This window comes from Labilibaculum sp. DW002 (genome assembly GCF_029029525.1).
In the GTDB taxonomy this organism is placed as follows: Bacteria; Bacteroidota; Bacteroidia; order Bacteroidales; family Marinifilaceae; genus Paralabilibaculum; species Paralabilibaculum antarcticum.
Genome location: NZ_JAKJSC010000005.1, coordinates 115343 through 230685, shown reverse-complemented (window position 1 = coordinate 230685; position 115343 = coordinate 115343). Strand labels below are relative to the sequence as shown.

Annotated in this window: 105 protein-coding genes and 1 riboswitch (2 of these 106 running past the window's edge); of the genes, 36 read left to right on the top strand and 69 right to left on the bottom strand. The window is 34.4% G+C overall.

Annotated features, from left to right (window positions below):
• The 6 genes from L3049_RS17375 to L3049_RS17350 all read right to left on the bottom strand — a co-directional run.
• Window positions 1–3750, bottom strand: partial view of a T9SS type A sorting domain-containing protein gene (locus tag L3049_RS17375; protein ID WP_275111094.1) — the 5' end (the start) only. It extends 5520 nt beyond the left edge of the window; only the first 3750 of its 9270 coding nucleotides appear in the window; the start codon lies at window positions 3748–3750; its stop codon lies beyond the left edge, outside the window.
• A 296-nt stretch (window positions 3751–4046) separates the two neighbouring features.
• Complete coding sequence (locus tag L3049_RS17370; protein WP_275111093.1) at window positions 4047–5981, bottom strand: PBP1 and LysM peptidoglycan-binding domain-containing protein; 1935 nt, start codon at window positions 5979–5981, stop codon at window positions 4047–4049.
• Window positions 5982–6153: 172 nt separating this feature from the next.
• On the bottom strand, window positions 6154–6609 hold the full coding sequence (locus tag L3049_RS17365; protein ID WP_275111092.1) for a ferritin family protein: 456 nt from the start codon (window positions 6607–6609) through the stop codon (window positions 6154–6156).
• A gap of 172 nt (window positions 6610–6781) precedes the next feature.
• Complete coding sequence (locus tag L3049_RS17360) at window positions 6782–7240, bottom strand: ferritin family protein (RefSeq protein WP_275111091.1); 459 nt, start codon at window positions 7238–7240, stop codon at window positions 6782–6784.
• Between the two features lie 11 nt (window positions 7241–7251).
• Window positions 7252–8754, bottom strand: coding sequence for an NADPH-dependent glutamate synthase (gene gltA / locus L3049_RS17355; protein WP_275111090.1), 1503 nt, complete (start codon window positions 8752–8754; stop codon window positions 7252–7254).
• Window positions 8755–8795: 41 nt separating this feature from the next.
• Window positions 8796–9614: a sulfide/dihydroorotate dehydrogenase-like FAD/NAD-binding protein gene (locus L3049_RS17350; RefSeq protein ID WP_275111089.1), complete on the bottom strand. Its 819-nt coding sequence runs from the start codon at window positions 9612–9614 to the stop codon at window positions 8796–8798.
• A 292-nt stretch (window positions 9615–9906) separates the two neighbouring features.
• On the opposite strand from L3049_RS17350, the gene L3049_RS17345 reads away from it, so the two are divergent.
• Genes L3049_RS17345 through L3049_RS17340 form a run of 3 tightly spaced genes read left to right on the top strand, consistent with a single transcriptional unit; the run spans window position 9907 to window position 10857 of the window.
• On the top strand, window positions 9907–10242 hold the full coding sequence (locus tag L3049_RS17345; protein WP_275111088.1) for a TraR/DksA family transcriptional regulator: 336 nt from the start codon (window positions 9907–9909) through the stop codon (window positions 10240–10242).
• A gap of 41 nt (window positions 10243–10283) precedes the next feature.
• Entirely contained in the window at window positions 10284–10481 is a 198-nt protein-coding gene (locus L3049_RS21685; protein ID WP_367166316.1) for a PLDc N-terminal domain-containing protein, read from the top strand.
• Window positions 10482–10521: 40 nt separating this feature from the next.
• Window positions 10522–10857 carry a translation initiation factor gene (locus L3049_RS17340; RefSeq protein WP_275111087.1) on the top strand — a complete coding sequence of 112 codons (336 nt, stop codon included), beginning with the start codon at window positions 10522–10524 and terminating at the stop codon, window positions 10855–10857.
• Window positions 10858–10945: 88 nt separating this feature from the next.
• Here L3049_RS17340 and L3049_RS17335 read toward each other — a convergent pair whose 3' ends face one another.
• Window positions 10946–11893, bottom strand: coding sequence for a phosphoribosylaminoimidazolesuccinocarboxamide synthase (locus tag L3049_RS17335; protein ID WP_275111086.1), 948 nt, complete (start codon window positions 11891–11893; stop codon window positions 10946–10948).
• A gap of 212 nt (window positions 11894–12105) precedes the next feature.
• Window positions 12106–13086 (bottom strand): PhoH family protein, encoded by a 981-nt coding sequence (locus tag L3049_RS17330; RefSeq protein ID WP_275111085.1) that lies wholly within the window; start codon window positions 13084–13086, stop codon window positions 12106–12108.
• Window positions 13087–13223: 137 nt separating this feature from the next.
• Here L3049_RS17330 and L3049_RS17325 point away from each other — a divergent pair, with 137 nt between their 5' ends.
• The 14 genes from L3049_RS17325 to L3049_RS17260 all read left to right on the top strand — a co-directional run bounded on the left by L3049_RS17325 (window position 13224) and on the right by L3049_RS17260 (window position 24906).
• The gene (locus L3049_RS17325; protein WP_275111084.1) at window positions 13224–14012 is read left to right on the top strand and encodes an SAM hydrolase/SAM-dependent halogenase family protein; all 789 of its coding nucleotides are present in this window, start codon (window positions 13224–13226) and stop codon (window positions 14010–14012) included.
• Window positions 14002–14283: a putative quinol monooxygenase gene (locus L3049_RS17320; protein WP_275111083.1), complete on the top strand. Its 282-nt coding sequence runs from the start codon at window positions 14002–14004 to the stop codon at window positions 14281–14283. The genes L3049_RS17325 and L3049_RS17320 overlap by 11 nt, the downstream gene beginning before the upstream one ends.
• 355 nt (window positions 14284–14638) lie before the next feature.
• Window positions 14639–16585 carry a response regulator gene (locus tag L3049_RS17315; protein WP_275111082.1) on the top strand — a complete coding sequence of 649 codons (1947 nt, stop codon included), beginning with the start codon at window positions 14639–14641 and terminating at the stop codon, window positions 16583–16585.
• Window positions 16586–16805: 220 nt separating this feature from the next.
• A complete protein-coding gene (locus L3049_RS17310) occupies window positions 16806–17945 on the top strand; it encodes a DEAD/DEAH box helicase (RefSeq protein WP_275111081.1) in 1140 nt (379 codons plus the stop codon).
• A 5-nt stretch (window positions 17946–17950) separates the two neighbouring features.
• The gene (locus L3049_RS17305; protein ID WP_275111080.1) at window positions 17951–18178 is read left to right on the top strand and encodes a VF530 family protein; all 228 of its coding nucleotides are present in this window, start codon (window positions 17951–17953) and stop codon (window positions 18176–18178) included.
• 29 nt (window positions 18179–18207) lie between these two features.
• Window positions 18208–18840, top strand: coding sequence for a class I SAM-dependent methyltransferase (locus L3049_RS17300; RefSeq protein WP_275111079.1), 633 nt, complete (start codon window positions 18208–18210; stop codon window positions 18838–18840).
• A gap of 220 nt (window positions 18841–19060) precedes the next feature.
• Window positions 19061–19552, top strand: coding sequence for a hypothetical protein (locus L3049_RS17295; protein WP_275111078.1), 492 nt, complete (start codon window positions 19061–19063; stop codon window positions 19550–19552).
• Window positions 19553–19563: 11 nt separating this feature from the next.
• Window positions 19564–20124, top strand: a complete 561-nt coding sequence (locus L3049_RS17290) for a DUF6144 family protein (RefSeq protein ID WP_275111077.1) — start codon at window positions 19564–19566, stop codon at window positions 20122–20124.
• A 411-nt stretch (window positions 20125–20535) separates the two neighbouring features.
• Window positions 20536–20943, top strand: a complete 408-nt coding sequence (locus L3049_RS17285; protein WP_275111076.1) for a hypothetical protein — start codon at window positions 20536–20538, stop codon at window positions 20941–20943.
• Between the two features lie 26 nt (window positions 20944–20969).
• The gene (locus tag L3049_RS17280) at window positions 20970–21146 is read left to right on the top strand and encodes a hypothetical protein (protein ID WP_275111075.1); all 177 of its coding nucleotides are present in this window, start codon (window positions 20970–20972) and stop codon (window positions 21144–21146) included.
• A 743-nt stretch (window positions 21147–21889) separates the two neighbouring features.
• Complete coding sequence (locus L3049_RS17275; protein ID WP_275111074.1) at window positions 21890–22447, top strand: hypothetical protein; 558 nt, start codon at window positions 21890–21892, stop codon at window positions 22445–22447.
• Between the two features lie 109 nt (window positions 22448–22556).
• Window positions 22557–23309: a class I SAM-dependent methyltransferase gene (locus L3049_RS17270; protein ID WP_275111073.1), complete on the top strand. Its 753-nt coding sequence runs from the start codon at window positions 22557–22559 to the stop codon at window positions 23307–23309.
• Window positions 23310–23529: 220 nt separating this feature from the next.
• On the top strand, window positions 23530–24477 hold the full coding sequence (locus L3049_RS17265) for a TRM11 family SAM-dependent methyltransferase (protein WP_275111072.1): 948 nt from the start codon (window positions 23530–23532) through the stop codon (window positions 24475–24477).
• 6 nt (window positions 24478–24483) lie between these two features.
• Window positions 24484–24906, top strand: coding sequence for a hypothetical protein (locus tag L3049_RS17260; RefSeq protein ID WP_275111071.1), 423 nt, complete (start codon window positions 24484–24486; stop codon window positions 24904–24906).
• Window positions 24907–24936: 30 nt separating this feature from the next.
• Here the strand turns inward: L3049_RS17260 and L3049_RS17255 are convergent, their stop codons facing one another.
• The gene (locus tag L3049_RS17255; protein ID WP_275111070.1) at window positions 24937–25278 is read right to left on the bottom strand and encodes a DUF190 domain-containing protein; all 342 of its coding nucleotides are present in this window, start codon (window positions 25276–25278) and stop codon (window positions 24937–24939) included.
• A complete protein-coding gene (locus L3049_RS17250; protein WP_275111069.1) occupies window positions 25275–26579 on the bottom strand; it encodes a voltage-gated chloride channel family protein in 1305 nt (434 codons plus the stop codon). Before L3049_RS17250 ends, L3049_RS17255 begins: the two co-directional genes overlap by 4 nt.
• Before the next feature lie 357 nt (window positions 26580–26936).
• Here L3049_RS17250 and mazG point away from each other — a divergent pair, with 357 nt between their 5' ends.
• Window positions 26937–27713, top strand: coding sequence for a nucleoside triphosphate pyrophosphohydrolase (gene mazG / locus L3049_RS17245; protein WP_275111068.1), 777 nt, complete (start codon window positions 26937–26939; stop codon window positions 27711–27713).
• A 219-nt stretch (window positions 27714–27932) separates the two neighbouring features.
• Window positions 27933–29225, top strand: a complete 1293-nt coding sequence (locus L3049_RS17240) for a glycosyltransferase family 4 protein (protein ID WP_275111067.1) — start codon at window positions 27933–27935, stop codon at window positions 29223–29225.
• On the opposite strand, the gene L3049_RS17235 is transcribed toward L3049_RS17240, so the two are convergent.
• The 11 genes from L3049_RS17235 to cobA form a co-directional block, all read right to left on the bottom strand.
• Window positions 29222–30016 carry an energy-coupling factor ABC transporter ATP-binding protein gene (locus L3049_RS17235; RefSeq protein WP_275111066.1) on the bottom strand — a complete coding sequence of 265 codons (795 nt, stop codon included), beginning with the start codon at window positions 30014–30016 and terminating at the stop codon, window positions 29222–29224. The genes L3049_RS17240 and L3049_RS17235 overlap by 4 nt on opposite strands.
• 4 nt (window positions 30017–30020) lie before the next feature.
• Window positions 30021–30737, bottom strand: coding sequence for a CbiQ family ECF transporter T component (locus L3049_RS17230; protein WP_275111065.1), 717 nt, complete (start codon window positions 30735–30737; stop codon window positions 30021–30023).
• Between the two features lie 250 nt (window positions 30738–30987).
• Entirely contained in the window at window positions 30988–31284 is a 297-nt protein-coding gene (locus L3049_RS17225) for an energy-coupling factor ABC transporter substrate-binding protein (RefSeq protein ID WP_275111064.1), read from the bottom strand.
• Window positions 31285–31287: 3 nt separating this feature from the next.
• Window positions 31288–32016, bottom strand: a complete 729-nt coding sequence (locus tag L3049_RS17220) for an energy-coupling factor ABC transporter permease (protein WP_275111063.1) — start codon at window positions 32014–32016, stop codon at window positions 31288–31290.
• Window positions 32017–32019: 3 nt separating this feature from the next.
• Window positions 32020–33840, bottom strand: coding sequence for a cobalt-precorrin-5B (C(1))-methyltransferase CbiD (gene cbiD, locus L3049_RS17215; RefSeq protein WP_275111062.1), 1821 nt, complete (start codon window positions 33838–33840; stop codon window positions 32020–32022).
• Between the two features lie 100 nt (window positions 33841–33940).
• On the bottom strand, window positions 33941–35770 hold the full coding sequence (cobM, locus tag L3049_RS17210) for a precorrin-4 C(11)-methyltransferase (RefSeq protein ID WP_275111061.1): 1830 nt from the start codon (window positions 35768–35770) through the stop codon (window positions 33941–33943).
• Window positions 35771–35934: 164 nt separating this feature from the next.
• Entirely contained in the window at window positions 35935–37140 is a 1206-nt protein-coding gene (cbiE, locus tag L3049_RS17205) for a precorrin-6y C5,15-methyltransferase (decarboxylating) subunit CbiE (protein WP_275111060.1), read from the bottom strand.
• Window positions 37133–38536, bottom strand: a complete 1404-nt coding sequence (cobJ, locus tag L3049_RS17200; protein WP_275111059.1) for a precorrin-3B C(17)-methyltransferase — start codon at window positions 38534–38536, stop codon at window positions 37133–37135. The genes cbiE and cobJ overlap by 8 nt, the downstream gene beginning before the upstream one ends.
• 6 nt (window positions 38537–38542) lie before the next feature.
• The gene (gene cobI / locus L3049_RS17195) at window positions 38543–39247 is read right to left on the bottom strand and encodes a precorrin-2 C(20)-methyltransferase (protein ID WP_275111058.1); all 705 of its coding nucleotides are present in this window, start codon (window positions 39245–39247) and stop codon (window positions 38543–38545) included.
• 24 nt (window positions 39248–39271) lie between these two features.
• Entirely contained in the window at window positions 39272–40138 is an 867-nt protein-coding gene (locus L3049_RS17190) for a sirohydrochlorin chelatase (protein ID WP_275111057.1), read from the bottom strand.
• A gap of 2 nt (window positions 40139–40140) precedes the next feature.
• On the bottom strand, window positions 40141–40917 hold the full coding sequence (cobA, locus tag L3049_RS17185) for a uroporphyrinogen-III C-methyltransferase (protein ID WP_275111056.1): 777 nt from the start codon (window positions 40915–40917) through the stop codon (window positions 40141–40143).
• A 352-nt stretch (window positions 40918–41269) separates the two neighbouring features.
• A riboswitch (cobalamin riboswitch) is annotated at window positions 41270–41470 on the bottom strand.
• A gap of 248 nt (window positions 41471–41718) precedes the next feature.
• On the opposite strand from cobA, the gene L3049_RS17180 reads away from it, so the two are divergent.
• Window positions 41719–42291, top strand: coding sequence for a hypothetical protein (locus L3049_RS17180; RefSeq protein ID WP_275111055.1), 573 nt, complete (start codon window positions 41719–41721; stop codon window positions 42289–42291).
• Window positions 42292–42334: 43 nt separating this feature from the next.
• Here the strand turns inward: L3049_RS17180 and L3049_RS17175 are convergent, their stop codons facing one another.
• The 3 genes from L3049_RS17175 to L3049_RS17165 all read right to left on the bottom strand — a co-directional run bounded on the left by L3049_RS17175 (window position 42335) and on the right by L3049_RS17165 (window position 46528).
• Entirely contained in the window at window positions 42335–43978 is a 1644-nt protein-coding gene (locus L3049_RS17175; protein WP_275111054.1) for an AMP-binding protein, read from the bottom strand.
• A gap of 256 nt (window positions 43979–44234) precedes the next feature.
• Entirely contained in the window at window positions 44235–46214 is a 1980-nt protein-coding gene (locus L3049_RS17170; RefSeq protein ID WP_275111053.1) for a tetratricopeptide repeat-containing sensor histidine kinase, read from the bottom strand.
• A 98-nt stretch (window positions 46215–46312) separates the two neighbouring features.
• Window positions 46313–46528: a DUF5808 domain-containing protein gene (locus tag L3049_RS17165; protein ID WP_275111052.1), complete on the bottom strand. Its 216-nt coding sequence runs from the start codon at window positions 46526–46528 to the stop codon at window positions 46313–46315.
• 177 nt (window positions 46529–46705) lie between these two features.
• Here L3049_RS17165 and rarD point away from each other — a divergent pair, with 177 nt between their 5' ends.
• The gene (gene rarD / locus L3049_RS17160) at window positions 46706–47596 is read left to right on the top strand and encodes an EamA family transporter RarD (protein ID WP_275111051.1); all 891 of its coding nucleotides are present in this window, start codon (window positions 46706–46708) and stop codon (window positions 47594–47596) included.
• Window positions 47597–47609: 13 nt separating this feature from the next.
• Here rarD and L3049_RS17155 read toward each other — a convergent pair whose 3' ends face one another.
• A complete protein-coding gene (locus L3049_RS17155) occupies window positions 47610–49016 on the bottom strand; it encodes a sensor histidine kinase (RefSeq protein ID WP_275111050.1) in 1407 nt (468 codons plus the stop codon).
• Window positions 49017–49102: 86 nt separating this feature from the next.
• Here L3049_RS17155 and L3049_RS17150 point away from each other — a divergent pair, with 86 nt between their 5' ends.
• Window positions 49103–49402, top strand: coding sequence for a cupin domain-containing protein (locus L3049_RS17150; RefSeq protein WP_275111049.1), 300 nt, complete (start codon window positions 49103–49105; stop codon window positions 49400–49402).
• Window positions 49403–49467: 65 nt separating this feature from the next.
• On the opposite strand, the gene L3049_RS17145 is transcribed toward L3049_RS17150, so the two are convergent.
• Complete coding sequence (locus tag L3049_RS17145; protein WP_275111048.1) at window positions 49468–50238, bottom strand: transporter; 771 nt, start codon at window positions 50236–50238, stop codon at window positions 49468–49470.
• Between the two features lie 17 nt (window positions 50239–50255).
• Window positions 50256–50486 (bottom strand): putative signal transducing protein, encoded by a 231-nt coding sequence (locus tag L3049_RS17140; protein ID WP_275111047.1) that lies wholly within the window; start codon window positions 50484–50486, stop codon window positions 50256–50258.
• A gap of 281 nt (window positions 50487–50767) precedes the next feature.
• On the opposite strand from L3049_RS17140, the gene L3049_RS17135 reads away from it, so the two are divergent.
• The 6 genes from L3049_RS17135 to L3049_RS17110 all read left to right on the top strand — a co-directional run bounded on the left by L3049_RS17135 (window position 50768) and on the right by L3049_RS17110 (window position 55363).
• Window positions 50768–51388 carry a CatA-like O-acetyltransferase gene (locus tag L3049_RS17135; RefSeq protein WP_275111046.1) on the top strand — a complete coding sequence of 207 codons (621 nt, stop codon included), beginning with the start codon at window positions 50768–50770 and terminating at the stop codon, window positions 51386–51388.
• A gap of 207 nt (window positions 51389–51595) precedes the next feature.
• The gene (locus tag L3049_RS17130; protein ID WP_275111045.1) at window positions 51596–51970 is read left to right on the top strand and encodes a response regulator; all 375 of its coding nucleotides are present in this window, start codon (window positions 51596–51598) and stop codon (window positions 51968–51970) included.
• Window positions 51971–52173: 203 nt separating this feature from the next.
• Window positions 52174–53085: an alpha/beta fold hydrolase gene (locus L3049_RS17125; protein ID WP_275111044.1), complete on the top strand. Its 912-nt coding sequence runs from the start codon at window positions 52174–52176 to the stop codon at window positions 53083–53085.
• Between the two features lie 62 nt (window positions 53086–53147).
• Window positions 53148–53603, top strand: a complete 456-nt coding sequence (locus L3049_RS17120; RefSeq protein ID WP_275111043.1) for a methionine-R-sulfoxide reductase — start codon at window positions 53148–53150, stop codon at window positions 53601–53603.
• Between the two features lie 314 nt (window positions 53604–53917).
• Window positions 53918–54529, top strand: coding sequence for a MarC family protein (locus L3049_RS17115; RefSeq protein ID WP_275111042.1), 612 nt, complete (start codon window positions 53918–53920; stop codon window positions 54527–54529).
• 93 nt (window positions 54530–54622) lie between these two features.
• Window positions 54623–55363, top strand: coding sequence for a sulfite exporter TauE/SafE family protein (locus L3049_RS17110; RefSeq protein ID WP_275111041.1), 741 nt, complete (start codon window positions 54623–54625; stop codon window positions 55361–55363).
• Between the two features lie 63 nt (window positions 55364–55426).
• Here L3049_RS17110 and nfo read toward each other — a convergent pair whose 3' ends face one another.
• The 14 genes from nfo to L3049_RS17040 all read right to left on the bottom strand — a co-directional run bounded on the left by nfo (window position 55427) and on the right by L3049_RS17040 (window position 70361).
• The gene (nfo, locus tag L3049_RS17105) at window positions 55427–56272 is read right to left on the bottom strand and encodes a deoxyribonuclease IV (protein ID WP_275111040.1); all 846 of its coding nucleotides are present in this window, start codon (window positions 56270–56272) and stop codon (window positions 55427–55429) included.
• A gap of 94 nt (window positions 56273–56366) precedes the next feature.
• Window positions 56367–58853: a TonB-dependent receptor gene (locus L3049_RS17100; RefSeq protein ID WP_275111039.1), complete on the bottom strand. Its 2487-nt coding sequence runs from the start codon at window positions 58851–58853 to the stop codon at window positions 56367–56369.
• 182 nt (window positions 58854–59035) lie between these two features.
• Window positions 59036–59887 carry a patatin-like phospholipase family protein gene (locus L3049_RS17095; RefSeq protein ID WP_275111038.1) on the bottom strand — a complete coding sequence of 284 codons (852 nt, stop codon included), beginning with the start codon at window positions 59885–59887 and terminating at the stop codon, window positions 59036–59038.
• A gap of 57 nt (window positions 59888–59944) precedes the next feature.
• Window positions 59945–60679 (bottom strand): lysophospholipid acyltransferase family protein, encoded by a 735-nt coding sequence (locus L3049_RS17090; RefSeq protein ID WP_275111037.1) that lies wholly within the window; start codon window positions 60677–60679, stop codon window positions 59945–59947.
• 147 nt (window positions 60680–60826) lie between these two features.
• Window positions 60827–61522 carry an SIMPL domain-containing protein gene (locus tag L3049_RS17085; RefSeq protein WP_275111036.1) on the bottom strand — a complete coding sequence of 232 codons (696 nt, stop codon included), beginning with the start codon at window positions 61520–61522 and terminating at the stop codon, window positions 60827–60829.
• Between the two features lie 320 nt (window positions 61523–61842).
• The gene (locus L3049_RS17080; protein ID WP_275111035.1) at window positions 61843–62331 is read right to left on the bottom strand and encodes a hypothetical protein; all 489 of its coding nucleotides are present in this window, start codon (window positions 62329–62331) and stop codon (window positions 61843–61845) included.
• Window positions 62332–63234, bottom strand: coding sequence for a tetratricopeptide repeat protein (locus L3049_RS17075; RefSeq protein ID WP_275111034.1), 903 nt, complete (start codon window positions 63232–63234; stop codon window positions 62332–62334). It lies immediately after the preceding gene.
• Window positions 63235–63257: 23 nt separating this feature from the next.
• The gene (locus L3049_RS17070) at window positions 63258–63806 is read right to left on the bottom strand and encodes a transposase (protein ID WP_275111033.1); all 549 of its coding nucleotides are present in this window, start codon (window positions 63804–63806) and stop codon (window positions 63258–63260) included.
• 196 nt (window positions 63807–64002) lie between these two features.
• Window positions 64003–64857 (bottom strand): M48 family metallopeptidase, encoded by an 855-nt coding sequence (locus L3049_RS17065; RefSeq protein ID WP_275111032.1) that lies wholly within the window; start codon window positions 64855–64857, stop codon window positions 64003–64005.
• Between the two features lie 317 nt (window positions 64858–65174).
• On the bottom strand, window positions 65175–66233 hold the full coding sequence (locus tag L3049_RS17060; RefSeq protein ID WP_275111031.1) for a site-2 protease family protein: 1059 nt from the start codon (window positions 66231–66233) through the stop codon (window positions 65175–65177).
• A gap of 519 nt (window positions 66234–66752) precedes the next feature.
• Entirely contained in the window at window positions 66753–67598 is an 846-nt protein-coding gene (locus tag L3049_RS17055) for a DUF4349 domain-containing protein (protein ID WP_275111030.1), read from the bottom strand.
• 194 nt (window positions 67599–67792) lie between these two features.
• The gene (locus L3049_RS17050; RefSeq protein WP_275111029.1) at window positions 67793–68860 is read right to left on the bottom strand and encodes a tetratricopeptide repeat protein; all 1068 of its coding nucleotides are present in this window, start codon (window positions 68858–68860) and stop codon (window positions 67793–67795) included.
• 149 nt (window positions 68861–69009) lie between these two features.
• Entirely contained in the window at window positions 69010–69759 is a 750-nt protein-coding gene (locus L3049_RS17045; protein ID WP_275111028.1) for a hypothetical protein, read from the bottom strand.
• 314 nt (window positions 69760–70073) lie between these two features.
• Window positions 70074–70361, bottom strand: coding sequence for a hypothetical protein (locus L3049_RS17040; protein ID WP_275111027.1), 288 nt, complete (start codon window positions 70359–70361; stop codon window positions 70074–70076).
• A gap of 192 nt (window positions 70362–70553) precedes the next feature.
• On the opposite strand from L3049_RS17040, the gene L3049_RS17035 reads away from it, so the two are divergent.
• Window positions 70554–72554 (top strand): autotransporter outer membrane beta-barrel domain-containing protein, encoded by a 2001-nt coding sequence (locus tag L3049_RS17035; RefSeq protein WP_275111026.1) that lies wholly within the window; start codon window positions 70554–70556, stop codon window positions 72552–72554.
• A 130-nt stretch (window positions 72555–72684) separates the two neighbouring features.
• Here the strand turns inward: L3049_RS17035 and L3049_RS17030 are convergent, their stop codons facing one another.
• From L3049_RS17030 to L3049_RS17010, 5 genes are all read right to left on the bottom strand, one after another.
• Complete coding sequence (locus tag L3049_RS17030) at window positions 72685–73704, bottom strand: beta galactosidase jelly roll domain-containing protein (RefSeq protein WP_275111025.1); 1020 nt, start codon at window positions 73702–73704, stop codon at window positions 72685–72687.
• Window positions 73705–73731: 27 nt separating this feature from the next.
• Window positions 73732–74811 (bottom strand): beta galactosidase jelly roll domain-containing protein, encoded by a 1080-nt coding sequence (locus L3049_RS17025; RefSeq protein ID WP_275111024.1) that lies wholly within the window; start codon window positions 74809–74811, stop codon window positions 73732–73734.
• Between the two features lie 39 nt (window positions 74812–74850).
• The gene (locus tag L3049_RS17020) at window positions 74851–75213 is read right to left on the bottom strand and encodes a hypothetical protein (RefSeq protein ID WP_275111023.1); all 363 of its coding nucleotides are present in this window, start codon (window positions 75211–75213) and stop codon (window positions 74851–74853) included.
• A 322-nt stretch (window positions 75214–75535) separates the two neighbouring features.
• On the bottom strand, window positions 75536–76222 hold the full coding sequence (locus L3049_RS17015) for a response regulator transcription factor (RefSeq protein WP_275111022.1): 687 nt from the start codon (window positions 76220–76222) through the stop codon (window positions 75536–75538).
• 27 nt (window positions 76223–76249) lie between these two features.
• Entirely contained in the window at window positions 76250–77797 is a 1548-nt protein-coding gene (locus tag L3049_RS17010; RefSeq protein WP_275111021.1) for a sensor histidine kinase, read from the bottom strand.
• A 297-nt stretch (window positions 77798–78094) separates the two neighbouring features.
• On the opposite strand from L3049_RS17010, the gene L3049_RS17005 reads away from it, so the two are divergent.
• Entirely contained in the window at window positions 78095–80026 is a 1932-nt protein-coding gene (locus L3049_RS17005) for a sensor histidine kinase (RefSeq protein ID WP_275111020.1), read from the top strand.
• 60 nt (window positions 80027–80086) lie between these two features.
• Here L3049_RS17005 and arsB read toward each other — a convergent pair whose 3' ends face one another.
• From arsB to L3049_RS16980, 5 genes are all read right to left on the bottom strand, one after another.
• Window positions 80087–81157 carry an ACR3 family arsenite efflux transporter gene (gene arsB, locus L3049_RS17000; RefSeq protein WP_275111019.1) on the bottom strand — a complete coding sequence of 357 codons (1071 nt, stop codon included), beginning with the start codon at window positions 81155–81157 and terminating at the stop codon, window positions 80087–80089.
• A 2-nt stretch (window positions 81158–81159) separates the two neighbouring features.
• Window positions 81160–81582, bottom strand: a complete 423-nt coding sequence (locus L3049_RS16995) for an arsenate reductase ArsC (protein WP_275111018.1) — start codon at window positions 81580–81582, stop codon at window positions 81160–81162.
• Window positions 81583–81618: 36 nt separating this feature from the next.
• On the bottom strand, window positions 81619–81945 hold the full coding sequence (locus tag L3049_RS16990; RefSeq protein WP_275111017.1) for an ArsR/SmtB family transcription factor: 327 nt from the start codon (window positions 81943–81945) through the stop codon (window positions 81619–81621).
• A gap of 256 nt (window positions 81946–82201) precedes the next feature.
• The gene (locus L3049_RS16985; RefSeq protein WP_275111016.1) at window positions 82202–83356 is read right to left on the bottom strand and encodes an iron-containing alcohol dehydrogenase; all 1155 of its coding nucleotides are present in this window, start codon (window positions 83354–83356) and stop codon (window positions 82202–82204) included.
• Between the two features lie 25 nt (window positions 83357–83381).
• Window positions 83382–84050 (bottom strand): type 1 glutamine amidotransferase domain-containing protein, encoded by a 669-nt coding sequence (locus L3049_RS16980; protein WP_275111015.1) that lies wholly within the window; start codon window positions 84048–84050, stop codon window positions 83382–83384.
• Between the two features lie 93 nt (window positions 84051–84143).
• On the opposite strand from L3049_RS16980, the gene L3049_RS16975 reads away from it, so the two are divergent.
• The 5 genes from L3049_RS16975 (at window position 84144) to lysA (ending at window position 88700) form a co-directional block, all read left to right on the top strand.
• Window positions 84144–85043: a LysR family transcriptional regulator gene (locus L3049_RS16975; RefSeq protein WP_275111014.1), complete on the top strand. Its 900-nt coding sequence runs from the start codon at window positions 84144–84146 to the stop codon at window positions 85041–85043.
• Window position 85044: 1 nt separating this feature from the next.
• Window positions 85045–85401, top strand: coding sequence for an arsenate reductase family protein (locus tag L3049_RS16970; protein WP_275111013.1), 357 nt, complete (start codon window positions 85045–85047; stop codon window positions 85399–85401).
• Window positions 85402–85525: 124 nt separating this feature from the next.
• Window positions 85526–85870, top strand: a complete 345-nt coding sequence (locus tag L3049_RS16965) for a phenylpyruvate tautomerase MIF-related protein (protein WP_275111012.1) — start codon at window positions 85526–85528, stop codon at window positions 85868–85870.
• 338 nt (window positions 85871–86208) lie between these two features.
• Window positions 86209–87519 carry an aspartate kinase gene (locus L3049_RS16960; RefSeq protein ID WP_275111011.1) on the top strand — a complete coding sequence of 437 codons (1311 nt, stop codon included), beginning with the start codon at window positions 86209–86211 and terminating at the stop codon, window positions 87517–87519.
• Window positions 87520–87545: 26 nt separating this feature from the next.
• Window positions 87546–88700 (top strand): diaminopimelate decarboxylase, encoded by a 1155-nt coding sequence (lysA, locus tag L3049_RS16955; RefSeq protein ID WP_275111010.1) that lies wholly within the window; start codon window positions 87546–87548, stop codon window positions 88698–88700.
• A 46-nt stretch (window positions 88701–88746) separates the two neighbouring features.
• Here lysA and L3049_RS16950 read toward each other — a convergent pair whose 3' ends face one another.
• The 5 genes from L3049_RS16950 to L3049_RS16930 all read right to left on the bottom strand — a co-directional run bounded on the left by L3049_RS16950 (window position 88747) and on the right by L3049_RS16930 (window position 98156).
• Entirely contained in the window at window positions 88747–89802 is a 1056-nt protein-coding gene (locus L3049_RS16950; protein WP_275111009.1) for a DUF6268 family outer membrane beta-barrel protein, read from the bottom strand.
• 37 nt (window positions 89803–89839) lie between these two features.
• A complete protein-coding gene (locus L3049_RS16945; RefSeq protein ID WP_275111008.1) occupies window positions 89840–91984 on the bottom strand; it encodes a patatin-like phospholipase family protein in 2145 nt (714 codons plus the stop codon).
• 100 nt (window positions 91985–92084) lie between these two features.
• Entirely contained in the window at window positions 92085–94448 is a 2364-nt protein-coding gene (locus L3049_RS16940; RefSeq protein WP_275111007.1) for a GAF domain-containing protein, read from the bottom strand.
• A 196-nt stretch (window positions 94449–94644) separates the two neighbouring features.
• Window positions 94645–97617 carry an ATP-binding protein gene (locus L3049_RS16935; protein WP_275111006.1) on the bottom strand — a complete coding sequence of 991 codons (2973 nt, stop codon included), beginning with the start codon at window positions 97615–97617 and terminating at the stop codon, window positions 94645–94647.
• Window positions 97614–98156 carry a heme NO-binding domain-containing protein gene (locus L3049_RS16930; protein WP_275111005.1) on the bottom strand — a complete coding sequence of 181 codons (543 nt, stop codon included), beginning with the start codon at window positions 98154–98156 and terminating at the stop codon, window positions 97614–97616. The genes L3049_RS16935 and L3049_RS16930 overlap by 4 nt, the downstream gene beginning before the upstream one ends.
• Window positions 98157–98411: 255 nt before the next feature.
• On the opposite strand from L3049_RS16930, the gene L3049_RS16925 reads away from it, so the two are divergent.
• A complete protein-coding gene (locus tag L3049_RS16925; RefSeq protein WP_275111004.1) occupies window positions 98412–99551 on the top strand; it encodes a hybrid sensor histidine kinase/response regulator in 1140 nt (379 codons plus the stop codon).
• An 80-nt stretch (window positions 99552–99631) separates the two neighbouring features.
• Here the strand turns inward: L3049_RS16925 and L3049_RS16920 are convergent, their stop codons facing one another.
• The 13 genes from L3049_RS16920 to L3049_RS16860 all read right to left on the bottom strand — a co-directional run.
• On the bottom strand, window positions 99632–100819 hold the full coding sequence (locus L3049_RS16920) for a glycosyltransferase family 2 protein (RefSeq protein WP_275111003.1): 1188 nt from the start codon (window positions 100817–100819) through the stop codon (window positions 99632–99634).
• Window positions 100820–100874: 55 nt separating this feature from the next.
• On the bottom strand, window positions 100875–102017 hold the full coding sequence (locus tag L3049_RS16915; protein ID WP_275111002.1) for a glycosyltransferase family 4 protein: 1143 nt from the start codon (window positions 102015–102017) through the stop codon (window positions 100875–100877).
• 11 nt (window positions 102018–102028) lie between these two features.
• On the bottom strand, window positions 102029–103234 hold the full coding sequence (locus tag L3049_RS16910; RefSeq protein WP_275111001.1) for a glycosyltransferase family 2 protein: 1206 nt from the start codon (window positions 103232–103234) through the stop codon (window positions 102029–102031).
• A 37-nt stretch (window positions 103235–103271) separates the two neighbouring features.
• Window positions 103272–104471 carry a glycosyltransferase gene (locus L3049_RS16905; RefSeq protein WP_275111000.1) on the bottom strand — a complete coding sequence of 400 codons (1200 nt, stop codon included), beginning with the start codon at window positions 104469–104471 and terminating at the stop codon, window positions 103272–103274.
• Window positions 104472–104523: 52 nt separating this feature from the next.
• Window positions 104524–105459: a phosphoribosyltransferase family protein gene (locus L3049_RS16900; RefSeq protein ID WP_275110999.1), complete on the bottom strand. Its 936-nt coding sequence runs from the start codon at window positions 105457–105459 to the stop codon at window positions 104524–104526.
• Window positions 105460–105576: 117 nt separating this feature from the next.
• A complete protein-coding gene (locus tag L3049_RS16895) occupies window positions 105577–107067 on the bottom strand; it encodes an O-antigen ligase family protein (protein ID WP_275110998.1) in 1491 nt (496 codons plus the stop codon).
• A 42-nt stretch (window positions 107068–107109) separates the two neighbouring features.
• Complete coding sequence (locus L3049_RS16890) at window positions 107110–108255, bottom strand: polysaccharide pyruvyl transferase family protein (RefSeq protein ID WP_275110997.1); 1146 nt, start codon at window positions 108253–108255, stop codon at window positions 107110–107112.
• Window positions 108256–108299: 44 nt separating this feature from the next.
• Complete coding sequence (locus L3049_RS16885) at window positions 108300–109298, bottom strand: nitroreductase family protein (RefSeq protein ID WP_275110996.1); 999 nt, start codon at window positions 109296–109298, stop codon at window positions 108300–108302.
• A gap of 37 nt (window positions 109299–109335) precedes the next feature.
• The gene (locus L3049_RS16880) at window positions 109336–110865 is read right to left on the bottom strand and encodes a lipopolysaccharide biosynthesis protein (RefSeq protein ID WP_275110995.1); all 1530 of its coding nucleotides are present in this window, start codon (window positions 110863–110865) and stop codon (window positions 109336–109338) included.
• 49 nt (window positions 110866–110914) lie between these two features.
• Window positions 110915–113059 carry a GumC family protein gene (locus tag L3049_RS16875; protein WP_275110994.1) on the bottom strand — a complete coding sequence of 715 codons (2145 nt, stop codon included), beginning with the start codon at window positions 113057–113059 and terminating at the stop codon, window positions 110915–110917.
• Window positions 113060–113134: 75 nt separating this feature from the next.
• Window positions 113135–113875 (bottom strand): TolC family protein, encoded by a 741-nt coding sequence (locus L3049_RS16870; RefSeq protein WP_275110993.1) that lies wholly within the window; start codon window positions 113873–113875, stop codon window positions 113135–113137.
• 10 nt (window positions 113876–113885) lie between these two features.
• Window positions 113886–115079, bottom strand: a complete 1194-nt coding sequence (locus L3049_RS16865) for a sugar transferase (RefSeq protein ID WP_275110992.1) — start codon at window positions 115077–115079, stop codon at window positions 113886–113888.
• A 7-nt stretch (window positions 115080–115086) separates the two neighbouring features.
• Window positions 115087–115343 carry the 3' portion of a response regulator gene (locus L3049_RS16860; RefSeq protein ID WP_275110991.1) on the bottom strand. Its footprint extends 106 nt past the window's final position, so the window shows 257 of its 363 coding nt (coding positions 107–363); the start codon falls outside the window, past its right edge; it ends in the stop codon at window positions 115087–115089.

Here is a 115343-nt window from a genome sequence, read left to right as displayed (position 1 = left end):
GAATTCATTATCAACAGTTGCGTTTGTTGCCTCAGTTATTGAAGGAACAGCGTTAACTGGAATATCAAAACTAGCAGAATTAACATCGGAAAAACTTCCAGATGAAAAAGTTAAGAAAGCGCCACTTACGGCTGCATCACTTGTTGCAGATAAATCTGTGTAAACAAATGTTCCATTAGCAAGTGTTTGATTAGGTGAACCTCCAAGTGTCCAATCACCAGTATCGCCTTTAACTACAGATATTGTCGTAGCATTATCTCCTGTACAAGTATTTTGGTATTGATCCTGACTTATGATTTCGGGTTGCTGTACCAATAAACCACCATTACTTGCTGGTGCGGTTGGTTCTACATTCACTTTAATTGCTGTCGGAACACCATGACCAATTTCTTGAGTTAAGCTTGAATTTGAAAATCCGGAAGCAACAAAAACAAAATCATTTGTTCCTGCAACTTGTAATGCTGTCGACAAAGAAGGATCAAATGTTATTTGTCCATCAATAGTCGTGTCAATAGCAGCTGCATCAACAGCATTTCCATTATATGTTACACTGGTTATTTCTGTCTGCCAATCATTTGTATTTGTGAAAGTAATTATAAACGTTCCATCAACAGTTGCACTCATCGCTGCAGCAAAATCTGTAGGAGGAGAATTCTGTCCTAAATTAAAGGTAGCTGATCCCTCTCCTGTTAGTCCAGTAGCAGTAAACGATATATATGCATTTGTAACGGCAGAGTTGCTACTTGCTGTTAAATCTGTATAAGCTAAAACTCCGGAACTAACAGTACCGACCTTTGCCCCACCAAGAGTCCAACTTCCTGGATCATCCTCACTTGCTGTTATTGAAACAGAACTATTTGTTGTACATACATTATCATACTGATCTTGAATCTCAACGATCGGTTGCGTTGTAAATGGATCTCCATTAACTGCTGAAGCAACAGGTTCTACTTGCATTGCTATTTTTGCTGCAGCGCCATGCCCTATTTCTTGCGTTACACTTGCAACACCATAAGTAGCAACAAAAATTTCCAAATTAGCCGATATTGCTGTTTGCAAGGAAGGATCCGCCGATGGAGTAAAAGTTATTTTATTAGTAGTAGAATTGAATGAATAAGCGCTTAAAGGCACAATATTACCGTTAAATTTTATTGAATCGATATTTGATTCCCAATATACATTATCACTGTATGAGATTTCAAATGGATCATCTACAGTTGCACCTAATGCTGCTGTTAAAGTTGGAGCTGCATTAACATCGATAATAAATGCATTTGATTCCAAAGAGAAAGAACCCAAATCAAAGGTGATTGTTGCATTATCAACCTTTACATCACTTGTTGCTGTTAAATCAGTAAAAGTAATGACTCCAGTAGATGCAGCAGGATTTGTTCCATCTACTGTCCAGGTTCCATCACCAGTTTCGCTTAATGTAACTGTACTTGTTCCATCCGTAGTGCAATTATTATTGTACTGATCTTTAAGTTGAAGTACTGGTTGAGTAACTAAAACACCACCATTTGATCCTGGAGCTGTTGGTTGAGTAGTAATTAAAAATTGACTTGCGGCACCATGAATTAAGTTCTGATTTATTGTTGCATCGGCATAACCATTAGCAACGATCAAAATCTCACTATTTGTACTTCCATCGTGAGGAGTTTGAAGTTCACTATTACCTCCTGAAGGAATAAAAGTAATAAAATCAGATCCTGTGTCAATTGTATAATCAGTACCTAAAACTAGTGAAGCTCCATTATAACTAACAGAGGTAATACTTGTCTCCCAAGTTACATCGTTCGCATAATTAATATTGAAATTAGCATCAACAGTAGGATCTGTTGCTGCAGTAAGTGCTGGAAAAGGATTTACTGGAATTGTAAAAGCATCTGAAGCAAGTGTAAAAGAAGCAATTTCAAAAGTAAGTGTAGCATTAGCAACTTCAACATTACTGCTTGCAGTAAGATCCGTATAGGTAATTATACCTGAGGATGCAGTAGGATTTGTTCCATCTACTGTCCAAGTTCCATCACCTGTTTCGCTCAATGTAACTGTGCTAACATCATCAGTAGTACAAAGATTACCATATTGATCTTGCAGATTAAGAATTGGTTGCGTTGCCAAAGCACCTCCATTTGATCCTGGAGCTGTTGGTTGAGTTGTTATAGAAAGTTGGCTTGCTGCACCATGAATTAAGTTCTGATTTATTGTTGCATCGGCATAACCATTGGCAACGATCAAAATTTCACTATTTGTACTTACATCGTGAGGAGTTTGAAGTTCACTATTACCTCCTGAAGGAATAAAAGTAATAAAATTTGATCCTGTATCAATTGTATAATCAGTACCTAAAGCTAGCGAAGATCCATTATAGCTAACAGAGGCAATACTTGTCTCCCAAGTTGCATCGTTCGCATAATTAATATTGAAATTAGCATCAACAGTAGGATCTGTTGCTGCAGTAAGTGCTGGAGAAGGATTTACTGGAATTGTAAAAGCATCTGAAGCAAGTGTAAAAGAAGCAATTTCAAAAGTAAGTGTAGCATTGGCAACTTCAACATTACTGCTTGCAGTAAGATCCGTAAAGGTAATTATACCTGAAGATGCAGTAGGATTTGTTCCATCTACGGTCCAAGTTCCATCACCCGTTTCGCTCAATGTAACTATGCTAGTACCATCTGTAGTGCAATTATTATTGTACTGATCTTTAAGTTGAAGTATTGGTTGAGTTGCCAAAGCACCTCCATTTGAAGTTGGCGCTGTTGGTTGAGTTGTTATAGAAAGTTGGCTTGCTGCTCCGTGTGTTAAAGTTTGAGACACTGTTGCTACACTATAAGTATTAGCAGTAATTTCCACATTGCCAGCACCAGCAGCTTGTAAGACTGAATTACCTCCTCCTGGTTTTAAACTAATTGTACCCACTCCTTTATCAACAACATAATCTGTTGTTACAGTTAAAACGGTACCTCTATAAGATAAAGTTTGAATTGAATCTGCCCAATTCCCATCATCTGTAAATAATATAACAATATCAGAATCGATATCATTATCTGTTCCTGCAGTTAGAGGAGGTGGGCTTGTTAGCGGAATATTAAATGTTGCTGAGTTCACAGCAGTTACATCAGCAGAAAAACTAATTTGCGCAGTTGATACGACTACATTACTTGTTGCTGATAAATCAGAATAAGTAAGTAATCCAGTGTCTGCATTTTGCACTAAGGTACCTCCTAATGTCCAAGTGCCACCATCTGCTTTTGCCACAGTAATCTCACGCGGACCATCACTAGTACATCTATTTCCATATTGATCTTGAACCTCAATTTCTGGTTGTGTTGAAAAAGCGCTTCCATTCACTATATCAGCTACTGGTTCAGTTTCAACACCTAATTTTGTAGGAACTCCATGACCAATTATCTGTTCTACTATAGCCTGATTATATCCATCTACATCAATAGTAACATTAGCAGTAGCCGATGTTTGCAATGCTGTGTTACCTCCTGAAGGAATTAATGTAAGTTCATTAGGATCGTAACTTAAAGTGTAGTCAGTATCTTTTGTTAAAGTTACACCATTATAAGTGACAATAGGCTCAGGAGATGTTACAGCCTCCCAACCTGCAACTTCCGTAAAAGTAATAACAAAACTAGCATCCACGGTAGCACTGCCATTTGCAGTTAAGACAGGAGGATCTAATTGAGCAAATAAAATAGTGGAGAATACGCATAGGTATCCCAAGAGTAAATATTTTTTCATAACATAGGACTTTAGGTAACTAACCTTAAAAATTAAACAAAGTCTATACCACCAAATGCTAAGTTCTCTCTTTATGGGACTTACAGGAATTTTACGAATCCCGTATTTTCTCCGATAATGGATACATATACAAAGCTATGAGAAAAACATAGCATGCATAAGCCTTTCCGTAACGATCTATATCTACATCCCTTTTTGGATGATTTATCCATTTTCGGATATAAAAAAAAGGCTGAATCTCTAAGATTCGGCCTTTTACTATAATAATAATTTAGTATTTTTTTTCAGATAATCTTCTACTTGCTTTCAAAGTTAGGAACATGATGTCTGATTTTAAAATCTCTTGAGTAGTTCACAAAATGAACACCTTGATTCTCTAATCCGCCAAAAGCGTTTACCCTCTTAAAATCAAAATGAGATTGCAAAAGATCAATTTGCAACTCGCTTAAATGATCTGGAAAATGATTTCCGTATTGACTAACTGCCTTCGTAAAGTAACGACACAAATCAAAACCTCTAAAACTAAAATCATTTGGCTCACATTTAAATTTAGTCCTAAAACTACTTACAAAGTTTTCAATCTTCTCTTCCTTATAATCAATATGATAAGGCGTTAAAATACTCAAATTCAAATTGTAAAAAAGCTCTGACTCTAAACTATTGTATCGTTTCCAAACAGGAAAACCCATTAAACGAATAGCAAATCTTTGACTTAAAACATTTAAATTTGAAATAATATTTTCAACGTATGGTTGCTTTGTGGAAGGCAATAAAATAACATTTTCGCAGGTATCTGATAAAATTCTTTCAATCCCGAAAAGACCGTATTCTTCAAATGATATTTTTCGATAACTCATCTCATCATTCTTCCAATACTCACCTTTCTCGAATAACTGACGTTCGATATCTTTTACCAACTGATATTCACTCAAATGCTGGTAGCGATCTGGATGAACCACAATAAGATTTTTCATTTCGAGATCAGAGCCCACATAATCAGAAATACGACCACAAATAGACTCTATGGAAGTATTTAACTGAATAACAAATGGATTCGTTTTTAACAGCGAATTCTTCGGAGAAAGAGGTGAAATAATAGGAATTCCTCTTTTTTGAGCAAAACTAGCAACAAGTGAAAATGTATTTGAATAAACAGGGCCAATTATAAAATCTAAATCTGTGTATTGAATACCAGAAAGGATGCGTTGAACTCTCTCAGGTTTTCTCTCAGTATCGAACACATGTAAATCAACCGACAAACCTTCTTTTTGCAATGAATCTACTGCCAAAAGAATCCCTTGATAAAAACGGATGAAATTATGTGACTTTGGAAATACAGTTCTAGTGTTACGCTCATTTACAATTCTTAATGTATCCTTATAAGTAACAATTTCATTAATTGTATCATTCGCTTCTAAATACAAAGGTAAAAATAAGGCAATTCGAATTTTCTGTTGCGACAAAGGTCTTTCAACCACCTCATTAACAATAAGTTTATCCTCTTCAATTTCTTGAACTATTGTATCTTTCTCAACTGGTTTCTCAACAAAATATTCTGGTGGAACAAGATACCTCGGAATTCTAACCCAACTACCAATCGTAAGAGCTTTGCCTTTTAATTGAGGATTTAACTTCCTAAACTTCCTCAATTTCATGAAAAATTTTCGTGCTATAGCTGATTCAGTATCCCCTTTCTGAATAACATGATAATAGTATTTTTTATCGTGTTTAGGGTGAGTTTGTACGATAACTTTTTTCTCTTTTTTAATTCCTTTGGGAACCATAAAAACAGAACCTAAACTTAATACATCCCCAATGTTTGGATTTGATTTTTTAAGAACATCAATAGAGAGATCATATTTTTTAGAAAGAGAAAAGAACGTATCATTCTTCTTTATGACATGATAGATGAATTGATCATCTTCCTTCTTAACCAACATAGGAGCAACAGCTGTTTTTGAATCAACAACCGGAATTCTTAACACCTCACCAACATTTACTGTTACCTCTGTTTTATGGTTCACTTGTAGAATAACAGAAAGCTCAACACCATAAGCCCGGCTAATGGAAAACAAAGTTTGCTTCTCTTTAACCAGATGTAAAAAACACGTCTGTCCACCTACAACTACCTTATTATTAGATAACTCAATAGTAGTTGACTGAGCATGTGCAAAATTTAATGTCTCAAACAAAAGACATATCAGAAGAATACTTCGAAAAAAATAATTCATTAATTATCTGTATTTCAAATATTTATAGTTCAATTAGAATAGCTAACAAAAATACGAAAGTCAGCTTGGAAAACAAAATATCTACAACAATTGAACCATAAAAAAGCAAAATCGAAATCTCAGCCTGAAATTTCGATTTTATTACTTCATTTTAATAAATCTTAACATCCTCTTAATTCTCAACCAAAACATGTTCGTCATATTCAATTTCAAATTTTAATTTATGACGAGCCTCAGCACTAGCCAAAGCAAGAAATGTCTCCTTACATTCTTTGTTTTCAGCTCCTTCTGCCATTTCAGAATAAAACTTAAATTTCATCTTCTCTTTTTTCATTGCAATAATCAATGCATCCTGATAAGACAAATCATTTTTACGATGATCTACCTCCTCTAGACTATTCTCAATTTTAAGATCTTCAATCTCCTCCCAATTTAATCCAGATTTTACATCTTTAATTTTCTCCAAACGAAGCATTCTTGCAGTTTTTTCTAAGGCTATATTTCTAAAAAGCCTTTTTACATTTTTCCTTTCCATCCGATTTGCAATCTCAGAATAAAACTCAATTTCATCCATTTCCTTACCAATTGCATAATCAATAATCTCTTCAAATGTCCTAAAAATTCTCATTCTAAATTTTATTAGTTGACCCTATTTGTAAATAATAACACCCTCATTTTTTTATAAAGGCGATTGACTTTAAAAGTTACAAAATATTCACAATCAATGCAAAAGAATTTCAAACACAAAAAAAAGAGCCTTGTGAATACAAGGCTCTTTCCAAAAATATATTTATTCTTTTTTAATTCTCTGTTAAGATATTTTCGTCGTATTCTACTTCGAATCTTAACTTATGCTTAGCCTCTTCTTGAGCTAAGTTTAAGAATAACTTCTTCGCAACTTCATCGGTAGTGGCAGCAGCCAAATCGCTATATAACCTGAAAGCAGATTTTTCTTTTTTCATAGCAATGGTTAATGCCTCCTGATAAGTCATATTAGTTTTATCCTCATCAACTTCAACTAAGTAGTCTGCAATTTTCATGTCAGCAACTTTTGCATCAGAAAAATCCTGCCCTTTACCATTCTTGATAGCTTCAAGCTTAGCACGGTGTCCTAATTCTTCAATTGCGTATTGCTCAAACGTTTCTTTAATTTGCTTGTGCTTCATTTTAGCTGCAAGTGCAGTATAAAATTCAGCCGCCATAGCTTCTTCGTTAATGGCAAAATCAAGGATGTCATTTATTGATTTGAACTCTTTCATAGCTATTAATTTTAAAGTTCTACTTTTTTAGACAAATACTTCTCTTGCAAATAGATATCCATATTCTTAGCAGCTTTTCTACCATCACCCATTGCAAGAATTACAGTTGCACCACCACGAACAATATCACCTCCAGCAAACATTTCCGGAATAGATGACTGCATCTTATCTTTTACAACCTCAATAGTTCCCCACTTAGAGACATCAAGACCTTCAACCGAATTAGGGATTAATGGGTTTGGTGATACACCTACAGCCACTACCACAACTTCACAGTCTAGAATATACTCAGATCCTTCAACTGGAACTGGTCTTCTTCGTCCTGATGAGTCCGGCTCACCTAATTCCATCTTCTGAACCTTCATTTGAGCTACACGACCATTTTCGTCAGCAATATACTCAATTGGATTCGTCAATGTCAAAAATTCAACACCTTCTTGCTTAGCATGGTGAACCTCTTCAACACGTGCTGGCATTTCTTCTTCCGAACGACGGTAAACGATCATTGCACGCTCAGCACCTAAACGTTTAGCAGTACGAACTGAGTCCATAGCCGTGTTACCACCACCAACAACTACAACATTCTTACCTCTTAATACAGGAGTATCAGATTCTTCGCTATCAGCACCCATTAAGTTTACACGAGTTAAATACTCGTTAGATGATAAGATACCATTTGCATTCTCACCAGGAATATTCATGAAACGTGGTAAACCAGCTCCTGATCCTACGTAAAATGCTTTGTATCCGTCAGCTTTCAAATCATCAAGACTAGCCGTTTGACCTACAATATAGTTCGTGATAAACTTCACTCCCATACGGCGTAAACTTTCAATTTCTACATCAACTACTGCGTTTGGTAAACGGAATTCAGGGATACCATATTTCAACACACCACCAATTTCGTGAAGTGCCTCGAATACTGTAACGTCATAGCCTAATTTAGCCATATCGCCAGCAAATGATAATCCTGAAGGACCTGAACCAATTACAGCAACCTTAATACCATTTGAAGCAACCATTTCCGGAGTAGCTACGTGCCCTGATTCTCTTTCGAAATCGGCAGCAAAACGCTCAAGGTAACCAATTGCAACAGCAGGTTGGTTTAATTTCTCAACATAGAAACACTTTTGCTCACACTGCAATTCCTGTGGACAAACACGACCACAAACAGCTGGCAAAGCAGATGTTTCTTTCAATACTGAGGCAGCTTCAAGAGTTTCACCACACTCAATATGCTTAATAAACTTAGGAATGTTAATGCTTACAGGGCATCCTTCCATACAAGTTGGGTTAACACAGTCCATGCAACGTGTTGCTTCTAAAATAGCTTGCTCTTTTGTTAAGCCAGAATTCACTTCAAGTCTTTGCGACTTAATTCTTTCTTCTGGAGCCATTTCTGACATTTCAACTCTCTCAATCGACATACGATCTTTAGCTTTTGTTTTTTTCTGAAGGGCTACTCTCCAGTCTTGTTTTCTTTCGTTCTTAATATATTCTTCAGACCTTTCCATTGTCCTGGTATTTTTGTGTTGCTATTCTTAGATTGAATTCTCTATTTCTGAAATTGATCATACTTATCAACTTCTTCCTGCTTATAACCACCAAGTCTTGACATCATCTCTTCAAAATCAATTTGATGTGCATCGAATTCAGGACCATCAACACAAGTAAATTTGGTTTTACCTCCAACAGTAACACGACAAGCACCGCACATTCCTGTACCGTCTACCATGATACTATTCAAACTAGCAACAGTAGGTATTTCATACTTCTTAGTTAATAAAGAACAGAATTTCATCATGATTGCAGGACCAATAGTCACACACTCATCAATCTTCTCTCTTTTAATAACCTCTTCCATTCCTTCAGTTATTAAACCTTTTTTACCATAGGAACCATCGTCTGTCATTACAATCAACTCGTCTGAATGCTTGCGCATTTCATCTTCAAGAATGATTAAATCCTTATTACGAGCAGCCAAAATGGTAATTACCTTGTTTCCCGCTTTTTTATAAGCTTCAACAATTGGTAATAAAGGTGCATTTCCTACACCACCACCACAACAAAGTATAGTACCTAAATTGTGAATTTCAGTTGGCTTACCAAGTGGTCCTACTAAGTCGGTAATATATTCACCAACTTCAAGATCACATACTTTTGTAGAAGAAACACCCATTTTTTGTACTACCAGGTCGATTGTTCCTTTTTCTACATTAGCTCCTGCAATGGTCAAAGGAATACGTTCTCCTTTTTCACCAACACGTAAAATAACAAAGTTTCCCGGCTTGCGAGATTTTGCGATCAAAGGCGCTTCAACAACGATTTTTACGATTTTCTCTGAAAAATGTTCTTTTTCAACTATCTTGTTCATTTCTCTTTTAAATAAATGAATGAAAAAAATGCTAAATAACGACTTGATAATTTATTGAAACAACCTAACACGCAATCGTTTCCAAAATACTCAAGCAGCAATTAATTATTATTCAAAAGTATAAAGAAGTGAGTTATCAGCCTAGTCGTTTGCGTATAAATTAAGGGTGTAAATTACTTTAGGATGAATCTAAATAGCCTCTAACTTTACTTATAATTGACTCTTAGCAGTACTAATTTTGTTTCTATCCTAATTCTTCTAATTTTGATGATAAAAATAATTAATGCAAACAATGCAAAAACTTAATAAGACAGAAATAGAAACCCAAATAATCGATCGAATTTCTAAATTGGAAAAAGAAATCGAAATGCTAAAAGATCTTACGCAACCTATTTCACCAGATTGTGCCATTGGCAGAGTTAGCAGAATGGATGCAATCAATAACAAAAGTGTAAATGAAGCTGCCTTAAGAAAAAAAGAAAGTCAATACATTGCTTTAAAAGATGCTTTGAAAAATATAGATTCAGATGATTTTGGCAAATGCATTAAATGTGGCCAAACAATTCCTTTAGGAAGAATAATGATTATGCCTGAAAGTAAGAAATGTGTAAATTGCGCAAATCGATAACACAAGTTTAATTACAAAAGAATTTAGAATTAAAAACAACTATGATACTTTCAATAATATTTGATATTTGGCTACTAACAAAAATAGTAGCCATTATACTGCCCGCAATTGCGATTATAGATATCCTTAAACGAAAACTTTTAGGTCTTGACAAGTTAATTTGGATACTACTAGTAGCCTTTATCCCCTTCATTGGCTCCATTATCTATTTTTACGATCGTATAAAATACAGAAAATAGGTATCTTTGCAATACTTAGTTGAATTACAAGAAGAATAAAATGGCTAAAAAGAAAAAAAATATCGTTTACTCAACGAACCCAGATTACAATTACGAATTTGATGAAGATGTAGTTGAGGATACACTACCTAATAATCAACAAACCTTAAGAGTTCTGCTAGATAAAAAACAGCGAAAAGGTAAAGTTGTGACATTAATTGAAGGATTTAAAGGCAGTTCTGATGACCTAAAAGAACTTGGCAAAACCCTAAAGAGTAAATGTGGAGGCGGTGGATCTGCTAAGGATGGAGAGATTCTGATTCAAGGCGATCATCGTGATAAAATCATGGATCTACTAAAAGCGGATGGCTATAAAGTTAAACGTGTTGGTGGATGATATTTTAAATCCATATAATTTGAACAAAATAAAAACCGAAATCTATTCAAGATTTCGGTTTTCTTTTGCCTTATAAATAAGGTTTATCTTATAATGTCTCTAAGCAAGATGCAATGTTCTTTTCGATTCTTGCATTTACACTTGTAGCTTCTGCTCTAACAAATTTTTCGCCAATAATTTGTTCGTACAATTCAATGTAACGTTCTGAGATTTGATTTACTCTCGCCTCATCCATCACAGGAATTGCTTGTCCATCTTTTCCCTGGAAACCATTTTCCATCAACCACTCACGAACGAATTCCTTAGATAATTGTTTTTGTTGCTCATTTCTATCAATTCTTTCCTGATAACCTTCAGAATAGAAATAACGAGATGAATCAGGTGTATGAATTTCGTCAATTAGATAAATCTGACCATCTTTTTTACCGAATTCATATTTTGTATCTACTAAAATTAGTCCTTTTTCAGCAGCAATTTCAGTTCCTCTTTCAAAAAGTGCTAAGGTGTATGCTTCAAGTTTTTCGTAATCTTCTTTGCTTACGATACCCTGAGCAAGAATCTCTTCTCTTGAAATATCTTCGTCATGACCTTCTAATGCTTTTGTAGTAGGCGTAATGATTGGTTTTTCGAATTTTTGATTCTCAACCATCCCGTCAGGCATAGGCATACCACAAAGCGTACGTTTTCCCGATTTATATTCTCTCCAGGCATGTCCGGTTAAATAACCACGAATCACCATTTCAACCATGAAAGGTTCAGCAAGGTGACCAACAGTAACCATTGGATCTGGAGTAGATATTTTCCAGTTTGGTACGATATCAGCAGTAGCATCCAAAAACTTGGCTGCAATCTGATTCAAAACTTGCCCTTTGAAGGGAATACCCTTAGGAAGAACCACGTCGAATGCTGAAATTCTATCAGATACGACCATAGCAAGGTATTCATCGTTAATATTGTATACGTCACGAACCTTTCCTACGTATAAATTCTTTTGATTTGGAAAGTTAAAATCTGTTTTAACAATAGCTTCACTCATCGTTCGAAAAAATTCAAATAATTTATAAAAATGGTTTACTTTTAAAGCTTTTATCAAATAACTGATTTTCAATACTTCTTATTACTCCAATAAGCATTTACTACAATCAGATATTTAATTTAGTGCGAAGATATATAAAAGTAAAAAAGTAGAAAAGCACTTAGAAGTATTTATATCAAGCTTTAGTATCTTTTTATAATACTATTTACCCTTTACTGATCTTTCTTACTTTCTCTCTTTTTTGCCTCGTTTTCTTCATCTATTTCGTAAGCACCTACAATTTTTTTCACAAGTGGGTGACGAACAATGTCAGAAGTGTCGAATTCTACCATTGCAATTCCCTTAATATCCTTTAGAATACGAAAAGCTTGAACTAAACCTGATTGTTGTTTTCGGGGTAGATCGATTTGTGTGATATCACCTGTAATCATAAACTTTCCACTTGTTCCCATACGAGTTAGAAACATTTTAAGTTGCTTGTTGGTTGTGTTTTGAGCTTCATCTAATATGACAAAGGCATCATTGAGTGTTCTACCACGCATATATGCAAGAGGAGCAATCTGAATGATTTCGGCCTCAAGATAACCTGCCAACTTTCTTGGAGGTATCATATCTAAAAGTGCATCGTAAAGAGGTTGTAGATAGGGATCAATCTTTTCTTTCAGATCGCCGGGAAGGAAACCCAAATTCTCACCAGCTTCAACAGCGGGACGTGTAAGGATAATTTTCTTTACTTCGTTGTTTCTAAGAGCTTTTACTGCTAAGGCAACGGCTGTATAGGTTTTGCCTGATCCTGCCGGGCCGACAGCAAATACCATATCATTCTTTTCCGTTTTCTCAACCAATTTTCTTTGATTAAGAGTTCTGGAACGAATTATTTTACCATTATTCCCGAATAAGATAACACTTTGCGGATCATCAGGATCTTGAATTCCTGGCGTATTTTCAAGTATAATACGCTTGATATTGGATAGCGTTAAAACATTGTATTGATTGTAATGTTGAATAAGTAGATTTACTTTCGCCTCAAATAATTCCAGCGTTTTTTCTTCCCCATTGGCGAAAATCTCATTTCCTCTACCAACAATATTTAATTTTGGAAACATTTCCTTCAAAACATTCAATTTCGAATTATTTATTCCATAAAACTCAAGTGGGTCAATTACTCCTAAAGATATTACTCTTTCAATCATAAATTCCGTTCAATATTCATTACTTTTGAGCCTACAAATTAATTATTAATTCTGATTTGTTAAGCAGTATAAAAGAGAAATGTGAATAAAATCATTTTTATTACTGATTCACCTTTCTTCATTAAGAATATCCTAATATGGCAACAATAAGTTTAACAAGCGATTGGCACCATCGCGACTATTATTTGGGTGCTGTAAAAGGACGATTACTAAGCTTATGCCCAGGTGTCCAACTAGTTGATTTAAGTCATAATGTTGATAATTATAACATTTCCCAAACCGCCTTTATATTAAAAAATTCCTTTCATCATTTTCCAAAAGGAACAATTCATATTATTGGTTTAAATTCTGAGAAAACAGATGAACATCAGCACATTGCCATAAAATATAAGGAACACTATTTTATTGGTGCAGATAACGGTTTGTTCTGTTTAGCACTAAAAGGGAAGCCAGATGAAATTGTAATGATTGAAAATATCAAAAGTGAAGAAGAATACCTCACTTTTCCAGAGCTGAACATCTTTACAAAAGCTGCAGCTCACATTGTAAAACACAATTCCATAAGCGATTTAGGACCTTCTTTAGCCGAATTAAATCGTTTAATTCCAATACGTGCTTTAATACAAAAAGGCACTGTTACAGGGCAAATAATCTATATCGACTCTTACGGAAACGCAACAACTAATATTTCCAAAGAATTATTCGAATCTGCACGTCAGAAAAGGGATTTTGAAATTTTAATTCAAAGCAATCATTATCGAATAAGCACAATTAATAAAAATTACCACGAAACTGCAGAAGGTGATTTCCTTGCTCTCTTTAATTCTTCTGGATTGTTAGAAATTGCGATCAATAAAGGGCATTTGGCTGAATTATTACAACTCGATATTAACTCCGACATAAGAATAAAATTCCATGATCGTTAGATTCGTAAAACTAGAAATAGCTGCAAATCACATTAAAGATTTTAAGCAATTAACTACAGAAGAAAAAAGTGACATCCTTGCCTTCGATGGTTGTTCTCATCTAGAGATCCTGCAAGATATTAGCAATCCTACTGTATTCTTTACTGTTAGTCATTGGACATCGGAAAATGCATTAAACAAGTACCGAGAATCTGATTTTTTTCAAGGAAACTGGCAAAGAGTAAAGCTATGGTTTTCTGAGAAGCCCCAAGCATGGAGCTTAACGAAATAAGATCACAGAAAAACCTTTTCCTTCCTCCAAACCATAATCATTTTTTTTATGGACAACAATGATACAAAATTTGATTTTCAGATTTTTTCTCAAATAAAAGCGCTCAAACCTAACACAACACTAATACTCTGTATTACAGACAGTAAAAAACAACAAAATTCTTCTCCCTTCTATTTCTTTAAATATTCATCGGTAATCTACAAAGTTATTTGCTCTTTCATAAGAACTTATATTTAATTGTCACGTATAGAAAATATTGGTAACTTAACATTACTCAATCAACATATCGGATTTTTATTTCTGAACTTCTTTCTTGTTTAGATTAATAAAATTCAACCTAGTAGCAGTGTAATATATGGGAAAAGAAATAAGATACATCACCAATTTTTTCATTTTAATTGTCATTAGCATAACCATTCTAATAGGCAGTTCGTTAGCTCTGAACATAAATCAAGAGCATGAAACCGCTCGCGAATTAGCTAAAGTTGAAGCACTTGGAAGCTACAATAAAGATTTAGTATTTCGTAGGTGGGCTTCTAAACATGGTGGTGTTTATGTACCTATTACTGATTCAATAAAACCAAATCCTCATTTAAATTTCTTAGGAGAACAAAATGTAACAACAACTGATGGCAAAAAATTAACTCTGATAAATCCTGCTTACATGACAAGATTGGTTTTTCAGTTAGGTGCAGAACAATATGGTCAAAAAGGCCACATAACCAGTCTAAACCCTATTCGACCAGAAAACAAAGCGGATGAGTGGGAAACAAAAGCACTTAAACGATTTGAAAAAGGAGAAACAGAATATAGCAGTATCGAAAAAATAGATGACAAAGATTATATGAGATTAATGCAACCAATGTTTGTAGAACAAAGTTGCTTAAAATGTCATTCTGATCAAGGGTACAAACTAGGCGATATTCGAGGAGGTATTAGTGTTTCAATACCTGTCAGTAATTATGAAAATATTGTACAAGCCAAAATTAAGAGTTTGACTCATACTCATTTACTATCCTATCTTGTGATTATATTCTTTAGCACATTAGGCTATAGAAGAATAATAATCGAAATGAAAAAAAGAAATAAAGCACAAAAAATTATTTTACACAACGAAACCATTCTTTTAAAACAAAATAACGATTTAAGGATAGCAAAAGAAAAAGCAATTGAGAGTGACCGATTAAAAACTGTTTTTCTTCAAAACATGAGTCACGAAATTCGTACTCCAATGAATGCAATTATGGGTTTTTCATCCCTATTACCTGCATATTTTGACGATAAAAAATGCCTTAAAGAATATTCTAACATTATCATGCAACGTTGTGATGATCTGCTTTGTATCATCAATGACATTCTAGACATTTCTAAAATTGAGTCGGAACAAGTAACTAAGCACATTGAAGAATGCAAGTTAGAAGATGTAATTAACTCCATTACTTATTTCTTTACCGAAGAAAAAAACCGACAAGAAAAGGATAACATTAGCTTAAACATTACAAATCAAGACAGTGATAATTTCACCTTTCATGCTGACTATGGTAAATTAAACCAAATACTAAATAATTTAATTAGCAATGCTATTAAATTTACTGATGAAGGTTTCATTACTATTGGATTTAAAATAAATGAAAAAGAACATTTAGAATTTTACGTTTCCGATACAGGTATTGGAATTCATAAAAAAGACCAAGAACTTATTTTTGAAAGATTTGCGCAGGTAGAGCAAGGGGCAAATCGAATATATGGAGGAACTGGACTTGGCTTATCAATTGTCACAGGACTTACAGATTCGCTATCTGGAAGCATACACCTAAAATCGGAGCCAAATAAAGGGAGTACATTTACGGTTTGTTTGCCACAACTTTCTGCAAGCACTAAAAGCCCATCACAGAATAATACGAAGTCCAAAGTAAATTTCGATTTTACGAATAAAAACATCCTTATTGTTGAAGATGACATGCCAAATGCTAAATACTTACAGGAAGTTTTTAACAACACAAGCGCCAATATTCTTGTAGCACATAATGGTTCTGATGCAATCGAAATTGCAAAACAAACCAATCTCGATATTATACTAATGGATATCCGACTTCCTGACCTTAGTGGCTATGAAGTGACTCAACAAATAAGAAAAGAAAACAAAGAAGTTAGCATTATTGCTCAAACGGCCTATGCATCAGGCAATGATCGCCAGCAAGCTTACGATTCTGGCTGTAATGAATACCTTAGCAAACCTGTTAAATCAAAGAAGCTATTAGCTGTCGTGAATAAATACCTTACAGAAACTGTTATTTCTTAAGCCAAAAAGTGTAAACACAAAGGCTAACGAAGTAAACCACAAAGAACACAAAGGGAATAATTACACAATCCATTAAAAATAATCACCACAGAGATACTGTGTAAAAAACCTAAGCGCAAAGGGAAAACAAAAGGATATCGCGAAGTAGGTAGTTGATCTTTATTTCCCCTATCTTTACAGCGGAAAATTAGTTTAAAACCATCATCAGAACAATAATATCATGTCCTTTACCTCTTTGGGTTTACCTCAATCATTACAAAAAGCATTAGAAGATCAAAAATATACTGAAGCATATCCGATTCAAAAAGAAGCTATACCAGCTATTCTTAAGAAGAAAGATGTATTAGGGATTGCCCAAACAGGATCAGGAAAAACGGCTAGTTACGTTCTGCCAATTCTATCAAATTTACAGGGTGCTAGCATTTCGAAAAATCGCCATATCAAAACATTGGTATTGGTACCTACACGAGAATTAGCGGCACAGGTTTTGGAAGTATTTGAACAATTTTCAACTGCACTTGCCGATCCTATTAAATGTTTAGCCGTTCATGGTGGTGTGTCAATCAATCCACAAATGAAAGCCATGAATAAGGTTGATGTTTTGGTTGCAACTCCAGGGCGATTATTAGAATTGGAAGACTCGAATGCCGTTCATCTATCAGAAATTGAAACTTTAGTACTAGATGAAGCTGACAAGATGCTTAACTTGGGTTTTGCAGATGAAATGAATCGTATTTTTTCACTTTTACCAAAGAAACGTCAAAATTTATTGTTCTCGGCAACGCTAAGTAAAAATGTAGAAGATGTAAATCAGGTTCTGCTAAAAGATCCTTTGGTAATTAAAATAGAAGCTGAAATAGATACATTTGATTTGATAGATCAGATAGCCTATTCTATTGCTGAAGAAAAGAAAGGTCCTCTTCTACGTCATATTATTAAGAAAAATGACTTGCAACAAGTACTTGTTTTTACTTCTACGGCGCACAGAGCCGATGCCGTTGCCTATAAATTAAGCAAGAATGGAATTCAGGCAACCAGTACCCATAGCAAGAAAAGTCAGGGAGCCCGAACAGAAAATCTACGAAAGTTTAAAACAGGTAAACTTCGTGTTTTAGTTGCCACTGATTTATTAACAAGAGGAATCGACATTGAATTTTTGCCTTACGTTGTGAACTACGATTTGCCGCGTTCACCAAAAGATTACATTCACAGAATTGGTAGAACTGGTCGTGCCGAATCGCCAGGAGAAGCCATTTCCTTTATTACTGCTAATGATGAGCATCATTTTAGAGTAATTCAGAAAAAAATGGGCAAAAGAGTTAATCTTGTAGACACAAAAAATATTGATATCAAAGGATAGGCAGAATGGAAAACAGAGAACAAAACAACAATCCACTACATGGCGTTAAGTTGGTAGATATATTGGAATTTTTAGTGGGTTATTACGGATGGGAAGAATTGGGAAACATGATCAATATCAACTGTTTCACGAGCGATCCTTCCATTAAGTCGAGCCTTAAGTTTTTACGAAGAACACCATGGGCGCGAGATAAAGTAGAAAACCTATACCTAAAATGCGTTAAAAAACATTAAAGCCATTTACAAACCAATTCCCCGAATATATGTCGCAAGATTGTCCGCTTTGTAATAATAAATCAAGCATCTTTCATGAAGAAAAAAACCGTATTTATTATCAATGCGGCACATGTTTCGGGATATTTGTAAATACCAAATCTTTACCTACAATAGAAGTTGAGCAATCTCATTACGAAAAGCACAACAACGACGTTGAAGACAAAGGATATCAAAATTTCGTTTCTCCAATTACAAAGTCTATTCTTCAGGATTACACAAAGGAGAACGTAGGATTGGATTTTGGCGCAGGTACAGGTCCTGTAATATCAAAGGTTCTAAATGATCATGATTTTTGCATCAAACAGTACGATCCTTACTTTCACATTTATCCTGAATTATTAAAAGATCAGTACGACTACATTGCCTCATGCGAAGTAATTGAACATTTTTATTATCCGCACAAAGAATTTAACCTACTAAAGAGTTTACTCAAACCCAGTGGGAAACTTTATTGCATGACACACATTTACGACGAGAGTATTCCTTTTACAAATTGGTATTACAAAAACGATCCCACACACGTATTTATCTATCACAAGAATACATTTGCGTGGATTAAAAAAGAATTTGGCTTTTCTGAAATCGTTATTAACGATCGGTTAATTGTGTTTTCTGTTTAAACCGACTTCTATTTGTACTTTACCGCCATAAGAGAAATAATAGTTTAACTACGAATGCAAACAAAGGATAGCACGAAGTAACACAAAGTGAATAATTGCACAATCCATTAAAAATAATCACCACAGAGAGCAGCGAGTAACATAGAGAAAAAATTAACTTAACGGATGTGAAATTAAGGCAGAATGCTTACCTTTTCAACTTAACAAAACACAAGTTAAGATGATTCTAAAATATACCACAGGAAAACTACCGCCAAACTTCTTTATGCTTGGTATCATTCTAGTATTACTTGGTGCTATTGGCCTATACAATGGTGAACTTCTTAGCTTAATCACCCTTCCTATTGCAGTCCCTTTTCTATTTATTAGAACAGGAATTCTTATTAATTGCGATGAAAAACAAATCAAAAAATACACGGGTCTCTTTGCTCTAAAATTAGGTAATTGGAAAAGTATTGCAAATGTTCAACATTTGCAGGTTATTCGCGTGCAGCAAACTACAGGAATGGCTGTTCTTTCCATTGCGCGCAACGAGAACAATGTAGTGTATAAAATACGAGCTGTTATGCCCAATGAAAGCATCGAATTGATTTCAGGAGAAGGTGTATTTATTGGCGAAGTAGCCAATCAAATTTCTAAACAATTACAAATAGAAGTCAAAAACTCAATACCAACAGAAAATAGGCAAATTGAAAAAAATAAAAACAAATAGCCGATAAGTTTATGAAATATCAAGAGACAGGAAGATTTGGACGGCTTACCAAAAATCTTCGAAAGCAAGGTTTTGAAGCAGAAATGGAAAAAATACTGCACGACTCAAAAGATTTTCAAAAGCTGAACAAAAAGCAGCAAACAAAATACATTGAAACAGTAATGGACAGAATGGTAGATGCAATTGGACAAAGCAAAACCAATAATGTTTTGTTTGCTTGTGGAGAACAGTGTTGTGGAAAATCGTGGTCTACTTTTGTGAAGAAAATTTGGACCAATTCCGAATCACTTGAAAACTTCTTTGAAAACTTAAATGAAGAGGAAGAAAAATACAATACCTCTATTTCCTATGACCATTTGAAACATTCAATAAAAGTAAATAGAACGAAGTGTATCTGCGGTCTCATAAATAAAGGAGAGCATTTTGTAGACAATAATAGCTATTGCAATTGTAGCACCGGTCATATGTCTAAATTCTTCAATTCTGTTTTCTCTGTTAAAAAAATCAGCCTGATTAAAACAATTTATAATGGAGCCGATAAATGTGAATGGAATATCGTATTAAACGAATAATAACTTGAACCTCCCGTTTAGGAATAAATATATAGTAAGTATCGTTTAATTGTTAACCACGCACTTAAGGTGATTTTTTTCATAGCCTAATTTACAATCCATCCTAAAAAAATACTACTCTCCTTCTCCATTTTTTCATAATAGAACTATCAAAAAACTATTATTAAGTTTATCTTTAAAAATCATAATTTGAAACGAGAGAATTCTTCTGTCTTATTCAACTCTTTTAAAAGCTTTTTAGATTGAAACAATTGGTATTAAGCAAAAGATCTCTTGCAAAAACAAAAAGCTTATTAGAGCTAGTTTTGATGGGTAAGAAACACAACAACAACAACAACAACTTACACAAAACAATACATAAGTGATATAAGACGCTATGCGTCTTATCCACTTGTTAGCGGTAATTATTCTATGACACAGAAAGAATGTGACAAAGGGCAAAAAAGAAAATTGGACGAATCAATAATGATTTATCTAGGTCTTTTCTTTGTGATTATCCTGATGAGTATTTTAGTGTTTAAGACCATAACCGTCTACAATAACTCCGAACTCGTAAATCTTGATACTGAATTAAATGGACTAGTAGAAAAAAAATCAGAATACAAAGGACAAATTTTCATCCTACTTTCCGGCAAAGATAAATATTGGAGTATTGATCATAGCCGTAATCATGCTTATGCTCCTTCCTTTCTTGGGGCATTTATAAAGAAAGGAGACACAATTCTAAAAAACTCAAATTCTGACACTATAATAGTTTCTAGAAATAATACTGAATATCTATTTCTAATCGGTGACAAACTTTTCAATAGTGAAGAATAAAAACCGCTAACAAAAGCTAAATTATCATGGGCGTTGATGAGCAGTTTGATAGTTTAGTGCAATTAATAAACACCAGCAAGCCTTGTAAATATGCCGGGATAGAAGAATTAGGCAATGGAGTTTGGAAAGTCTTTTATCGTAATGTATTTTTAGGCTACATAAACAATAAACTGTTAAAATATAGAGAAAAAAGTATTCGGTAAACAGACAACATAGTGTCAACTCTGTGACTTGTACAACTGTAAACTATCTCCCTGTACATGCAGCTTACAAAAGAAGTATAAAAATGAAGCAAATTAATATATTTGACATGAATAAAATAGTCTATAAAAAATGGTCCTTTAGGTTACTATTATATCTGATAATCATAAATATGACGTCATTTTATATGATTGCTAATTATGCCGATGGATTTGATAATGCGGAGAAGCTCACTCAAAACTTAAAAATAATCTCAATCTTAGGAAATTTATTTTTACTAATAGGTACTATTCTTTCTATATTAAGCATTGCAAAAAAAGAAGAGAAAAACTATCAATATTATATCTCTATTATTGGATATCCATTTTTTATACTATTGACATTAATATCATTATTCTAATTCAATAAAACATTTAAGAAGAACGTGAATATAAAGGAAGATTTAAAAATAGATTTCTCTTTATAACATCGAACTCATTAGATACAGTACAATGAATAATCGCCAGCTTGTAACAAAAGTTAAATTTCATAGGCGGTGATGCTCAACTTGAAAGCTTAGTTCAATTAATAAACACCAGCAAGCCAATTCAATTAGTCTTGCTCAAAATATGAATAAGTAAATTTATTCGGCTTGCTTACTTGCGCATGACTCAATTCGTTTCGTGATTTCACGTTGGTCGGTAGATAAGACAACTGTTTTAATCGCCGACGAAACTTAAAACTACTGTTACCAATAATTGTAAGGATGAAACAACTGTATCGAATATCAATTATAGCAATTCTTTCATTAGCTCCTATCCTTTTATATGGCCAAGGAAATAATAAGTATGAAAACGAGGAGATAAAAGTGATTAATCAATTTCTTTATAAATTAATTGATGCAGAAAGATTGAGCAAGTATAACGAGACAGACAAACCTCTTACGCTTTACTTTCATACTGGTTTAGATTGCGACCTCAATAAATCACATAAAAAAGAATACAAACGGAATATACTTCTGAAACAATTAGATAACAGCAACCTAGGAAGAAGGTTTATTGATTCTACCAAAATTGAAAAGTTAAAAAACGTCGATATTATATTTGGTCGTAAAAACATGTATCCTAAAGAAAAATACAATTCTAAAAGAGTTATTGGCACTATAAGTTTTTCCAGAACTAGCTTTAATAAATCACTAACAACAGGATATTTTTATTACGACGTTTATTGTGGAGAAGATTGCGGTCACGGAGCCTTGATCAGGATTAAAAAAAATAACGGTGCATGGATAATTGATGATTACATTAGCATGTGGATTTCATAAAATTGAAAACACAAGCAAGATCATTGTAGACACTTCCCTTTTTTATAGGATTGCACATTGTTCTTTAGTGAAGTTCTGGTAAAATAATCAATAGATTTTGGAGAAAAATATGGAAAGTAATTATAAAGTTGGTGATTTAATTTATGATGCGAATATTTATGATGGAATGAATACCAACCTAGCTGATTTGGAATTTTACAAGCGGTGGCTGCCAAAAAATAAGGATGCCCGTATACTTGAACTTTGCTGTGGCACAGGTAGGCTTACTATTCCAATTGCAAAGGCTGGATATGATATCTGTGGTGTAGATTACACTTCTTCAATGCTTGAACAGGCAAAAGTAAAAGCTTCCGAAGAAGGAGTAAAGATAGAATTTATTGAAGCAGATATTAGAACTTTAGATTTGCCGGAAAAATACGACCTTATTTTTATTCCATTTAATTCAATCCATCATTTATACAAAAATGAAGATTTATTTAAGGCATTTAATGTTGTGAAAAATCATCTCAAAGAAGGAGGCTTATTTCTTTTAGATTGCTTTAACCCAAATATTCAATTTATCGTTGAAGGTGAAAAAGAACAAAAAGAAATAGCTGAATATACAAGCAAGGATGGAAGAGAAATATTGATAAAGCAGATAATGCGATATGAAAATAAAACTCAAATTAACCTCATAGAATGGCATTATTTTATAAATGGTGAGTTTAATTCTATTCAAAATTTGGATATGAGACTGTTTTTCCCTCAAGAATTAGATTCATACCTGGAATGGAATGGTTTTAATATTATCCATAAGTTTGGAGATTTTGAAGAAAAAGCATTTAATGATAATTCCGAAAAACAGATATTTGTTTGTCAATAAGTTGTCTATTTCAGTTCAGATATCGAAATTTTATTTGCAAGAAAATGATACAATAAGTCATTAATTAAATGAGTAGAATATTCTCGTATTGGATATGGAATAACTACTCGCAAAAATGTAAGCAGACTATAGAGAAAACTAATAGAAGTGGCTAAACTTTTGTTAGAAAAAAAGCAATCTGCTTTTAATAAAATTACCTTTGCATTTAAAATCAAAAAATATGCATCAGAACAAATATATATATACTTTTATTTATGACAATACTCAACGCGAGTTATGCAAGCTTGAATCGAGATGTATTTTTGATAAAGAAGAAAAGAATAAATTGCTTTTCTCTGATAAAAAAGTAGAACCTTCAAGTAGTGCTTTTATAAGAAAAAGACTTGAAATTAGTTTATTCTCTGAAGATTATTCTTCGCTAATAAAAGAAATTAAGAACAAAAATATACGCATTGATGGTTTCAAAGTTGAATATTTGATTTTGGATGGTGATACAACTAAATATGCTGAGCGACTTGAAAAGTTGAGAGAAATAGGTTACAGTATTGATGGAGATCCTGAATATTATAACCCAACAATAACTTATGCTTTATGCTATTACGAAGGTATTTGGTATTTTGGCATGTTGATTAAAAACGATATTGCCTGGCATAAACACAAGCAAAAACCCTGCTCATACAGTAACTCAATAAGTATGCATATTGCCAAAGCTCTTGTCAATATTGCAGCAAAGGCAAACAAAGAGACAAAACTACTAGATGCATGTTGTGGTGTTGGTACAATAATGTTAGAAGCCTGTTTTGCAGGAAATAATATTGAGGGCTGCGACATTAACGAGAAGATATGTAATCATGCACGAGAAAATCTTTCTCATTTCAACTATACGGCAAATGTCTATCATTCCGATATAAAAGACATTAGCAGAAGGTATGAGGCTGCCATTATCGACCTGCCCTATAATTTGTTCACCAGTGCAACTGATTCTGATATCTCACACATTATTGAGTCGGCTGCAGAAATCACAGATCGACTCATTATTGTGTCTACCTCCGATATCAAAGGTTTAATCCACAAGACAGGATTCAAAATATCAGATTATTGCAGCGTTAGTAAAAGAGGGAAAGTAAATTTTGCTAGAAAAATATGGGTTTGCGAAAAGAATAATTAAGTATCGATGAATTTTAAAAATATAAAATACGAGATTGATAAAGAAAGGAAAGAAAAACCTAAAATGAGAGTCTTATCCTATTGGGCGATTTTATCATTTTTTGGCGTAATAATTATAAAAACCATTATAAGACCAAAACACCTTCACCTGTCTGATACTTTCGATTTTCTGCAAGGCACATTGCCTAATCTTTTTGCTGGATCTGGCTTATTTGTAATCGCATTTGTTTATTTCAGAGCTTTATACAACAATGAAAATTCAATAATGAAAAGAATTTCATTTGCTTTTGCATTTTCGTTTTTTGGCTTGACACTTTGGGAACTTATTCAATATTTTATGGGCTTCCCAATAGACTATTTTGATATTTTAATGACAGGAATCGGAAATCTACTTTCCATTTTTCTCGTTTATTTGCTCCGAATTAAATAACAGCATTGTGTTATTTATACAAGCCCTCAATCAGAGCAGCACAATTTCGTTTTTCACCATCACTAGTTTGGTTTCCTGAAGCAAAATTTCTTCTTTCTTCACAAAATCCATAATCCTATTTTCGGTATCGATTATTTCAATCACCTGCGGATGTCTAAAATGCATACTTTCACTTCGTCCCCACTGAATTTCAGCATGATTAAAATAGCCTTTACTTACCGTAAAATTCAAAACCTGATGCAAGTCGAAAGCCTTTGCTCTTTTGAGTAATTCCCGATCAAAACCTCCAGAATGTAGCTTCTTCCAGAAAGAATGCTCTTTTGTTTTCTGACCGTACTCAAAATAAATTCTTAACGTTACAAATTCTTTCATCCTTTACTCCTTTTATTTTTAACATCAGAAAGCTGTAATCCCTTTTCACGGCTGTATTTACTATTTTTAGGACTCCCAATAATTTGAGAAGCGTAAACACCCGAATGACCAGAAAATAAATAGGCTGTACTACAAGCCAGTGCAATAAAAACCCCTGCTTCGATACCAAACAATTCAATTCCCATTATTGTACAAGCAATAGGTGTATTTGTTGCTCCCGCAAAAACGGCTACAAATCCCATTCCTGCGAGCATACTCATGGGTAATGGAATAAACCAAACCAGCACATTTCCTAAGGTAGCTCCAATGTAAAATAGAGGTGTTACTTCCCCACCTTTAAAACCTGCTCCTAAAGTAAAAGAGGTAAACAACAGCTTTAAAATAAAATCGTAGGAGTTCAGATCAACATTAAAAGCATCTACAATTGTTGGAATACCCAAGCCAATGTATTTGGTAGTGCCCATAAAATAGATTGCAACAGCTAATATAGTACCACCAATTACTGGACGAAGTGGTGGATATTTAATCAATTTGCTAAACAAATTACTCCAAAAATGAGTCGACTTAGAAAACAACATGGCAACCAGTCCAAAAATAATACCTGCCAACAATGCCCATAATAGATTTACGGGATTCATTTCGGCAACAGATGTAATATGGTAATGGGTATGGGAAATATTCCAAATTTCACAAAAATAGTTTGAGAATACTGCTGCTAAAAAACTTGGAATTATGGCTTCCAAGCGAATTCGTCCTAAAACCATTACCTCTAGTGCAAAAATACCTCCCGCTAGTGGCGTTCCAAAAACAGAAGCAAATCCAGCGCTAACACCCGCAATCAATACTATCTTCCTGTCACTTTTTGAGAGATTAAATATTTTTGTAAAACGATCTGCAATTGCACCACCTATTTGAACAGCAGTACCCTCTCGCCCTGCAGAACCGCCAAAGAAATGTGTAAGAATAGTTCCAAACAACACCAAAGGAGCCATTCGAAAAGGAATAATCTTTTTAGGAGAATGAAACTCTTCCAGCAATAAATTATTCCCTTTTACTACGCTATTGCCATACAAATGATAAGATAAGCCAATTACAAATCCACCAATAGGAAGTAAAGCAATGATCCATAAATTTGACTCTCTCCAATTGGTTACCCACTCTAAACTCGAAAGAAAAAAAGCAGAAACACTGCCTACTATAGCTCCTAATAACAAACAAATAAAAACCCATTTTACGAGGTAAAGTAAAGATGGAATCTGTTCAATAGAAAAAAGGGCTTTTTTAATTTTATTGATATTCATAAGATCTTCAAAAAGAATTCTAAACGAGTACAAAACCTCAAATCAAACCGATCGGTTCCAAGTGGAACAAGTCTTTGCACAAAACAAGTTGCAAATTTAAATTAAAAAGCCAGATTTAATCAGGAAATGTTAAAAGCTTTTGGATGTAAAAGCAAGTTTCATAGCACATTAAAAATCAGAAAATGTATTGAAAAGTGTATAGAATAAATTAAATGGGAATTTCGTAGCGCAAAAGTGAACCACATGAAGCCTTGTGTAAAATTCTGAGCTTAGCAATTTATTTAGCCTCGAAATAAAGCTCGAAACTCCCAATTTCTTTTGTAAATTTGATCTTCGTTTAGATAAAACACAAAACAAATGGATAGAAAACTAAAAGCTTTTGAAGAGCTGCTACATATAATGGATGAATTGCGTTTGAAATGCCCCTGGGATAAGAAACAAACGCTTGAAAGTTTACGGACACTTACAATTGAGGAAACCTATGAGTTGGCTGATGCCATCTTGAAGGATGATAAAGAAGAGATAAAGAAAGAGTTGGGCGATTTGCTTTTGCATATCGTATTTTATGCGAAAATAGGTTCCGAAACCAAGGATTTCAATATTGCCGATGTTTGTAAAGGGATTAGTGAAAAACTAATCTACCGTCACCCACATATTTTTTCTGATGTTCAGGTTACTAATGCACGTGAAGTAGAGGAAAACTGGGAGCAGTTAAAATTGAAAGAAAAAGGAGGGAAGGGTACTGTTCTGGAAGGTGTTCCACAGTCTTTGCCAGCTATGGTGAAAGCGAACCGTATTCAGGATAAGGTAAGAGGTGTTGGTTTTGATTGGGAAGAAAAAGAGCAGGTTTGGGATAAGGTGAAGGAGGAAATTTCGGAACTTGAAAATGAAATTAAAGCAGGAAATCAAGATAAAATTGAACAAGAATTTGGTGATTTGTTTTTTTCGTTAATTAATACAGCACGTTTGTATGGTGTAAATCCAGAGAACGCACTTGAAAGAACGAATCAGAAATTTACCAAGCGTTTCAACTATTTGGAAAGCCAAACCATGGGATTGGGACGCAATTTAAAAGAAATGAGCTTAGAAGAGATGGATGTGATTTGGGAAGAAGCCAAACAGTTCGATAAGTAAAGGAAAAGATCCAAGTTTCAAGTAAAAAAGGAGAAAGGGACAAGTAAAAAGTCACAACACGCTTTTTCAAACCTGTCAGTGTCCAAAAAACCAAAGGCTGTAAGCCCTATATCAACAAATTTAAAGTGTCTGGAGTTAATTACTTTAGACACTTTTTACATTGAGTACTTTAAACTTTATTTTTTAACTTTAAGCATTAGTCACTTTCAACTTTTCTTTATGAACATTCTTCAGATTATACCGGGTTCTGGTGGTAGCTTCTATTGTGGTAATTGCTTGCGCGATGATAAATTTCACCTAGCAATGAAAAAGCAAGGACATGATGTGACCAAAATCCCCATGTACCTCCCTTTATTTTCTGATGAGCATGACCTAAACGATATGCCTGTTTTTTATGGTGCCATTAGCATTTACTTAAAACAGTTGTATCCTATTTTTCGAAATGCACCAGCTTGGGTCGATCGCCTACTAAATTCACGGCCAATGTTAAAATTGGCTGCAAGTATGGCTGGTTCAACCAGTGCAAAAGGTCTGGAAGAAATGACCGTCTCAATGCTAATGGGTGATGAAGGAGCTCAAAAAGAAGAACTGAACCGAATGGTGAGTTGGATGGCGGAATACCTAAAGCCAGATGTGATTCACTTATCTAATGCCCTTCTTTTGGGATTGGCTCCAAAATTAAGAGAAGAATTTCCGAATGCCACTCTCGTTTGCTCTTTACAGGATGAAGATGTTTGGGTAGATGCTATGAAAGATTCTTTCCGAGATAAAATTTGGGCTCTTATGAGTACCAAATCGGAATACATTGATGGCTTTATTGGTGTGAGCAATTTCTATTCGAAAGTATCCATCGATAAAATGAAGATTAGCAAAGAAAAGGTATTTACGAACCATTTGGGTGTTGATCCGGATGAGTACAAATGCACCCAGCCAAATAAGAAGGCACGAAACATTGGCTACATCTCACGAATGTGCGAGGCAAATGGTTTCGACATAATGGTTGATGCCTTTATCGAACTCAAAAAAGATGCTGATTTTAGTGATGTTAAATTGATTTTAACTGGAGGCTCAACGGGCGATGACAAGCCTATTTTGAAGCAAATGAGGCTAAAACTAAAAGAGGCAAATTTACTAGAACAAGTTGAATTCCATGAAGATTTTGATGGAGATGGAAGACACGATTTTTTCAGAAAAGTACGTATGATTTCAGTGCCTGTGCGAAACGGAGAAGCTTTTGGCTTGTACTTATTGGAAAGTATGGCTTCTGGTGTTCCTGTTGTGCAACCAAAGCTTGGTGCCTTTCCGGAGATTATTGAAAAATCAAAAGGCGGTATCATCTACAAAGAAAATACACCTGAAGAATTAGCCAAAGCTTTAAAAGCTCTTCTTAGCAATGAAGATCAATTGCTAGAACTTTCTTCTAATGCGAAAAATGGTGTCGAAAAAGAATTCAACATCTACAAACAAGCGGATAATTTAATTGACATCTACCATCAACTAAAGAAGAATTAAACTTCTTGTAATAAAGCTTTTATTGATCGAGAATAAGAATCAATTCCCATTTTTTCTGCCAATTGCACAACCAAAGGTAATTCCATTCCAATTTCCTGCATCAATGTTTTGTTGCACATGGTTTTCTCTGGAGAATCTGCAGCAATAATTCTCCCCTCTTTCATCAATACAACCTTATCCGCCCATTCAAAAGCAAAATCAGGATTGTGCGTTGAAATCAGCACGGTCTTGCCTTGCTGGTTCAAATCATCAATAATATCATTCATAATCTGCTTGTGGCGATTATCCAACCAGGCAAATGGCTCATCAAACAAAATAATTTCCGGTTCCATAGCAAGCACTCCAGCTACAGCAACCTGTTTCTTTTGTCCGTAACTCAATTGATGTGGTGCTTTATCTTTCAAGTCCTGAATTCCCAACAAATTCAAATTTTTCTCTACTCTAGCGTCAATCTCCTTTTTATTCAATCCTAAATTAAAGGGTCCAAAAGCAATATCCTCGTACACACTAGCAGCAAACAACTGCACATCAGGATCCTGAAACACATAACCAATTTTTCGGGCCATTTGTTTGCGTTCCTTATTCGTAAACTTAAATCGAGCCTCATCCAAAATGAACTCTCCCTTCTGAGGCTTATGAATTCCATTTATCACCAAAAATAGAGAAGACTTCCCTGCTCCATTCTCACCCAGAAAAGCCACTTTACTTCCCGATTCTATAGTCAATGAAACATCTTCTAGACCTTTTGTTCCTTCCGGATATGTGTATTGTATGTTTTTAAGTTGAATCATAAAATCAAATAGAAGTGACAAAGTGTATAACGATTAATAAAATTCCCAATAAGATTAATAAAAGCACTTGTTTTAGTCTTATCGGCATATTTTGTTCATTAAAGTAGAACTCACCATCGTATCCTCGAGATTGAAGTGCCTCCAAACTTCTGTTCGAAAACAAAAGACTCTTAATAAACACCGAAGAAAATAACATCCCAATCGATAAAACCGACTTCTTTCGATTCACATATCCAAGTCGGTTGCGTTGCGATATATGAACCTGGTTGGTGAATGAAAATAAAAGTGATATGTAACGATACGTCAGGACAAACAACTCGCGCAAAATAAGCGGAATCCGCAATCTCCTACCGATATCATTAATTTCTGATAAGGAACAAGATAAAATTAAGTAATTAAGAGCCATAACTGCGGCCATTGCTTTCATAAACAAGGAAAGTGCTTTGTTTAATCCAGCTTCCTCCAAACCAATGCATAAGTCCATTGTGTCGAAACAAAACAAACTACTTTCAGGATCGGCGTGCAAAGAAAAAGCAATGGAAATACTACCTAAAACAATAAAACCAAATGGCAAAGCAAGCAGACGAATCAATTTTAGAAAACCAAGACCATGCGCAAAAAAGCCAAGAGAAATAAACAGAATAAGAAACAAGTGTAAATAAGAATTCCCCGAAAGCAAAGCAGCATTTAGAAGCACCATAAAAAGGGCAAATTTCTCCATGCTATGCAATCCGAAAATGGATTTCTTTATTACGTATCGTTCGCTTATAAACACCTACTATAATTATAAATTAATAATGAGTAATTAATAATACAATCACCCCTTCGCCTATCGGCACTTACCCTTAAAAGGGGAAGATTTTAAAATTTAGCATATTTAGAAATGATTAAACATCTCTTTTTTCTTTCTCCCTATTCAGGAGATCCCGAAAGCTTTCGAGAGGCGAAAGCCAGAGGGGTGTTCTAGAAAATCATTTTGAAATCGTTGCTCGCCGCCCTTTGTAATACCCAATCACGTAGCAAATTACGCCAGCACCAATTGCTGCTTGCAATGCAAAAAGCAAGCTTTCAATTTCTGATCCCGGTGGTTCCCATATGCTCGAAAACCAAGGTTCATAATCGGGATTTGCTTGCGTAATGTACTCTTCAGCATGACCATCGGAGCCACCAAATTCAGATTCACCTACATAGGCAAAAACCCCGATAACAATTGCAATTATTGCTAGCAACAAAAAAATATTTTGATTTTTCTGAATGTATTTCTTCATACCCTAGGATTTAGATGTTTGGAAGTTAAATTTCAACCCGTCCCAATTCGGTATTGTTTTAATTAAGATATTCATAACCAAAACAGTTACTAAACCTTCTACAATGGCAATCGGAATCTGCGTTAAGCTAAAAATAGAAGCAAACTTCACAAATGCACCTGCAAAACCTGTGTGTGTATCAGGATGCGCCAAAGCGAGCTGAATTGCGGTAACCGTATAGGTTGCTAAATCGCCTAAACTAGCAGCTAAAAAGATAGATACAGATCGATTACACTTTAATTTGGCACACAATTTATAAATTCCGAAAGTTACCAAAGGACCTGCCAAAGCCATCGAAAAAGCATTGGCGCCTAAAGTTGTAATACCTCCATGTGCCAATAGTAAAACCTGAAAAATCAGCACCAAAACACCCAAAACACTCATGGCAATTGGTCCAAAAAGCAAGGTTCCCAAACCGACTCCAGTCGGATGCGAACTACTGCCTGTTACCGATGGCAATTTTAGTGCCGACAAAACAAATGCAAAAGCCGCTGCCAATGCAAACAACATTTTCAATTCTGGATGTTTTTTCACTTTCTTTTGAATCACCTTAACACCCCAAACAAAAAATGGCAGGTAAACAACAGTCCAGAAAATAGACCATGCAGCAGGCAGATAACCTTCCATGATGTGCATACTAAATCCCTGAAAAGGAACTAAAAATGCCAGTAAAACAAATAGCTTTTTTCCCATTTTCTATATTATTTCTCCCTTATTACTAATTAACAAAAGTTCAAACTCGTAGCCTTTCAATACTTGTTGGCAAACTTGAATGCATTTCTTTTTTATCTGTTCAAAAAATGCTTCTTCTTCCGAGAATGCGAATATTTCCTCCAGTTCACGCCCCATTTTTATCTTCCCAACCTGTTCTATTATATCCTCAGGATAATTACACTCCTTGGCGATTCCCTTCAAAAACTCATGATCTAAAACCACCTTTTTACTGTGTGTATCCAAACTGCCCGCAGCCAATTTCACGGCCTTCCCGGTCATGATTCCCATGCTTACTTTGTGCACTCCAGAACCATTAATGGTATTCATCATCTCTCCAATGAAGTTGCCATATTGCAGAAATGCCAAATTATCTAAGTCTGGAAATTTATTCTTCAAATAACGCTCGCTTCTGCCTCCCGAATTCACAACAATGTGTTTGTTATCATTAGCAACGGCCATATCAACTTCTTTGCGAATACTCTGCATGTAAGCATCCAAAGAGTAAGGTTTTATTCGCCCAGTCGTTCCAATAATTGAAATACCATCTATTATCCCCAACTTTGGATTAAAGGTTTTCGCCCCCAACTTTTTGCCAACGGGAACAAAAACAGAAACATCAACACCTCTTGTCAATTCATGATCTGCCATAAGCTGTTCCAATTCAAAGGCAATCGTTTTTCGCGGAACTGGGTTAATCGCAGGCTCTCCAATAGGAATTCCCAAACCTTTTAAAGTAACGGTTCCAACGCCTTCACCTTTCACAAATCGAATGCAATGCTCATCATTCCATTTTAAACTCACCCCAATTTCTGTTCCATCGGTAACATCCGGATCGTCTCCTGAATTTTTCACCACTGAACAAAGGGCAAAGCCGTCTCCTAATTTATTTTGGTGCAACTGCATTTCGCAAATGCCACCATCCGCTAACACAACACTTTCTGTTTGCTGCAATTCCTCTCCCAGCAATAATTTCATTGCCGCTTTCGCGGATATTGTGGCACAAGTTCCACTTGTAAAGCCTGGAGCCAGTTCCTTTCTTTCCAATTGAAACTTCCGCTTCAAATACTTCTGCAGCATCTCTCGATTGGTAATCGTTTCATCGTATTCAGGTAGTTCTGGTCTCGCAATCACATACAATGGAATTTGATGCTTTACTGCCAAGTCCATTTTCTGATCCAATAGACCCGAATAGCCGCTTTCCTTGGTAATCATTGCTTCAATACCTTCATCAAGCAACAAATCTTCAATGGATTCCATTCCTTCGAAAGCTGCAGAAACAATCAGTTTTTCAATTTTTACTCCTGCTTCCTTAGCTATTTCCAAGGAAGAAGGAAAATCCAATATTCGATACCAAATACTAGCCTCTGGCATTGTTTTGTGGATAACAGGAAGAGATTTAACACCAACTAACGAAACTATCTTTTGGCAAGCTTCAGTCTGTATATCAGTCAATATAGCAGCAAGGCTGTGATGATATCTCACATACTCACTCTCAATTCTTGGCACTCCATCTCGTTCTATTCTAATTACCGGTAAACTCACTTGATTTGCCGCAGTTGAGATGCTATGATGCAGAACCTCCGCAAAAGGATGTGCTGCATCAATCACCAAATCAATTTTATTTTCAAGGCAAAAAGTGCATATTTCTTCTACATTCATCGCACCACAAATTCGCTGACCAAATTTGGATTCGTAATTTCCAGAACTCGTTTTTGTCGAGTAGAAATGTGAAATTTCCAAATCATCTAGCCAGTTAGAAGTTGCTTTCCCCTCTGTCGTTCCCCCAAATAGAAGTACCTTCATTGCACTTATTTTATCTCATTCGTTACGTAACGAACATTTATTTTACTTTTCACACAGAAACTTGCTCTGTCTTATTTATTCAATTAATAATTATTCATTACTAATTCTCAATTCCTTTTCGGCATCCGTGTGTAAACTTCGGATGATACAAAAGAGATCTGTTTTTACGATTTCCGATCGCTTCTCCAACAACAATCATCACTGTTAATGACAGTTTATTTTCCTTTACTATTTTTACAAGATCTTTCAACTCTCCTCTCCAAATCTTCTCCTCTTTCCATGTCAACTTGTGGCAAATTGCAACTGGAGTAGTTTCAGGATATCCAACCAATAAATCTTTCTGAAGTTTTTCCACCAAAGTCACACTCAAAAACAAGCAAATGGTAGATTGGAATTTGGCAAATTCTGAAAGTTGTTCTCTTGGAGGCATTGGTGTTCTTCCCTCTCCACGAGTAAGAATTATAGACTGAACTTTTTCTGGTATTGTAAATTGCGACTTTAATCTCGCTGCAGCAGCCTGAAAAGATGAAATTCCTGGTACGATTTCATAATCCATTTCATGCTGATCGAAGAAATTCATTTGTTCCTGAATTGCACCGTAAATACAAGGATCACCTGTATGCAAACGCACCACCAAACCACCTCGATCGTAATGCTCTTTCATTACATCGAATTGCTCTTCCAAGGTTAAATCTGCTGAGTTGCGAATCACACATGAAGTTTTGCCGTAATCAGTCAACTCTCTTGGAACCAAACTACCAGCATATAATATTAAATCTGCTCTTTTTAGTAAGCTTTTACCTCTTACTGAAACTAAATCGGGTGCTCCCGGGCCTGCTCCAACGATAAAGATTTCCCCTTTTCGTTCTTGCTCAGAATCCATTGCCAATGCCAATGTAAAATGCTTTCCATTTGCATCAACATGTTTGCTTTTGGTTTGCAATAATCTTTTCGATCCACTCGCAAGCAATGCAGATGCCTCAGATACATTAACGGCTCCTACCTCACGATGCGCAGCTTCAGAATAGGATACCTGATCCTCTTTCTCATTTAACTCTTCAGCTGTATAAGTAAGAAAAGAAATATTTTTAGTCTCGCTAAACAGCTTATAAGCCTCCTCATTAACTTTTACATCAATGCTATTGATATTTTTTAGTGATGCAAATGCCAAATAATTACTCGTAAAAGATGCTTTCAATTCACTTTCAAATGCGTCTGCATCAATACCCTTTTGTGCACCAGTTCCAACAACAACACACTTGGAACGGAAGAATAAGCTAGGAATACTTGTTTCATATATACCTGGCGTTACAGCTATTAACAAATCAAAATCCTCTTGTTTGATCTGATCAAATTCGTAGAAAACATCAACGAAATCAGGACATGACTCCTGCAAAATTTGAGTCCCCTCATTTTTTACATCCAGCAACAAAGCTGTTTTCTTCTGATTTACAAAAGCTGAAATTAAATCATTCTCCGTGGTATTCTGATACTCATTTGTCCAATCGAATTTATTTCCAAATATATCTAAAGGCCATAATTCCAATGTATCACTAGCGGTTGTTATAATTGCTGTACCATTGGTTATTTTTGCAATTTGTTTCGCGTATTCATTCGCTCCGCCTTTGTGTCCAGACACTACCGACTGAATGTATTTTCCATGCAAATCCATGTTAATTACAGCAGGATCTTTCGCCTTATCTTGTAAATGCGGAGCAATACTTCGAACACAAATGCCCATAGCACCAATAAAAATTAGCAAATCAGTTACCTGAAAGTTTTCGTTCAAAAATTCAGGTAAAGAAGAAATCTTATTGGTTCCCGGATAACCTGCTACTGAAACAATAGAGCTTCCTTCCATTTTAGAGGCAATCCTTTCGGCCGTTGCCATGGCAAAACTATTGTTGATAATGATGAATATATTGCTCATTTTATTTATCTTTTTACCACAAAAGATACACTAAGGTGTTCACGAAGACACACAAAGTATTTACTCCTTTTATAGCTTTCAATTCTTATAACTATTTTCCTATTAAACCACAGGTTAACTATTACAACACCAAATAAAACCTTTGTGTTACTTTGTGTTGTACTTTATTTTTCTTCGTGGTTAAACTTCTTTTTTGCCTGAAAAATCACGATTGGATTGAACTCATCTTGTTGAATACTCATCTGATCGATGATTTCCATTTGAAGTTCAGTAACAGCATTCAAAAAAGCCTTCTTCGTACCTTCACTAACCGTATTGAAAACAATGATTCCATCCTCTTCTAATACTTCATGTAAACGGTGCATCATTTCATTCAACATACCACCATGACCTCCAATAAAGATTCGATCTGGTCTCTCAATTGTCGATAAGTCGATATTGAAAAAATCATTGTGAATTCCCTCTATGCCTGGAACACAAAACTTTCGTTGATTTACTTTTAAAAGCTCTTTAGATTCTTCTCTCCTTTCGAAGGCTGTAACTTTCAAATGGGGAGCAAATTGTTTGGCTTCGATCGATACGGAACCCGTACAGTAACCAACATCCCAAAGATGTTTCGCATTCTGCAATTCCAGAAATGAGATCGAGTTCAAACGAATGCTTCGCTTGGTAATCATCTTTGGTCTACCTTCCAAAATGTGAAAATCGGCCTCATGAATTCCTAAAGTTCGCTTGATCTCCTTCTGCTGAACTAAAATCAGACAATTGGGATGTGCAAAATCCTTTTGAACAACCTCTTCCAGACTTATTTCTGTGCAATATTGCTCTTCACCACCCAATTTCGATCCTACAATCATCTTGTAATTGTCAAAACCAGCTTCCAACATTCTTTGGGCGATTGTAGAAGGAGTTTTCTTCTTATCGGTTAAAACGCCAATGCATTTCTTACCGCGAATCAACTCCTGATCCAAGTTTACCCAATCTCTTCCCGTTAAGGTGCAAATGGTCATCTCACCATAAGCCAATTGAAATTCATGAGCCAACAATTGCAGACTGTTGAAATAAGAGTACACCTTCATTTTGGCATCTGGGAAACGACGTTTTATCGTATTGCCAATTCCAAAAAACAAAGGATCTCCAGAGGCAATCACTACAATTGGCTCTTCAATCTTTTCATATGCATGAAAAGTACCTTCCAATGGAACAACAAGGTCAATCCATTCAGCATTTTCTGGTAAGTATGAAGCCACCAAATCTCTATGACGCTTTCCTCCCGAAAAATAACGTTGACTACTCAACACTTCTTTCACCTCGGCAGAAAGGCTCACTTCCATTCGATCTGGTATGCCTATGATGTAAAAATTAAACATCTCTCCCTGGTTTTAAATCGTAAGCATCTTCTATACTAAGAATTGCATTTACAATGGTTGCAGCCAATGTTGAACCACCTTTTCTGCCTTCAATAATAACCGCAGGCAATTCGGTAAAGCTCTTCACTCTGTGTTTCGATTCCTTTACATTTACGAATCCAACAGGTGCAGCAATAATTCCTGCAGGCTGAATATTTTTGCTTCGCATCAATTCTGTTAGTTCGATTAAAGCGGTCGGTGCATTTCCAAATACATACAAGGCATCAGGATGCTCTTCAACGGCTAAACGAATTCCGGCTTGTGTACGTGTAATGCCATGCTTTTCTGACAATTCCATTGTACGAGGATCGTGCAAATAGCATTTGATCTCAACGCCCATTCGCTCGCAAGCTTTCTTTCGGATTCCTGACTGAACCATTGTTACATCAGTAATGATTACACCACCTTTTTGAAGGTATTCATTCAGTTTTGGAGCCGCATTGTTCTGTACTTTTAGGATCTTAGCCAATTCAAAATCAGCAGATGTATGAATACAGTGTAACATCATCCATTTTGTTTCCAATGGCAAATCCATTCCTTTCAATTCAGCAGCAATGGTTCGGAAGCTTTCCTGCATAATCAATGGACCAGGTCTTCCATTTTGTTCCTCTTTGCTATAATATCCGCGTGGCGTGATAAAACGATCTCCTGAAATGTAAGACTGTGAATTACCGATAATTACAATTGAAAACATGTCAACCATTTCGGGATCAAAATCACGTAAGTTTGTTAAGGTAATTTGTTCTTCAGAGCGAGCTACCTGACGTACAATAGCAACCGGAGTGGTCTCTTCTCGTCCTTCTAAAAACAGTTCTTTTAAACGATACAACTGCCAATATCTCTTCTTGCTTTTCGGATTGTAAATGGCTGTAACAAAATCACCCATTACTGCAGCTTTAATACGCTTTTCGATTAGGGTATAGCTGGTTAATAAATCCGATAAGGACAGAATGACCAAATCGTGACTTAAAGGAGCGCCTAATTTTGCCGCTGCTGCTTGAAATGCCGAAATACCTGGTACAACTTTTAGCTCAACCTTCGATTCTGTTTTTTCTGCCATTTCGAAAACAAGCGATGCCATTCCATAAATTCCAGCATCTCCAGAACTAATTACCACAACATCTTTTCCTTGTTCTGCAAATTCGAATGCTTTTTCAGCTCTCTCCACTTCCTGACGCATTCCAGTATCCATGCATTCAGTTCCTTCTTTCAGAAATGATTCTATGAACTGAAAGTAGTATTTGTATCCGATCACAATATCGGCTTCTCTGATTGCATCAATTGCAGGATTCAAAAACATCTCAGGACTTCCTGGCCCTAAGCCTGCAACAGTTATCTTCCCTAATATATTTGGCATGATTTTTTATTTATTTCCGTAAAATATGATAATGGCGAAATATGGAATTTTTCGATCCTTCAAATTGTCCATATCGGTGCAGGTAAACTGCTTTTCTGTTCCTAAGTATTCCCCATAAAAGAACTGTAGTTTACTTTCTGCAATAAAGTCCTTGATCCAATCTCGAACTTTAGAAATTTTCATTAAAACAACCGTTTGATTTTGCTCCAAAAGAGATTTCAACTCTTCCTTATTTTCCAAATCAGGCGCAACCAAAAGCTTGTCGTTTTGAGTTACCAAAGGCAATCTCCCAGCCGATCCTCCTAGTATGAAAGCAGGAACTCCAGGAATCATATCAAAATCGATACTGTTAGCTTTAAAATCATCTAACAAGTAAGCAAATGTGCTAAAGAAAGAGATGTCGCCTTCGCTAACAACTGCAACCTGCTTTCCTTCTTTCACATCTTGCTGTACCTTTAAAAACAGGTCTGCATATGCTTTTTCTGCATGCGATCGATCTTTGCTCATCGGCACCGTAATCGGTACAAATTTGCACTCCTCAACATCCAGTTGTTTCAAAATCACCAAAGAGAAACTATCCTGATTTCCTTTCGATGTTTGCGTTGCCGGATAATATATTTTCTCCGCTTTCTTAAGACAATTCAAGGCTTTAACTGTAATCAATTCCGGATCTCCGGGACCTAAAGCCACTCCAAACACTTTTCCGCTCATATCTAACTATTCTCTCTGTTCTTATTAATGATGGTGATGTCCATGATCATGACTATGTCCGTGGCAATGATCGTGATCGTGATGGTGGTGATGTGGCTCAACTCCAGTTAAATCTGTCGATGCAATCAAATCTACTTTACCATCTAAGACCTCTTGCAACCTTGTATTTAAGATCTCAAACAAACCATCTGTATCACCTAATAAGGGTGCAATTGCAATGTTCTTATCCGGATTTTCCTTCACAAAAACATCCATTGTTTCATATGCTCTATCCATGTAAACACCAGGGAAAAACACGAAAGGCAGCATTACAATATTTTTAAAAGGCAAAACTTTCATCCATTCCAATACCGAAGGCAAAGCAGGATAAGTCATGCTACTCGTATAGGCATTAATTGAAAAAGGATACTTTTGTTTCTCCTGAATCAAACGGGTCATTTTTGCCAAATCACCATTTGCTTCGGCTTTTGAAGCTCCAATACCTAATCCCAGAAATGCTGTTTCCTCAACATTCCAGTTTTTGTCTTTTAGTGTCTCCTCAAGAAGCTTTACACTATAATCAACCATTTCATGGCAAGTTCCAATGTAATTTGCTAGCTGAATTTTCACATCATATTTTTCCTGAAAGCTATTTAGAGCATAAGGAATGTCTCTTTGAATGTGAACACCAGTAAATAGAAATACCGGTACAGCTATAATCTCCTTAACTCCTTTCTCAAGCAAGCGCTTCACGCCAGTTTCAAAATTAGGTTCCGAAAGTTCTAAAAAGCCAAGTTCCACCTCATAATCGGTAGTTTGAGCAGCATATTTCATTGCAAATTCCTGAAAAGCTTTTGCTCCTCTTTCTTTACGGGTACCGTGCCCACAGATTAAAATTCCTTTTTTGCTCATAACTATTCTATTTCTGATTCAGCCATTTGATTGATTAGTGGTGATAATTGTTCCGAGTAAGCCACAACCTCACCAACAATAAATATTGCTGGTGGTTTAAAATTGTGTTCCTCCATCATTTGAACAATCGTCCCAAGTGTTCCCTTAAGAACTTCCTGTTCTGGTAATGTTCCCCAACGAATCATGGCTACTGGAGTTTCTGGGTTTTTCCCACAGGCCATCAAGTTTCTTACAATTCTTGGGGCTTGTGTTACGCCCATATAAAACACAAGAGTATCAATTCCTGTTGCGATTTTGTCCCAATAAATCTCCGTTTTGTGATTTGCACATTGGTGACCAGTAAAGAAAGCCACTGATGAAGCTACATTTCGCAATGTAACCGGAATACCTGCGGCTCCTGGAACAGCTACTCCAGCAGTGATTCCAGGAATTACCTCAAACTCAATATCGTGTTCTTTCAAGCCTAAAATCTCTTCTGCACCTCGCCCAAAAACAAATGGATCTCCGCCTTTCAATCGAGCAATCTTTTTCCCTGCCAATCCATACTCAATCAACATTTTATTAATATCTTCCTGTGGGTAAGTATGTTGTCGGTTCTTTTTTCCAACATAAACAATCTCACAACCCTCTTTACAATAGTCTAGCAATTGCTTATTTACCAAATAGTCATAGAGTACCACTTCAGCATTTTCAATAGCTCGAATAGCTTTTAGTGTAATTAATTCCGGATCACCTGGTCCAGCTCCAACGATACTTACTTTTCCTCTTTCACGCATCATATTATCTCGAATTTCAAGCTTGCAAACGGAGGTTTGCCTTAAATTTGGGGTATATCAATTCTTACCTGTTGAAATCAACAAGTAGAATTATTGGATTCTAATTTTTTGAATTGCTTTCCGAAACAAGACTATGTTTTCACAATAATTGCTTGCGTCAACTTGTTTGTCGAAATTATTTTTATTGGTAAACCAGCACAATTTATTGGAATACAAAATGAGCGGAGCGCTCTTTGTTCCTGGTTTATTTTTGCAAAGTTGGCTCTTTTTGTAAGAACCAAAAACAGCATGCCCCGCAGGCATGAATACATCATATCTCATCATAATCTCACTTTTAGTCCCGAAAGTATCGATTAAACATATTTGTTATTAGGCAGGTCTTCTGACTTTCTCCCTCTTGTTGCGCCTTCCCATATCTTCCATAAGATACAGTGGCATTGTGCAACAGAGTTTGGTATAGAGATTACAGCTGCGGGTACAGTTCCGGATTCAAACCGGATTCCCTCTTTAATAGATGATCAAGAGATCTACTATTGCCAAATCACGTAACAAATGTATCAATTTAAATTTAAGATCCGCACGAGCTATCCTATATGGAATCCTTCCACAAAAACCATCAAACCAATACAACCTGAATATCAAACAATTAAAAATAACAACATCAAGTACATCTGTCTAAAAACATAAATAAAACTTCCATAACATCTAATCACAAGCGCAAACAAGTAAACCATATAAAAATTCTATAAAATTTCTACCTCAACATAATAATCTCTATATTTATAAAAACTAAAGCCTAAAATCATGAGTAAAGTAAGATTGGAAATTGATGGAATACGGATCTATCGCCCTAAAAGAAGTTGGAAATTATACTTTGTAATCATCGCTGACCATCCTACCGAAAATGATAAAATGATGGTCACTACCATTCCTCAGGAACCATTCAAATTGAGTAAGCGTCACGACAACGAATACTTTTTTGATACGGACCAATCTGGATCCGAAGGATTGTATATTTTGAGTAGGGAAATGCCAGAAGATCGAGAATTAAACGTGCATATCTATCTACGACATACAAGAAAAGCACAAAGAGATTTAGGCGAAATATTGAAAGAAATTGAAACAGGGATCGCTGGCGACGCTTTTGGCATTGTTACAGATCTTGTTGGCGCTGCAACAGTTCCTTGGTTGGTTATTTCCAAAAAGGCTGTCTCATTAGTTGGTAAGATTTTAAAAGACATTCCAGATCGAGATTTTGGTTTTATCAGTGCTTTTGAACGCTTTGGGCCAGAATTCGAAAAACAAACCGAAATTGATCGTGAAAAAGAATTTACTGGAGATGCGTCTTTAATTTACAGTTGGTCTCTGGATGAATAAGAAGACATAAAAAAAGGCTGATGAAAATCAGCCTTTTGTTTATCTAATAGTATAGAAAGCGTTTGATTTTATGAGTTGCAGTTTTTTGAAAAGGATCAACCTGAGCAATGACCATTTGCACTTGTGAGAACTTATTTACTCTGGAATTAACGTATTCGTGAAGCTCCTGCATTAAATCATCAATTTGCTGATCCACATAGTTTTCAACATCTTTCCTAATTGTTTTATATTGTTGCTCCAGTTCTTCATAATTAAAATGAACCATGGCAACTAGTTTTCCTTTTTTCTCAACTACAACTGATTCTACCACATGCTTGAAGTTGTTAATAACAGATTCAATTTCTTCAGGGTAGATATTTTCACCACTAGCACCAACAATCATATTCTTTAATCGACTTTCGATATAGAGATAATTGTTTTTATCCATTTTTGCTAAGTCTCCTGTCTTAAACCAGCCATCTTCAGTTAAAACCTCTTTCGTTTTTTCTGGATCTTTATAATAGCCTAGCATTACATTATCCCCTTTAGCCCATATTTCTCCCACCTGAGTAACAGGATCGGGATTATTAATTTTCAATTCTACTCCAATTAATGCAGGACCAGTTGATTGAAATTTAGTAATAGCTGGACCACTTCCTGCTATCAATGGAGCTGTTTCAGTTAAGCCGTAACCAATAGCATAAGGGAACTTTGCTTCTCTTAGGAATAATTCAACCTGATCGTTTAATTTAGCACCACCAATACCAAAGAAAGTTAATTCACCACCAAAGGTTTCCATCAGCTTTTTCCCTGCAATTGCATTTAATTTTCTACGGAAAAATGGAATTTTGTACAAATATCTGGTTAATGCTTTTCCATTGATGTTAGGTAGTATTTTTCCTTTGTATATCTTTTCAATAATCAGAGGAACAGAGAACATAACAGTTGGTTTAACCTCTTTTAATGCTGATATCAATAGAGAAGGTACCGGCGTTTTTCCAAGATAATAGATACATGAACCAGCCAACATTGGAATCACAAAACCTAAGGTGTTTTCGTAGGTATGAGAAAGCGGTAAAATAGAAAGGAAACGATCTGTTTCATTAATTGGATGAAGGTTTCTGGCACTCGTGGCATTGGAGCAAATATTCTTATGCGAGAGCATCACACCTTTAGAACTTCCTGTAGTTCCGGATGTATAAATGATCGCGGCCATATCATCTTCATTAATATGATAGTCTGTGGTAGATTTTTCTGCCAAGTCAAACTTAGGTGATGATTCCACTGAATTTATCAGTGAAAAATCCTCAATGCTAATTTTAGACTCTAAACTTTCAACATTGATATTATCTAATTTGGAAGACAAAGCTTTCGAGACAAAAATAAGTTTAGCTTCAGAATGTTGTAATATATTTTCAATTTCGAACTCGGTAAAATCCGGAAGAATAGGAACAACCACTGCTCCCATAAAGGTAGTTGCATAATATGCGACTCCCCAATTGGGCATATTTGTACTAAGAATAGCTATTCTATCTCCGGGCTTAATACCTAATTTCTCGTAAAATACAATTAAAGATTGAATATGTGAATTTACCTCGTTATAAGTAAAAGGTGTTTGCCCTACAAGGGCCATTGCGTTACAGGTTCCGAATTTCTCTACAGTTTCCGAAAAAAGAGCAGGAAATGTTAAGCTTTTATACTGTTTCATCATGGTTTGGTTTAATCGTTGCAAGCAGATTTTAAGGTTGAATTAAGCTGTTGCTACTTTCGCAAGTTAAAAAAAAAAGAACATTAGGTGATCTTTTTATGATATTTGCGTCTTTTCATTTCTATAAAACAAAGCTATGCGAATCACACTACACATTCATAAACAACAAGTTACATGCCGTAGTGCATCAAGACAGAATGAAAAAAAATCAGGCAAACAAATCAAGAAAAAATTCTTTTTTAAGCCTTAAAAGCCTTTATTTCTCCTCCTTTTCAGTAATGAAAGGAATTTCTATTTCAAACAAACTACCCTTTCCCAATTCACTCTCCACCCGTATTTTTCCATTATGAATACGTATTAACTCAGCACAAATACTTAAACCCAAACCTGTCCCTTGCTCATTACGTAAACCTGGAGTACTTATCATTTGCTCTTCCTCATTAAATAAATTACTAAGTACTTCATTGGACATTCCTGTTCCATTATCTCGAACCCTAATTTGTATCACATCATTTAGCTTGCTGGCTTCAACATGAATCACTCCATTTTCATTAGTGTATTTAATAGCGTTCGAAATTAAATTCATCAAAACCGTTCTTATAATATCCGGATCAATAATAATCTCTTCTTTTACTAATGTGATAAAGTCAATCGTAATTCCATATCTATGTCTTTCTTGCTCAAAAAATTCATTTAAATCAGAATAGACATCCTCCAATTTCAAAGCAGAAGGAGAAAAGGTAATCTTTCCAGATTGAGATCTTGACCAATCCAGTAGAGAGGTTAGCAATTTCATCCCTTCGTGAGATGCTTGATTCAAATACCCAGAGAATCTCTTTATATTATCCAAATCTCCCCTTTCAACCTCCTCTTTCAACAGTTCACTAAAACCAATGAGGGAATTAAATGGATTTTTTAAATCATGTGAAATAACAGAGAATAATTTATCCTTTGTCCTATTTATCTCGGACAATTGTCTGTTTAGCTTTTTATGAGATTGATATTGCCAATAAAACACCACAGCGATAACAAGCAGAAGTAACAAAATAACTAGTAAATACAATTCCTTAATTTTTCCATTTTCCAACTCCTGCTCTGTATTCGAAAGGGTTTGCTGAATGGTAAAACCATTTTGCATCTCGTTGATGATCTCGAACTGTTGTAATGAAAATATAGAGTCATATTGATGATAGTATCTATTATAACACTCCAGAGCCTTGGTAAAATCCCTTAAAATTTGATAGAATTTGGCATAAGCCTGTTGAACTTCCAAAATCTTCACATTCAATCCTAAAGCTTGAGCTAATTCTTGTGCTTTGAATAATGCAGCTTCTCCATCAACCTTATTATTCTTTTGTGCATAGACTAAGGCTAAACCAATGTAATTATCAATTTGACCATACTTGTAATTTCTATTTTTATTTAGCCTTAAAGCTTTATCATAATATTCAAATGCTTTATCGTATTTATTCCGGTAATAATAAATACCAGCCATACCATCCACGCAAAAAGCCGCATATCTTACACTTGTTAATCCTATTGTTTTATTATATGATTTTTGATAATAACTCATTGCCACATCATAATTTCCCTGAGCATCGTATGTACGTGCCATTTCAAGTAAAACAGAACCAACACCGTATTCGTCCCCCAAATCTCGCCAAGCATCTTTTGCTAATTCAAAATAATATATCGACAAATCAAACTCTTTATTTGCACGACATGCCAAGCCCATATTTGCGTAAGAATATGATTTTCCTGCAGAATGATTTAATTTTTCAAATAATTCTAATGATTGCTTCGAATATTTCAAAGACAAAGGAGTATTCCCAGTCAATAAATACAAATCCCCTAAGTTATTATATGCATAAGCTAATTGAACACTGTCTTTTTGCTCAAAACTATATTCCATAGCATGATGCAAATAGGGAGTAGATTCTTTTATATCATGTAAATAGTGCAAATACACAACACCAACATATCCATTAAGCCTTGGAAACTCCTCTCTTACGTTATGCTGTACAGCCAAATCTATTGCCTGTTTGCCTAAAAGTAAAGCAGAATCAGGATTACTATTTCTATACTCCCAACATTGATCAGCTAAAAGTTTAATTTTTTTTGACACCTCAATGTCAGAGAATAATTCGTTTATTGTTTTACCACCAGATTGTCCATAGGAAGGAAGTGTCGCACATAAAAGAAAAAAAATAGTTAAGGTTCGACGCGTTAAGCTCATACAAAATAGCTATAAGAATACAATTGCCTAAAAATAGCAATATTTTTAAGCTTATCGTTTTATAAGCATATTATTAATATCAAAAAAAGTTTCTTGATTTATAAAAATAACTGATAACAAACTATAATCAGTACAATTGCAATTACCATAACATAGGTATATGGACTAGCAAAATTAAAGGTCCATCCCATCATTGGATTGTATTTTGGGACTATTAATCGAGGATCTTTACGATTGCTGTAAAACGGTCCATGCCAATTACCCAGATCCCTACTCATAGTATCTAACAACTGCTGATCAAATTTCTTTTTCATAACAATGAATTAAATAATTACAAATACATTTTAAGGGTTCTAAATGCTTTTAGAGCTTATTTATAAAGGTAATTAATATTTAATTTCCTTGAAAAAAAATAAGATATAATGTTGCATAGAAATGTTTTACACGTTCATTTTTAATTACATTTGCCAACTCAATAAAAGCAGATTTCCATGGAAAATACCAAGAATACCACAATGGGTTATATTTATGCCCTTCAAGCTTTTTTTGCATGGGGTATCCTTCCGATTTTTTGGAAATTATTATCTAATGTTTCTGCTCTGGAAATTCTTGCTCATCGCATTTTCTGGTCATTTGTATTTCTTCTTTTGCTTTTATTATTTACCAAACAAAAGAATGTTCTCAGTTTATTAAAGCAGAAAAAAACGCGCATAAGTCTAATTATTTCATCCCTTCTTATAGGATTGAACTGGGGCTTGTTTATCTATGCGGTAAATACCAATCAAATTGTTGAAGCTAGTCTTGGGTATTATATCAACCCAATCGTGAACGTTCTACTCGGAGTCCTGGTTTTGAACGAAAAATTGGACAAATTAAAGCGATCTGCTCTGATTATTGCATCTGTAGCGGTTATTTACTTAACCATTGACTTCGGTGAATTTCCTTGGATCGCGATAGTATTAGCTTGTACCTTTGGCCTCTATGGTTTAGTTAAAAAAACTGCTGGTTTAGAAGCAATTCCTGCTTTGACCATAGAAACACTATTACTAAGCCCTGTGGCTGCAATCTTTATTGGATATAAACTTTGGATGGGAACAGGAGCATTATTTTCGGTAACTCTAGCAACCGATTCGTATCTAATGTTAGCAGGTATTGTTACCACTTTGCCTCTTTACTGGTTTGCAAAAGGAGCTCAAAGAATCCCTTTATCCGCATTAGGGTTTATGCAATACATTGGCCCTAGCTTAATGCTTTTAATTGGTGTTATCATTTACGGAGAAGTTTTTAGATACGAACAAGTCATTGCCTTCGGCTTAATTTGGTTTGCTCTTGTTTTGTATTCAATTTCAATGTTTCGGAACACGAAATCGAAACTTAAATAAAGACAAGATTACTTTAAATCGGTAGTTCAAGAATAAATTTACTTCCAGTACCAAAAGTACTGTTAACTCTAATTGTTGCTCCAATTTTACCTGACAACAATTTAACAATATACAAGCCAAGACCACTCGATTCTTCTTCATTAGTTGGTCTTGTACTCAGCTTAGAAAACTTTTTAAATAGCAATGGTAATTCTTCCTTAGGTATTCCACTACCCTCATCTGCAAAACAGATCTCAATTCGATTATCTAATTGAATTAATTCCAAACTCACATTACACTTTAAAGGACTATATTTAATGGAATTAGAAAGTAGATTATCAATAATTCTATTGAGTTCATTAACACCTGTGATCGCCCATAATTCAGTATAGATATGGTTTTGATTAATGCTTATTTCCTTCTTTTCGGCCAAAGGAGAAAAGCTCTCCACTTTTTGATTCAACAATTTCACCAAATCTATTTTATCCTTTTGTACGCTTTTACGATCACTTTCAACCATATTCATTTCAAGCACATCAGAAATTAAAGTTTCCGCAGATTTAACTTGCGATTTAATTAAGTCAAAATAGGTTTCCTGTTCCTGATTTAAATCTGCCGAATGCTTTATTAATCGTATGACACTTGAAATTCCACCAATAGGATTTTTTAAATCATGTGCTAGAATTCCCAACAGAGCACTTTTTTCCTCAGCGAGCTCTTCCAACCTTTCATTTTGAATACCCAAGACTTTATTCTTATCCCTAACCTCCTCATTTACTAAAGTCAATTGATTGTTTTGAATCTCTATTTTAAACTGATAGGTTCTTACTTGTCTCCTAATAATAAAAAAAGCGAATATTGAAATAATGGCCGCAAAACTTAAACCAACCCATAAAATAGGAAGTGATTTTTCTTTGGACTCTTGCTTTATTACATTGGCATCTTGATGAACCATTAATTTATAACCTGAATAGGCATGATTAATAGCTACAACAATATCAGAATAACCAACCTCCTCATATTCATAATATCCAGTAAATGGTTTCATCGAAAAAAAATCCTTAAAACTGTACTTTTCATCTTTTTCTGCAGAATAAAAAGATGCTTCGCTAATTCGTACTTTTTTAGATGGTTTTAATCCAGGTGCAGCTAATAAGGCTCCTGTTGAATCCATCATGCATAAGAAACCATTATTAGGCATTTTAAGAACGTCAGAAGTTTCCTGAACCATCTGAATAAAAGCCAATTTATCATTTTTATCAATATTAGCTTTGTCGAGCATCCCGAGCACTGTCTCTCCAATCGTTAAATTATCCTTTAATGCCTGATTTTTAAGATTATTATAAATAATATTCTCTACCCAGACAGAATAGGCAATAAAACCAACGAATAAAACCGTTAAAATGCTAAGAGATAAAATATATTGAAAACGTTTCTTCATACGGTCGTAAATTAATTCCAACGAAACCAAATCGTTATAATTGTCATTTTTTCTTTTCTTTGAATAATATCCTAAATAACAATAATATGTTACAAAAAGCAATATCCGATAAAATTTCGGTTTCAGCCATTCAAAAAGAACAAATTTATTCTAATAATTCCTTTGAGAGCCTTATCGTCTCTGTTGAAAAAGGAATGATTGTTCCTGAACAACCAGCGCCTGCAAATGCTGTACTTTATGTTATTTTTGGTAAAATGCAATTTGAAATTGATGGTCGAACCTCCATTGTTGAATCTGATGACTTATTTACCTTTTCGAAAGGGCAAATGCATGGTTTAAAAGCCATTTTAGATTCTAAATTCCTGATTTCAAGAACCATTGAATAAAAAAAAGCTTGATTAGTTTAAAACTAATCAAGCTTTTTTCCTGAATTGATGTAGTGAATACCATCTTATGGCATTCGAATTGATAAGCCTAAGCTAATAAAAAAATCTGGAGAAACCTTACTTAATCCTACTCCAGTAGAAAAATCAAGTTGAATATCTTCATTTACAGCATAGGTTAAACCACCATCCCAACGATGATCATTTTTCCCCTCACTTGGAAGAAACCCATACAGTTCAGCAAAGGCTCCAATTTTTTCAGAAAGGTTCATTCCAATCACTGCGGTATAAATCCCTACAGCAGAATCATCTCCTTCTACTCCACTCCACTGTACACCTAAATTAGCTCCAAAGGACATCGCTTCATTTAGTGTATATTCGCCATTTAAACGGAAATCAGCACCTAAATTTTTATTTTCGAATACTTCAGCTCCTGTTTTTGGAATCGATAAAGTAGTTAAAAAAGCCAATTGAGGTAAACCATCCGCTTCTTCTCTTAAAAAGAACTTAGCTCCTACTGAAATTGGACCAAAACCGTTCTCATCAAAATCCATTCCATCAAATGATTGTGAAACGCCAAGGTACTCCAATCCCATTCGTAATTCAACTCTTTCAAATAAACCATAACGCAACAATGTTGAATTATAGCTTGTATTATTGGTGTATGAATCATATCGCTCAAAAGAAAACCCTGTTTCCAGTTGAAATCCACGGAGCGGTACTACAGATGCTGACTCTGTTTGGTCTGGACGATCTGTTACCATTTCAGTTTTTTCCTGAGCTTTCAAAAAGCCTGAAAAAAGTAAAGCAATGGCTATATATGTTATTTTTTTTCTCATTTTAAGATTTTAATTATTTATTCTTCTTTTTGAAGATTCTCTATGCATTTTTGTGCTTTTTCCTCATCAGGAATTTCGACAAATAATTCTACAGAATCTGGCACTCCACCAATACCAACAATTGTTCCTGATCTAAAGTCATCCCTAAACATTGAAGATATTCCAATTTCTTCTAATCTCTCTTGATAATATTTTACATCTACAAGTGATCCTGTAAATACGCAAATAATGTTAGTATCGTCAGTCATAGTTCAGTTATTTTAAAGATTTATGTTCTGTAAACCGAAGATATAGAAAACTTTTTACATTACTACTTTAGATCAATTAAAAAGTAACATATGATTAATTAGACTTAAGCAGTAACGAACTTTTGAAAAATTTAATCTCACCACAAATTGAGTCCTTTATTCTTGCTACAAAATAAATTAGTATTTTGAAGAAGATTAAGAACTCTATATCATCTTACTTTTAAGACTGTTTATTAAGGCTAGGACAAAAAATAAACCATTGAATTAAAACATTTTTTTTAATGAAAGAAATTAACATCAACGAATGGGCAAGAAAGGAACAATATCATTTCTTCAAGGACTTTATGGATCCAATTATGGGTGCAACATCAAACATTGAATGCACACAGTTGTTTCTTAGCTCTAAAGAAAAAAATGAGTCATTTTTTATTCACTACATGCACAAAGCTTTAATGGCTATAAATAAGATATCTGAATTTAAACTGCGCATAGTCAATGATAAAGTTGTACAATACCCTGTTATTAATGGTACAACAACTGTTTTTAAGGAGAACAAAACATTTGCATTTTGCTACTTTCAGTATCATGAAAACTTTAAGGACTTTTATCAAGAAACAGAAAAGGCACTGCTAATCGCAAAAAACTCTAAACAATTGGAAGACAAACCCATCATGGATCTCATTCATGTTTCGGTAATTCCATGGAGAAGCTTTACTTGTATAAAACATCCTAGAACCGAAGGAAATACCGATTCCATTCCTAAAATTGTGTTCGGTAAAGTATTTAAAAATGCAAATAATTATTACATGCCGGTTAGTGTAGAAGCACACCACGCTCTTGTTGATGGTTATCATGTTTGTGATTTCTTTAATCAATTTGAAAAATTAATGACTAAACCTTGATTATTGATAAATTACCAAACATCATTTCGAATCTTTTTCAATGGGTAAGGAATAACTCTAATTTTTATTAATCTCACTTTATTATCTACTAAAATTTATAATTCACACATTCGTCCCTGTCTAGAGAATATTTTTTCTGATTAAATGAAAAATCATTTCGCTAGTTCAAAAAGAAAATATACATTTGATAGAATAAAGCGTACCGATATGAATAACACACAAAACAAACTAATTCTCGTTGTTGAAGACGAAGAATTCAACAGAATCTATTTTGAAGAATTACTAAATCAGATTCACTGTGATGTAATAGTTGCAAATAACGGACTTGAAGCCATCGAAATTTGTCAAAACAATGACGCCATTGATTTAATTTTAATGGATATAAAAATGCCATTAATGGATGGCTACGAAGCAACGAAAGAAATTAAAAAAATACGCCCGAATCTTCCAATTATTGCCCAAACAGCTTTTGCTTTACTTGGAGACAAAAATAAGTCATTGGAAAATGGTTGCGATGATTATATCTCAAAACCTGTAAAAAAGGACGTACTGATTAATTTGATCAGAAAATATCTACCTTAAACATTAGGGTTTCTTTTACAACTCGCCATTCCACTGGCGATATTTTCACAATAAGAAAAGTGTCAGATTTATAAATAAATACAAATTTGATTTATAAAATTGATTTAAATTCTCTTATTTTAAGAATTGATAACATTTCCCCCCTTGTATTTCAGACAAAAAAGTATTTTATTGCATTCTAATGTAATAAAATAGGATGGATTATGGGGAGAAGGATTAAAAAAGGGGTATTTATTACAAGTTTTACACTGTTTTGTATTGTAGGAATTCTTGTATTGTCATTTCAAATATTTAAAGCTCAATTTGACGCTAAAAAAGTGCTAAGAGAGATGCACTCAAAAAATGTATTTCCTACAAGTACAATGATACCTTACTACGAAGATGAAATTCATGCTACTTATGTAGGTGATCTCTCCAAGCCAAAAGTAGTATTGATTCATGGTTCGCCAGGATATTGGTACGATTTCAAAAATATTTTCACAGATCAAAATTTATTGGATAATTATTGCATAATTTCCTATGACAGACCAGGATACGGAAAAACTAGTGTTTCTGTAAAAAAGCGACTTTCAGATCAGGCGAAAATCGCTGAGGCTGTTATGAATCATTTTGCAAAAGATGAAGAAAAGTTTACGGTTTTGGGGCATTCCTATGGCGGAGCTGTTCTAGAACAAACCATTCTTGATTATCAAGATAAAATAAGTCATGCAATTTATATAGCGCCTTGTCTTTCTCCTGAATTTCAAAAAGCCAAATGGTACAATTTATTGGTTTCAGGAGGTTTGCCGAACAAAATCATGCCACATGAATTACGTATTAGTAATTTGGAAATGCTGGCCTTGGAAGAAGATTTAGGTAAAAATGAAAAGAGATTAAAGGAAATACATATACCCACAACATACATACAAGGAAAAAAAGACATTTTGGTACCTTATCAAACACAAGAGTATTATCTGAAACATCATAAAAACGTGAACTACAGTCTACTTGAAGATCAAGATCACTTTATTCCTTGGTCGAACCCTGATCTTATTATTAAGGCAATTCAAGAAAAGCCATTCATTGGCTCAGTTGAACAAAAAGGTAAAGAATTACAAAAAGTATTGGCTAAGTAAAGCTTTGCACTATTCACTTTTTCAACTATCTTTAGAATCATTCAAAATAAGGAGATCGTATTATGAAGAATTATATCATATTAATAGGACTGATCCTTTTCATTAGTAATAATCTTGTAGCACAAAAAGCGATGACCAAAGATAAATACAACAAACTTACCGCAGACGAAAAGAGGGTTATTATTGATAAAGGGACAGAATATCCGGGAACGGGAAAGCATTTAAAAAATAAAGCCGTAGGCATTTATACCTGTAAACAATGCGATGCAGAATTGTACCGGTCGGACAGTAAGTTTGATTCGCAATGTGGTTGGCCAAGTTTCGACGATGAAATTGAAGGAGCCGTTAAACACATTCCCGATGCTGATGGAAGACGAACAGAAATTGTTTGCTCTAATTGTGATGGACATCTTGGACATGTTTTTAAAGGAGAAGGATTTACCAAGAAAAACACCAGGCATTGTGTGAATAGCATATCCTTGAATTTCAAGCATACGGATGATCCAGAAAAGAAATAGAAATATAATATAGGCCTTACTCCAAGTAAGGCTTTTTTTATGAAATTTAGTTACCAAATAGGCTCTTTCGATTTAATGAAAAATAAAATCAATTAATACTAACATTCTAAAAAATAAATCTATCTTCGCAGTCGCTTAAAAATTAAACACAAAAGAGTATTTTGTGTTTAATTTTTAACAATCGTAAAATATGTCTTATTTATTCTTCTTTATCTTTTGTAAAAAAAGTGGAGTGAATAACAGATTGAACAAACTAAAACAGTAAGTTTATTATCTGATTAAGCTAGCTATTAATAACCCTAAAATAGATTGTTATGAATTTAAGTTTTATCGAAATTGTATCGGCCTCTATGGTGCTCTTCGCAGTAATTGATATTATTGGATCGATTCCTATTATCTTAGATTTACAGAAAAAAGGTGGTAAAATTGAAGCATTCAAAGCTTCAATTGTTGCATTAAGTGTATTAATTGCCTTTACTTTTTTAGGAGAAAAACTTCTTGGCTTATTTGGAGTAGATATTTCGAGTTTTGCTATTGCCGGTTCGTTTATTCTATTCATTATGGGTGTTGAAATGGCTTTAGGTATTGAAATTATTAAATACGATGGTCCAAGTGGAGTTTCCATCGTTCCAATCGCTTTCCCTTTGGTTGCAGGAGCAGGTTCATTCACCACTGTTCTAGCATTACGTGCTGAATATGCAATGGAAAATATCATAATAGCTATTGTTCTCAATTTAGCTCTTGTATATCTGGTACTTCGTTCTACAAATCTAGTTGAACGTTTCCTTGGAGAAGGTGGGATTCATATTTTGCGTAAAGTATTTGGAATTATTCTTTTAGCAATATCCGTAAAGCTATTCATGACAAATGTGGCGATCCAAATACACACCTTATTTCCTTTCTTAAAAGAAGCTCTACAACATTAAAACTGAAATGTTTTAAACTTATTTAACGCACAAACAATTAGTACTTGTACTACCTTTGTCCTAATCTACTCTCATTTTTAATTGAGCTTAGTTATGCACGATATTACACTAATTCAAATTATTCTTTGTGCTTTAGTTATTCTTTCTGCTGCTTTTATTAAAGGAATGACGGGGTTTGGATTTGCATTACTTGCTGTACCCTTTCTTTCATTACTTTTCCCTATGCAGGTTCTTGTCCCTGCTATGAGCCTGTTCAATTTAATAACAAGCTTGGTTATTTTGTTTAAGCTACAGGAGAAAATAAAAGCTTATTACTTTATTCCAATGTTTATTGCGAGTTTAGGGGGAATTCCTTTAGGCATTTATGCACTAAAATATATTAACAGTGAAACATTGCGTTTACTAACAGGTATTTTAGTGGTGCTTTTTTCGATTCAAATGCTGGGCAAAGTAAAATTAGCAAAACATTTCCTTTCACTTCCAATTGTATTTGCAGGCTTTGTTAGCGGAGCACTAACCAGTGCTATATCGGTGGGAGGTCCACCTTTGGTTATTGCCATGAATAGAAAAGGATATCAAAAGGATCGCTTCCGAGGTATATTTGCTTGGTTTAGTACTTTTTCTTCTTTTTTTACGACAGCAGCATTTTTAATGAAAGGAATGATAGAGATGGAATCGATTAACCTGGCACTATTCTGCATTCCTATTTTGTTTTTTGGTTCTCATTTAGGCTCCAAGTTTTCTGGAAAAATTGAACCGGAAAAGTTCCGTAAGATTGTAATTGGTATTAACATTGTTACGGGTTCGATAATTGTTATTTCTGCAGTCTTATAATAAAGAATCCATTATTTAGTAAACCAATTAAGCTTGTTGGGTATCGCATCTATTAAAAACCAATCACTTCTTTTCTAAGCTGTAAAGTAATTTAATTTCATCAGCCCAATGATCAGCGTTTGGTGTTTCAAGAACCATTGGAATATTATTGAAACGAGCATCGTTCATTAAATATTCGAAAGCCGAAAGACCAATAAACCCTTGTCCAATTAATTCGTGACGATCAACTTTTGTAGCCAGTTCTTTCTTTGAATCATTTAAATGCATTCCCTTTAAGTATTCAAAGCCAATAATACGCTCAAAATCTGCAAAAACATTTTCAAAACCAATTTTTGTAGATATATCATAACCAGCAGTGAATACGTGGCAAGTATCAATACAAACAGCAACTCTCGATTGATCTTCAACACGATCGATGATGGCTGCAATTTGCTCGAATGAAAAGCCTAAATTACTTCCTTGCCCTGCCGTATTTTCAATAACAGCACTAACGCCATTGGTTTTATCCAAAGCCCAATTAATCGAATCGGAAATGGTATGCAAACATTCGTCAATGGAGACCTTTTTTAAATGACTTCCTGGATGAAAGTTTAAACGATCCAAGCCCAACTTTTCGCAACGTTGCATCTCATCCAAAAATGCATTTCTAGATTTCTCTAGAGATAACTTATCGGGATGACCTAAGTTAATGAGGTAACTATCGTGAGCTAATATCTGAGATGCTTCGTAGCCATATTTATCACAATTCTCTTTAAATAGATCTGCACTCTCGTCCGTCAAAGGCTTAGCAGTCCATTGCCTTTGATTTTTAGTGAAAAGAGCAAAAGCTTTCGCCCCAATTTTAGCTGCATTCTCGGGTGCATTTTCTACTCCTCCAGCTGCACTCACATGTGCTCCAATATATTTCATTCTTAGCTTCTTTATTTTGAATCGATAAAGTACAAATATCAAAAAAACTCACGAAATTAATTCCGTGAGTTCTCCTTTATATTTTTAATGGTTTCTACATTTCAAATTCTTCCACATCAACTCCACTGCCATTTCCTTTTCCTCTTTTCACTTTATAATTATTGATTTTAAAGCTAAGTTTTAAACTAAACACTGGCGATTTGCGATTGAACTGACTAAAATTGTAGAAGTTCTCACCTTCATACAAAGTCTCATGTTTTGCAGTTCCAAATATATCGCGAACCTGAAAAGTTGCAGATAATTTTCGCTTAAGAAAATCTCTTTTTAAAGCTGCAGATGTTGTAAAAAAGCCTTCTCGTTTTCCTTGTGCCCAATTTGTATCGGAATTATAGTTGGCTGTAAATTGAAATCTAGTTGCCTTATCAATAATGAATGTTGAGTTGTTTCTCAAACTCCAATTGTAACTTGAGGTAGAAAAATCCTGATAGATATCTTCATCAGCTGAATTGGTTATGATATAATCACCCTCTTCTTGGTAGTGATAGAAATTTCCAATTAAATCGTTTTTAAACCATTTCGCAAATGATAAATTTAATGTGGTCTCAATACCCAAAGAATAATCATTACCAACATTCACAAAGGTATTTTTCATGACATTAGACTGATCTCCAGATGTAACATTACTTTGATCATTCCAGGGATATCTAATACTTTCAATTTTATCATGCGTCACCTTATAATAGGCCTCAATAGAAACCGACTGATCTCCAAATCGTTTCATGTATCCCAACTCGTATGAGTCAATGTACTCAGGATCCAAATTTGGGTTACCTTGTCGAACATTGTATGCATCACTCCAAGTTACAAAAGGCTCTAAGTAATATCCTCTAGGACGTCTTATTCTTCTTGTATAACTTGCCATTACCTGATTATCCGAGCCTAAATCCATTTGTGTATGAATCGTTGGGAAGAAATCCCATCTTTCAATGGTAAACTTCTCTAATTCTCCTTTAAAATCAATTTCGCGATTGGTATATTCAGATCTGAAACCAAGCTGGTAACCAAACTTGCCAATTTTTGAAGCATAAGTTGTATACAATCCATGTACCTGACGATCGTATGTTACATCATGACTATACAATGGTTGATAATCGTAAGCTTTGATAGCTGTATTGTAGTGCTCTTGTTTGGTATCTGCTTCACTTGAACGAACCTGTCCTTGGTATCCAAACTCAAATTTTGAATCCTTACCCAAAGGCAAAGTATAGTCTGAACGGATTTCCCAACGACTTCCTGGCCCTTCTTCTGTTGCAATTTTTCCACTAACAATGTCGTTCCCAACTTTTAACTCATTAGTTGATTGCTCATCACCACTCCCTCGGCGTGAATAACTCACCTGAGTAGCCAATTGATGTCCTTTCCCTTCAAATTTCTTAGTATATGATAAGTTTGAATTGATAAAGGTCATCTCCTTACTCCACAAGTTTTTGCTATCATACAATGCTTTATCGGAGCTATTACTATCAAATTCCTGATAGTCGAGAATAGAACCTCTTTCCATTTCTCTGGTTCCATATCTAAAACCAAAAGACACTTGATTTTTCTTATTGATATCAAAATCGAAACCTGTTCTAATTCCATAACCAGAGCGTTTCATTTTAGATTCACCATCCGATATTACAGTATTGGTAAGACCTTCGTAAGTAGTTCTATTTTCAGTATGACTAGTTCCTTCAAACTGTCGATTGCTATAATCCAATCCAAAATTCCAGTTCCATTTCTTCTTTCTATAGTTTATTAAGAAATCACTATTGTAGTTCTCTTGACTTCCCAAACTAAGGTTAACAACACCATTTAAACCTTTTTCTGTATTCTTTTTTGTAATGATATTGATAATACCTGCAGTTCCTTCTGGATCGTATTTTGCTGAAGGGTTGGTGATAATTTCGATGTTCTCAATCACACTAGCAGGCATTTGCTCTAAGATATCGGAGGCATCTAATATGGAAGGTTTACCATCTACCAAAACGGTAAAATTCGAATTCCCTCTCAAACTAACATTCCCTTCAATATCAACACTAACCGATGGCACATTCTCCAAAACATCCACAGCAGTACCACTTGCAGCTGTAATTTGACGACTTACCGGAATCACTTTTTTATCAATTTGATATTGTACCGGTAACCTTTCTGATGTCACCACCACCTCATTTAATGATTCAGTAGATTGTCGAAGGTTAACAATTTTCAGATTTGCTATTTTTTGTTTTTTGTTGATGGGAATATTTCGAACCATTGCTTTATTATAGCCAATGAATGAAACTTCAACAAAGTATTTTCCTGGTTTTAACTTTTGGAGTTCAAATTCACCTTTCCCATTGGTAATTGTTCCGTCAATCAATGTCGAATCAGTCATCGTGTAAACTGATACAGTTGCATATTCCACAGGAATATCCATTGCATTATCCATAACAATACCCTTTATTACTCCTCCTTTAATTTCAGAGTTCCCAACAGGTACAGTTGCTTTTGCTGATGTAAATAAAACACAAAAGCTTATCAAAAGAATTAATCGATTCATTTAGTAGATTATAAAGTTTTTAAAATTGCCCTAACAAACTTACAACTCAGAATCCAAATACATCAATAAATTTACCATTTTAGATTTTCATTAACATTTGGCCGATAAATAAGTCTCTTTTCAGGATTTTAGTTCACTTTATAGACGCGTGAAAGGTAAAAAGGTTTAATCGGAAATTAATTTTATTTGCAATTCCACTTCTCGATGGCTATTCTACCCGTTTCTCGCCCTAATTCATAATCCTTAACTAATAAATCATAGTCTTGGGTAAATCGTTTGGTTTGGAAACTTTCTGGAGGACAAACATCAAATATTTGTAGATTTTTTGGCGGGTTTTGAATCAATTCAATAGCTGAATTGTATATTTCGGGGCGTTTTTGCAAAGCACTTACCAGTCCAGGATATTTGCGAAAAAGAAATTTCCCTAATCTGGCCTCTAATCCTTTTTTCATTCGAAAAGAATCTGGACGCGAACGAATCACCATTATTTTTGTAGCACCTTTTTCTATTGCTCTTTGAATTGGAATTGGTGCAGACACTCCACCATCCGAAACAATTTCATTCTCTATTTTTAGGAATTTTCGATAAAAAAGAGGAACCGTGCAGCTTGCTTTCATTACATGACTAAGACTATCTGCATCGGGTTTTATAAATTGTGAGCGACCGTCAGAATTCATGGTTACACCAATTTCAAAATCAGGATTCTCGGCAAACAAGATATCAGTACTTATTGGCAAATCTCGCGTGGTGATGTCCCAAGACCAATCCAAATCCATTAAATGACCACCATTCAGAAATTTTTTCCAACTAATGTATTCTGGACGCAAAGAATAATCCGTAAACACTTTAAAGTTTCGACCTTTCTGTTTTGCCAAATAAGCTGCTGCATTAATCGCACCTGCAGAAACACCTAGAACCGTTTCAAAAGGATTAAAATCAGCTTCCATAAATTGATCTAACACTCCAGCGGCAAAAATTCCACGCATTGCACCACCTTCTACTACTAGTGCTGTTTTTTCTTGCTGCTCATTCATTTCTGATCAATTTAATAAAAGCTCTCTCTCGACAAAAGAAGCTTTAAATACTATCTATTACTGATTCAATTCTTTTCGAATCAAACTTTCCACTTTTTCAGTTATTTCAATTGCTGAATTGTTTCCAGGTTCAATTGGATCCAAAACTTTGTAACGTACTTTTGCTCCTAAACACAAAGGAAACATGCCATTTTTCTCTATTTGATAATTTCCATCTATTACAAAAGGAACAATTAGCGAATTTGGAGCAGCTTTAAGCAAAGCCTCAATGCCACCAGCTTTAAACTTTTTCATTTGGCCGGTTTTGCTGCGAGTTCCTTCTGGAAAAATGCAAGCTGCATAATTATTCTTTGCAATTAAATCTCCCAATTTAGAAATTTCAGGTATTGCTTGTGCTCTATTTTTACGATCGATTAAAGCAGCTCCCGAATGACGAAGATTATAAGAAACACTAGGAATATTTTTGGCTAGCTCTTTTTTAGAAATAAACTTTGCGTGATGTTTTCTAAACAACCAAACAATTGGAGGAATGTCATAAACTCCCTGGTGATTTGAAACGATTATTAAAGGACGATCGGTTGGGAGATTACATTTTGGTAAAGAAGTGATTCTTACGCCTAAAAATACGACAACACGCATCAAAAAAAAGTTTAGAACGTCAACAGAATTCTTATGTGCTTGGTATCCGAAAAGCTTATGACTAATGACTTGTATTGGATGAAAAATAACCAATAAAAGTAAAAATAGGATATAGAATATAACGCTTAAAGGATATGATAATATCTTGATCATTTAATTTCTTGATTTGGTAATTCTCCACAAAAGAACAAAAAAAATATTTGGTGAGAAAAACAGAACCTGAAATTTTAGCCTTTAAACTACTCGTAAGATAGATTACAACAATAAAAAAGCCTCATTTTCATGAGGCTTACAATTCCATTAATTTATTGCAAAACGAAGCAAAACTGAGTATTCTAATTTAATTTTTTGAAAATCGAGATTCGGCACATCCATTTTTGCCATGCTACTCATTCCTCTAATTCGAACGGCAGTATTTGCATATTCATTTTTGTAATGCGACGAGCTTTCATTTATATAGATTGCTTTTCCTACTGTCTGTCCTATTGCCTCACATAAATCTGTAGCTTTTTCTTTTCCAGCTTTCATTGCATTAATCTTAACTTCTCTTCTATATTTTTCAATATCAGAATGATCTACTCGTAGTATATTAATATTCGATATTTTAATTTTCTCAAGCTCTACAAATACCTTAGCAAGTGTTTTAGAATCATGAACGAGCAATTCAAAATCTTTCGATTTCATTACATTGGTTCTTTTCATGAAGTGAAACTTTAAATTACTTCCAAAATCAGATACAGAAAGCTGTTTCTCAAGGTTTATACCAGCCTTTTTCAATGCTGAGAACATTTGCTTCTCCAACACTTCAACACTCTCTTTATTTTTGGTGTCTTTTTCGTCTATATGAATATTTAAATAGATTTCGTTAGGAACAATCTCCATTTCAGCAACCCCTTTTACTTCAATATAATTCTGATCGATAAAGTTCTTCTGTCCTTGAGCCATAGCTGTACAACTCAAAAAAACGGTCAATAAAACAATTACATTTCTTTTCATATGATTATAATTTGATTTTTAGTTGCCATATGGAACTTACCATGCTGAGATAACCATCTCCCTGTGTGTCAAAATCGCTTTGGCATGGACGTTTCATATGATTTCAATTTTGTGCGTGCTTGTTAATTAAATACGAAACTGATTTAAACAAATATCGTGCTAAACAGTATTCATTGCAAATAAAAGATGCCCCTTATCAAAAGGGTTGCGTCGAATCAACAAAAAAGGTTGAACCAATACATGATTCAACCTTTGTCTATTTTATTTCTACTAGCTTATATTAATTTTAAGCTTAAGAGATTTTCTTTTTAAAAACTTGCTTATTTCTTTACTTCAATACTTAAACGGTATCGGCTTTTTGGCGCATAATTAAACAAGACTTCGCCGCCCTCAGTGCAAGCTGAGTACAATTCTTCATCAACTCTGTATCTCGTATTTTCAACGATAATGCTATAAGAATCGAAGCCCTTCATTTCTTGCCCTACATATAAAGTTCCGCTTCCAGCTTCATAATCTCTCTTCGCCTCTTTCCTCTGAACTATTTTCGTTTCAACCTGCTTCTCCTTGTAACTAATATCTGAAATGTATTTCCAATTCATCTTGTAGCCTATGAATAGCGATAAACAAGCAAATACTGATACCATGATCAACAAGATCTCAGTATCGACTCCAAGCCAGCCAAAGTTGGCAACATAGGCTCCACCAACAAAAACATTTCCAAATAGAAAAAGCATAGAAGGAAGAAGATAACCCATTCTGCATTGGTATCTTAATTCTTTAATATCAATTTGTGTTAATGCTTTTTTCATTTAGCTGTTTATTTCTGCCAGTACTTTCTCAGCATTTTTATTCTTAGGATTTAATTCTAATGATTTTTGATAAGCCTTTATTGCATTTGCTTTATCGCCTAACTTCAAAAGGCATTCGCCGTAACTATCAAAAGCATTATAACCTTTTGGATACAATTCTGTATTCAATTTAAAAACCTTCAAAGCCTCTTTTTCTTTTCCTTGTGCCCACAATTCATAGGCAAAACTATTAACTCCTCTTTCGGAGATATCGTATTTTGATAAGTCGGGATCTTCGCTTTTTATGAACTGAATTAATTCATCTGTCGTTTTTCCTTCCTTCACCAATTCGTTTAGCTTTTTGCGATTCATCTGCTTTAGCTTTTCTTTTTGTTGAGCCAAAGTACCTACACCATATTCTATTCGCTCTGCATCAGTAATAAGCGTTGTATCCATATCGCGCATCTCCCAAGGCTCATCATTCATTCTCCAATATTGCGTACCATAAATCTGCGGCTTTTGCCTACTCAAAAGGTTTCTATCAATTGCAGCGGCCAATAACCATTTGTTAGCCGTTGAATCCAACTCAATCGATTTCTTCATTAATTTCACAGCCATTCCGTAAGCAATGGAATCTCCTCCATGCTGAAAAAGCATAGCGGCATGATGATAATCCTGTGAGGTAAGCACCTTATTCGAATCTAATAATTCAGAAACTCTTGCCTTTCTTATGCTATCTCGCTTTCCTACAACATTCCAATCTATCTTATCTGTTCTACGATCTCCCTGATCGGCTTTATAGATCTCAATTAGTTCTTGGTTATCGGCAATTTTCTCTTGAGTTTTTTCATTTTTAGAATTGCACGATATCAATCCGCAAATTATAGCTAATAATACAATAGATCTCATGGGCTTACTTCTCATTATGAACTGTGTTAGTATGGTTGTTAACCAATATTATAAAATTTGTCATTCGACCATTTTACCGGATTTTCAGAAATGTAATTCCTTATTCGTTGAAATGATTCGTCATTTCGAATGATATGATCGTGAAATCGTGCTTGCCAAGCAAAATCGGCGTCTATTCTACGGGCATTAACAGTCACCCCTGATTTAAAACCACGCATTATTGCTGCCAGATTTTTTGATTGGGGTGCAAATTTGTTGTTTGTAGAGACACAATGCATTGCGTCTTTACGCTGCACATTGTATTGATTTTCGCCAATTACGATAATAGCATGAAAATGATTAGGCATCACCGCATATTCATCCATTTGCAAACACATATCAGGTCGCATTTCAAATGTTTTTAACCATTCCTCTTCTACGATTTTTCCAATTTCAGATAAATGCATTTCCCCATCTACAACATCGCCAAAATAGCATTCCCGATTTTGCGTACAAATGGTCACAAAGTACATGGCATTCGATCCATAATCCCAGTTTTGCAAACGGGCTGATGGTATTCTATATTTGTTCTGAAATTTTTCTGCCATTCCTTTGTTTAGATATTACATCACGTTTTATTGGTAGAGACGCAATGCATTGCGTCTTTACGTTGTGCATAAGGTTATACGTCGTATTGTACAGTTCTGTATTGCATATTTAGCCTATTAATAATCACATCCAATTGTTATTTTTTTTTAAGCAATGTAAATGTATCGTAACTATAAATCCCAATTTGCAAGGCTATTAATTGGGCATATATGACGAATGATCAGATTTAATTTCCTGCACCTTTACTGATTCTACCACAGCTTGTTTTTTAATGACTGGAGTAAGCTGATCGAACCTCATCAATCTTTTTGTCAGTTTAGGGTGTGTGGATACCTTTTCGGCGAACCAAGACCAAAATCCGATCTCCGTTTGCTCTTGCTTTATAAACTCATCAACATTTACTTTCTGCCATATTTTTTTACCTGCAGCCAAAAGCAAAATACCTGGCTGGGCTCCTTTAGGCGTTAGTGAGAATCCGATACTATCGCAAGTATATTCACACGCTCTTGAATAGGCTCCATTTAAGAAAGGAACAATAATGGAAGGAAAAAAGATCAATGATTTAATCATGTGCTTTCTCTTAACATGTCCCAACTCATGCCCAATAATAAATGCTAGCGAATCGTAATTATTTTCGTAGGCTTCCTCTACTATATCCGAGTACAATACAATGTAATTACTACCCATAAACCTTGCAGCAAAAGCATTTAGCAAACCTCCATTCTGAAGGATGTAAACATCAGGAACATTTTGCATACCCAGTGTTCTGCATTGTTCTTCTACGATCTTATTAAGATCCGAAAACTGCTTATCTGTTACCTTAATAGAGTTTCCTTTCAAATAACCGATCAACAATCCCATCCTAAAGAAAAGGACAAGTAATATAATCGGAATATAAACCAACAAGGGAACAAATGACATGAAATTATCATTCGAAAAAAGTAATTTAATGATATAGTAGAAAAGCACATAACCTGCTAATCCAAATATTACTTTTAATGCAAAATAAAAGTTTTCTTTCGGTTCAATTTTGTATTCTAAATTATCCATTGTATTGATTAATTGTGTGTTTGTAGTTTATGTGACGGAATTGCCTATTGCTGTCCTACTAAGTCCCCATAATTTTTGACCAATTATATATTGTCATTTCCTGATTATAGTTACTATTGGCTATTGATTTTGGTAATTGATCGTATAGGTTGTTCTTCTAGTTTACCAATCCACACGTTACAATTGTGCAGAAGCGAGAACCACATCACGATATTTTGTAGAGACGCAATGCATTGCGTCTTTACGTTGTGCATTACCTTCTGCATTGTATTCATTTTTATATGTTTATTTATCTTTTATTGTGTATTGTTAATTTTCTAAAACGCTATTAATCCCATTAAATAATAAACTACTAATACTATAAACGGCAATAGAAATGCAGTAATCCATAAGAATATGAAAGCTATTTTCCCACCAATCCCGATATCCTTTAATGGATCCTTTTGTAGAATATTATTAAGAGCATTAATTACATTTTTTTCATTAGCTGTTACAACATATCTTTTAGGTTCTATCATTTTGGCGATCATCTTCATGTTTATCGCAAGTTCATCTCGGAATAACCAGTACTCTTTTTTACTTAGATCATCATAGCCTTTGTTAATATCGAAGCCCTTTTTTACAAATAGCTTTCTCATTTTAGAATATTCCGATTGAACATTTATTTGAGTAAAAAGAAACACAGGAATTAATAAAAGCATAAAGGCTTCCATTTTTATCGCTATGATAATCAAACATGCAATTGACACCCATAAGAAGATGATGCTTATTTTTTCTTTTTTATGAAAAAACAAGTCTTTAAGTATTCGCCCTCCGTCTAATGGCATTATGGGAAGAAGGTTGAAGAGGTTTAAATAGATGAAAATATTTCCAATTCTCATGTACATCTCACTCTCAGAGGCATAACCATTTGCATAGATAAAAGAACCAATGATAATCCCAGGTAAAGGTCCTGCCATTGAAATCCATACTTTCTGTTTTTGACTAACCTCTTTTTTTGTTCCAGAGGCAGCAGCTCCAAGCAACGGAATAAAAAACATATTTAAGTCCTTGTAATTATAAGCCTTCATTGCTAATAAATGACCCAATTCATGAATAAGTAATATTCCAGTTAAAATAAAAATGTAATCTAATTCCCATTTAAAAATGAAGTAGAATGCAGCTATAAAAACAACAGCACTCATAAGTGATTTTTTATAAGATTGCTTTTGCTCATCTAGAATTGGCTTTTCTGGAAACTCTGACTCGTTGGCTATCGTAAAAAGTCCACCTTTTATTCTTTTTCGAATCTCAATTTCAGCTGCAGTAATTCCTTCACTTTCTATTTCATTAGATGATTTTTCAGAAATCTCTATGAGCTCTTCGTTAGATTTCATTTCCATTATTTTTGACCAATTATATATTGTCATTTCCTGATTATAGTTACTATTGGCTATTGATTTTGGTAATTGATCGTAAAGTTTGTTTTTCTAGTCTACAAATCCACACGTTACAATCGTGCAGAAGCGAGAACCACATCACGACATTTTGTAGAGACGCAATGCATTGCGTCTTTACGTTGTGCATTACCTTCTGCATTGTATTCATTTGAACATCGATTTTTTAACATAGGAAAGAAATGAGTATTTATTTCCACAATTTGGGCAAGTTCTATTTTTCATAGATTAATTATTGCTTTTGGTAAATCCCAATTTGTAAGATTACCTTGGATTATTCCAACCAGTTAGAAATTCCCCTAAAACTAAATCAAGAAATATGACAATCACAATTATCGACACAATAACTCCAATAATTTTTAATGCTTTTTTATTCATTTTTATATGTTTATTTATCTGTTAATGTTTTTTATAAATGACCTATAACGCCCATGATAATTTCACCTTTGTTGTGTTCAATTATTCCTTATTCTTTTTTCGATTTCTATATTTTTTCCAAGCGTAAACTATAATTCCTACAATTATCCAGAAAGGCCAAATTTTAATCACAAACACAATAAAATCCACAAATCCAAACCAACCTTTTGAAAGCGCATGCTTTAGTCGTTTTGTAAATTTATCACGTTTTTCGGGTTGGTATTTATAATCCTTAGGCTTTAATATTTCTAAATTGAGTGTGCTATAATCTACTAAATCACTTAAATATTTCAGCCTCCCTGTTGTACTTTCAATCTCCTCTTCAATTCCTCGAATCCTTTCTTCAATTTCAAGGATATCTTTAACTGATTTTGCCTGTTTCAATAGGTCATTGTACTTTTTTAAGTAATTCTTTTTGTTTTCAAGTCTAATTTCTAAATCAATGAATTGATCTGTGACATCTCTTGCATCAATTTCCTTATACTTTATTTCGCCACCGCCCGTCTCAATCTCACCAATCAGTTTTTCAAAGCTATTACTCGGAATTCTTATTTTCAGATTATAGGATATTTGCCAATCCGAATTGTTTAATCGTTCATTCGCATAATATCCACCATGCTTTACCACTAAAGAATCTATCTGTTTTTTAGTCTGTTCTAAATTATCAACCTCAATACCAATCCGTCCATCTTTTATGATTTTTTTCTTAATCACTTCTTTTGTCTCCCATGGAGGTAAAGGTGGTGGACTACTTAGTTCTTGTCTTGTGATCGGAATCATTTCTTCCATCATCAAATCATCTGCAATAAAATCAGCTTTATCCGACGGGCTCTGATGACACGATCCTAATAGTAATGCAATAAATAGAATAAAAATTGTATGTTTCATAATCAGTATTTTCTTATAAGATGCTTTTTCTTTGCTTATTCCATAAATCTCATCCGTATTAATTATGCAAATACAGTAAGTTGTATGAATTGTGGCAGTTTGCGTTATTCTTTTTCTTTCAAACATCTGCTAGGCACAAGTTTACTGCTTGCGAAGAACACGAGCTACAAGCTCGGGCTAACGGGGAAAAATGATTAATAACTAAATCTATTTGTTTTTCTATCATCCGGAAATGACATTGGATTATTATTAAACCACTCTATGAATTTACTATGAGTACTCGCATTATTTGACTTCCAAATCTGAAATTCATTCTCAGCACCTCCTTTTAAAGTCCAATACATATATGGCTCAAACATTTTGTTTTTAATCAAAAAGTCATGATAGTCAAATATAAGATTAGGATATCTTTCAGCATATTCAGCATTCCATTCTTCTAGAAATTGTTTTCTAATATTAATTAAATTATCTATCGTAAATTCAGGCTCGACTCCTTTATATCCTTGCTCCATGACAAGATTGTGTATCGTTTCGAAGGAGAATTTTATATCCTTTAAATCACCTAAAACGATATTGGTAGCCTTATGACTGAATTGTAATCCCCATTTATTATTTTTTATAGGAAAGCATGTTTTGTATGTATCGTATAGAAGTTTGCTTATCTGAGCGGACCTTTGCGAATTTGGCTCAAGGTTGAGAAAGATTTCCCCATAATAAACTCCCCATATCCGCTCATCCGTCTGAGCTAATACTTGACTTGCATAATAGTAATTAGATGAATGAGATGGGTCAGCCACGATCCCTTGCTCCCAAATATCTAATGCTTCAAACCATTTCTCCTGACTTGCCATAACTATGCCTTTTTCAAGATGTAATTTACCGGAATTGGGAAATTTCTTGATTCCTTTATCATACATTTTAATAGCCTTAGCTTTATTTCCTTTTAAATCATAGGAATTTCCAATCAACTGATAAACAAGATCAAAAACATCGGGGTGTTTTAATAATGGTTTAGCAATCTCTATACTTTTATCATATTCTTTTGTTAATTGATAGGCAAATGCAATTTCGTAGGGAATGGTAATAAAATCTGGATCAATTTGTTGAGCCCGTTCTAAAATCTTTATTGATTCATCTATTTTACCATTATCCATTAACTCAACTGCATGATTTTTCAAGTCAATCGCTTTCTCTCTTTCTGTCTGAGCTTTACAAATTGTACAAAGTCCAATAAGCAGAATTAGTAAGGTTATTTTTCTCATTTTATAAAAGTGTAATTCAGTTTAAATAATAGGTTTTGTTTCAATTTCCACTCAGCGGCCGTACCATCTTCTTGTGCTCCCAATAGCAATTAATTGCAAACGACTCATAACCCCCATGATTATTTAGCTTTTATTGGCATTTCGTTTTTTCATTCATCACATTCGCAATTTACATCTTCCAATTTCCACGTTTTTAGAATGTTTTCTTCGTTAATATTGTTTATATCAAAGTCAACTTGCAAAATTCTATTAAGTTCAAATTCAATTTCCCAAATTGCAATATCTCCTTCGTCAGCATCTTCATTGTTGCACAAAATAAAATATCTTTCTCCAAATGCCTTGTGAAATGAAATTGGATAATCTTCCATTTCCTGCATTTCAAATTTTAATGAATCATTTTTCAAGTCAAACACTGCAAAACCACTTAAGTCGGATTCGTAAATTGTGAAAAGAAGACTTTTGTTTGGATCGTAATAGTTTAAACCACCGATTATATTGAACACTTCCCCCTTGTCATCAACTATGATAGTCCTTCCGTCATAATCTCCGTGTTTTGTGAAAATTAAGTGGTTATCAATTTGTATTGGTGTTGAAATACCATAATGTCCACCAACTGGTTCAGATGTAAAGTTCAAACTATCAATTGAATCATTATTTCTAGATATTAATAGTCTTGATTTACAGTAAAATTCTTTTCCATCACTTTTGGCCTGTGTCAAAGTAATTTTTATGTCATTGAGAGTATAGGTTTTTTTTGAAACTTCTGATTTTTGCTTATTAGGCACAGTTTGAGCTGATATTTGTGCTTTTAACTGAACAGCTTTTGTTTCCTGCTTTTCTGTATTCGACTTACAAGAAATAATTAAGAAAGCAAAAATAATTGTCATTAGTATTTTCATTGTTGTCTCATTTTTTTCGTTTTTGTGTTAACAAATGTGTATATCGCATCCATGCACTTTACAACACCCTATTGGGTGGCAATATCGCACAAATTCGTTTTTCGCCCTTGAATCTACAAAACAATATGTGTCTAACAAAAGAATCATCCTGATTATTTAACAGGGCATTACCATTTAACTAAATAAAGACTATAGGGTCCTTTTTGTAGACAGCTTACTTTGGTGTTTGTCATGTTTTTTGAAAAATGTAAAGTAAATCGCAAGCAAGAAGCACAAAAATAGATAAGTGACTAAATAACAACACACTCGCCCCATCACTTTTCCAAAAGTGATACCCTTCCGGTACACACAATGCACCAAGTCGCCAGACTTGATACATTTCTTGTTCTAACAATGTACCAAGTTTCCAGGCGCGGAACATTTCCTGTTCTCACAATGTACCAAGTCTCCAGACACGATACATTTCCTATTCTCACAATGCACCAAGTCTCCAGACGTGATACATTTCTTGTTCTCACAATGTACCAAGTTTCCAGGCGCGGAACATTTCCTGTTCTAACAATGTACCAAGTCTCCAGACGCAATGCATTTCTTGTTCTCACAATGCACCAAGTCTCCAGACATAATACTCTTCGTGTGCTTTTAGTCCACAATATCAAAAAGTCAACACTTATTAAACAAAGCTGCAAAAGCAATAAAAGACTTTTTCATCCTTAAATATTTTTTCGTATCTTAAGATATCAATCGGACCTAAACCAGCCGACTAATAGTCTTGCACTTAAAGATCCCCACGTATGAAAAACCTTTTCTTGTCTATCGTCCTAATATTGTTCTGCACCTATTCTAATGCACAAAATAGCCAATCGAATTCAGGCAAATTACAAATCGAAATAATCAACGGTATTAGCCTTCCCAATGGAGGCTTCGAAGATTTTGTAGAAGATGGATTCAATAGTGAACTATCACTAAGCAAACAATTCTGCGAAAAAATCTCCTTGGGCTTTGGAGCCAAACATTCCTCTTTTAATGTAAGACAAGAATTTGGTCCTGTACAAGGATCCCGAAACCAATACAGCAGTACTACATTTGATGTAGGGCCACAGTTCAGCTTGGGCAATAGCAAATTTGCCATTCAAGTATATGGAAGAACCGGATTATCGGTAACGAGTACACCTGAAATTAAAAGTTTACAGGCCAATACCGACATCACAACAGAGAAACTAAATCAACAAAGTGTAAAAGCATTGAGTGCTCGTGTGGGGGCCAAAATTAAAACGGAAGTTTGTACTGGCTTGCAACTATTCGTAAGTAGCGAATATGTAACTACGTTCAATTCCGATATCAATTTCTATAGCAAAGATTTATCGAAAGCAATTGGTGCCGATGGCAGGTTAGATCCTGATTTGGCAAGTGAAATTCCATTCACGGCTAAAAGCTTGAATTTTTCTAGTTTAAACATGAATTTTGGTGTTAGCATTAGCATTGGTAGTCTTTGCGCTAACCATTCCCAGAGAAGCTCCAACCCACTCTATCAGAACTCAGGAACCAAAGGTGATAATCCAATGTATCAGCCTAGAAGCAGTAACAATAGCAACCCAATGTATCAACAAAACAGCAATCAAGGGGAAAATGTTTTGTACGAGGGTGCCAATAATTCGGGAGGCAACACAGGCGGAACTTCGGGTGGCAAAGCACAAGATTACAATTCGAGCCGCAGTAACAGAGGAATTTCCGCCGATCGACCAAATAGCAATACAGGAAACAGAGGTGTTGCAGCTACCGACTACAATTCCAGCAGATCGAACAAAGCAGATACGGCTAGCGATACATCAGGTGATGATGGCAATAATGATGGTAGCAAAGCAACGGACTACAACTCGAGCCGAAGCAATAAAAACACCAATCATTCTGTATTGGATGTAGATAACAATGGTGGAAATAATCGTGGCGTAGAAGCCACCGACTACAATTCAAGCAGATCGAACAAAGCAGATAACGCTACGGATACATCAGGTGATGATGGCAATAATGATGGAAGCAAAGCAACGGATTACAACTCAAGCCGAAGCAATAAAAACTCCAATCATTCTGTATTGGATGTAGATAACAATGGTGGAAATAATCGTGGCGTAGAAGCCACCGACTACAATTCCAGCAGATCGAACAAAGCAGATTCCGCTACCGATACATCAGGAGATGATGGCAATAATGATGGTAGCAAAGCAACGGACTACAACTCGAGCCGAAGCAATAAAAACACCAATCATTCTGTATTGGATGTAGATAACAATGGCGGAAATAATCGTGGCGTAGAAGCCACCGATTACAATTCAAGCAGATCGAACAAAGCAGATTCCGCTACCGATACATCAGGAGATGATGGCAATAATGATGGTAGCAAAGCAACGGACTACAACTCGAGCCGAAGCAATAAAAACTCCAATCATTCCGTATTGGATATGGATAACAATGGTGGAAATAATCGTGGCGTAGAAGCTACCGACTACAATTCAAGCAGATCGAACAAAGCAGATTCTGCTACAGACACATCTGGAGATGATATAGGAAATAACGGCAATAACAATGGCACTCGTGCACAAGATTACAATTCAAGCAGAAGCAACAGAGGTATTTCTGCCCCCGATGATGATATCCGCGAAAGCATGACCCAAGCGCAGAAACGAAAAATTAAAAAGAAATTGAAAAGAGAAGAACGTGCACGCCTAAAGAAGGAAAAGCTAAAGGAGAAAGAGGACAAGAAGAAAAGAAAAGCGCAAGCCAATTCTATTTATTAAGGTTCAAGAATAAAGCTTCAAGGAAAAAGTTTCAAGCTCCAAGGAGAAAGTAACAAGGAAAAAGACAGTAGGTTAATTTTACTGATAACTGTTCACTGATAACCGTTCACTGCTAACTGATCACTGTAAATCATCTTCTTCTTCGGCTGTTCCAATAATCGATGTAGTTTTCTTGTGTTATTAAGCCAATTGACCCAGTATAAATACCTCCACCCTCTACTGCGTCGTAAACACGTACAACAATTCGAGTTTCTTCGTTTGCTTTAATCAAATTAGGAGGTAAATAATAGCCTCGCATCTGGCGATAAGTTTGATCATATCTCTGAACCGTAGATGGTTTGAATTCTCCCGATTGCCCTACCAAAACGCCATTCACATATACCTGATCAAGATCGTCAATCTTGCCCAAAACCAAAACCATTCTTTCTGCCAGAACATTTGCACTTACAGCAAAATCGAGCACATAGCAAGCGTAACCATCGTAATTCTTGTAACCTTGATTTTCCCAATGGCCAGGAACCAAAATATCGTCCCAATCAATTACCGACCCTAAATCTTTGTGGGCATTTCGACCTGTTTTAAATTTCCAATCTCCTTGCAAATCAACATCCAAAGGAATGGCATCGCGATCAACTACTAAAGAAATATCACCATGAACAATCCCGCCTTCTCCTATATCATCGTACACACGAACAGCAATAGTATTGTTGTTCTCTTTTAAATAGCCAACAGGAACATGATACACACGATTAGAATTGTAAGCCGTTGAAAAATGAGGCGGAAAAGTACCGGTACGCCCTACCCTTTTTCCATTAACGTAAACTTCATCTACATCATCAATAGTACCTAGTTTAAGAAACAAAGATTGTGCTTTTAACGAGGATGGAAAATTAAAATTGGTTCGGTACCAAGCAAAACCATCGTAGCCATGAAAGCCTTGATTTTCCCACTGTGATGGCACTTGAATTCGCTCCCAATTGGAATCATTATAATCGGCTGCTGCCCATTTTTCATTATCTCCTATCGAAAATTTCCACGATCCATTCAAATCAACCACTTTCCGATAATCTTGAGCATTGGCATTCAAACTAAAGCCACTACAGCATAGCATAATCAGTATCACAATTATATATCCTTTTGTCTTCTCCATATCTCCAGTATATCTTCCCACAATAAATTAATCGAACCAATAATCAAAAAACTTCTGCACATTCGATCGATTGTCTTTGTATTCCCTTTGAAGCAATGCCTCGGCTCTGTCTCTATTGGTAATTCCAATAGGTCCCCTATAAATTCCACCTGGTCCCATATGATCGGTCACAATAACTTCAATCTCATTTCCATTCGACCTATTCAGTAAGCCATCTGGTATTTCATAAGCACGAAAGGTAGCATAATTCGAATTCGCATAAGAACTTCTTCGATCCTGCTTAGCTCTCAATACTCTCAGCTTATCTCCATTCAAATATACCTCATCTTCATCATCAATTACACCCAGAACCAAAACCTTGTCATCTCGACTTAAATCGGATGGATAAGAAAAACTCTTTGTGTAAACAGCTTTCCCATCATAGTCGTTGTATCCTCTTGTTTCCCAAAATCCAGGAACAAATATTTTCCCTTTTCGGTAATTCACACAATTCAAATTTCCTTTATCTACCGTTTTATTGATTTCAAAATTCCAATAGCCACTTAAGTCTACATCCATTTTTATCTGATCGAGATCTAAAAACAAACCAATGTCACCACTAATAATTCCACCATCCAAAATTTCATCGTACACACGAACTGCAATTGTATTTTTGCCATCTTCCCGAAGCAAACTTACCGGAACTGGGTACATTCGCGGAATATCATAAGCCGTTTTCATTCGAGGAGGAAAATTCCCCGATGCGCCTACCAATTTTCCATTCACAAAAACCTCATCAACATCATCAATTTTCCCCATTCGCAAATAAACAAACTCACGATTGTATGATTGATTCAATTCAAAAGTTTTTCGATACCAGGCGTATCCATTGTAGTCCTCGAAACCATTTGTTTCCCAACTATCAGGCACAAATACCTTTTGCCATTTCGAATCATTATAATTGGGGTTGGCCCACTGCGGATCATCCCCAATTGAAAATTTCCAATATCCTTTTAGGTTAACCAAGCTTCTCAGGTTTTCTGATTTTACACTACCCACTTGAAAAATCAAGAACAGTAGCAGTAAGCCAAGCTTTACCATATGTATTTTAGAGATCCTACTTTTCATTATCATCCTTTTATCTTGTAGCTAATTCCAATTTTACCCTTATTTCATTTTAAATGTAAAATGAAGTGCCAATTCCTGTCCAACTAAATCAGAACTTGCCTTAATTAACTTGTCGTCCATATTTTTTCGAATCGCTTTCTTAAGTTCATCATCAAAACCAATAACCTTACTAACTACCACTCGGTTGTTTTCATTTACCGTGCAACGTACAATAACCTGCTCCGATTTCCCTTCTTGCATAAAATCAGCAAAACTTGTACTCGAAACTGATCTTTTAATTTTCTTAAGTAATTGAATTTTTTCTTTTTCAATCTTTTGCTTCTCTGGCTCAACCGCCATTGCAAAATTAGTTGTTAATACTAAACATACTAATGCGAAAAATACAATCTTTATCGTTTTCATAACCCTAATTTTAAATGTTACCAATCATTTTTAAAACTTTAAAAGAGAATGGAATCGTACGCCTTCCATTCCTTCATCTATCTTAAACTTCTATTGGTAAAATTAGGGTGAGAAAAAAACATTTATGTCACAGCAAAATTAACAGATGTCATAAGTTGTCACAGCTTTATATTTCCTTCTAAAACCCCGAGCTAAAGCACGGGGCAATTGATGACTCTTTATCCTTTTTCTTTAGAACTTGGAGCTAGAAACTTTTTCCTTTCTCCTTTCTACTTTTTCCTTGAATCTTGTTCCTTTATCCTTGTCACTTTCTACTTTGAACTTATACAACCAATCGATACCCTACACCATGTACTGTCAGTATTATTTTAGCATGATTGGAATCGTCTTCAATTTTTTGTCTTAGTTTCAATATAAAATTATCAATGGTTCGTGAAGTGGGTTGATAATCTGTTCCCCAAACTTGGTCTAACAAATCGTCTCTGCTTACAATTTGATTCTTATTATTCCAGAGAAAGTGTAAGATTTCTACTTCCTTATGAGACATTTTCACCTCGTTGCCATTTACAAATCCTTCAAATGAAGTAAAATTAATGTCCAAGTTACCAATCTGAACTCGCTCCTCTGTTGCAGCTTGTTCCAATGCTGGTGAACGACGCAATACCGCTCTTATTCTGGCCAAAAGTTCTCTCAAGCTAAATGGTTTGGTGATATAATCATCAGCACCAAATTCCAAGCCCAACACCTTATCGATTTCCTCACCCTTTGCCGTAAGCAATATAATTGGAGTCTCGATTCCCTTTTCTCTCACTTTTTTGCAGATATCAAATCCCGATATCTTCGGAAGCATCACATCCAACAGCACCAGACTGTATTTATTTGTCAGAATTTTTTCCAGAGCCAACTCGCCATCATCGGCAAGGTCTACTTCATAGCCCTCAAATTCCAAATTATCTCTTAAGCCCATTTGCATGCTCGGCTCATCTTCTACAATTAATATTGGATACATAAGTATGCGTATTTTAATAAGGTCACTTTATTTATTTAATTTGAACCACAGGCTAAAAACACTTCCTTCTCCTGGCTCACTTTTCACATTAATCTTGCCTCCATGAGCATCCATAATATGTTTCACGATGCTGAGACCTATACCCGATCCTTTAGCCTTATAGGCCAAATCACCCGAACTAACTCTAAAAAACTTGTCAAATATTAAGGATTGATCTTTTGTAGCAATGCCAATTCCATGATCTATCACGTTCAAAATTGCGTAATCAGCATTTTTCTCACATTGCAATTTAATCTTCTTTGTTTCATTGCTATACTTAACGGCATTATCAATCAGATTAATAATCGCCTCAGATACAGCCTCTTGGTCAATTAATAATTTCGGCAAATCTTCACAAGCCGCAAAGCTTATTTCAAAGCCTTTACTATCCAAATGTTGTCCATAATTTTGGAGGATGATTTCTACTTCTTGGTTTAAATCAGTCTCCTTAAAATGATATTCTCTTCTACCACTTTCAATTTTATTAAAGTTGAGAATATTATTTACCATACGCGACAAGCGATTTGCTTCGGTATTAATGACCTTATAGTATTCATGTTTCTTTTCCTCATTTGAAATTCGCCCCATTTCTAAAGTTTCAGAATACATATTAATCAAAGCCAAAGGGGTTCTTATTTCATGAGAGACATTCGATATAAAATCAGATTTTAATTGAGTCAATCGTATTTGTTGTTGAATGCTCTTGTATACAAACCAGGCTCCTAGCAACAGAATCACATTCATTACCACCAATAAAATAACGTTCGTTTTTGTTCGTTTACGAACCAAATCTTCTATGGTATTTCCTTTCATCTGAATACCTAAATCGTAATTGGGAAACAACCAAATCTCTTTCTTTTGTTGGATGTTTTTACCCTCTGCATCAAACACCACATTAGAATACAATTCTGTATTTAACTCTCGGTCGATAACAGAAATATAGTATTGATCTTGTGCAATACCTTGTATTTTAGGTCCTAAATTCTCTTGTATGAATTTTTCCGTATCAACAAGTAATAAAACCGTTTCAACAGATAAGGAATCTTGATTTCTTGCAAAGGCAAACAAGCTTTTTCCATCCATATTAGCTTTCAGTACACCAATTTTCTGATACCCACTTTTAATGTATCGCTGTAAGGCAGCAATTTTAGATTCATTTACCAAGTAGATCTCTTCGAGCATTTTACTTAGGCTGTTGATACTGTCTTCTGGTATTTTCTCTTTCGGAAACAGTTGGTATCGATCTGCATTAATAAGAAAAAAAGCATCTATCGAATAGTTTTTTGTCTCTAACAATTCAATTTCCTTATCAAGCCCATATCGTCCCTTATCCATTTGATTAGCCCAACCACTTAAAACATCATCGGAGTATTGATTAATAGAAAACAGAACGGATTCCAACTGACTGGAATAAATAGAATCGATCACCGCCTCGTTTTGATTTAAATTGCCAATTTCGTAAGCAGTAAAAAACAGAGAAGGTAAAATAAGGATGATACTCAAAGCTATGCCAATCTTCAATCCAGGCTTAATCATATATTTTCTTTTTGTATTTCAAATATAAACAATATTGCTGATGATAAAAGGCATTTACACGAAGCTAAGTAATGAGTTTTATTAAAAAAAAACAGATCCATTAATAAAACAAAGCATCTTGAACAGAATACTTTACATAGATTGTATCTTTCAGTATCCTTTTGCGTACAAAAAAAAAGATTCGAACAAATTCTTTGGCAAGCCCTATTAACCCTCAGCTTTAAGGATAAAATTCAGAATTCTGCTAATCATACAATTACTAACTAAATGTAAACAGTATCGAGAGAAACTTCTACTATGAATTCATTTGACCCTAAAATTATTCACAATGCTTTGCGTTACTTTTGTTTGGCATTGATCATTTCTCTGTTTTTTTCTTCAGGTGCTTATTCATTTCCTTTACACCAAAATACAAATCAAGAATTCAAATTATTAACGAAGAAAAAAGTATTAATTCTGCATTCTTATCATGAAGGATTTTATTGGACAGACCGTATCATGAAAGGAATTAATACCGTTTTTGAAAATGAAGACGTAGAAACATTTACCAATTACATGGACACAAAGAGGTGTTCTGACTCTGCCTACTTTCAGCAACTAAAAGACATCTACCATCATAAATATTCCAATATTCAGTTTGATGCCATCCTCTCTTCAGACGACAATGCATTAAATTTCTTAATCGACTATGGAGATGAATTGTTTCCTAATGTTCCTATAGTATTTTGTGGAATAAATGATTTTCAACCAGAACGAATTCAAAGAAATGAAAACATTACAGGAATCTATGAATCTTACGATGTTTTGGGTACCGTGAATTTAATTCGGGAACTGCACCCAAATATTAAGGAGATAGCCGTTATTTACGATGCGACAGTATCTGGAATGGCTTTTCAAAATCGAATGACTCGTGTCGAATCAATACTAAAAGACAGTATCGATTTCAAACACTTATACGATCTTGATCTAAAAGATCTGCACATGCAATTAAGTAATTTACCAAAGGATGCAGCTGTAATTTGGGGAATTTACATACGCACACCACAGGGAGAAGTATTAACCAGCGAACAGAGCTTAGAATTTACCAAATCAGCAACAAAGCTACCAATCTATTGCATTTGGGATGTAGTTGGGCAAGGCGTTATTGGTGGGAAAATTACGAGCCCAGTTTTTCAAGGAGAAGAGGCAGCTAAAATTGCTATAAGATTAATCAAAGGCACTAAAGCCAATGAAATAGAAGTTTCAGGCAGTCCTATGATTCACAAGTTTGATTATAATGCTCTTGAAAACCATGGAATCTCTACTAGTGAACTACCAGAAAACAGTATCATTGTAAACGAGAGTTATTCATTTTTTAAGCAATACAAAACCCTAATCTGGACAGTTTCAATAATAATAATTGTGCTGGTATTTATTGTTTTAGTCTTATCGCACCTACTTCAGAAAATTAACACAACCAGCAAGGTATTACAAATCACCAACAACAGATTAGCCATAGCAAAAGAAAAAGCAGAAGAAAGCGACCGCTTAAAAACCAGCTTCCTAGCTAATTTAAGTCATGAGATTAGAACTCCGATGAATGGCATTATTGGATTTGCTGAATTATTAGATTACAAAGAAATTACCATTGAAAAACAGAAACGATACTTGCATATGATTAAAGAGAGCGGACATCGTATGTTAGTTCTCATTAACAATTTGGTAGATATTTCGAAGATTGAAACTGGACAAATTACTTGCCAAACAAAAACAACGAACATTAATCAGCTGATGGATAATACTTATGATTTTTTTAAACCATTGGCTGAAAAAAGCAATTTGTCTTTAGCTTATCAAAGCCAACTCCCCAACACTGATTGCCTAATCGAAATCGATTCTCTTCACTTGGAACAAGTCTTGACTAATCTTTTGACAAATGCAATCAAATTTACAAAAGAAGGTCAGGTTCATTTTTCTTATCAAGCACAAAATGACCAGCTCTATTTCTCTGTGAAGGATACTGGTCCAGGAATTCATCCAGAAATGAAAGATATTGTTTTTGAACGATTCAGACAGGCAGATACCAAAGCTTTCCACGCCGAAGAAGGAAGTGGCTTAGGTTTAGCAATTTCTAAATCATTGATCCAATTGATGGGAGGAGAAATAGGTGTAAATTCAACACTTGGAGATGGTGCTGAGTTCTATTTTACCATTCCCTATGTAAAAACGCCACAAACAGTAAACTCTTGAATCAAAAAAAGTCAGACTCCTCTCGAAGCCTGACTTTTCAACTTGTTATATTGTTATGATTTAATCATCACATTTCACTACTTCTACCTTTCCATTAAAGTATTTGTCTCGTAATCGTAATGAGAGATTAACTAAGGCTATTAGAACAGGTACTTCAACCAATGGGCCAATAACAGCTGCAAATGCAACACCTGAATCGATGCCAAATACAGCGATAGCTACCGCAATTGCCAGTTCGAAATTATTACTTGCTGCCGTAAATGATAGCGTAGCTGTTTTTTCATATCCGGCATTGCTTTTTTTACCCATAAAGAATGAAACCAAAAACATGATCACAAAATAGATCAAAAGCGGAATAGCAATTTTGACAACATCGAATGGCAGCTGAATAATATGCTCACCTTTTAGAGAGAACATGACAAAAATGGTGAATAATAGAGCGATTAGTGTTAGTGGACTAATCTTAGGAATAAACTTTTCCTGATACCAATCTTTTCCTTTCGCTTTAATCCCAAAATATCTTGTTATCATTCCAGCAAAAAATGGAATTCCCAAGTAAATCATTACACTCTCAGCAATATCACCCATTGATACATCAACAACTGATCCTTCTAAACCAAAAAATCCTGGTAAAACCGTGATGAAAACATAGGCGTAGATTGAAAAGAAAAAGACCTGGAAAATACTGTTGAAAGCAACCAGGCCAGCTGCATATTCCGTATCCCCCTTTGCTAAATCATTCCATACAATTACCATGGCAATACATCGAGCCAGTCCGATTAGGATCAATCCGGTCATATACTCCGGATAATCACGTAAGAAAAGAATAGCCAATCCAAACATCAGAGTAGGACCTAGAATCCAGTTTTGAATAAGTGAAAGAAGCAGAACCTTACGATTCTTAAATACATCTTTCAACTCTTCATATTTTACTTTTGCCAATGGCGGATACATCATAATGATTAAGCCAATTGCAATAGGAATATTAGTTGTTCCAACCGATAGTTTGTTCCAAAATCCAGACATTGAAGGGAAGAAATAACCCATTCCAACTCCAAATGCCATTGCGGCAAATATCCACAAAGTAAGGTATCTGTCTAAAAATGATAATCGTTTATTTAAAGCACCCATCATTATTTGTTTAGTATATATTCCTCATTGAATTTTGCAAAATCTCTACGAATCTCATCACGTACACGTCTAAATACATCAAAAATCTCCTCTTCTGTTCCTTCTGCGTAAGCAGGATCATCAAAACCAATATGCAAACGAGTTCCTACTGGACCTAAAAATGCAGGACATGCATCTTTTGCTCCACCGCATACAGAGATCAAATAATCAACTCCATCTTCCAAAAATACATCTACCATTTTCGGACGAAGATCGCTGATATCAACGCCAATTTCAGCCATTGCTTTTACAGCAAGAGGATGAACTCGATCTGCAATTTTTGTACCAGCAGAAACCACTTCTAATTCTGGATTAATTTCTCGTAAAATTGCTTCTCCCATCTGGCTTCTACACGAATTTCCAGTACACAAAACCAATACTTTCATATTACTTAATTTTATATTTATTTATAATTCTATTTTCTAACAAGATTTCTCATCCGATGGCATTATTTCAGCCAAAAGATCTCCAAAAAGCATTCTTAATTTTTCAATTCCATTTTTATGAAGGCAGTACTTAATTTTCAATCCTTCCACCTCACCTTGAATCAAACCAGCCGATTTCAACTCTTTTAAATGCTGCGATACTGTCGTTCTGCTTAAAGGAAGAAAATCAGAAATATCTCCTGATATACAGGTAGGTGTTGCTGCCAAAAATTGTAATATCGCAATTCTTGCTGGATGAGATAATACTTTCGCCATTGCCGCTAAGGCTTGCTGTTCATCATCAAACAATTCTAATTTCTTCATAACATTCAATTAATAAACCTTTTTTATTTCTAATGACGCAAACATACGACATAGTTTGGTTTTTGCAAAAAATAATTTCATAATTCACAATTTCTTAACACAGATTAGCATTTAAAATACTCAATAAGCTCACTGTGTTTTTCATTGATTTTTAAATACCTATTGGCATTACACCATAAAAACTTTTATCTAAAATTAGAACGAAAAAAAAGTCCCTCTCAAATGAGAAGGACTTAATAATTTTATAATAGTAAACTTATAATCTCGCTTCTAGTATTTCAGCAACATCAGTAACTGCAACATCAGGAAGCATACCGACATAACCTCTTTCTAAAAATCTTTTTGAAATGGTATCGATACTATCTTGTCCAACATTGTGATCACTTAAACGTGTTCCAATACCAACACTTTGGAAGAATTCTTCTGTTTTTTGAATCGCTAAGGTCTTTTTCTCCTCATCCGATCCTTCCGTAATATTCCAAATTCTCTCAGCATATTGCAACAACTTCTCTCCTCTTTGCTCTTTCAACTGAGTCATTAATCCCGGAAGCACAATAGCCAAGGTTACAGCATGGTCAATACCATGAAAAGCTGTCAACTCATGCCCAATCATATGTGTTGCCCAGTCGCTTTGAACTCCGGCACCAATCAAGCCGTTTAAAGCCATGGTAGCAGCCCACATCATGTTAGCATATTCATCGTAAATTGGTGTTTCAGAATCATATGCTTTTGTACCTTCTTCAATTAAAGTAATTAATAAACTTTCTGAAAAACGATCCTGAACAGGTGAATTAACCGGATAAGTTAAATACTGCTCCATCACATGAACAAAAGCATCAGCAACACCATTAGCTATTTGTCTTTTAGGTAGTGAATATGTTGCCTCAGGATCTAAAACCGAGAACTTAGGGAACAATAATGGAGAACCAAAAGCTAGCTTTTCTTTAGTAGCAGCTTTTGTAACCACACCTCCGCTATTCATTTCGGAACCTGTTGCCGCCAATGTTAACACAGCTCCTAAATCAATTGCTGACTCTACACGAGCACGTTTTGCTAGAATATCCCATGCATCTGCGCCTTTATAACAAGAAGCTGCTGCAATAAATTTGGTTCCATCAAGAACCGAACCACCACCAACTGCCAATAAGAAATCAACCTTCTCAGTTTTAACAATCTCAACAGCTTTCATTAGAGTCTCAAAATGAGGGTTTGGCTCAATGCCTCCAAATTCCTGAACATTAAACCCATCAAGTGCAGAAATTACCTGATCGTATACACCATTTTTCTTTATAGAACCACCTCCAAAAGTGATCAAAACATTAGCATTGGCAGGTATGTGCTTCTTTAATTCTGCAATTTTTCCTTTTCCGAAAAGAATATTTACGGGGTTATAAAAATCAAAATTTTCCATCTTTTATATCTGTTTTAAGTATTTATTATTTTTGTAATATTTTCACTAATTCTTTTGCCATTTTCAAATCAGATGCTGGGTTTTGTCCTGTAATTAATCTACCATCGACTACAACATATTCCTGCCAATTCGCAATGCAAGAATAATTCGCCCCTTTTTCTTTCAGAGCTGTTTCCAACAAAAAAGGAACTTTTGTATCCGTTCCAATTGCCTCTTCTTCACAATTGCTAAAACCAGTTGCATTCTTCCCATCAAGAAGAAAACTACCATCGGATTTTTTAATGTTTAGCAAACCAGCAGAACCATGACAGACGGCACAAACAACACCCCCATTAGAATAAATTTGCCCTGCAATACTTGCTATCTCTTCATTATGCGGCAAATCAAAAACTACACCATGTCCTCCTGGATAGTAAATCGCATCATAGTCTTCTGCCTGAACTTCACTAGGAAGTTTTGAATTGTAAAATTTCTCTTTTGCGTCTGTATCTTTTAAAAAGCTTTGAACCTTTGGATCATCTAAATCCAACTTTTTTACTGGAACCGTACCCCCTTTTGGTGATATAAAATCAATTTCAATTCCATTCTTCACGAGATAAAAATAAGGCACTGCAACTTCTAACACATAGCATCCTGATTCCCATCCATGCTCGTCTTTAAAATGACTTGTTAAGGCGAATAAAACTTTTGGCATAACACTTTAAATATTTTGATACAAACTTAAGGCTCCTATTTGTATAAATAAAGTTATTCTTTTTATACATTTATATAAATTTATTTATAGCACATGGTAAATCTTGAATGGTATAGATCATTTAAAGCAATATATGAACGTGGTACTTTAACGGGTGCTGCCGAAACATTATTACTAACACAACCTGGAGTAAGCCAACAGCTTACATCATTAGAAACTTATATGGGCGTTAAACTCTTTGAGCGAAAACCCCGTAAAATGCTTCCAACTTCTCATGGAATTCAGTTGTATAATCAAATTGAAGATGCCATTATACAATTGGAAAAAACAGAAGAAAATTTTAAACGAAGAACTTTAAAAAACAGACCTACAGCAAAAGTAGGAATGCCAATGGAAACCTTTGGACATATTTTTGCGCCTATTCTCGATCAACTCGAAATGAATGTTGAATTCACTTTTGGTGAAACAGACGAATTGCAAGATAAAATATTCAAAAAGCAGCTTGACCTAATCATTACGAATAAACAAGTCACCTATCAGCATATTGAATACAAGCATCTTTGCAAAGAAGCTTTACTTTTGGTTTGTAGTAAGAATCTTGATACCGTTCCCTTTAACCGTTTCATTTACGAAAGAAAAATGAAAGATGCCGAAAAATGGCTAAGTGAGCAAAACTGGTACTCCTATTCATACAAAATGGAAGCTATAAAATCGTTTTGGATGGATAATTTCAAAAAACGTCCTTATTTTAAACCACGATATGTGATTCCAAACCTGATTGCAATAATTAGTGCTGTTCAGCAAAATAATGGACTTTGTCTTTTGCCATTAAGCATTTGTGAAGAATTACTTGAACAAGGAGAAATTAGAGAGTTATGGCAAGGTGTACAGACAACTTACTATGAGAACTATTTTGCCATTCAAACACAAAGCAAAAATATAAATCAAGTAGAAGAAATAATAGAAAAAATCATCAGTAATAAAAATAAATAAAATGAAGAAAATATATCACTTAGGAAACTGCACAACTTGTCAGCGAATTATTAAAGAATTGAATTTAAGCGCCAATTTTATACTACAAGACATTAAACTAGAGCAAATCACTGCTGATCAACTTGATGAAATGGCTCAATTATCAGGAAGTTACGAGAGTTTATTCAGCCGAAGAGCAATGAAATATAAAGAACTAGGCTTAAAAGAAAAAAGCCTAAACGAAGATGATTACAAAAATTACATTTTGAAGGAGTATACATTTCTAAAGCGCCCCGTTCTAATTGTAAATGAAAAAATATTCGTTGGTAATTCAAAAAAAAACATTGAAAATGCTGCTAAAGAAGTGCAGAACAAATAAAGAAGTATTTCTATAATTTTGTTATTCAAACCTTTAATAATAACTTAAGAGTCGCAACTAACTATTTTACTAACAAACGAAGAGCATTTTGCTTTACAATAAATGTCTTCTTAAGCTTTTACTTATGCCCTATTTAAAAGTTCAAACAAACAAGAGTTTCTCAAGCAGAAAGCAACAAACTTTTTTGAAAGAGTGTTCAACGCTTATCTCTTTTGAATTAGGTAAACCCGAAAAGTATGTCATGACTGCTTTTGAACCTAAAGTAGAAATGACTCTAGGAGGCATTACTGAACCCGCAATATTTTTACAATTAAAAAGTATTGGACTTCCAGATACAAAAACAAAAGACCTATCGAATAAATTTGCTTGCCTAGCTGAAGAAAAACTAAAAATCGCAAAAGATCGAGTATTCGTAGAGTTTATGGATGTTCCGAGAGGATTTTGGGGTTGGAATGGCATTCTTTTTTAGCATGTTTATTTAAAGATTAGTTAATTTCTTAACATTCTGAGTGTTTTTTATTGTTTTTAGAAATATTTTATACAACTTTACACCATCAAACAAAAAAAGATAACTCGATGACTCATTTTTTCACATATAAGAAGCTATATAAACGCAATAAACGTTCTTGACGCTTCTATGTATGAATTAATGTAACGCTATCGAAAAGATATATAAGCCTGCAGAAATTCTGCAGGCTTTTTTTGAACTATTAACTATAACCATACCTCTATACTATTTGAGGATAAATTGAGGTCAATCTGTTATTCCTTTTATCAAAAGAGATAACAATTTAAAAACAAGAAGTAATGAAAGTTTTAAAGTTTGGTGGTACTTCCGTTGGATCACCTGAAAGGATTCAAAATCTTGCTCAACTGGTTCAAAGTGATGAGCCCAGAATAATTGTTCTGTCTGCAATGGCTGGAACAACAAATTCGTTGGTAGAAATAACCGAATTTCTTTACAATAAAGAAATGGAAAAGGCGGATGAAAAGATTACCGAATTAGAAGGTAAATACAGAGAAAGAATAGAAGAATTATTCAAAAGCGAAGAAGGCAAATCGAAAGGTAATGAGTTGATTACATCGCACTTTAACTACATACGAAACTTTGTTTATCGAAGCTTTACGGTTTTACAAGAGAAAGCAATTTTGGCACAAGGAGAATTAATTTCAACAGCTTTTTTTCATTATTACCTTAGTGAAATAGGTGTTGATTCGGTATTACTTCCTGCCCTTAGCTTTATGCGTATAGACAAAGATGGTGAGCCAGATTCCTATTATATTAAAGAAAATATTGAGCGAGAACTGAGCCAACATACAAACCAAAAGTTATTTATTACGCAAGGTTTTATATGCAGAAACATTTATGGCGAAGTTGATAATTTAAAGCGAGGTGGAAGTGATTATACGGCCTCTCTTATTGGTGCAGCAATTCAATCAGAAGAAGTTCAGATTTGGACTGATATTGATGGATTTCACAACAACGACCCTCGTTGCGTAGAAAATACCAGAGCCTTAAAGCAGCTATCATTTGATGAAGCAGCCGAGCTTGCTTATTTTGGCGCAAAAATAATGCACCCTTCCAGTATTGTTCCGTGCAAACAATGGAGCATTCCTGTTCGTTTAAAGAACACTTTGAGTCCCTCGGATGAAGGAACTTTGATCTCTGACGCATTAGAGGGCAAAGGAATTAAGGCAATTGCAGCTAAAGATGGCATTACAGCAGTTAAAATAAAATCAGGAAGAATGCTTTTAGCCTATGGGTTTCTTCGTAAAGTCTTCGAAATATTTGAGATTTACAAGACTCCTATTGATATGATTACCACATCGGAGGTTGCGATTTCTCTAACTGTTGATGATTCTACTCACATTTCAGAAATAGAATCTGAGCTTGTTAAATTTGGTGCTGTTGAAATAGACAATGACCAATCGATTATTTGTGTAGTAGGAGACTTCATTTCCGAATCTGCAGGAAGTGCTAAAAAGGTAATGGAAGCTCTTGAAGATATTCCATTGCGTATGATTTCCTATGGAGGAAGCAAACACAATATTTCGGTTTTGGTAAACCAGGAAGACAAGGTAAAGGCATTAAGAGCCTTAAGTAATCATTTATTTTAGTTGTTGTACCTACAATTTATTTCATCATGTTTAGCAGCTCAAAAGTTAGCGAATTCTCAACGCTACCAACTCCATTTTACTACTATGATATGGAGGTTCTCCAAAATACATTGGAATTAGTCAAAAGAGAATCATCAAAATATGGATATCATGTGCATTACGCTGTAAAGGCAAATGCAAATCCAACAATAATGTCTACCGTTCAATCTTATGGCTTTGGTGCCGATTGCGTGAGTGGTAACGAAATTAAAAGATCTCTAGAAACAGGTTTTCAGGCAAATCAAATTGTTTATGCTGGAGTTGGAAAATCCGATCAAGAAATTCAAACCGCTTTAGAATCAGAAATATTCTGTTTTAATTGTGAATCAATCCCAGAAATGGAACTGATAAATGAATTGGCAGCCGAAAGTAATAAAGTTGCAAAAATTGCCATACGTATCAACCCAAATGTAAACGCAAATACACATCATTACATCACTACTGGTGTAGAAGAGAATAAATTTGGCATTAGCAGATGGGAATTTGAGAATGTGGTAGAAAGTTTGGCTACATTCAAAAACATCGAATTAATCGGCTTGCACTTCCATATTGGTTCTCAAATTACTGATTTAAGCGTTTTTAAAGGTCTATGCCTTCGAATTAATGAGATAAAGCAATGGTTTATCGATCGACAAATACTTGTTGACCACATCAATGTTGGAGGTGGTTATGGTGTGGACTACAATCAGCCAGACGAAAATGCTATTCCCGATTTTGAGACCTTTTTTAAAATCTTTAATGATTTTCTAGACCTTTCATCTAATCAAGAACTTCACTTTGAACTAGGTCGTTCGATGGTTGCACAGTGTGGCAGCCTAATTAGTAAGGTTTTGTATGTGAAGAATGGGGTTAACACAAAATTTGCCATTTTAGATGCAGGTATGACCGAATTACTTCGCCCAGCATTGTACCAAGCTTATCACAAAATAGAAAACATTAGCTCTAATGGAGAGAATGAGAATTACGATGTAGTTGGTCCAATTTGTGAATCATCGGATTGTTTTGGTAAGGCGGTAGAGTTACCGGCAACCAAAAGAAATGACTTGATAGCAATTCGAAGTGCTGGTGCTTATGGTGAAGCAATGGCGTCAAGATACAACCTAAGAGATATTGCACCTTCAATTTTCTCAAACAACTTATAAGCATTAAAAGAGCAATATTTTTAAATAAGATATTGCTCTTGCTTTTCTATCTAATGCCTACCTTTTTTAGAAGTGATTTGGATGGTACGATAAAGACAGAAAATTTGAAGAACATTCCTCCTTTAGCGTAAGAGTCAATAATGTTGTCTTCTTTAGTTAATTTACTACCTGACAAGCTTAAGGCATGATTCTTATTGGTGACATCAAAATTAATATTGGTTCGATATCCTGATTCAACCGAAGTCCATAACCAATCGGTAATTCCCTTTTCGATTTCCAAAGAAAAATTCACGTCAGAACGTCTAAATTCTAAGGTTTTAAAATCACTTAGCTCGGGATCATCAAAATGAATACTATAACTACCTCCATTTAATTTTGCTTTTGCATTTATAAAGCAAAGTTTAGAGGCTTGATATCGCAACTTTATTCTTGCAGGCAAAAAGGCTTCAATTCCCCATTTATCAGCAAAAGAATGATTGTATACAAAAACAGGAAACAATAAAGGATCTCCAAAAGTATAGGAATAAGCAATTCCCACACCCCAGGATTTTTTAGGATTTACTTTCCAGCCAATAATTGGGCTTAATTCCATTTTTAGAAAAGTATATTTATTTACATCTCCAATATGTTCTTTCCAATAATCTCCTTTAAGCCTAGCACTAAAACGAAAGATGAAAAATCGATTCTCCTTCCATTGCGTCATTAAATAAACATTTCCACCAATGCTCTTTAAATTTTTCTGATTCAAACTCTGGTACAGGGGGTACTTATTTCCATCAATATTCTTGAAATGAAATTCTTCATCACTGTACTCGAAACCTCCTGCTACCTTAAGTTTTTCCTTAATCAGAACTGGGAATCGTAACTTTGTTTTAAAAACACGGTTATGATCAATATTTCCCTTTCCATTGCCATACAAACTAGATGTCGAATTCACATCAAAATCGGAATTGGAATGATAAGAAATGTCTATTCCCCGAACCGGCCCACCGCCAATTACACTAGGATTCCAATCATATTTAATAGTATCAGCTTTCTCTTGAGCAAACAAACCCAAAAAAGCAGTAAAAATAAGAAGTAATAAACAGAAGCAGCTCTTCATATAAAAATCCTTACCAAATCAATTAACAACAATAGAGTTAAAACCAAAATCCCAAATTCACATAATTCGAAATCCCTTCTTTTTCATCCGAGTGCGTTAAGGAAAATTCAATTGGCCCAATTAAACTATTGTACGAATAAGTTAAGCCGATGCCTTTAATCCACTTTCCTTCGCTTAAGCTAGAATCAACATCCTCCACCAATTTTCCAGCGTTGGCTTTTAATATCAAATAATTATTTTTAAACAATTCGTATTGAAAATCACTTCGAAATACAAATGCATTTGTCGATGAAAACTGAAATCTATTCAAACCCACAAAAGGTATTTGAATGTCAAAATAATCTGATTTATCCATACCTCCAGTATAAGACTGATAAAAACCAGGTATATTTTTTCCCCATACTACTCGACCATAAAACTGAGGATAAATAGTGAAGTTAGGATTAACACTTATGGCTTTATTAAATTTCATATAGGCAACAGAAGCTGGTCTTTCCATTCCATCCAAACTCGCACCATTATTGGTTACCAACTTATACTCTCCGTATAAACACATGCCTTTTTTAGGATAATATGCCTTATCATGCGAATCGATATTAAGAAATGCATAGTAAGAGAAAAAATAATCCTCTTCCCTATCTATAATTCCCTCACTTAAAACTTCATCCGAATTAATGTTATAGTATTCCATTTTTCCACCTATCCCAAAAGAATATGATTCTCGAATAATTGAATGAATATTAAAATCAGCCTTAATATAGTTAAAATCATAAGTAGCAACCTTCTTTCCATTATCATCAAAAGCAGATACTTCAGAATCGTTAAATTCTGCTTCTAAATTCAGACCAGGCTTAATACCATTATCAATTGTATAGGTAGTTTTGAATCGTGGATTTTCAGATAATTTTAAATCAAAAGATAAGCGTGATCCACTTCTTAATTTATTCCTAAATGTGGTATTAAGAAGCACCGCCGCATTATTATCACTATCGTAATGCAAACCAACATTAAAACGTTTCGTTGTTCTTTCCTTAACTCTCAGTAAAAGAGTTTTTTCCTCCTCGCCTTTTAACTGAAAATCTACATGATTAAAATATCGGCTTCCATAAATACGGTTAATTCCATTCTTCAATTCCGACAAGCTAATCTTGGAATCCATATCCAAATTCAACTTTCCTTCTAATAATGAATGACTTACTTGATGCAAGCCTACAACCTCTAGGTTTTTCAAATAAAATGAAGAAGTATCACTTGGAGGCAAATAAGTTTTCTTTATTGGAGCTACCAATTCATATTTTTCTTTTAATTCTTTTAGTGCTGGTATAAATTGTTTAGCAATCTCTTCTCCTTTTTGTATCAACGAATCTGCTTCTTCAAAACTACCTACAGAATAATTATTTATATCTGGTTTGATATAAATATCACAATATTTTACATTCTCTTTAAAATTAGCAAGTGCCATCAAAGAGACTGTTTGATTTACAATATCCAGTAAAGATTTAAGTTCTTTTTTCGATTTTGCTCCTGACTGAACATCAACACCAATAACAATATCAGCACCCATTTTAAGGACCTCTTTAACTGGGAAGTTATTAATCATACCACCATCTGCCAATAGTTTTCCGTCAATTTCAACTGGCTCGAAAAGAGTAGGAATTGCCATACTTGCCCGCATTGCTTCTGGAAGATAACCCTCATCAAGAACAACAGCTTCTCCAGTTTCAAGATCCGTAGCAATACATAAAAATGGTATAGGAAGTTTACTGAAATCTGTCTCGTTATGGTAATCTATAGTTAAACTCTCAAATAAATTAATCACATTTTGTCCACCTACAATACCACTTGGTAATTCTATCCCTTTTGGTTTAATTGGAAATGACAAGATGTAACGCTCAAAATCAGTTTTTTCATAGATTGGCACAAACTTTCTTGAAACATGATCTGACAGAAGTTCTTCCCAATTCTGATTTAAAATTATTTTTTCAATATCAGTAGCAGAATAACCAATTGCATAAAAGCCACCAATAATACTGCCCATACTAGTTCCAGCAATGTAATCAATAGGAATCCCTAATTCATCAATTACCTTGAGTACACCTACGTGGGCAAAACCTTTGGCCCCTCCACCACTAAGGACAAGTCCAATTTTTGGACGCTCATTTTCATTAAAATTATTGCCCATTATCTGAGCATAACTTGATAAACTTATTGTTGATAAGACCAAACTAAGCCAAAAAGCTTTTGATAGCATAAAATTATGTAACTTCTTATGAATAATATATTTAATCGTTCAATTTTAGTTCCTTAGCGACAACTAGTGCTTCCTTGGGTTCAACACCCTTTTTAACTGTTACTCGAATAGCTCTTAAACCATACACTCCTTGTAGATCTTCAAGTTGAAGATGCTCAATATCATCTTCAAAATATCCTTTCGCCACTAAATATTCTAAATAACGCTGGTATTCAACCATTTCTCCTTCTTGACTAAAGATAATAGCAAGCTTACCTGGTTGGGTTAAACGCTCATTTGTTCCCTTTATTTCAGCCTTGTCAATTCTCTTCTTAACAATCTCATAACGAATATTATAGGCACCATCCACATCGAACTTTTTCTCATCTTGTCTAAATCTGATTGCCAATGGTTGGCTGTGTACCAAAATTAAACCAGTAACATCCAAATCGATCGGTAAGCTTCCTTTTAGGGATTCTGTTTTTCTTGCTAACTCAGCACTTACAATCAGTTGCCATAGACGCAAATTCTTCAAGTAAATACGATCAAAAGGCTTTTGTTCCGAAATACTTTGTCCAATATAAATATTGTGTTCAACACCATCCGTCCGATATTTCTCAAAATAATGAGGAAACATTTCTTGGGCTTTCTCTTGTTCTTTCTCAATATAGGCAGTCGCACAATCGTTTATGATACCTAAACTATCTTCAAAATCTTTTCTTCGCTTATAAACGATATTCAATTCAGAATCGATATTGTTATGATATTCTTCAATCGCAAGCATTAAAGAATCACTATTCTCTTTAAAGTGAGGAAATAGAGACTCAACATCATGACGAATAAAATTCAATACATTCATTTCATCACCAGAAGATAAGCCTTTTCTGATTCCATCAATAAAGAAATCAATTTTATAAATTAATTGATCATAAATTGGCATTTTTCGATCTGCATAGGCCTCTCTCAGCACTTTACGAGCCAATTGTAATTGTTCTACCAAATCATCCTGAATGGTTTGATTTCGAATTACAGAAGAATGTCTTACATCAATTGCTCCATATAATGGATGCACCTCTTTAAAAACAATCTCCTCCATTTGTACAGTCTCACCCAACTCCTTCTTATTTAATAAATTGCCCGCAGCTTGCTGAAATCTCCACTCAACACTTGGATGAATAGCGGTACACTCCTCTTTTATGGTTGCTTCAATTCTATTTCGTAACTCATCGCTAGTTCTTTTTACGGCAATAGAGAAAACAGGAATTACATCTTTTATTATTCTAAGTTTTGTAAAGCTGATATCAAAAGCTTTGGGTGAACCCAATTCCATCATACCAACGAGCTCTCCTTCGTAATGCAATGGTATAATACTAATATTTCTTATCCCCAAATTTAACAACTCTTGTTCCAAAGGTTTTAAATTAGGCCTTTTAGCAAGGTCATTAATTAAAACAGGAGCTCCAGATTTTGCTGCTTCCTCGTAAATGGTTCCTTGATAAGCATCACATTTATATTTGTTAGGGTCAACGAACCCGTGCCAAAAATCAGCAGGATTATCTACATTCCCTTGGGACATTGCTAAAGCCAATACACCCAAGTTTAAATTAGGCAGTGACAACAAAGAGCGTATGTTTTGTTCTAAATCATTGAAATTATTATTGTTAAGAATTGAAGACTTTTCTAACAATTGAGATTTAAGTGATGAAATTACCTCAATTTGAGTTACATCAACATATCGAAAGGTTAAAAAACCTCTAAATGTAAAATTATTAAGAGGAATTGTTTTTAACCAAAAATCCAAATTCATTGGATCATTAATCATCTCTCGAATATCATCTTCCGAAGCAACTGGGATAGTTCCATTATGGGTGACATCCACACATTTCTCATTAAACTCTATTTTATAATACCTAACTAAGCCATTTAATTTATCGGTCATACGATACATAAACAGATAGTCCATATTCAAATTAAACTTGTAAAACTTTGGCAAAATCATCAAATAAGCATACATCAACATTGTAAAAGTCATGTAACACTTATCTTGTTTCTTTTGCTCGACCATCTCTATTTCAATATTCTCGTCCCCATAAACTTTCAAATAGTTCGGAGTAAAATAAAAATTATGGTCATCGAAAGGACTTGAGGCAACACCAATGTCATTTTTATATTGGGTTGGCGTAAAAAAATAAGACATTAATGCATGAATCTCTTTTTCAAACTTCCCAACTTCTTTAATGTCAAAATCTGCTTTCAACAATGATGTATTTCCCTCGATCACACGCAATATAGATTCTGCCTGCAAATTAAAACCGTTCTTTTTCTCTTCCTTCAACATGTTAATTAAAGGCAAAAAACTTAACGATTTCTTGAATGGAATTTCATCTATATTTAATTTCAATTGATCTAACTTCATGATTTGATATTTTGATCTGCTAAAGTAGTTGTTTTTACAAATACTTTAAAAAATAACTAAACTTAGAACAGACAATTAAGGGATTTTTAACAAGTGGCTTGATTCTAAGATACAAAATTCTTCATCGAAATAATTCTTAAGGCAAAAAAAACCTCGCAATAATTATTGCAAGGCTTTATTTAACATATTAAATTATTTAAGTAAGTTGTCCTCTCAAATTTTCAATTAGCGCATCAAATCGATTCAATCTATCCTCTATCAACTCTATATCAAACGATTGTATCGCCAAATCTAATTCACTACAATATTTATCTAGTATGTAGCAAGATTTTTTAAATGCAAAAACAGACAAACTCTGACTGAATTCTTCGATTTCATAAATAATTAAATCATTTTTAATCTTTTGCCATTCACTAATAAATCCATTTTCTAAAGCTTCTATAAGCTCAGGCAATTTTGCTCTGCATTCTTCAGACATTAACTCTTCATTCTCATCCTCTTCTACTTCAGCTTCATCTATTTCATTTATTGGAAGGAACTTTTTAAGAACAGCAAAAACATCTTTTCTAAAAACAGGCTTTTGTAAAAATTCATCAAAAAGTTCTCGTACACGTTCTAACTCTTCATTTACTACAGAAGCAGTAAATGCAACAATAGGTATGTGATTCCAATCAGGATTCTTTTTAATTATTTCGGTGGCATCATATCCATTCATTCCTGGCATTCGAATATCCATAAAAACAATATCTGGTTGTTCCGATTCCATTACTTCCAGAGCCTCTTCCCCATTTTCAGCTTCCATGAAAGTAACTCCTTCTGATTGAATGATCCTTTTTAAAACCAATATGTTAAACTTCAAATCATCAACAATTAAAATCTTACATGGTTTTAAAGTAAAATTGTACAAATCCTTTTTCTGCTGATCTTCTTTTGAATTAATCTCAGCAATTTTCACATTTCTAAATTTAACTGTAAACTTGGAACCTTTTCCAACTTCACTAATTAAAGAAACTTCCCCATCTAGCTTTTTTAATAGCCCTCCAATAATTGTAAGTCCTAAACCGGTACCTTCATAATATCGATTACTTTGTCCGCTCTGTTGTGTAAATGCTTTAAATATATCTCCTTGCTGATCTTCTTTAATTCCAATACCTGTATCCTCTACATTAATAAATAAATTAATCGAGTTTGGATCGGAAGTCTTAACTGCCATTACCGAAACATGAATGTATCCTTTCGCCGTAAATTTAATGGCGTTACCTATCAAATTAAACAGAATCTGATAAAATCGAACCTCATCCATGTAAATGTAATTCGGCACCGAATTATCAATCGTGATATTAAAAGCAAGATTTTTAAGTTCTAATTTTTGCTTAAATACTTGTTTGATTTGATTTACAATAACAGAACATTGCATTGGTTCCAACTCAATATTCATTTTCCCAGATTCGATCTTGGAAAGATCAAGTATATCGTTAATTAGCGCCAATAGATTACGCCCACTAGTCAGAATCGTATGCAAATAATTTTTATGCTGTGGATTTTCAACATTAGAATGTAACCACTCACTAAAACCCAAAATAGCATTCATAGGAGTTCTAATTTCGTGCGAAACATTCGCTAAGAATTCCGACTTTGCCTTAGAAGCTTGCTCTGCTTTATTCTTAGATATTTGCAATAATTTTTCATTTTCTTTTATCTCGGTAACATTTCTAATTATCACCAATACTTCCGAAGCGTTAAGCTTAACAAATCGAGCCTCAGAATACTCCATTTTATCCCAATTTAAGCTACTAAAGTCAAATTGAAACTCCCCTTTTACAATGCATTCTTCAACACCAGAAATAAAAGAATTACTCAAATCATCATCCAAAGCATCTTGAAGCGAATTGCACGATTCATTTTCCAGTTTCGAAAATAAACTATCTTCAGATTTTAACTTATAAGAACTTACTTCACCTTCCCTATTAAGTCGTAAGATTTCATCAGGAATTGAATCTATAATTCCTCTATTTTCTTTCTCACTAATAACTAATTCCGTTTGTACTTTATTACGTAAAAAAGAGGTGGAAATGATATTACTAATGGTTTTCAGAAGTTCTATTTTTGATTTTGACCATCTGTAATTTGGACTACATTCATCAAAACCAATAAAACCAAAAATTTTACCAGATATTACAAGAGGTAAGACAATAATAGATTTAATACCTTGAGGTTCTAGAATATCTTTTATATCATCTGGCATCATTGATATATTCTCAGAAAAAACAATTCCATCCTCTTCCAACATTCTTTTCCACGAAGGAATACTACTGTAAGGAATATTTTGAAGTTCATCAATTTTCGATATTACCGAATTATTGCACCACTCATAGGTATTTGTTGTATGATCACCATCAATACTATCTTCAAAAATATAAACCCTACTAACTTGTGTGTGCTCTCCAATTATGCGAACAGCCTCTTTTGTATTGTTCTCAAAATTTTCAAGAGAATTATAAGTAACCGAAATTTCTGACAGAATTTCCTGCTGCCTTAAGTTTCTTGCAATTTCTAATTCGTTCTTCTTGCGCTCAGTAATGTTATGCGCAACTATAATTATTTCATTAAAATTGCAATTATGCCCAGATTTTACATTATTGGTTTCTCCTGCAAGGAAACATCTTTTTAGATCACAATTTTTGCAACGTTCCTCTGTAAATTGAACATTAACACGCACCCATAATATATCATTTCGACCAGTAACGATAGGCACCTCAAAATAACTAATACAGTTTTTTTGAATAAACTGTTTAGCAAAAAATTGAAAAATTTTCTTCCTGAAATTCTTAGATACAAAATCGATAACCCTTTTACCAATCAAACTATCTTTAGACTGACCTAAAATTGCACTCGCAATTTGATTTACAAATACGATTTCGCCTCGCAAATTTACCTTGCAAATAATATCCGTAATACTTTCTACCAAAGTGAAATACTCTTGCTCTGTCTCTAATAACTTCTTGGTTCTCTCCTGAGCAATAGTTTCTAAATTATTATTTAGGCTTTTTAATTGCTGATTAGATTCATAAAGTTGTAAGGACTTATCTTCAAGCAATTTTTCCGCCTGTAACCGAGCCTTTTTCTCTCGTTCTAGTTTACGTTGTATTAGTTCAAATTCTTTGCTCATACATTTTTCTGGATCGTAAATAAAACTTGAGTTTGATCTTCAGTTAAACCTACTTTGTTTATACTAGCATCTTCATTAAAATAATTCAAACAACCTTGAATTAATCCCTCAGCAAAGTCAGCCATCTTTCTCTGAGAAGTATAAATCAACTCTAGCTTGTGAGGTCCCTGACTTTTTATCTCAATAGTTGGTAATTCTGCCTCAGGATATAATTTTAAAACTTGAACATGAATGGTATCTTCTACTCTGCTTAAAAATTGAAATGCATCTGAATGTTCTATGATTAGATCCTTATACGCTTTCCCAAAAACCCCAAATACATATACACCATAAGTATAAAACAATTTAGAAACAGGCACCTTTAGATTCACGCTCAACTGTCCTACAAGAGAGAACATTTCTTCATGTGAATAGGTTCCTACTGAAGTATAGATCCCTTTACTAGGTAAGTTTGATTTTTCAATAATTTCATCAACAGTTTCATATCCAAATTTCTCTTCTACCATCTCGAGAAACTCACAAAAAATCAATCCTTTCATATTTTTATATCTAAGTTATAAGTAGTCTTAATTTTCAATAAACTCAAAATCAGGAAAAAACATATCTTTTTCTATTTTAAGCAATAAATACAATACGTAAGATAATAAACTTGGTTTAGATTTTCATTCATTTTATTTATCAAAATTCACAAATAAAAATTAGTTTTTTTTGAACCCTTCTTCGTACTTTACGTAACCAATATCATTACTAGAAATACTGACTTTATTTTAAACCTCAACTAAAATTGCTTCTGCGTGAATACGAATATGAAAATTGACATGAAAGGGCATACTCCAACTGTTTTAGTTGTTGATGACAATCCCAATAATTTAAAAATTGTTGCTCTTACTTTACGAGAGCTTAATTTCAAAATTGTAATTGCAACCAATGGTAAGTCGGCTATTGATTTGGTAGAAAGAACTAAACCAGACCTTGTATTACTTGACATTATGATGCCAGAAATGGATGGTTTTCAGGTTTGTGAGATCATTAAATCAAAAGAAAAACACAAAAATCTCCCAATTATATTCTTAACCGCCGTTGGCGAAAAATCAAAAATTGTAAAAGGATTTGAATTAGGTGGTGTTGATTACATCACTAAGCCATTTAATAAGGAAGAGCTGATTATTAGAATTAAAACCCATCTCGAGCTTAAATTTACTCGAGACGAACTTCAAGAAACTTCTGATCATCTTGCCGATTTAAATAGCCTTAAAGACAAAATGTTCTCTGTAATTGGCCACGATCTGCGATCACCACTCGGTAACATTCAAATGACTCTTGATTTATTATCAAAAGGGATATTTGAACATGATAGTGATGATTACAAAGAAACAATGCAAACTCTTGTTGAATGTAGTGACGAAGTATCAAACCTACTTGAAAATCTTCTTGGTTGGGCTAAATCACAAAGTGGAAATCTGAAGATGCAGCCCGAACAAATAAATGTTGCGAACTTAGTTGAAAGTTCATTCTATCTTTTCAAACGAAACCTAAGCCTCAAGAACATTAGCTTTGAATCTCAAGTTTCAGATAGCATTGAGATTTCAGCAGACATGTACCTCACAAAAACAATTCTTAGAAACCTAATATCCAACGCTTTAAAATTCACAGCAGAAGGAGGAAAGATAATTGTTCAATGTGAATTAAACGAAGAACATATACACCTTTCGGTTGTGGATACTGGAATAGGAATCACCGAAGAAGATCAAACTAAACTATTTGATGCAAAAGAACACATATCAAATTATGGTACCAACGGGGAAACGGGAAGAGGAATTGGACTTAAGGTTGCAGGTAGTTTTGCAGAAAAAATGGAAGGTAAAATAACCGTTGAAAGTCAAATTGATAATGGAAGTACATTCACTTTAGATTTACCAATCACAAAAAATTAATTACACTAGAACTATTAATAATACAAAAACAGGAAATACGATATGTATTTCCTGTTTTTTTCGTTCAATTATGCTTTAGCTTAACCACGCTTGGCTCTTTCCCATTTCACTGATTGATTTCCTTTTATATATCGGCGAAAGCCTAAATATACCGAAAGGTTCATTATGAAAAAGTAGTAAGGCACAAACAATACCTTGATTTTAATTTGTCTATTCTCAAGAAACCATCCTAATAATGCAGCTGCATAAAATGCAATTTGTGCATAAAACAAAATTGTATAAATATTACTTGGGTTCATTCCAGAATTATACGCCAAAACAAAATTTAGCGGAATAAGTAATAACAATAACAAAGGCGTTAAAGTCCAACGCAGTACTCTGTGAGAAATGTATTGGAATGATAATCTTCCATACTTAAACAAATTCAATAGTGGACTTAGTCTAACTACGGACTGAATTCCTCCAGCTGAAATACGAACCTTACGCTTCAACTCTTCTTTTACATTAGCAGAGGCTGTTTCAATTGCATATGCATTCGGATTGTATTGAATTGTATATCCAGACATGGCCACTCGCAGAGAAATAATAAAATCATCGAGTAAGGTATCTTTTTCGACCTCTTGCCATAATTCTGTTCTAATTGCAAACAATTCCCCTGCTGCACCAACAACAGAGTACCATTCTGCATCCCACTTTTTTAATGTAGACTCATACTTCCAGTACAAACCTTCTCCAGCACCAGCCGCAGCATCCGCATCCTTTTGATAAATTCTCTTTTCACCAGAAACACAACCAACCTTAGGGTCTTTAAATAAATTGACAATTTCCTGAATCGAATCTTCACCAAGTGTAGTATTTCCATCCGAAAAAATAACAATAGGTGTTTTTACAAACTTCATTCCTCGATTCATTGCTCCAATTTTGCCTCCTCGAGCATCTTCATGATAAACTTCTACACCATCATATTTTCTCAATATATCTGGAGTTCCATCGTCGGAACCATCTGTTAGCCAAACTTGTTTTACCTTATCTTGAGGATAGTTCAAACTCTTTGAATTCTTCACCTTTTCGTCTACGTAATCTTTCTCGTTATAAGCTGCAACAAACAAGGTTACTTCAGGTTCATAATCCTGATTTCCAGTAAACTTTTTTGACAAGCCAAATAATCGTCTTAGTTTAATAATTAGGTAAAGGAGTATACCATAACCTAAGTAAGAATAAAAAATAATGAACAATGCTACCCAAAATATAATTTCTATGTATTTCATAAGTATAGTCGTTTTTCAATTAATAAGGGATGATAAAGGTTAATAGTCTTTAGGTTTAATTTATTTCGGAATAAACTTCCTCATAGAGTTTTAAATATTCTTTAGCCATATTTTTCCATGAAAATATTTTTGCTCGTTCCACGCCCTTTTTGCAAAGTTCCTCTCTGTATTCTTCGTTATCTACAATCTTTTGTATTGCAGAAGTAATTTCCTCGCTTTTATGAGGATCAACAATTAAGGCTGCATCTCCTGCAATTTCTGGCATTGATGATGTATTTGAAGTAATTACCGGTACTCCACACGCCATTCCTTCAAGAATAGGTATTCCAAAACTCTCACGAAGAGATGGGTACAAGAAAACCTTACATTGACTAATAATAGCTGGTAGGTCGGTATTCACTACATAACCAGTAAGGTGAATATCTTCTCGAATTTCAGGACAACCAATATCAGATAGAATCTTACGAAGAGCATTCTCTTCATAATCCAACATCACTAATTTATATTTGATCTCACTTTTTTTATTAAAATCAGCGAAAGCTTTTAAAGTGTTTGGTGTATTTTTTTTCGGGTCGGTATTACCAAGAAAAAACATAAAATTATCAGGCAAAGCATATTGCTCCTTTGCTTTACTTAGCGTTTCCTGATCAGTTACTGGCTGAAAATGCTCTCCTACTCCATTATGAATAGCGACCAAATTGTCCCCTAATCCCATAAAGTTTTTAATTCTGTCTTTCTCAAAGTTAGAAACCGTTGAAACACGCTTGCTTTTTCTTGCAACTGGAGGTACAACCCATCTTCGGTACATATTTCCTAACTTCTGATACCAAGTTCCTCCTTTTTTAAAAATACTTACACTTTCCAAATAGATAATATCATGTAGAATGGTAACCAAAGGCACTTTCGATTTTATTGGCCCTGTGTTACTCGTGCAATGCAATATATCACAACCTTCGGCTGCTGCTGCTTTAGGAAGGGCAAACTGTTCCCATGTAGGATAAGGACCTCCACCCAACTCAATCACCTTAAAATTATCGGCTTTAGGTATGCAAGTATTATCCTCATCTGGCTTTACGAAAATTACGTATTCATTTTCTTTATCGATTACCTGAAGATTCTTGATCAACTCCAAAGCAACCATATCCATACCGTGCTTTTTCTTTCTGTAAAGTCTCTGACCTTCAATTCCTATTTTCATAAGTTCAGTTTTTAGTTTTCAACACCATGTTCTGTATGGATAAATTTCTTATTTGCTCCTTTTAATTTAAAAAGGGATATAAACATTAAAAAGAATGCTTTTGGTAAGGTTAATACTGCAACCAACGTTTTTGCATTGTAAAATTTTCGAGGAATACTCAACAAAAAGGCCGCTACAACCAAAACAAATACCGGTAACCAGTCGATAATTGACAATTTTACAAATTCAAAATTTGGAATCAGGAACCACAATGCAGTATATACTGCCGTAAGAATACCTACCAAACCCAACAAGAGTATCCGTGGAGGTGAAACCATTTGGTATACTTTGTCGAAAAAGTCAAAATTTCCTTTGAAAAATAGATGATACAAACCTGGGAAAAAGTAACGCGCAAAATATACAAATTGAGCTGACAACCATCTTTTTCTCTGATTTGCAAAGACTTCTGACTTTTGAACTTTTTCATCCAATACCAAAGCATCGTGCACGTATTCTATCTTTTCACCACTCTTTAGCAATTTAAGTTCAAGTTCTTTATCGAAGCCTCCAACAGCTTTTACCTGACTCATCGTCTCCTTAAAAAAGCCATAATCAAATGCCATTCCCGAACCAATTAAAGCTGATGAAAAACCAAGAACTCGATGACCTTTTCTAAAAATATGATTATTTACCTCTTCACTAATTGCATCTAATATTGCAAATGAATTGTTTAAATTCTTTGCAGCCCTGTGTCCCTGAACAACAGAGAATCCATTATCAAATGCAGTATTTATTTTGGTAATGAAATCTGGCGCCATTAAGTTATCCGCATCAAGAACTAATGCGACATCGTAATTGTCACCTATGGTTGCCATGGCTTTGTTTAATGCTTTCGATTTTGTACTTACTTCAAATGATACCTCTACAACACGAATGGCTAATTCTCTCAATTTCTTCAACGTATCTGCACTAAAAGAATCGGCAATTACGATTACCTCATACGAGTCTTGAGGATAATCTTGCTTCAATGCATCTTTAGCAACATCCACAATCACTGCATCTTCTTTATAGCCTGGAATAAGCACTGCAAATTTCCGTTGTTTTGTACTTTTAGCTTGCTTTTGCTTATGCGGAAATATTCCTGCCAAGGCAAAAATAAACACATATACTGCAGCCACTCCCAAGTAAATATAAATTACTAGTTCAATTAAATATAAAATGATGAATAGTACGTCCATAATAGTTGTCTTTGATATTAAATATCTCCTACGGAAATCAGTTATTCTTGTTTGATTCTATTAGAAAACCATCTATAATTTTCTCGAAATCTACCGCTCTACTTTCCCAAGAAGTTCCTTTAGCATATTCTATTCTCTCCTTAATTTTAGCTTCCGTATCCAACTCAATCTCAGATTTAATCGCCTCACAAAATGCTTCTTTAGTAGTCGTAAAATTAGCTACCCCATCAAATTCAGGTAGGTGAGCAAAAGAGGTAAGAACTACAGGAACCCCAACCGATAAATATTCATTAATCTTTAATGGATAAATATTTTTTGTGTATTCGGTGCACAAATAAGGAATCAAACCAACATCACAATCCTTTAAAAGATCAGGAACTTCGTGAGGTTTAACCGGTGGTAAAAAAGTAACATTAGGATAATGAGCCAATACCTCATGAATTTTCTTATTCATTAAATCACCTACAAACTCGAATTCATAATCAGCCAATTGCTGAATTGTATATTCTACGGTTTCTAGGTCAAAGCGATGATCAAGACTTCCAATGTATCCAACTTTCTTTTTTACGGCTCCTCTTAAAGAACTTTTTGCTGATTTATTAAATACTTGAAAATCTACTCCATTCTTAACCACCTTCGTTTGAGGATTAAGATGATTCATAGACTCGGCTAAAAAATCAGACGTTGTAATTACACCATCCACATTTTCGGCAAAGGAATGATCTGAAACAATGGCTCTGTCACCATATCTTCTCACATCTGGTCCATCATAGCAATAGTAAATATTGAGTTTTTCACCGATTTTATTAAGCAATGCATTACCATAAATGGCATTGTAGGCATTTACGGAAACAGGCTTTGTCATATTTAGTTTTCGCAAAGCTCTTTTAATAGATCTTGCATAAAAAAAGCTATTGAGATTTAAAAAGAACTGATATAACTTCTCATTTTTAAAAAATGCAAATGGAAGCAGAGGAGGTAAAACCAAATGATTTACTTCTGTGTTAAATGTAGAATTCTTTTTAACCAAGCGGCTTTTTAGACCTAACATTCTAGCAACAGGAGCTCTTCCCTTTCCCATTAAGGTAAAAATCAAATCTTTAATGGTAAAAGGATATTCTACAAAGAGCAGATTATTAGATTTCGCAAGTAAGGAAACCAATTGCACTGTTGATTTAGTATAAAAACCTTCCCATGTAGTATTTGATACACAAACAATATTTTTTTTGTTACTCATCCTTATCCAATTTAGTGTCAATAGCTCTACCTTTTATTATCCTTTATCAGGTTTAATTGTTACGTATTTTATCCCTGACTTTTAAAGCAATTTTTCTTAAGAAAGGAAAATACTTCCCACTTTTAATATTGTACTTAAGTGATTGCGAATCAAAAATCATTTCAAAATTTGCAGTACACAAAACTGGTTTTTTGGTCAGGCGATTTATTTCTATTGATTGACCCAAATCACTTTCAATCATTAAAACGTAGGGTTCAGAAGCATATGTTTTAGCCTTGTGTTGTCCATGACTATTTGCTTTTTGTCGTGCCTCTTTATTTGGAAGGTCGAGCATAACAAGCTTGTTGTACTTCACATTGTGTTTGTCCAACCAAATCTCGGTTTCTTTTCTATATTTCTCGAGACGTGATGTTACAATGGTTCCAATTTTAGCACCAGGAATATACAATGGCGGAGCATTCAATACAAAATCTGTATATATTTCTCCATCATCATTTTGCTCTTCTGTTGGATCCACACAAAGTACACCATCAATATCAAAACAAGCCTTTTCAAGCGTGGTATGATTAAATACATTCCATTGAAAATATCTAGGCAAAGCCACTGATTCAAAATAATAATCGACCAATTTTTCTTTTCCTGGAACAACATAAATAGCACAGTATTTTAAATCGAAATTTTCCGCTACTTCTTCCAGCCTTTTCTGACTTTTCTTCATTGCTGAACCTGACGCAATGCTATCATCAACAACAAGAACTTTTTTAAATTCTTTGATATCGAAAAACTGTCCTCGTTCTCCAGCTTTATATATATGACCATTTAAAAATGAATCAATATCCGTATAAGGTTTATTAAGGTAAAGCGCTAATAAATTTGCAGGAAGCATGCCACTTCTAGGGATGCCAACTATTAAATCAAAATCGCGCGGTAGCACATCTAACCTTTTAAGTATGGTCTGATTTAAATCTGATATATTCCTGTATTCCATATGCTTTAGTTTATTTTTCGGGATGACATTTAAATAACTAACAGTCAATTAATCAATAAAACACTTTCCCGAAATATTCATAAAATCATTTATATATAATAATCTAGTAGTTCTTTTTTACTTGTTGCATTGCGCTAATTCAAGTTGTTCTTTTGCCTTGATTGCCAAATTCTCTTTTTCTAATTTCGTACCTAAAAAGAGATAACCCATACTCGAATAAATTAGCAATCCTGTTGGCATTTGCCCTAGCACTCCATTGCCATAAGAGGCTGCCATAATTCCAAAAAATCCACAGACCAGAGGACTTAGCATTCCTTTTATTTCCTCATCTTTTAATTTAAACATGATCATATAAACCGATTTGGTTAGAATATAAAACAAAATAAACAGGTGCAACCAAAGGCCAATAACGCCCTGCTCTGCCCAAATCATAACATACCAGCTATCCGTTGCTGTATTTGCTAAAAATGTATGTGGTGTAAATCTTAGGCCCCAATTTCCAGCAGAACCAATACCTCCTCCAAGCGGTCTAGAAGCCAAATATGATTTTAGTTTTCTTTGGTTTGCTAGGCGAACCTGAAGCGATGGATTATTAGGATCGAATGCTGTACGCATTCTTCGTACCGTAGGATTTCCTTGTGCAATGGTGGTGTATTTAAAAAAAACCAAAACACTAATTCCCATTATTGCCCCCATAAGAACCAGCTTTGTTTTTTTCTGCAAAACGGTATACAATGCAAAGCCCATTACAGGAACAGCAATTGCTCCTCTTGTTCCCGATATCATTAAACCATACAAGCCAAGTACACCTGCAATAATATAAAATATTTTTAATCGCCGAGATCGCTTCTGACTTAGTGCTAACAGAATAAATACAACGCCAGCATGTCCTTGAGCTGCTCCAAATTGACCAGCATCAGAATAGAATGAAAACACCCTAAGTTTGCCAAATAAAAGATGCGTACTTGCATTCCCCGCATCAAGCCAAGCTTGTTCAAAAGCATCTACTCCAAACATCTTTTGGGCAATGCCTTTTATTGTTGCTAAAATTGATAGAATAGCCCAAATTTTGAAGAGTAATTCTAGATCCTTTTTTTTATGAAAAAGAATGAAAATTAAAGGAACCGTAAAAAGCATATACAAAGAGACAGATCGCATTGCATAAAACCAGGCAATACGACTTGCAGCCTCAGGATTCACTAACTGTACCAAAGCATAGCCATACCATATAGCTGCTAATAAGACTAAATCATTTTTAGCATTAGCCCATGGTATTTTGTGGAAAAAAGTCTTGAAAAAAAGTGCAAGATATATCAATAGAAACTGGGCATCGATAGTTAAACCCAGTGGAACTCCTTTCACATATCGAACAATTCCAATGGCAACAAAATTTAAAATATAAATACCTATTATTCCTGTATTCGGAATTGCAAAAATAAGATAGACATAACTGATAACAATAGGCATAGCCAAGATTCCGATACCGGAAACCACACCTCCCTTAGCCACAACATATCCTAGCAGCGACATAATTAGCAGCATGCCGAAGAAAAATTGAGGCTTTTTTAGAAGCTCATGACCATGTTTTTTATCAAAAGTGTTATCCATTTAATTCTTTTATCTGCAAAAGCATTCTAATTGTAAATCTGTTTAATTACTAGCTAATGAACTTTCTAAAAAATCGTAGGCTTCTTTTTTCTTCTCAACCAAAACCTTGTTTACTTCTTCATAATTAATCGGAGTTTTGATTTTATCAAGTATACTTTCATCGTATTTTAATACCAAGCGATCCTCTAATCCGAGTATTTTTAGAAGTGAACTAAAGCGAGTTACTCCCCTTTTTACATTTCCAATTGCAATAAATGGCTTATTAAAAATGATTGAAAAAACGGTTCCATGAAATGAATCTGTCACAACAAATTCCGCATCCATAAATCCTCTTAACCAATTGGTTACAGGAGGACAAATACAATCTTTTAGTCGCTGCTTACCCATTTCTCGAAAAATACCTTTTGGCATGATTGAAACAGGTTTAATATTTAACTCGTCGGTTACTTGATCAAGAATTTTCTTTTTATCTGGAGTCAAATCCAAAATATAATTTAAAAGTGTACCTGGCAACTGAGGAATTTGATCCTTTTCTACCAGCTTAACATATTCTTCCTTCTCGATTAGCATCGTAGGATCCAAACATACAGTAGCTTTGACACCTAATTGATCTTTACACAATTCAACACCTGAATCTTCACGAACTGAAATCGCATTAAATTGCTGAGCCAATTTTGCACAATTCTTAGTCTGACTTGGTGAATACTCCCAATTATCAACACCAAAAGATGCTGCGTATGCAACACGCTTAGTCTCTTTGTCGGAACCCAAAAATTTCAAAAAATGATTTTCCATTATTGGCGAATATTTAGGTCGCCATACTTGGTCACTACCTGTAACGTATGCTTTAAATTGATAAGAAGCTATGTTTTTAAAATCAGCTTCGGTATTTAGCAATTCTGTTAATTGAATATTCTCATTTATAAAACGATCCGTATGTTGTCTAATTTCTTTTTCTTCCTGTTTTGTAGGCCAGGTTCGAACAACAACATCTTTTCCAAATAAATTTTTTAAAATTACGCGTCTTGTAAACGACAAGATCTTTAATTTCAAAGACATTGGTTCTGTATTTCTATTAATGGTATAAGAATCATGTCCTAATTTCTTTAAAGCTAATTGCAAAGCATAGGTCTGTAAAATTCCGCCATAATTCCAATTAAAGGGTAAAGTAATAATTCCAATTTTCATAATTCCATTCTTAAAGTAATACAATATCCGATGCTGTAATTCATTTAATGCGCAACAGTTATTTCTCTTGCAGTTTTTCTAGGCGATGAAGCTATCGCAAATTCCTCTGGCAGATAACCACAGGCAATGATCATCAATACCACCTCATTTTCAGGAACTTCAATCACCTCACGCAATTTCATATCCTTATCATCAGAAACACTCCAATTTAGCGAGCAAGCTCCAATCTCATTAAAATGCAATGCATTTAGAAGAGTCATACTAAACAACCCACCATTTAAATGATTTTCAAATCTCTCATGAATATCTTTAGTTGTTGATACTACAGAAGTAATAACCAAAAGGGTTTCTGCCAAATGTCCAAAACCACGATTGCCATTTTGAATGTTTAAAATTCCTTCCTTCTGCTCCTTCGATTTTACGATGTGCACTCTATTAGGTTGACGATTACAAAACGAAGGAGATCGTTGAGCTAAATCAATACATTCATACAACAATGGCAAAGGCACTTCTTCTTTTGTATAATTACGAACTGAATACCTTGATTTACAAAATTGATCAAAAGACTTATTCTTATCTCCAAAAAATTCTTTCCTTGTAATCTTTATCTGTTTTAATCCTTCTACATTTTTAAATTTCTCGTTTAAATCCGTTAGCTTTTTTTCTAAAGCTTCATCTAGCTTAAAATTGATTTCTTGATGGAATTCCAAATATTCTTTTAGTACGGAAACTGATTGTACAAACTCCATATCTTCAAGTGGAAGATTCAGATTTTGATATTTCTCAACAGTACCGATCAAACTGAACACAACCGCTTTACCAAATCCTGGACGTGGTTCAGGCATAGTAAGTCCTTTCTCAACAATGTGATAAGCAAGAGCTAAATCTCGTTTCACTTTTTCGATATGTGAATCATTATACACCTTATCATGTACACGTCTTCTTAAATCGTACATACTAGCCTTCTTGGCAGTATTTAGATAATACATGTACATCAACTTTTGAGGTAGCAGATTCTTTATTTTTTCTTTAAATGATGCCATATAGCGTCTTTTTAATTTTCTTTTAATTCCTCTAATTCTATCTCAAAGATTTGAAGCGTGAGACAACACCCATTACTGGTTTGTATAATAAATCTCTTTCGTACTGATTCATTGATGTAAACCAAAAAACAGGAATGTAAATTATTGCAAACAAAATAATTCCAGAAGCAAGACTAACAACGGTATCAAGTTCTATACTTTGTAAAATTACATAAGTAAGAAGCCCTATAACCAATGGAGAAATAGACATTTTCCCAATTTCTTTCCAAAATTTAGGAATATCAATTTCCTGCTTTTTATAATAATAGATATTCATAACCACAAGGTGACCAAGAACCAATCCAGCACAAATTGCAATAGCACATCCAATACCTCCATATGTATCAACAAGAATCAGTTGCAATGCGACACTAAATGCAGCTATACAGATATATACTAAAGCTCGAAACTTAATTCTGTTGCGTGCTTCTAAAATAATTATTCCCAAATTTTGAATTAATGGAATGGTTAGTGGTATAAAAAACAACAAAGTAATTAAGTAAGTATCCGCGTAATTTGCACCCGCCCACAAGTGAATAAACTGTTTCCCAAAGAGAATAAATCCAGCTAATATAAAAGACATTACAATGAACTGAATTCTACCTGTTCGTATAAACAAGTCGGATATTTCTTTATCTGATTTCGATTGACTAACCATTGCTGTAACTTTCGGCAGAAAAACACCCGAAATGGCAGTTGAAAAGCCCATATACATCTGTTCTAACTGGATTCCTACAGCAAATATTGCAACGGCTGCAGTACCTACATTAGCTCCTAAAACCAATTGTCCCGAACTCCAATAAAGACGATTAATAATAGCTCCTAGAAAAATATAAAATGAATAACCGGCAAGCTCTTTAAAAAATTTCCACTCGAATTTTTTGAAGTATATTTTAATTTTGATTTTATATTTACAATACCATAAATTAACCAACTGAGTAGTGACATTAAAGATGGTTATTAATACAACCATACCAATCGCACGATATCCCATTTCCAATAAGGCAATCATAATTCCCGTATTCAAAATAATTCGAACAACCTGTATAACCTTTTGAAAAATAAACTTCTCGTAAGCCGTTACAATCGAACCGAAAATACTTACTGGAAAAGTAAAAACCAGATTAAAAACCATTAACAAGACCAATGTATGGACCTTATCCAATTCATCAGCTGTTAAGGTGCCACCGTATATCGATTCAATATTAAAATACAAAACCATTCCCAGCACTAAAACAATGAAACCTATCGCACCATAAAGAAGAATAAACATTCCAAACATGGAATACTGTTCTTCTGTTTTTCCCTCGGAACGAAACTTAGCAGTGTATCTAATTATAGTATTTCCAAAACCCAAATCAAGAATTGTAAGGTAAGCAACTACCGATGCCACCAATGAATATAGACCATACTCACTTTGCCCCATCATACGAAGCATGTAAGGAGTATAAAGCAATCCAACGACATTGCTTAAGCCCATTACTACATAGGATAATATTGCACCAACCTTTAATTGATTTACCTTCATTAAGTTAGGCTTTTAGTAGTCTTTTTACATTAATATCGTTAACTGCTTACTAAGAAATATTGGTCTTCGTATAAAACCTTAAACGCAATGCATTCTTGATAAAGCGTCTAAAATATGATCGTTTTTTTGGAAGATCACCCAATATATTTTCCATTTCTGTTAATTCAACACCATTTAATAGAATTTGGATTGTGTCTTTTTTTGCGACTGATTTAAAATCATTTAATGAATTTACATCTGCAGAAGACCAAGCTCTGTTTGCTCTAACCATCATTATTGCATAATCTGACTCTCCAACCAATTCAACAGGATAAGTGTTTTTCATCACATCTGGAATTTCAACAAAAACATAATCATAATCCTCTTTCTTAATATCATAGCCAACCAATTGACTTATCGTTTTGGCTCTATGAAACATTGGTGTAATTTCATATGATTTTCGCACATCCGATGCCTTTGGTTCGATATTGTTATGGGTTAGATACAAGCACTTATAACCTAGATCATTTAATTTATTCACCAACAAGTCAAAAACAAAGCTCTTCCCTTCCCCTTTTTGATTGCTAAAAAGTGTCATTTGAACAGGTTGATTATCACCTCTTGCTGCTGATTTTAGCAGTAAAAGCTTCCTAATCATGATTTCCAATGTTCGCTTTTTCACAAAATCGACATCTAAATTTTTATTTGGATGAAGAAGGTTTGGAAACATAGCCAAAACCTTATAACCAATTGCATCCTCAGCTCTTGCAACTGTCTTGATACTAGTATCTATAAACTCTAATACGATAATGATAAAAGCAGGTATAACAAATCCAATCATGAATGCGATAATGATCAAGAATTTTCTTTTACTAGCCCTTGCTTCGATAGGAAAAAATGGAGGTGTAACAATCTTTAAATTCGAATTTAATTCGATATTTTGCTGTTTAAGCTTTGCCTTATTTAAACTTTCTAGCAAGGATAAATACTTTTGCTCTGCAACGTTAATTTTTCGCTCCAGTCGTTTCATTGTGGCTCCTAAAGGCGCGTAACTTTCAAATAGTTTATCAAAATCTTTTTTGATCTCATTTCCAACTTCTAATTGAGCTTTAGAAGATTCAAACTCTATCATTTTCTCTAACCATCGCTCTAAAATCGAATTACCAGCAATTCCTTCTTTAGAATTATCAAAACGATATTGGGCATCAACTAATTCTCCCAATTTATCTTCAATAACGGCTTCTTGCTTTTTTAACTCAATCAATTTAAGCGAGTTCGCTTCGGTTTTAATCTCTTCAATTGGCGAAGAGTTCGTTAGCATCCAAACTTGATGCTTGATATCTGAAAGAGTCTCACGTAAAGCCAGCATTTCATTGCTATTCACCCTTCGTCTTTCATTTCTGGTCATTTTTTTCTCAAGAAGCTTTAAAACAGATACCACTGCCATGTGTTTCATCTGAATCTCGGTATACGTTAAATCAAACTGTTCTTTTTCCGAAGCAATATGTCTTGTTTGCTCATAATAATTAATAATATTATATTTCTTATTAAACTCTACAAGCTCTTCCTCTGCATAGTTCAAGTTAGATTCTGCATTATCAATTTCCTTTTGAAAATAACCAACTACAGCATCTGATTGGTTTACTTTTATATCTGAATAAACTCTAACAAATACTTCATTAATTAATTCTAAGGTATTTGCACAAACCCCAGGATCATCTGAATTAAAGGAAATTTTTACCATGTCACTAGATTGCACTCTAGCAACCTTTATCTCTTTAAGAATCTCCTTAGTACTATAATGTCTATGCCCTAAGTGAATTAATTCATAAATGAAATTCGTATGATCTGTATTTTTGTATTCTAAAAGATTTTGATAGGTTTTCTCTGGATTATTTTGAACGATTAAAGCCTTAACTTTCTCTGGTACAGTTTCCATTAAAAGCTTATAATGTTCTGGAAGAATTACATCTGACTTTGGCCCATCCAACAGCATATGCTTTGTAAATAAGCGCAAAGAAACCTCTTCAATTGTAGTCTTCGTTCTAACCAGGTTAATTAAATTATCGAAAGCTATTCTTGTCCCAAACAAATCTAGCTTCGATTCCTCTAACGATACGATAGATGATCCGGTAGCAATCCCAGTATAAATCCTAGTACTAGAATCATATAACTTGGGTTGATCTTGCGTTAAAAAGAATACTACGCACACCATTACTATGGGAGTAATAATTAGTCCTAGTAGGTGTTTTTGCAATAGTCGTATGAAGAAGATAATATTCAAAGTGTTCTAATTTTTGGTGATAACTGGCTTGCCTACAATTTCACTTAGAATTTGAATAGCGGTTAACAATTCAATTTTAACTTTTTCAAATTCCAATTCTGCATTCATTTTAATATCATTGACTCTAGAATATTCCGCTATGTTGATTTTTCCATTTACAAAATCTTTTTCGACAGAACTCAGGTGCATTTTCAATACTCCTAAAGATTTATTTCTCACTTCAACACTAGTATAACTTTTCAATACATTATTGTACTGAACAATAACCAATTGCCTGAGTTCTTTTATACTATTCTCCTTTTGATATCTAAATTTTTCTAGTTCTGCCTTTGCTTGTTTTACATTGGTACGGTCGGCAACTGTGTTCAATGGAATTTTCAAAGTTAAGCCTACACTATATCGTGTTTGTTCGGTAGATGAAGTAGTCGATTCTGTATTTAAATCCTCCGTAATTAAAAGGTTATCAAACAATCCATATTTAGCACTTGCTTCAAACCCTAAAGTAGTCATCCAATTTCTCTTCTCAGCCTTAATTTTTAATTCACTGATAATGATATCCGCGTTGTAAAATTTTAAAAGAGGAGAGTTTTGAACAGCCAAGAGTTGCATATCACTTAGAGGTATCAGCATATCACTAACATGACTCCCCTCTACAACTTTACTCACAACCTGTTCAACTTCCTGTGAAAGTGTTGATAAGATAGATGTTAAGAATAATAAACAAACAAGTGTAATTCTTCTAATCATAGATAAATTTTTAAACATTTTCTTTTTGAAATACTGCAGGAATCGTACGTAAAATGATCCATAAATCTTTCCAAAATGAATATTTACTGTTAGCAATTTCGACGTACTTATTATCAAGGCCTTTTCGCTCTTCTGGAGACATTTTAGAAGATTTACCTCTAGCTTCAACTTGCCATAAACCAGTAATTCCTGCGGGGCCATTAAATCGATCTGTCCACTCATCTGTTGTTAGCATTTCTGCTTCATACAAAGGTAAAGGGCGATTACCAACAATAGACATATCTCCTTTAATTACATTAATTAACTGAGGCAACTCATCAATACTCAACTTTCTAATGATCTGTCCTACTTTTGTAATACGAGGATCATTTTCGAATTTCACAAATGCTTTATCCTGTTTTTGTTTTTGTCTTTGTATGTGAGCACTTTCCTCAACTTCCTCTTCATCACCAAATAAAATGGTTCCTCCTGGATTTTCAGTGCTTTCTTTAATTATCTCGTCAGACTGTTCTTCTTCACCCTCAGCATTACTATACTGATTTAAATGTTCTAGTTCTTTTAATCTCTTATCAGCATCAGGATACATCGATCTTAGTTTTAAGAAATTGAAAATTCGATATCCAGTCCCAACCCTTTTCGAAATATAATACACCTTCCCTTTTGATTCTAGTCGAATCGCAATAATGAAAAGAAGTAACAAGGGAGAAATACATAACAAGCCAAATCCGGCAAAGAAAATATCGAAACATCTTTTAAAGAAGGGAGTCTTATATACTTTAACAGTTTTATCATTATCCTGTTTATTGAAAGACATATGTACTTGCAAAACTTTCAAAAAATTCACCCTATGTGCCAATTTTTCAGCATCAATTGGTTTAGCATATACATCACTAATTTTTTGCTGCATTGCTTTTTGTAGAATTTCAGGCTTCTTCTCTTTCACCAAAAGAATATAAGGTATTTTCTGATTTGAGTCGAATTTATCTACAAACACATCATGATAATCCAATCCATTTCTACCAGGCAATTCCATTTCACTAATTACACCATCAACCAATCCATTTTTCTCGATCCAATCGGATGCTTTTAAAGGATTTGCATGATGTATTAAATTTATATTTAGATCCTGTCGATTGAAATCGCTAAGGACAGCATCGTCAGTCCCAATGTACATTAGATTCAATTGTCTACTCCCTACTTCCATGATGTTGTTATTTAATCAAACGTTCGATTCTAATCATTAATTCTTCAGGATTAAACGGTTTCATAATGTAATCCTCAGCACCTAACTTTAAACACTCAACACGAATATTACTACTCTCTTGACTACTTAAAACAATGATTGGAATATCATTAAAATAACCACTTTCCTTTATTCGTTTTATTAATTCTATCCCATCCATAACGGGCATCTGAAGATCTGTTAGAATAATATCAGGAATATTACCAGATTGTAACCAACTGATAG

Excerpts from the sequence above, each read along its gene's own strand:
- lysA (WP_275111010.1), top strand. The coding sequence starts at position 87,546 with ATGTTTAGCAGCTCAAAAGTTAGCGAATTCTCAACGCTACCAACTCCA.
- L3049_RS16890 (WP_275110997.1), bottom strand. The coding sequence starts at position 108,255 with ATGAAAATTGGAATTATTACTTTACCCTTTAATTGGAATTATGGCGGA.
- L3049_RS17020 (WP_275111023.1), bottom strand. The coding sequence starts at position 75,213 with ATGAAAACGATAAAGATTGTATTTTTCGCATTAGTATGTTTAGTATTA.
- L3049_RS16940 (WP_275111007.1), bottom strand. The coding sequence starts at position 94,448 with ATGAAGTTAGATCAATTGAAATTAAATATAGATGAAATTCCATTCAAG.
- L3049_RS17025 (WP_275111024.1), bottom strand. The coding sequence starts at position 74,811 with ATGAAAAGTAGGATCTCTAAAATACATATGGTAAAGCTTGGCTTACTG.
- L3049_RS16995 (WP_275111018.1), bottom strand. The coding sequence starts at position 81,582 with ATGAAAGTATTGGTTTTGTGTACTGGAAATTCGTGTAGAAGCCAGATG.
- L3049_RS17220 (WP_275111063.1), bottom strand. The coding sequence starts at position 32,016 with ATGGGAAAAAAGCTATTTGTTTTACTGGCATTTTTAGTTCCTTTTCAG.
- L3049_RS16945 (WP_275111008.1), bottom strand. The coding sequence starts at position 91,984 with ATGGGCAATAATTTTAATGAAAATGAGCGTCCAAAAATTGGACTTGTC.
- L3049_RS17190 (WP_275111057.1), bottom strand. The coding sequence starts at position 40,138 with ATGAGCAAAAAAGGAATTTTAATCTGTGGGCACGGTACCCGTAAAGAA.
- L3049_RS17180 (WP_275111055.1), top strand. The coding sequence starts at position 41,719 with ATGAGTAAAGTAAGATTGGAAATTGATGGAATACGGATCTATCGCCCT.
- L3049_RS17295 (WP_275111078.1), top strand. The coding sequence starts at position 19,061 with ATGATTCTAAAATATACCACAGGAAAACTACCGCCAAACTTCTTTATG.
- L3049_RS16905 (WP_275111000.1), bottom strand. The coding sequence starts at position 104,471 with ATGAGTAACAAAAAAAATATTGTTTGTGTATCAAATACTACATGGGAA.
- L3049_RS17305 (WP_275111080.1), top strand. The coding sequence starts at position 17,951 with ATGGAAAACAGAGAACAAAACAACAATCCACTACATGGCGTTAAGTTG.
- L3049_RS17115 (WP_275111042.1), top strand. The coding sequence starts at position 53,918 with ATGAATTTAAGTTTTATCGAAATTGTATCGGCCTCTATGGTGCTCTTC.
- L3049_RS16920 (WP_275111003.1), bottom strand. The coding sequence starts at position 100,819 with ATGAAATACATAGAAATTATATTTTGGGTAGCATTGTTCATTATTTTT.
- L3049_RS17350 (WP_275111089.1), bottom strand. The coding sequence starts at position 9,614 with ATGAACAAGATAGTTGAAAAAGAACATTTTTCAGAGAAAATCGTAAAA.
- L3049_RS17050 (WP_275111029.1), bottom strand. The coding sequence starts at position 68,860 with ATGAGAAAAATAACCTTACTAATTCTGCTTATTGGACTTTGTACAATT.
- L3049_RS17095 (WP_275111038.1), bottom strand. The coding sequence starts at position 59,887 with ATGAATGAGCAGCAAGAAAAAACAGCACTAGTAGTAGAAGGTGGTGCA.
- L3049_RS16930 (WP_275111005.1), bottom strand. The coding sequence starts at position 98,156 with ATGAAAGGATTGATTTTTTGTGAGTTTCTCGAGATGGTAGAAGAGAAA.
- L3049_RS17300 (WP_275111079.1), top strand. The coding sequence starts at position 18,208 with ATGTCGCAAGATTGTCCGCTTTGTAATAATAAATCAAGCATCTTTCAT.
- L3049_RS17280 (WP_275111075.1), top strand. The coding sequence starts at position 20,970 with ATGGGCGTTGATGAGCAGTTTGATAGTTTAGTGCAATTAATAAACACC.
- L3049_RS17055 (WP_275111030.1), bottom strand. The coding sequence starts at position 67,598 with ATGAAACATACAATTTTTATTCTATTTATTGCATTACTATTAGGATCG.
- L3049_RS16990 (WP_275111017.1), bottom strand. The coding sequence starts at position 81,945 with ATGAAGAAATTAGAATTGTTTGATGATGAACAGCAAGCCTTAGCGGCA.
- L3049_RS16880 (WP_275110995.1), bottom strand. The coding sequence starts at position 110,865 with ATGAAGGTAAATCAATTAAAGGTTGGTGCAATATTATCCTATGTAGTA.
- L3049_RS17135 (WP_275111046.1), top strand. The coding sequence starts at position 50,768 with ATGAAAGAAATTAACATCAACGAATGGGCAAGAAAGGAACAATATCAT.
- L3049_RS17045 (WP_275111028.1), bottom strand. The coding sequence starts at position 69,759 with ATGAAAATACTAATGACAATTATTTTTGCTTTCTTAATTATTTCTTGT.
- cobI (WP_275111058.1), bottom strand. The coding sequence starts at position 39,247 with ATGAGCGGAAAAGTGTTTGGAGTGGCTTTAGGTCCCGGAGATCCGGAA.
- L3049_RS17240 (WP_275111067.1), top strand. The coding sequence starts at position 27,933 with ATGAACATTCTTCAGATTATACCGGGTTCTGGTGGTAGCTTCTATTGT.
- L3049_RS17330 (WP_275111085.1), bottom strand. The coding sequence starts at position 13,086 with ATGATTGAAAGAGTAATATCTTTAGGAGTAATTGACCCACTTGAGTTT.
- cbiD (WP_275111062.1), bottom strand. The coding sequence starts at position 33,840 with ATGAAGGTACTTCTATTTGGGGGAACGACAGAGGGGAAAGCAACTTCT.
- L3049_RS17290 (WP_275111077.1), top strand. The coding sequence starts at position 19,564 with ATGAAATATCAAGAGACAGGAAGATTTGGACGGCTTACCAAAAATCTT.
- L3049_RS17310 (WP_275111081.1), top strand. The coding sequence starts at position 16,806 with ATGTCCTTTACCTCTTTGGGTTTACCTCAATCATTACAAAAAGCATTA.
- L3049_RS17270 (WP_275111073.1), top strand. The coding sequence starts at position 22,557 with ATGGAAAGTAATTATAAAGTTGGTGATTTAATTTATGATGCGAATATT.
- cobM (WP_275111061.1), bottom strand. The coding sequence starts at position 35,770 with ATGAGCAATATATTCATCATTATCAACAATAGTTTTGCCATGGCAACG.
- L3049_RS17265 (WP_275111072.1), top strand. The coding sequence starts at position 23,530 with ATGCATCAGAACAAATATATATATACTTTTATTTATGACAATACTCAA.
- L3049_RS17370 (WP_275111093.1), bottom strand. The coding sequence starts at position 5,981 with ATGAATTATTTTTTTCGAAGTATTCTTCTGATATGTCTTTTGTTTGAG.
- arsB (WP_275111019.1), bottom strand. The coding sequence starts at position 81,157 with ATGGGTGCTTTAAATAAACGATTATCATTTTTAGACAGATACCTTACT.
- L3049_RS17255 (WP_275111070.1), bottom strand. The coding sequence starts at position 25,278 with ATGAAAGAATTTGTAACGTTAAGAATTTATTTTGAGTACGGTCAGAAA.
- L3049_RS17170 (WP_275111053.1), bottom strand. The coding sequence starts at position 46,214 with ATGAGCTTAACGCGTCGAACCTTAACTATTTTTTTTCTTTTATGTGCG.
- L3049_RS17155 (WP_275111050.1), bottom strand. The coding sequence starts at position 49,016 with ATGAAGAAACGTTTTCAATATATTTTATCTCTTAGCATTTTAACGGTT.
- L3049_RS17140 (WP_275111047.1), bottom strand. The coding sequence starts at position 50,486 with ATGACTGACGATACTAACATTATTTGCGTATTTACAGGATCACTTGTA.
- L3049_RS16985 (WP_275111016.1), bottom strand. The coding sequence starts at position 83,356 with ATGGAAAATTTTGATTTTTATAACCCCGTAAATATTCTTTTCGGAAAA.
- nfo (WP_275111040.1), bottom strand. The coding sequence starts at position 56,272 with ATGAAATATATTGGAGCACATGTGAGTGCAGCTGGAGGAGTAGAAAAT.
- L3049_RS17090 (WP_275111037.1), bottom strand. The coding sequence starts at position 60,679 with ATGATCAAGATATTATCATATCCTTTAAGCGTTATATTCTATATCCTA.
- L3049_RS17315 (WP_275111082.1), top strand. The coding sequence starts at position 14,639 with ATGGGAAAAGAAATAAGATACATCACCAATTTTTTCATTTTAATTGTC.
- L3049_RS16875 (WP_275110994.1), bottom strand. The coding sequence starts at position 113,059 with ATGGTGTGCGTAGTATTCTTTTTAACGCAAGATCAACCCAAGTTATAT.
- L3049_RS17235 (WP_275111066.1), bottom strand. The coding sequence starts at position 30,016 with ATGATTCAACTTAAAAACATACAATACACATATCCGGAAGGAACAAAA.
- L3049_RS17070 (WP_275111033.1), bottom strand. The coding sequence starts at position 63,806 with ATGGCAGAAAAATTTCAGAACAAATATAGAATACCATCAGCCCGTTTG.
- L3049_RS16970 (WP_275111013.1), top strand. The coding sequence starts at position 85,045 with ATGAAGAAAATATATCACTTAGGAAACTGCACAACTTGTCAGCGAATT.
- L3049_RS17100 (WP_275111039.1), bottom strand. The coding sequence starts at position 58,853 with ATGAATCGATTAATTCTTTTGATAAGCTTTTGTGTTTTATTTACATCA.
- L3049_RS17125 (WP_275111044.1), top strand. The coding sequence starts at position 52,174 with ATGGGGAGAAGGATTAAAAAAGGGGTATTTATTACAAGTTTTACACTG.
- L3049_RS17150 (WP_275111049.1), top strand. The coding sequence starts at position 49,103 with ATGTTACAAAAAGCAATATCCGATAAAATTTCGGTTTCAGCCATTCAA.
- L3049_RS17080 (WP_275111035.1), bottom strand. The coding sequence starts at position 62,331 with ATGAAAAAAGCATTAACACAAATTGATATTAAAGAATTAAGATACCAA.
- L3049_RS17175 (WP_275111054.1), bottom strand. The coding sequence starts at position 43,978 with ATGAAACAGTATAAAAGCTTAACATTTCCTGCTCTTTTTTCGGAAACT.
- L3049_RS17030 (WP_275111025.1), bottom strand. The coding sequence starts at position 73,704 with ATGGAGAAGACAAAAGGATATATAATTGTGATACTGATTATGCTATGC.
- L3049_RS17005 (WP_275111020.1), top strand. The coding sequence starts at position 78,095 with ATGAATTCATTTGACCCTAAAATTATTCACAATGCTTTGCGTTACTTT.
- L3049_RS17075 (WP_275111034.1), bottom strand. The coding sequence starts at position 63,234 with ATGAGAAGTAAGCCCATGAGATCTATTGTATTATTAGCTATAATTTGC.
- L3049_RS17230 (WP_275111065.1), bottom strand. The coding sequence starts at position 30,737 with ATGGAGAAATTTGCCCTTTTTATGGTGCTTCTAAATGCTGCTTTGCTT.
- L3049_RS17275 (WP_275111074.1), top strand. The coding sequence starts at position 21,890 with ATGAAACAACTGTATCGAATATCAATTATAGCAATTCTTTCATTAGCT.
- L3049_RS17130 (WP_275111045.1), top strand. The coding sequence starts at position 51,596 with ATGAATAACACACAAAACAAACTAATTCTCGTTGTTGAAGACGAAGAA.
- L3049_RS16895 (WP_275110998.1), bottom strand. The coding sequence starts at position 107,067 with ATGGATAACACTTTTGATAAAAAACATGGTCATGAGCTTCTAAAAAAG.
- L3049_RS17145 (WP_275111048.1), bottom strand. The coding sequence starts at position 50,238 with ATGAGAAAAAAAATAACATATATAGCCATTGCTTTACTTTTTTCAGGC.
- L3049_RS16960 (WP_275111011.1), top strand. The coding sequence starts at position 86,209 with ATGAAAGTTTTAAAGTTTGGTGGTACTTCCGTTGGATCACCTGAAAGG.
- L3049_RS17325 (WP_275111084.1), top strand. The coding sequence starts at position 13,224 with ATGGCAACAATAAGTTTAACAAGCGATTGGCACCATCGCGACTATTAT.
- L3049_RS16950 (WP_275111009.1), bottom strand. The coding sequence starts at position 89,802 with ATGAAGAGCTGCTTCTGTTTATTACTTCTTATTTTTACTGCTTTTTTG.
- L3049_RS17165 (WP_275111052.1), bottom strand. The coding sequence starts at position 46,528 with ATGAAAAAGAAATTTGATCAGCAGTTGTTAGATACTATGAGTAGGGAT.
- L3049_RS17010 (WP_275111021.1), bottom strand. The coding sequence starts at position 77,797 with ATGATTAAGCCTGGATTGAAGATTGGCATAGCTTTGAGTATCATCCTT.
- L3049_RS17365 (WP_275111092.1), bottom strand. The coding sequence starts at position 6,609 with ATGAGAATTTTTAGGACATTTGAAGAGATTATTGATTATGCAATTGGT.
- mazG (WP_275111068.1), top strand. The coding sequence starts at position 26,937 with ATGGATAGAAAACTAAAAGCTTTTGAAGAGCTGCTACATATAATGGAT.
- cobA (WP_275111056.1), bottom strand. The coding sequence starts at position 40,917 with ATGATGCGTGAAAGAGGAAAAGTAAGTATCGTTGGAGCTGGACCAGGT.
- L3049_RS17065 (WP_275111032.1), bottom strand. The coding sequence starts at position 64,857 with ATGGATAATTTAGAATACAAAATTGAACCGAAAGAAAACTTTTATTTT.
- L3049_RS17360 (WP_275111091.1), bottom strand. The coding sequence starts at position 7,240 with ATGAAAGAGTTCAAATCAATAAATGACATCCTTGATTTTGCCATTAAC.
- L3049_RS16865 (WP_275110992.1), bottom strand. The coding sequence starts at position 115,079 with ATGGAAGTAGGGAGTAGACAATTGAATCTAATGTACATTGGGACTGAC.
- L3049_RS16935 (WP_275111006.1), bottom strand. The coding sequence starts at position 97,617 with ATGAGCAAAGAATTTGAACTAATACAACGTAAACTAGAACGAGAGAAA.
- L3049_RS16915 (WP_275111002.1), bottom strand. The coding sequence starts at position 102,017 with ATGAAAATAGGAATTGAAGGTCAGAGACTTTACAGAAAGAAAAAGCAC.
- L3049_RS21685 (WP_367166316.1), top strand. The coding sequence starts at position 10,284 with ATGATACTTTCAATAATATTTGATATTTGGCTACTAACAAAAATAGTA.
- L3049_RS16885 (WP_275110996.1), bottom strand. The coding sequence starts at position 109,298 with ATGGCATCATTTAAAGAAAAAATAAAGAATCTGCTACCTCAAAAGTTG.
- L3049_RS17015 (WP_275111022.1), bottom strand. The coding sequence starts at position 76,222 with ATGTATCCAATATTAATTGTAGAAGATGAGCCGAGCATGCAAATGGGC.
- L3049_RS16910 (WP_275111001.1), bottom strand. The coding sequence starts at position 103,234 with ATGGACGTACTATTCATCATTTTATATTTAATTGAACTAGTAATTTAT.
- L3049_RS17060 (WP_275111031.1), bottom strand. The coding sequence starts at position 66,233 with ATGAAATCTAACGAAGAGCTCATAGAGATTTCTGAAAAATCATCTAAT.
- L3049_RS16975 (WP_275111014.1), top strand. The coding sequence starts at position 84,144 with ATGGTAAATCTTGAATGGTATAGATCATTTAAAGCAATATATGAACGT.
- L3049_RS17085 (WP_275111036.1), bottom strand. The coding sequence starts at position 61,522 with ATGAAAAGAAATGTAATTGTTTTATTGACCGTTTTTTTGAGTTGTACA.
- cobJ (WP_275111059.1), bottom strand. The coding sequence starts at position 38,536 with ATGCCAAATATATTAGGGAAGATAACTGTTGCAGGCTTAGGGCCAGGA.
- L3049_RS16900 (WP_275110999.1), bottom strand. The coding sequence starts at position 105,459 with ATGGAATACAGGAATATATCAGATTTAAATCAGACCATACTTAAAAGG.
- cbiE (WP_275111060.1), bottom strand. The coding sequence starts at position 37,140 with ATGTTTAATTTTTACATCATAGGCATACCAGATCGAATGGAAGTGAGC.
- L3049_RS17285 (WP_275111076.1), top strand. The coding sequence starts at position 20,536 with ATGACACAGAAAGAATGTGACAAAGGGCAAAAAAGAAAATTGGACGAA.
- L3049_RS17120 (WP_275111043.1), top strand. The coding sequence starts at position 53,148 with ATGAAGAATTATATCATATTAATAGGACTGATCCTTTTCATTAGTAAT.
- L3049_RS17335 (WP_275111086.1), bottom strand. The coding sequence starts at position 11,893 with ATGAGTGAAGCTATTGTTAAAACAGATTTTAACTTTCCAAATCAAAAG.
- L3049_RS16965 (WP_275111012.1), top strand. The coding sequence starts at position 85,526 with ATGCCCTATTTAAAAGTTCAAACAAACAAGAGTTTCTCAAGCAGAAAG.
- L3049_RS17320 (WP_275111083.1), top strand. The coding sequence starts at position 14,002 with ATGATCGTTAGATTCGTAAAACTAGAAATAGCTGCAAATCACATTAAA.
- L3049_RS16870 (WP_275110993.1), bottom strand. The coding sequence starts at position 113,875 with ATGATTAGAAGAATTACACTTGTTTGTTTATTATTCTTAACATCTATC.
- L3049_RS17035 (WP_275111026.1), top strand. The coding sequence starts at position 70,554 with ATGAAAAACCTTTTCTTGTCTATCGTCCTAATATTGTTCTGCACCTAT.
- rarD (WP_275111051.1), top strand. The coding sequence starts at position 46,706 with ATGGAAAATACCAAGAATACCACAATGGGTTATATTTATGCCCTTCAA.
- L3049_RS17250 (WP_275111069.1), bottom strand. The coding sequence starts at position 26,579 with ATGAATATCAATAAAATTAAAAAAGCCCTTTTTTCTATTGAACAGATT.
- gltA (WP_275111090.1), bottom strand. The coding sequence starts at position 8,754 with ATGGAAAGGTCTGAAGAATATATTAAGAACGAAAGAAAACAAGACTGG.
- L3049_RS16980 (WP_275111015.1), bottom strand. The coding sequence starts at position 84,050 with ATGCCAAAAGTTTTATTCGCCTTAACAAGTCATTTTAAAGACGAGCAT.
- L3049_RS17260 (WP_275111071.1), top strand. The coding sequence starts at position 24,484 with ATGAATTTTAAAAATATAAAATACGAGATTGATAAAGAAAGGAAAGAA.
- L3049_RS17345 (WP_275111088.1), top strand. The coding sequence starts at position 9,907 with ATGCAAAAACTTAATAAGACAGAAATAGAAACCCAAATAATCGATCGA.
- L3049_RS17340 (WP_275111087.1), top strand. The coding sequence starts at position 10,522 with ATGGCTAAAAAGAAAAAAAATATCGTTTACTCAACGAACCCAGATTAC.
- L3049_RS17225 (WP_275111064.1), bottom strand. The coding sequence starts at position 31,284 with ATGAAGAAATACATTCAGAAAAATCAAAATATTTTTTTGTTGCTAGCA.
- L3049_RS17110 (WP_275111041.1), top strand. The coding sequence starts at position 54,623 with ATGCACGATATTACACTAATTCAAATTATTCTTTGTGCTTTAGTTATT.